100 protein-coding genes, 7 tRNA genes and 1 pseudogene (2 of these 108 only partly in view) are annotated in these 114,206 nt (G+C 74.2%); 74 read left to right on the top strand and 34 right to left on the bottom strand.

The window, feature by feature from the left end; all coding sequences use genetic code 11:
• The 5 genes from OH807_RS10555 to OH807_RS10535 form a co-directional block, all read left to right on the top strand.
• Positions 1-766: the 3' portion of an aldehyde dehydrogenase family protein gene (locus tag OH807_RS10555; protein WP_406196787.1), read on the top strand. The gene continues 599 nt to the left of window position 1, outside the view; the window shows 766 of its 1,365 coding nt (coding positions 600-1,365); its start codon lies off the left edge, out of view; it ends in the stop codon at positions 764-766.
• A complete protein-coding gene (locus tag OH807_RS10550) occupies positions 766-1,794 on the top strand; it encodes a proline racemase family protein (RefSeq protein WP_406196784.1) in 1,029 nt (342 codons plus the stop codon). Before OH807_RS10555 ends, OH807_RS10550 begins: the two co-directional genes overlap by 1 nt.
• Complete coding sequence (locus OH807_RS10545) at positions 1,791-2,768, top strand: ornithine cyclodeaminase family protein (RefSeq protein ID WP_406196782.1); 978 nt, start codon at positions 1,791-1,793, stop codon at positions 2,766-2,768. Before OH807_RS10550 ends, OH807_RS10545 begins: the two co-directional genes overlap by 4 nt.
• A gap of 361 nt (positions 2,769-3,129) precedes the next feature.
• The gene (locus tag OH807_RS10540; RefSeq protein WP_406196780.1) at positions 3,130-3,840 is read left to right on the top strand and encodes a GntR family transcriptional regulator; all 711 of its coding nucleotides are present in this window, start codon (positions 3,130-3,132) and stop codon (positions 3,838-3,840) included.
• 99 nt (positions 3,841-3,939) lie between these two features.
• Positions 3,940-4,536, top strand: a complete 597-nt coding sequence (locus tag OH807_RS10535; protein WP_406196777.1) for a Uma2 family endonuclease — start codon at positions 3,940-3,942, stop codon at positions 4,534-4,536.
• A 70-nt stretch (positions 4,537-4,606) separates the two neighbouring features.
• Here OH807_RS10535 and OH807_RS10530 read toward each other — a convergent pair whose 3' ends face one another.
• Positions 4,607-5,287, bottom strand: a complete 681-nt coding sequence (locus tag OH807_RS10530) for an ABC transporter ATP-binding protein (protein ID WP_406196774.1) — start codon at positions 5,285-5,287, stop codon at positions 4,607-4,609.
• The gene (locus tag OH807_RS10525) at positions 5,284-6,360 is read right to left on the bottom strand and encodes an ABC transporter permease (protein ID WP_406196773.1); all 1,077 of its coding nucleotides are present in this window, start codon (positions 6,358-6,360) and stop codon (positions 5,284-5,286) included. Before OH807_RS10525 ends, OH807_RS10530 begins: the two co-directional genes overlap by 4 nt.
• Before the next feature lie 167 nt (positions 6,361-6,527).
• Between OH807_RS10525 and OH807_RS10520 the strand changes: the two genes are divergently transcribed.
• From OH807_RS10520 to OH807_RS10510, 3 genes are all read left to right on the top strand, one after another.
• On the top strand, positions 6,528-7,742 hold the full coding sequence (locus tag OH807_RS10520) for a sensor histidine kinase (protein ID WP_406196771.1): 1,215 nt from the start codon (positions 6,528-6,530) through the stop codon (positions 7,740-7,742).
• The gene (locus OH807_RS10515; protein WP_406196769.1) at positions 7,739-8,386 is read left to right on the top strand and encodes a response regulator; all 648 of its coding nucleotides are present in this window, start codon (positions 7,739-7,741) and stop codon (positions 8,384-8,386) included. Before OH807_RS10520 ends, OH807_RS10515 begins: the two co-directional genes overlap by 4 nt.
• 107 nt (positions 8,387-8,493) lie before the next feature.
• The gene (locus OH807_RS10510; RefSeq protein WP_406196766.1) at positions 8,494-9,525 is read left to right on the top strand and encodes a nitronate monooxygenase; all 1,032 of its coding nucleotides are present in this window, start codon (positions 8,494-8,496) and stop codon (positions 9,523-9,525) included.
• On the opposite strand, the gene OH807_RS10505 is transcribed toward OH807_RS10510, so the two are convergent.
• Both OH807_RS10505 and OH807_RS10500 read right to left on the bottom strand, forming a co-directional pair.
• Positions 9,494-9,895, bottom strand: coding sequence for a MerR family transcriptional regulator (locus OH807_RS10505; RefSeq protein ID WP_406196764.1), 402 nt, complete (start codon positions 9,893-9,895; stop codon positions 9,494-9,496). The genes OH807_RS10510 and OH807_RS10505 overlap by 32 nt on opposite strands.
• Positions 9,896-10,055: 160 nt before the next feature.
• A complete protein-coding gene (locus OH807_RS10500; RefSeq protein ID WP_406210872.1) occupies positions 10,056-11,459 on the bottom strand; it encodes an aminopeptidase P family protein in 1,404 nt (467 codons plus the stop codon).
• Between the two features lie 284 nt (positions 11,460-11,743).
• Between OH807_RS10500 and OH807_RS10495 the strand changes: the two genes are divergently transcribed.
• Genes OH807_RS10495 through OH807_RS10475 form a run of 5 tightly spaced genes read left to right on the top strand, consistent with a single transcriptional unit; the run spans position 11,744 to position 17,471 of the window.
• A complete protein-coding gene (locus tag OH807_RS10495) occupies positions 11,744-13,495 on the top strand; it encodes an ABC transporter substrate-binding protein (protein WP_406196761.1) in 1,752 nt (583 codons plus the stop codon).
• 13 nt (positions 13,496-13,508) lie between these two features.
• The gene (locus tag OH807_RS10490; protein WP_406196759.1) at positions 13,509-14,468 is read left to right on the top strand and encodes an ABC transporter permease; all 960 of its coding nucleotides are present in this window, start codon (positions 13,509-13,511) and stop codon (positions 14,466-14,468) included.
• Positions 14,465-15,451, top strand: coding sequence for an ABC transporter permease (locus tag OH807_RS10485; RefSeq protein ID WP_406196756.1), 987 nt, complete (start codon positions 14,465-14,467; stop codon positions 15,449-15,451). The genes OH807_RS10490 and OH807_RS10485 overlap by 4 nt, the downstream gene beginning before the upstream one ends.
• Complete coding sequence (locus OH807_RS10480; RefSeq protein ID WP_406196753.1) at positions 15,451-16,449, top strand: ABC transporter ATP-binding protein; 999 nt, start codon at positions 15,451-15,453, stop codon at positions 16,447-16,449. Before OH807_RS10485 ends, OH807_RS10480 begins: the two co-directional genes overlap by 1 nt.
• On the top strand, positions 16,446-17,471 hold the full coding sequence (locus tag OH807_RS10475; protein WP_406196750.1) for an ABC transporter ATP-binding protein: 1,026 nt from the start codon (positions 16,446-16,448) through the stop codon (positions 17,469-17,471). Before OH807_RS10480 ends, OH807_RS10475 begins: the two co-directional genes overlap by 4 nt.
• 537 nt (positions 17,472-18,008) lie before the next feature.
• Here OH807_RS10475 and OH807_RS10470 read toward each other — a convergent pair.
• From OH807_RS10470 to OH807_RS10460, 3 genes are all read right to left on the bottom strand, one after another.
• Positions 18,009-20,381 carry an immune inhibitor A domain-containing protein gene (locus OH807_RS10470; protein ID WP_406196748.1) on the bottom strand — a complete coding sequence of 791 codons (2,373 nt, stop codon included), beginning with the start codon at positions 20,379-20,381 and terminating at the stop codon, positions 18,009-18,011.
• A 175-nt stretch (positions 20,382-20,556) separates the two neighbouring features.
• A complete protein-coding gene (locus OH807_RS10465; RefSeq protein WP_406196746.1) occupies positions 20,557-20,934 on the bottom strand; it encodes a YrdB family protein in 378 nt (125 codons plus the stop codon).
• 156 nt (positions 20,935-21,090) lie between these two features.
• Positions 21,091-23,157, bottom strand: a complete 2,067-nt coding sequence (locus OH807_RS10460) for a prolyl oligopeptidase family serine peptidase (RefSeq protein WP_406196744.1) — start codon at positions 23,155-23,157, stop codon at positions 21,091-21,093.
• A 177-nt stretch (positions 23,158-23,334) separates the two neighbouring features.
• Between OH807_RS10460 and OH807_RS10455 the strand changes: the two genes are divergently transcribed.
• Positions 23,335-24,522 (top strand): aminotransferase class V-fold PLP-dependent enzyme, encoded by a 1,188-nt coding sequence (locus tag OH807_RS10455; RefSeq protein WP_406196742.1) that lies wholly within the window; start codon positions 23,335-23,337, stop codon positions 24,520-24,522.
• On the opposite strand, the gene OH807_RS10450 is transcribed toward OH807_RS10455, so the two are convergent.
• Together OH807_RS10450 and OH807_RS10445 are read right to left on the bottom strand one after the other, a co-directional pair.
• Positions 24,519-24,866: an ArsR/SmtB family transcription factor gene (locus tag OH807_RS10450; protein ID WP_406196740.1), complete on the bottom strand. Its 348-nt coding sequence runs from the start codon at positions 24,864-24,866 to the stop codon at positions 24,519-24,521. The two genes, OH807_RS10455 and OH807_RS10450, sit on opposite strands and share 4 nt — an antisense overlap.
• Positions 24,867-24,895: 29 nt before the next feature.
• Complete coding sequence (locus tag OH807_RS10445; protein ID WP_406196737.1) at positions 24,896-25,270, bottom strand: hypothetical protein; 375 nt, start codon at positions 25,268-25,270, stop codon at positions 24,896-24,898.
• Positions 25,271-25,548: 278 nt separating this feature from the next.
• Here OH807_RS10445 and OH807_RS10440 point away from each other — a divergent pair, with 278 nt between their 5' ends.
• Positions 25,549-28,404 carry a DEAD/DEAH box helicase gene (locus OH807_RS10440; protein WP_406210870.1) on the top strand — a complete coding sequence of 952 codons (2,856 nt, stop codon included), beginning with the start codon at positions 25,549-25,551 and terminating at the stop codon, positions 28,402-28,404.
• Between the two features lie 174 nt (positions 28,405-28,578).
• Here the strand turns inward: OH807_RS10440 and OH807_RS10435 are convergent, their stop codons facing one another.
• Positions 28,579-29,514, bottom strand: a complete 936-nt coding sequence (locus OH807_RS10435; RefSeq protein WP_406196733.1) for a 5'-3' exonuclease H3TH domain-containing protein — start codon at positions 29,512-29,514, stop codon at positions 28,579-28,581.
• Between the two features lie 121 nt (positions 29,515-29,635).
• On the opposite strand from OH807_RS10435, the pseudogene OH807_RS10430 reads away from it, so the two are divergent.
• A pseudogene (locus tag OH807_RS10430) lies at positions 29,636-29,794 on the top strand (alpha-hydroxy-acid oxidizing protein); the annotation flags it as partial.
• Between the two features lie 167 nt (positions 29,795-29,961).
• Here the strand turns inward: OH807_RS10430 and OH807_RS10425 are convergent.
• A complete protein-coding gene (locus OH807_RS10425) occupies positions 29,962-31,059 on the bottom strand; it encodes a cation diffusion facilitator family transporter (RefSeq protein WP_406196730.1) in 1,098 nt (365 codons plus the stop codon).
• A 174-nt stretch (positions 31,060-31,233) separates the two neighbouring features.
• On the opposite strand from OH807_RS10425, the gene chrA reads away from it, so the two are divergent.
• From chrA to OH807_RS10390, 7 genes are all read left to right on the top strand, one after another.
• Positions 31,234-32,391 (top strand): chromate efflux transporter, encoded by a 1,158-nt coding sequence (gene chrA / locus OH807_RS10420; protein WP_406196728.1) that lies wholly within the window; start codon positions 31,234-31,236, stop codon positions 32,389-32,391.
• Positions 32,392-32,614: 223 nt separating this feature from the next.
• Entirely contained in the window at positions 32,615-33,574 is a 960-nt protein-coding gene (locus OH807_RS10415) for an acyl-ACP desaturase (protein WP_406196726.1), read from the top strand.
• Between the two features lie 34 nt (positions 33,575-33,608).
• Entirely contained in the window at positions 33,609-34,514 is a 906-nt protein-coding gene (locus OH807_RS10410; RefSeq protein WP_406196724.1) for a class I SAM-dependent methyltransferase, read from the top strand.
• A gap of 31 nt (positions 34,515-34,545) precedes the next feature.
• Positions 34,546-35,985, top strand: coding sequence for an MFS transporter (locus OH807_RS10405; RefSeq protein WP_406196721.1), 1,440 nt, complete (start codon positions 34,546-34,548; stop codon positions 35,983-35,985).
• A gap of 81 nt (positions 35,986-36,066) precedes the next feature.
• On the top strand, positions 36,067-36,309 hold the full coding sequence (locus OH807_RS10400; RefSeq protein WP_406196718.1) for an acyl carrier protein: 243 nt from the start codon (positions 36,067-36,069) through the stop codon (positions 36,307-36,309).
• The gene (locus OH807_RS10395; protein ID WP_406196716.1) at positions 36,306-37,529 is read left to right on the top strand and encodes a beta-ketoacyl-[acyl-carrier-protein] synthase family protein; all 1,224 of its coding nucleotides are present in this window, start codon (positions 36,306-36,308) and stop codon (positions 37,527-37,529) included. The genes OH807_RS10400 and OH807_RS10395 overlap by 4 nt, the downstream gene beginning before the upstream one ends.
• Before the next feature lie 63 nt (positions 37,530-37,592).
• Positions 37,593-38,423, top strand: a complete 831-nt coding sequence (locus OH807_RS10390) for an SGNH/GDSL hydrolase family protein (protein WP_406196713.1) — start codon at positions 37,593-37,595, stop codon at positions 38,421-38,423.
• Positions 38,424-38,441: 18 nt separating this feature from the next.
• Here OH807_RS10390 and OH807_RS10385 read toward each other — a convergent pair whose 3' ends face one another.
• Positions 38,442-39,191 (bottom strand): gamma-glutamyl-gamma-aminobutyrate hydrolase family protein, encoded by a 750-nt coding sequence (locus OH807_RS10385; RefSeq protein ID WP_406196710.1) that lies wholly within the window; start codon positions 39,189-39,191, stop codon positions 38,442-38,444.
• A 151-nt stretch (positions 39,192-39,342) separates the two neighbouring features.
• On the opposite strand from OH807_RS10385, the gene OH807_RS10380 reads away from it, so the two are divergent.
• From OH807_RS10380 to OH807_RS10370, 3 genes are all read left to right on the top strand, one after another.
• On the top strand, positions 39,343-40,761 hold the full coding sequence (locus OH807_RS10380; RefSeq protein WP_406196708.1) for a glutamine synthetase family protein: 1,419 nt from the start codon (positions 39,343-39,345) through the stop codon (positions 40,759-40,761).
• Between the two features lie 103 nt (positions 40,762-40,864).
• Positions 40,865-41,599: an SDR family oxidoreductase gene (locus OH807_RS10375; RefSeq protein ID WP_406196706.1), complete on the top strand. Its 735-nt coding sequence runs from the start codon at positions 40,865-40,867 to the stop codon at positions 41,597-41,599.
• Between the two features lie 148 nt (positions 41,600-41,747).
• Complete coding sequence (locus OH807_RS10370) at positions 41,748-42,974, top strand: DUF2510 domain-containing protein (protein WP_406196704.1); 1,227 nt, start codon at positions 41,748-41,750, stop codon at positions 42,972-42,974.
• Positions 42,975-43,111: 137 nt separating this feature from the next.
• Here the strand turns inward: OH807_RS10370 and OH807_RS10365 are convergent, their stop codons facing one another.
• The 3 genes from OH807_RS10365 to OH807_RS10355 form a co-directional block, all read right to left on the bottom strand.
• Positions 43,112-44,044, bottom strand: coding sequence for a lytic polysaccharide monooxygenase (locus OH807_RS10365; protein ID WP_406196702.1), 933 nt, complete (start codon positions 44,042-44,044; stop codon positions 43,112-43,114).
• Positions 44,045-44,284: 240 nt separating this feature from the next.
• The gene (locus tag OH807_RS10360; RefSeq protein ID WP_406196700.1) at positions 44,285-44,740 is read right to left on the bottom strand and encodes a hypothetical protein; all 456 of its coding nucleotides are present in this window, start codon (positions 44,738-44,740) and stop codon (positions 44,285-44,287) included.
• 185 nt (positions 44,741-44,925) lie between these two features.
• Positions 44,926-46,158: an amino acid deaminase/aldolase gene (locus tag OH807_RS10355; RefSeq protein ID WP_406196698.1), complete on the bottom strand. Its 1,233-nt coding sequence runs from the start codon at positions 46,156-46,158 to the stop codon at positions 44,926-44,928.
• A 170-nt stretch (positions 46,159-46,328) separates the two neighbouring features.
• On the opposite strand from OH807_RS10355, the gene OH807_RS10350 reads away from it, so the two are divergent.
• Positions 46,329-47,072, top strand: a complete 744-nt coding sequence (locus tag OH807_RS10350) for an SseB family protein (RefSeq protein ID WP_406196695.1) — start codon at positions 46,329-46,331, stop codon at positions 47,070-47,072.
• 114 nt (positions 47,073-47,186) lie between these two features.
• Here OH807_RS10350 and OH807_RS10345 read toward each other — a convergent pair whose 3' ends face one another.
• Positions 47,187-47,564 carry a DUF1844 domain-containing protein gene (locus tag OH807_RS10345; protein WP_406196693.1) on the bottom strand — a complete coding sequence of 126 codons (378 nt, stop codon included), beginning with the start codon at positions 47,562-47,564 and terminating at the stop codon, positions 47,187-47,189.
• A gap of 460 nt (positions 47,565-48,024) precedes the next feature.
• Here OH807_RS10345 and infC point away from each other — a divergent pair, with 460 nt between their 5' ends.
• The 12 genes from infC (at position 48,025) to OH807_RS10285 (ending at position 60,041) form a co-directional block, all read left to right on the top strand.
• A complete protein-coding gene (infC, locus tag OH807_RS10340) occupies positions 48,025-48,765 on the top strand; it encodes a translation initiation factor IF-3 (protein ID WP_406210867.1) in 741 nt (246 codons plus the stop codon).
• A 140-nt stretch (positions 48,766-48,905) separates the two neighbouring features.
• Complete coding sequence (gene rpmI, locus OH807_RS10335) at positions 48,906-49,100, top strand: 50S ribosomal protein L35 (RefSeq protein WP_329486877.1); 195 nt, start codon at positions 48,906-48,908, stop codon at positions 49,098-49,100.
• Positions 49,101-49,208: 108 nt separating this feature from the next.
• Positions 49,209-49,604 (top strand): 50S ribosomal protein L20, encoded by a 396-nt coding sequence (gene rplT, locus OH807_RS10330; RefSeq protein WP_030055649.1) that lies wholly within the window; start codon positions 49,209-49,211, stop codon positions 49,602-49,604.
• Positions 49,605-49,760: 156 nt separating this feature from the next.
• Positions 49,761-50,627: a TrmH family RNA methyltransferase gene (locus OH807_RS10325; protein ID WP_406196690.1), complete on the top strand. Its 867-nt coding sequence runs from the start codon at positions 49,761-49,763 to the stop codon at positions 50,625-50,627.
• Positions 50,628-50,730: 103 nt separating this feature from the next.
• Positions 50,731-51,834 carry an ATP-binding protein gene (locus OH807_RS10320; protein WP_406196688.1) on the top strand — a complete coding sequence of 368 codons (1,104 nt, stop codon included), beginning with the start codon at positions 50,731-50,733 and terminating at the stop codon, positions 51,832-51,834.
• Positions 51,835-52,091: 257 nt separating this feature from the next.
• Entirely contained in the window at positions 52,092-53,213 is a 1,122-nt protein-coding gene (gene pheS / locus OH807_RS10315) for a phenylalanine--tRNA ligase subunit alpha (protein ID WP_406196686.1), read from the top strand.
• Positions 53,213-55,714 carry a phenylalanine--tRNA ligase subunit beta gene (pheT, locus tag OH807_RS10310; protein WP_406196684.1) on the top strand — a complete coding sequence of 834 codons (2,502 nt, stop codon included), beginning with the start codon at positions 53,213-53,215 and terminating at the stop codon, positions 55,712-55,714. Before pheS ends, pheT begins: the two co-directional genes overlap by 1 nt.
• A gap of 107 nt (positions 55,715-55,821) precedes the next feature.
• Positions 55,822-56,331, top strand: coding sequence for a GntR family transcriptional regulator (locus OH807_RS10305; protein ID WP_406196682.1), 510 nt, complete (start codon positions 55,822-55,824; stop codon positions 56,329-56,331).
• On the top strand, positions 56,331-57,257 hold the full coding sequence (locus OH807_RS10300; protein WP_406196680.1) for an ATP-binding cassette domain-containing protein: 927 nt from the start codon (positions 56,331-56,333) through the stop codon (positions 57,255-57,257). The genes OH807_RS10305 and OH807_RS10300 overlap by 1 nt, the downstream gene beginning before the upstream one ends.
• Complete coding sequence (locus OH807_RS10295; RefSeq protein WP_406196678.1) at positions 57,254-58,228, top strand: hypothetical protein; 975 nt, start codon at positions 57,254-57,256, stop codon at positions 58,226-58,228. Before OH807_RS10300 ends, OH807_RS10295 begins: the two co-directional genes overlap by 4 nt.
• Positions 58,229-58,375: 147 nt before the next feature.
• A complete protein-coding gene (locus OH807_RS10290; protein ID WP_406196676.1) occupies positions 58,376-59,218 on the top strand; it encodes a chitosanase in 843 nt (280 codons plus the stop codon).
• Between the two features lie 91 nt (positions 59,219-59,309).
• Positions 59,310-60,041 carry a hypothetical protein gene (locus tag OH807_RS10285; protein WP_406210865.1) on the top strand — a complete coding sequence of 244 codons (732 nt, stop codon included), beginning with the start codon at positions 59,310-59,312 and terminating at the stop codon, positions 60,039-60,041.
• Positions 60,042-60,445: 404 nt separating this feature from the next.
• Here OH807_RS10285 and OH807_RS10280 read toward each other — a convergent pair whose 3' ends face one another.
• Positions 60,446-61,315: a 3-hydroxybutyryl-CoA dehydrogenase gene (locus tag OH807_RS10280; protein ID WP_406196674.1), complete on the bottom strand. Its 870-nt coding sequence runs from the start codon at positions 61,313-61,315 to the stop codon at positions 60,446-60,448.
• Positions 61,316-61,668: 353 nt separating this feature from the next.
• Here OH807_RS10280 and OH807_RS10275 point away from each other — a divergent pair, with 353 nt between their 5' ends.
• Positions 61,669-62,487, top strand: coding sequence for an SDR family NAD(P)-dependent oxidoreductase (locus tag OH807_RS10275; RefSeq protein ID WP_406196672.1), 819 nt, complete (start codon positions 61,669-61,671; stop codon positions 62,485-62,487).
• 63 nt (positions 62,488-62,550) lie between these two features.
• Here OH807_RS10275 and OH807_RS10270 read toward each other — a convergent pair whose 3' ends face one another.
• A complete protein-coding gene (locus tag OH807_RS10270) occupies positions 62,551-63,561 on the bottom strand; it encodes a ketopantoate reductase family protein (RefSeq protein ID WP_406196670.1) in 1,011 nt (336 codons plus the stop codon).
• Positions 63,562-63,593: 32 nt separating this feature from the next.
• Positions 63,594-64,526, bottom strand: coding sequence for a polysaccharide deacetylase family protein (locus tag OH807_RS10265; RefSeq protein ID WP_406196667.1), 933 nt, complete (start codon positions 64,524-64,526; stop codon positions 63,594-63,596).
• 222 nt (positions 64,527-64,748) lie between these two features.
• On the opposite strand from OH807_RS10265, the gene OH807_RS10260 reads away from it, so the two are divergent.
• From OH807_RS10260 to OH807_RS10250, 3 genes are all read left to right on the top strand, one after another.
• Complete coding sequence (locus OH807_RS10260; RefSeq protein ID WP_406196665.1) at positions 64,749-65,636, top strand: SAM-dependent methyltransferase; 888 nt, start codon at positions 64,749-64,751, stop codon at positions 65,634-65,636.
• Between the two features lie 134 nt (positions 65,637-65,770).
• Complete coding sequence (locus tag OH807_RS10255) at positions 65,771-66,328, top strand: HD domain-containing protein (protein WP_406196662.1); 558 nt, start codon at positions 65,771-65,773, stop codon at positions 66,326-66,328.
• A gap of 61 nt (positions 66,329-66,389) precedes the next feature.
• Positions 66,390-66,896, top strand: a complete 507-nt coding sequence (locus OH807_RS10250; RefSeq protein WP_406196660.1) for an FBP domain-containing protein — start codon at positions 66,390-66,392, stop codon at positions 66,894-66,896.
• Between the two features lie 51 nt (positions 66,897-66,947).
• Here OH807_RS10250 and OH807_RS10245 read toward each other — a convergent pair whose 3' ends face one another.
• The gene (locus OH807_RS10245; protein WP_406196658.1) at positions 66,948-67,322 is read right to left on the bottom strand and encodes an RNA-binding S4 domain-containing protein; all 375 of its coding nucleotides are present in this window, start codon (positions 67,320-67,322) and stop codon (positions 66,948-66,950) included.
• Positions 67,323-67,347: 25 nt separating this feature from the next.
• The gene (locus OH807_RS10240; RefSeq protein WP_406196655.1) at positions 67,348-67,749 is read right to left on the bottom strand and encodes a VOC family protein; all 402 of its coding nucleotides are present in this window, start codon (positions 67,747-67,749) and stop codon (positions 67,348-67,350) included.
• Positions 67,750-67,846: 97 nt separating this feature from the next.
• On the opposite strand from OH807_RS10240, the gene OH807_RS10235 reads away from it, so the two are divergent.
• The 17 genes from OH807_RS10235 (at position 67,847) to cobA (ending at position 89,862) form a co-directional block, all read left to right on the top strand.
• Entirely contained in the window at positions 67,847-69,115 is a 1,269-nt protein-coding gene (locus OH807_RS10235) for a methyltransferase (protein ID WP_406196652.1), read from the top strand.
• A gap of 331 nt (positions 69,116-69,446) precedes the next feature.
• Positions 69,447-70,475: an N-acetyl-gamma-glutamyl-phosphate reductase gene (gene argC / locus OH807_RS10230; RefSeq protein WP_406196650.1), complete on the top strand. Its 1,029-nt coding sequence runs from the start codon at positions 69,447-69,449 to the stop codon at positions 70,473-70,475.
• A complete protein-coding gene (argJ, locus tag OH807_RS10225; RefSeq protein WP_406196648.1) occupies positions 70,472-71,653 on the top strand; it encodes a bifunctional glutamate N-acetyltransferase/amino-acid acetyltransferase ArgJ in 1,182 nt (393 codons plus the stop codon). Before argC ends, argJ begins: the two co-directional genes overlap by 4 nt.
• Before the next feature lie 95 nt (positions 71,654-71,748).
• Positions 71,749-72,624: an acetylglutamate kinase gene (argB, locus tag OH807_RS10220; protein ID WP_406210862.1), complete on the top strand. Its 876-nt coding sequence runs from the start codon at positions 71,749-71,751 to the stop codon at positions 72,622-72,624.
• Positions 72,621-73,832 carry an acetylornithine transaminase gene (locus OH807_RS10215; RefSeq protein ID WP_406196646.1) on the top strand — a complete coding sequence of 404 codons (1,212 nt, stop codon included), beginning with the start codon at positions 72,621-72,623 and terminating at the stop codon, positions 73,830-73,832. The genes argB and OH807_RS10215 overlap by 4 nt, the downstream gene beginning before the upstream one ends.
• 17 nt (positions 73,833-73,849) lie before the next feature.
• Entirely contained in the window at positions 73,850-74,398 is a 549-nt protein-coding gene (locus tag OH807_RS10210; RefSeq protein ID WP_406196644.1) for an arginine repressor, read from the top strand.
• 159 nt (positions 74,399-74,557) lie between these two features.
• Positions 74,558-75,751 (top strand): argininosuccinate synthase, encoded by a 1,194-nt coding sequence (locus OH807_RS10205; RefSeq protein WP_406196642.1) that lies wholly within the window; start codon positions 74,558-74,560, stop codon positions 75,749-75,751.
• A gap of 136 nt (positions 75,752-75,887) precedes the next feature.
• Complete coding sequence (gene argH, locus OH807_RS10200) at positions 75,888-77,327, top strand: argininosuccinate lyase (protein ID WP_406196640.1); 1,440 nt, start codon at positions 75,888-75,890, stop codon at positions 77,325-77,327.
• Positions 77,328-77,434: 107 nt separating this feature from the next.
• Positions 77,435-77,692 carry a hypothetical protein gene (locus tag OH807_RS10195; RefSeq protein WP_406196637.1) on the top strand — a complete coding sequence of 86 codons (258 nt, stop codon included), beginning with the start codon at positions 77,435-77,437 and terminating at the stop codon, positions 77,690-77,692.
• 331 nt (positions 77,693-78,023) lie between these two features.
• Entirely contained in the window at positions 78,024-78,527 is a 504-nt protein-coding gene (locus OH807_RS10190; RefSeq protein ID WP_406196634.1) for a GNAT family N-acetyltransferase, read from the top strand.
• Between the two features lie 652 nt (positions 78,528-79,179).
• Positions 79,180-80,220, top strand: coding sequence for a methionine ABC transporter ATP-binding protein (locus OH807_RS10185; protein ID WP_406196630.1), 1,041 nt, complete (start codon positions 79,180-79,182; stop codon positions 80,218-80,220).
• Positions 80,217-80,963: a methionine ABC transporter permease gene (locus OH807_RS10180; protein ID WP_406196627.1), complete on the top strand. Its 747-nt coding sequence runs from the start codon at positions 80,217-80,219 to the stop codon at positions 80,961-80,963. Before OH807_RS10185 ends, OH807_RS10180 begins: the two co-directional genes overlap by 4 nt.
• 58 nt (positions 80,964-81,021) lie before the next feature.
• Positions 81,022-81,849, top strand: a complete 828-nt coding sequence (locus tag OH807_RS10175; protein WP_406196624.1) for a MetQ/NlpA family ABC transporter substrate-binding protein — start codon at positions 81,022-81,024, stop codon at positions 81,847-81,849.
• 193 nt (positions 81,850-82,042) lie between these two features.
• Positions 82,043-82,678, top strand: a complete 636-nt coding sequence (locus OH807_RS10170; protein WP_406196621.1) for a GNAT family N-acetyltransferase — start codon at positions 82,043-82,045, stop codon at positions 82,676-82,678.
• A 144-nt stretch (positions 82,679-82,822) separates the two neighbouring features.
• Positions 82,823-84,085 (top strand): precorrin-6y C5,15-methyltransferase (decarboxylating) subunit CbiE, encoded by a 1,263-nt coding sequence (gene cbiE / locus OH807_RS10165; RefSeq protein ID WP_406196618.1) that lies wholly within the window; start codon positions 82,823-82,825, stop codon positions 84,083-84,085.
• A gap of 578 nt (positions 84,086-84,663) precedes the next feature.
• Positions 84,664-88,515, top strand: a complete 3,852-nt coding sequence (gene cobT, locus OH807_RS10160) for a nicotinate-nucleotide--dimethylbenzimidazole phosphoribosyltransferase (protein ID WP_406196616.1) — start codon at positions 84,664-84,666, stop codon at positions 88,513-88,515.
• Positions 88,516-88,614: 99 nt separating this feature from the next.
• Positions 88,615-89,862, top strand: coding sequence for a uroporphyrinogen-III C-methyltransferase (cobA, locus tag OH807_RS10155; RefSeq protein WP_406196613.1), 1,248 nt, complete (start codon positions 88,615-88,617; stop codon positions 89,860-89,862).
• 77 nt (positions 89,863-89,939) lie between these two features.
• Here the strand turns inward: cobA and OH807_RS10150 are convergent, their stop codons facing one another.
• Positions 89,940-92,708: a SpoIIE family protein phosphatase gene (locus OH807_RS10150; protein WP_406196611.1), complete on the bottom strand. Its 2,769-nt coding sequence runs from the start codon at positions 92,706-92,708 to the stop codon at positions 89,940-89,942.
• Between the two features lie 99 nt (positions 92,709-92,807).
• On the opposite strand from OH807_RS10150, the gene OH807_RS10145 reads away from it, so the two are divergent.
• Entirely contained in the window at positions 92,808-93,614 is an 807-nt protein-coding gene (locus OH807_RS10145; protein ID WP_406196608.1) for a TrmH family RNA methyltransferase, read from the top strand.
• Positions 93,615-93,935: 321 nt separating this feature from the next.
• Here the strand turns inward: OH807_RS10145 and OH807_RS10140 are convergent, their stop codons facing one another.
• The gene (locus OH807_RS10140) at positions 93,936-96,146 is read right to left on the bottom strand and encodes a protein kinase domain-containing protein (RefSeq protein WP_406196606.1); all 2,211 of its coding nucleotides are present in this window, start codon (positions 96,144-96,146) and stop codon (positions 93,936-93,938) included.
• A 443-nt stretch (positions 96,147-96,589) separates the two neighbouring features.
• Here OH807_RS10140 and OH807_RS10135 point away from each other — a divergent pair, with 443 nt between their 5' ends.
• Positions 96,590-96,787 carry a hypothetical protein gene (locus OH807_RS10135; protein WP_406196603.1) on the top strand — a complete coding sequence of 66 codons (198 nt, stop codon included), beginning with the start codon at positions 96,590-96,592 and terminating at the stop codon, positions 96,785-96,787.
• Positions 96,788-97,207: 420 nt separating this feature from the next.
• Here OH807_RS10135 and OH807_RS10130 read toward each other — a convergent pair.
• From OH807_RS10130 to OH807_RS10110, 5 genes are all read right to left on the bottom strand, one after another.
• Positions 97,208-97,279 (bottom strand) — tRNA-Val (locus tag OH807_RS10130).
• A 41-nt stretch (positions 97,280-97,320) separates the two neighbouring features.
• Positions 97,321-97,392: transfer RNA gene (locus tag OH807_RS10125), tRNA-Val, on the bottom strand.
• Between the two features lie 41 nt (positions 97,393-97,433).
• A tRNA-Val gene (locus tag OH807_RS10120) sits at positions 97,434-97,505 on the bottom strand.
• Positions 97,506-97,539: 34 nt separating this feature from the next.
• Positions 97,540-97,613 (bottom strand) — tRNA-Cys (locus OH807_RS10115).
• 40 nt (positions 97,614-97,653) lie between these two features.
• A tRNA-Gly gene (locus tag OH807_RS10110) sits at positions 97,654-97,726 on the bottom strand.
• A gap of 328 nt (positions 97,727-98,054) precedes the next feature.
• On the opposite strand from OH807_RS10110, the gene OH807_RS10105 reads away from it, so the two are divergent.
• From OH807_RS10105 to OH807_RS10095, 3 genes are all read left to right on the top strand, one after another.
• Positions 98,055-99,104: a chorismate-binding protein gene (locus OH807_RS10105; RefSeq protein WP_406196601.1), complete on the top strand. Its 1,050-nt coding sequence runs from the start codon at positions 98,055-98,057 to the stop codon at positions 99,102-99,104.
• A gap of 118 nt (positions 99,105-99,222) precedes the next feature.
• Positions 99,223-100,053 (top strand): aminotransferase class IV, encoded by an 831-nt coding sequence (locus tag OH807_RS10100; protein ID WP_406196598.1) that lies wholly within the window; start codon positions 99,223-99,225, stop codon positions 100,051-100,053.
• A gap of 192 nt (positions 100,054-100,245) precedes the next feature.
• A complete protein-coding gene (locus tag OH807_RS10095; protein WP_406196595.1) occupies positions 100,246-101,088 on the top strand; it encodes a GNAT family N-acetyltransferase in 843 nt (280 codons plus the stop codon).
• A gap of 32 nt (positions 101,089-101,120) precedes the next feature.
• On the opposite strand, the gene OH807_RS10090 is transcribed toward OH807_RS10095, so the two are convergent.
• On the bottom strand, positions 101,121-101,621 hold the full coding sequence (locus OH807_RS10090) for a DsbA family protein (RefSeq protein WP_406196592.1): 501 nt from the start codon (positions 101,619-101,621) through the stop codon (positions 101,121-101,123).
• Positions 101,622-101,787: 166 nt separating this feature from the next.
• Here OH807_RS10090 and OH807_RS10085 point away from each other — a divergent pair, with 166 nt between their 5' ends.
• Entirely contained in the window at positions 101,788-102,291 is a 504-nt protein-coding gene (locus OH807_RS10085) for a hypothetical protein (protein ID WP_406196589.1), read from the top strand.
• 40 nt (positions 102,292-102,331) lie between these two features.
• Here OH807_RS10085 and OH807_RS10080 read toward each other — a convergent pair whose 3' ends face one another.
• A complete protein-coding gene (locus tag OH807_RS10080) occupies positions 102,332-102,901 on the bottom strand; it encodes a CGNR zinc finger domain-containing protein (protein ID WP_406196586.1) in 570 nt (189 codons plus the stop codon).
• A gap of 433 nt (positions 102,902-103,334) precedes the next feature.
• Positions 103,335-103,748, bottom strand: coding sequence for an SsgA family sporulation/cell division regulator (locus OH807_RS10075; protein ID WP_030056266.1), 414 nt, complete (start codon positions 103,746-103,748; stop codon positions 103,335-103,337).
• A gap of 194 nt (positions 103,749-103,942) precedes the next feature.
• Between OH807_RS10075 and OH807_RS10070 the strand changes: the two genes are divergently transcribed.
• From OH807_RS10070 to OH807_RS10060, 3 genes are all read left to right on the top strand, one after another.
• On the top strand, positions 103,943-104,452 hold the full coding sequence (locus tag OH807_RS10070; protein WP_406196584.1) for a TIGR02611 family protein: 510 nt from the start codon (positions 103,943-103,945) through the stop codon (positions 104,450-104,452).
• 159 nt (positions 104,453-104,611) lie between these two features.
• Positions 104,612-104,683, top strand: a tRNA-Val gene (locus OH807_RS10065).
• A gap of 220 nt (positions 104,684-104,903) precedes the next feature.
• Positions 104,904-104,975 (top strand) — tRNA-Val (locus OH807_RS10060).
• Positions 104,976-105,124: 149 nt separating this feature from the next.
• Here the strand turns inward: OH807_RS10060 and OH807_RS10055 are convergent.
• Positions 105,125-105,877 (bottom strand): 3'-5' exonuclease, encoded by a 753-nt coding sequence (locus tag OH807_RS10055; protein ID WP_406196582.1) that lies wholly within the window; start codon positions 105,875-105,877, stop codon positions 105,125-105,127.
• A gap of 148 nt (positions 105,878-106,025) precedes the next feature.
• Here OH807_RS10055 and OH807_RS10050 point away from each other — a divergent pair, with 148 nt between their 5' ends.
• The 4 genes from OH807_RS10050 (at position 106,026) to OH807_RS10035 (ending at position 110,480) form a co-directional block, all read left to right on the top strand.
• Positions 106,026-106,580: a DUF4365 domain-containing protein gene (locus OH807_RS10050; RefSeq protein ID WP_406196580.1), complete on the top strand. Its 555-nt coding sequence runs from the start codon at positions 106,026-106,028 to the stop codon at positions 106,578-106,580.
• 32 nt (positions 106,581-106,612) lie between these two features.
• Complete coding sequence (locus OH807_RS10045; RefSeq protein WP_406196578.1) at positions 106,613-107,767, top strand: hypothetical protein; 1,155 nt, start codon at positions 106,613-106,615, stop codon at positions 107,765-107,767.
• Positions 107,768-107,854: 87 nt separating this feature from the next.
• Positions 107,855-109,834: a threonine--tRNA ligase gene (thrS, locus tag OH807_RS10040; RefSeq protein WP_406196576.1), complete on the top strand. Its 1,980-nt coding sequence runs from the start codon at positions 107,855-107,857 to the stop codon at positions 109,832-109,834.
• An 85-nt stretch (positions 109,835-109,919) separates the two neighbouring features.
• A complete protein-coding gene (locus OH807_RS10035; protein WP_406196574.1) occupies positions 109,920-110,480 on the top strand; it encodes an HIT family protein in 561 nt (186 codons plus the stop codon).
• A 64-nt stretch (positions 110,481-110,544) separates the two neighbouring features.
• Here OH807_RS10035 and OH807_RS10030 read toward each other — a convergent pair whose 3' ends face one another.
• Positions 110,545-112,191, bottom strand: coding sequence for a hypothetical protein (locus OH807_RS10030; protein WP_406196572.1), 1,647 nt, complete (start codon positions 112,189-112,191; stop codon positions 110,545-110,547).
• A gap of 184 nt (positions 112,192-112,375) precedes the next feature.
• On the opposite strand from OH807_RS10030, the gene OH807_RS10025 reads away from it, so the two are divergent.
• Positions 112,376-112,831, top strand: a complete 456-nt coding sequence (locus OH807_RS10025) for a thiol-disulfide oxidoreductase DCC family protein (protein ID WP_406196570.1) — start codon at positions 112,376-112,378, stop codon at positions 112,829-112,831.
• Here OH807_RS10025 and OH807_RS10020 read toward each other — a convergent pair.
• Positions 112,807-114,206 carry the 3' portion of an elongation factor G-like protein EF-G2 gene (locus OH807_RS10020; RefSeq protein ID WP_406196566.1) on the bottom strand. The gene runs 661 nt beyond the window's last position, so the window shows 1,400 of its 2,061 coding nt (coding positions 662-2,061); its start codon lies off the right edge, out of view; its stop codon occupies positions 112,807-112,809. The genes OH807_RS10025 and OH807_RS10020 overlap by 25 nt on opposite strands.

Raw genomic sequence — 114,206 nt, 5'->3', positions numbered from 1 at the left:
CGTGGTCTCGTTCACCGGCTCCACCGGGGTCGGCCGGCAGGTCGTCCGGACCGCCACCGAGCGCGGCATCCCCGTCCAGGCCGAACTCGGCGGGCTGAACGCGGCACTCGTCCTCCCGGACGCCGACATGGAGCAGGCGGCCGCCCACCTGGCCGCCGCGATCGCCGGGTACGCCGGCCAGAAGTGCACCGCCACCAGCCGGGTGATCGCCGTCGGCGGGGCGTACGAGCCGCTGCGGGCCGCCCTGGTCAAGGCGCTCGCGCTGGTCGACGACACGTCCTGCGGGCCGGTCATCAACGCCGGCTCCCGGGACGCGATCACCGAGGCCGTCGCCTCGGCCCGCGAGGCCGGCGCCGAGGTGCTGACCGGCGGCGGCGCGCCGGAGCGGACCGGCTGGTACCTCGACCCGACCCTGGTCGCCGGCGTGCCGGACGACCACCCGCTGCGGCGCGAGGAGTTCTTCGGCCCGATCGCCGTGCTGCACGCCGCGGCGGACCTGGACGAGGCGATCGCGCTCGCCAACGACACCCCGTACACGCTGTCCGCCTCGGTGCACACCCGCGACCTCGACGTCGCGCTGGCCGCCGCCGACCGGCTGGACGCGGGCATGATCCGCGTCAACGCGCCCTCCAGCGGCGTCGACTTCCACCTGCCGTTCGGCGGCGCCAAGGGCGCCAGCCACGGCGCCCGGGAGCAGGGCCAGGACGCGCTGGACTTCTACACCCAGGGCCGCACCGTCACCCTGCTGCCCGCCGGTGGTGCCTGATGCAGGTGCGGACCGTGGACTACCACACGGCCGGCGAACCCTTCCGGATCGTCCTCGACGGGGCGCCGGCCACCCCCGGTGACACCGTCGCCGAGCGGCGGGCCATCGCCCTCGGCGCGGGCGGCACCGCCACCGCGCCCCGGCCCGGCGCGCTCGACCGGGTGCGGCAGCTGCTCACCCGGGAACCGCGCGGGCACGCCGGGATGTACGGCGGGTTCCTGGTGCCGCCGGACGACGACGAGGCGCACCTCGGCGTGCTGTTCTGGCACAAGGACGGCTACTCGACCGCCTGCGGCCACGGCACCATCGCCCTCGGCGCGTGGGCGGTGGACTCCGGTCTGGTCGCGGCCCCGGCGGACGGCGTGGCGCGGGTGCGGATCGACGTGCCGTCCGGGCGGGTCACCGCTCTGGTCCACCGCGAGGGCGGCCGCACCACCGGGGTGACCTTCCGCAACGTGCCGGCCGTCGTCAGCGCGCTCAAGCTGCCGGTGGAGACCGGGCGGGGAGTGGTGGAGGTCGCCGTCGCGCACGCCGGCGCCTGCTACGCCTCCGTCCCGGCGGCCGCGCTCGGCCTGGCCGTCGAGCCCGGCCTGCTGCCCGAACTCACCGCCGCCGGGCGTGAGATCAGGGCCGCCCTGGCCGGCTCGCCGGCCGTGCAGCACCCGACGGACCCGCGGCTCTCGGGCGTCTACGGGGTCATCCTGTACGACGAACTGCCCGACGCCGACGGGCAGCTGAGCCAGCGCAACGTGACCGTCTTCGCGGACGGCCAGATCGACCGGTCGCCGTGCGGCTCCGGCACCTCGGCCCGGCTGGCCGTCCTCGCCGCCGAGGGCCGGATCGTGCCGGGCGACGAGCTGCGCCACGAGTCGGTGATCGGCACGGTCTTCGCCGGCCGGGTGCTGCCCGGTGGCGACCCGCTCGGAGCCGGCGTCGTCACCGAGGTCACCGGCACCGCCCACCGCACCGGCGAGCACGGCTTCGTCCTGGAGCCGGACGACGCGCTCGGCACGGGGTTCCTGCTGTGACCGGCGACCGACGTGACGACCCCACGCTGCCCGGCGCGGCCGCCGAGCCGCTCCGGCGCGCCGCGCCGGGCGTCCACGGGAACGCCGCGGGGCTGGTGCCCGGGCTGACCCCGGCGCAGGCCGCCGGGGCGATCGAGCGCGTGCTGCTGGAAGGGCTGGACCCGGAGGCCACACCCGCCCGTTCGGCGATGCCGGTGCCGGCCGGGGAGCTGCTGCTGATGCCGGCCGCCTCCGCCGGGTACGCCGGCGTGAAGATCGCCGGAGTGGCCCCGGACAACCCGGCCCGCGGCCTGCCCCGGATCACCGGCAGCTACCTGCTGCTGGACGGGCCGACCCTGCAGCCCGTCGCCCTGCTGGACGGCGCGGCGCTCACCGCGCTGCGCACGCCCGCCGTCACCGCCGTCGCGCTCTCCCGGCTGGCCGATCCGGAGGCCGCGCACCTGGTGCTGTTCGGTGCCGGGCCGCAGGCCTACGGGCACCTGGACGCACTGCTCGCCGTCCGGCCGCTGAGCCGGGTCACCGTGGTGGCCCGGCGCACGGCACCCGCCGAGGAGCTGGCCCGGTACGCGCGGGCCCGCGGGCTTGAGGCCGCGGTGGGCACGGCGGACGCCGTGGCCGAGGCGGACCTCGTGGTCTGCTGCACCACCGCGCGCACCCCGCTGTTCGACGGGGCGCTGGTGCCCGACCGCGCCGTGGTGGCGGCGGTCGGCTCGCACGAGCCGGAGGCGCGCGAGGTGGACGCGGTGCTGGTCGGCCGCGCGGAGCTGTACGTCGAGGCGAGGTCGGCCGCGCTGCGGGAGGCCGGGGACCTGCTGATGGCGGGCGTCACCGGTGCCGACCGGCTGTGGAACCTGGCCGAGCTGGTGCGCGGCGAGGCGCCGGTGCCGACCGGCCGGCCGCGGTTCTTCAAGAGCGTCGGGATGGCCTGGCAGGACCTCGCGGTCGCCGCGCAGGTGCACCGGGCCGGGGCCTGAGGCGGGCCCCGGGCGGCCGTCGGGCCGCCCGGGGCTTTCGGTGGTGCCGCGGCGCGGCGGCACCGGGGACCGGCCGGGCGTGGTGGCCGTCGGCCGGACCCGCGGCCGGTGCGGCGGGGAGGGATCCCCCGCCGCACCGGCCGCTTCGGCGTATCCGCCTCCGGTGGGTGCGGACCGGGCGGGCCGGGTGCCCGCTCGCACGCAGTGTGCCGCCGACCGTTGTCACGGTCGGCGGCACACTGCCACCATGGGCTCCGGGCGTCGCCGCGGACCCCGGCCGATCGCTCGAATCACCGATTGTTGCCCGCTCAACGTAACGTGACATTGTACGCTGGTGTCCTGCGACCACCGGAGGAACGCCATGTCCGACCTGAAACCCCGCACCCTGATCTCCGTCCAGGAGCGGCTGCGCGACCAGGTCGCCCACGCCCTCCGCGCCGCCCTGATCTCCGGCGAGCTGCGCCCCGGAGTGGTCTACTCCGCGCCGGCCCTGGCTGCCGACTTCGGCGTCTCCGCCACCCCCGTCCGCGAGGCCATGCTCGACCTCGCCCGCGAGGGCCTGGTCGAGGCCGTCCGCAACAAGGGCTTCCGGGTCACCGAGCTGACCGAGCGCGACCTCGACGAGTTCACCGAGATCCGCGCCCTGATCGAGATCCCCACCGTCGGCCGGGTCGCCCGGGCCGCCACCGCCGAGCAGCTGGAGCGGCTTCGCCCGCAGGCCGAGGCGATCGTCGCCGCCGCCCGCAAGCACGACCTGATCGGCTACCTGGAGGCCGACCGCCAGTTCCACCTCGACCTGATCGGCCTGGCCGGCAACGCCCACCTGGTCGAGGTCGTCGGCGACCTGCGCAAGCGCTCCCGGCTCTACGGCCTCAACCGCCTCGACCAGCGCGGCGAGCTCGTCTCCTCGGCCGAGGAGCACCTGGAGCTGCTCGACCTCATGCTCTCCGGCGACGCCGAAGCGGCCGAGGCCTGCATGGCCCGCCACCTCGGCCACGTCCGCTCGCTCTGGGCCGAGGGCCAGGCCGACGCGGTGGAGGAGCGCTCGGCGCTGAAGCTGCGGTCGCGGTAGCTCCGGGTCGCTCGTCCGGGTGAGTACGGAGGATCGGGCGCCCGACCGCGGCCGGGTTCTACGACGATGTTCTCGACATCGGCAGCCAGGAGGAATTCCATGTCCGCCGCAGCAGTGGAAGAACCCACGGGGCAGCCGACGCTGCTCGAAGTCGCCGAAGTGATCTCCGAGCAGTTCGCCGGCCACCGGGTCGAGATCATCGGGAGCCGGATCACCGTGACGCCGCCGCGGAACATGCAGCACGGCCGATCGCTCAGCAGGCTCATGCGGCAGCTGTTCGCCGCCGGGCTGAACGAGGAGGAGGCCGAGGTCTTCCAGAACGTCGGCATCCGGCTGCCGGACGGTCCGTCCGACTACGCGGTTCCCGACCTGGCGATTCTCGATGCGGGCGCCGACGACCACCTGGTCGAGTACAACTGCTACGACCCGGCGGTGTTCCGTCTCGTGCTGGAGGTGACCTCCTCCAACCTCAGCGACGACCTGAAGGCCGAGCCGGCCGCCTACGCCTCGGCCGGGGTGCCCGTGTACGTGATCGTGGACCGGACGAACCGGCGGGTCATGGTGCTCACCGATCCGCAGGACGGCGAGTACCGGGTGCACGCCGTCCACCACCCGGGGCAGTCGTTCACCCTGCCGGGGTCGATCGGGGCGTCGGTGACGCTCCTGGCGGACGACGTGCTCGCGGTGAAGAAGTAGCTCACGGCGCACTGGCTCACCGCGCAGCACCGGCTCACCGCGCAGCACCGGCTGACCGCGCAGCTGCGGCTCACGCCGCCGCCGGCACCGTGAGCCTCCCGTCGTGGACCTCGGCCACCTGGTCGACCGCGGTGAGGTGCGTGCGGTCGTGGGTGACCAGGACGGTCGCGGTGGCGCGGCGGTGGGTCAGCTCGGTGATCAGGTCGAGGACGGCGGCCCCGCGCTCGTGGTCCAGCGCGCTGGTGGGCTCGTCGATCAGCAGCACCGTCGGGTCGTTCATCAGCGCGCGGGCGATGTTGACGCGCTGACGCTCGCCGCCGGAGAGCTGGTGCGGGCGGCGGTCGGCCCGGTCGCGCAGGCCGACGGCGGTCAGCAGCTCCAGCGCCCGGGGCCGGGCGGCGCGCGGGGAGCGGCCGTCGAGATGGGCCATCACCTGGAGCTGCTCGGCGGCGGTCAGCGAGGGCAGCAGGTTGGCCTGCTGGAAGACGATGCCGATCCGGTGCCGGCGCAGCGCGGTGAGCCCGGCGCGGTCCAGCCCGGCGGTCCCGACGCCGTCCACGACCACCCGGCCGGAGTCGGGCGTGATCAGCGTCGCGGCCACGGCCAGCAGGCTCGACTTGCCCGAGCCGGACGGCCCGACCACCGCCGTGATCGAGCCCTTGGGGACGGTGAGCGAGACCTCGTCCAGGGCGGTCAGCCGGCCGTCGCCGTCCGGGTAGGTCAGCGTGACGCGGTCGAGGTGCAGGGTCATCGGGCGCTCCCCAGAGCGGTCAGCGGGTCGACGGAGGTGATCCGGCGGATGGACAGGGCGGCGCCGACCGCGCCGAGCGCGATCATCACGGCGGCCGGCAGGAGGACGGTCGGCGCGTCCAGCACGAACGGCACCGCCGAGCCGAGCAGCGCCCCGGCACCGACCGCGAGGGCGGTGCCCACGGCCGTGCCGAGGACCAGCAGCAGCACAGCCTGGCCGAGCGCGTCCCGGAGCAGGTAGTTGGTGGACGCGCCGAGCGCCTTGAGCACCGCGACGTCGCCGCTGCGCTGGATCGTCCAGACGGTGAAGAAGGCGCCGATCACCAGCGCCGAGATCGCGAACAGGAAGCCGCGCATCAGCTGCAACGAGCCGTTCTCCGAGGTGTAGGAGCCGATCGCGGCGAGGGCGTCCGTCCGGCCGAGGGTCTCGGTGGCGAAGCGGGCGTCGGCGGCGGCGAGGTCCGCGCCGGGGGCCGTGGTCAGTGCGATCACGGTGGCGTGGCCGGCCCCACCCGGGGCGATCTGCTGCCAGTCGGCGAGGCTGGTCCAGACGACCGGCGTGTGGCTGTACGAGGCGTCGCCGGCCACCGCCGCGACCTGCAGCGGATGCCCCGCCAGGGTGAAGCCGGCGCCGGGGTGCAGGCCGCCGAGGTCCGCGGCGGCGGTCTCGGAGAGCACCGCCTGCCCGGGCGCCAGCAGGGAGCCCTGCGGGGCGAGGCCGGAGCCGTCCGGGACGCCGAAGGCGGAGAGGGCGGCGGTGCGCTGCCCGGCGGCGGCCTTCGTGGTGGTGATGCCGAGCGGCTGGGCGGTGGTGACCCCCGGCTGCTTCGCCCAGCCGGTCCACTGCTCCGGGGAGACCTGGGAGTCGGTGAAGGAGAGCTTCTGGCCGTCGGCGGGCTTGGAGAAGACCAGCCGGTCGGCGGGCAGCCCGGTGATGGCGGAGGTGTTCTGCCGGCCGAGCCCGGCGGTGAGTCCGGAGAGCAGGCCGACCAGGACGGTGATCAGCACGATGACGGTCCCCATCAGGGCGAACCGCCCCTTGGCGAACCCCAGATCCCTCCAGGCGACGAACACGGGTGAGCCTTCCTCTGCGGGGTGTGGTGCGGACCCTCACCACAGTCGCCGCAGAGGGGCCGCTCCCGCATCGCACCGGAGATTGGATCCCGGGCATCGAAGGGCAGAAGCGGAGTTCAACCTTTTGATTGATGCCCCGGCGTCGCCGCGGACCCTAGGCTGGACGGATGGCGACCGAACGATCCCGCACCACCCCCGTCGCCCGCGTACTCCAGGTCTGCCTGCACCTGCTGGTGGCGGGCCTGCTCGCGCTCGCCGTCGCGCGGGCCCTCGCCGGCCGGGACGGCGACCCGGCCGCGGTCACCGCCGCCGCGACCGCGACGGCCGCCGTCTACGCCGCCGGGCCGCTGGTCGGCGCGGTGCGCCGGTCCCGCCGGGCCGCCGCGCTCTGGCTGGCCCTGCTCGGCGTCACCTGGGTCGGCCTGCTCGTCGCCACCCAGGACGGCGTCTGGCTGGCGTTCCCGCTGTACTTCCTGGAGCTGCACCTGCTCGGCCGCCGGACCGGGCTGGTGGCCGTCGGGCTCACCGCCGCGGCGGCGATCGCCGGCTGGTCCTGGCACCAGGCGACCTTCGGCGTCGCCGGTGCGATCGGGCCCGCGCTCGGCGCGGCCGTCGCCACCGCCACCGTGCTCGGCTACCAGGCGCTCTACCGGGAGAGCGAGGAGCGGCGCCGGCTCATCGACGAACTGACCGCCGCCCGCGCCGACCTCGCCGCCGCCCACCACACCGCCGGCGTGCTGGCCGAGCGCGAGCGGCTCGCCCGGGAGATCCACGACACCCTCGCGCAGAGCCTCTCCAGCATCCAGCTGCTGCTGCGCGCCGCCCAGCGGGCACTGCCCGACCGGACCGGCACCGCCGCCGGCTACGTCGAACAGGCCCGGCAGGCCGCCCAGGACAACCTGGCCGAGGCCCGCCGCTTCGTCCGCGCACTCGCCCCGGCGGACCTGGAGGGCGTCTCGCTGCCCGTCGCGCTGGAGCGGCTCTGCACCACCACCACGGCGCACAGCGGGCTGGCCGTCCGGCTGACCGTCTCCGGGGAGCCGGTGCCGCTGGCGGTGCCGCAGGAAGTGGCGCTGCTGCGGATCGCGCAGTCGGCGCTGGGCAACGCGGTGCGGCACGCGGAGGCCTCGCACGCCGACGTCACGCTCAGCTACATGGAGAGCGAGGTGGCGCTCGACGTGTTCGACGACGGGACGGGCTTCGACCCGGCCGCGGTCGCCGCGGGCGCCGCCGGCCGGGAGGGCGGCTTCGGGCTGCCGTCGATGCGGGCCAGGGCGCGGGCACTCGGCGGTACCTTCACCGTGGAGTCCGCGCCGGGGGAGGGGACGGCCCTCGCCGTCCTCCTGCCGGTGCCCGTCCCCGCGACCGAGGAGCCTTCGTGACCGACGGTGCGATCCGCCTGCTGCTGGCCGACGACCACCCCGTCGTCCGGGCCGGGCTGCGGGCCGTCCTGGAGGGCGAGCCGGACTTCGAGATCGTCGCCGAGGCGGCGACCGCCGAACGCGCGGTGCAGCTGGCCGAGGAGCTGGCGCTCGACGTGGTGCTGATGGACCTCCAGTTCGGGCCGGGATCGGCGATGACCGGCGCCCAGGCCACCGCGGCGATCACCGCCCGGCCGGGGGCGCCGCGGGTGCTCGTCGTCACCACCTACGACACCGACGCCGACACCCTCCCGGCCCTGGAGGCCGGGGCCACCGGGTACCTGCTCAAGGACGCGCCGCCGGAGGAGCTCGCCCGGGCCGTCCGCTCGGCGGCCGCCGGGCGCACCGCGCTGGCGGCCACCGTCGCCGACCGGCTGCTGGAGCGGATGCGCACGCCCGCGGCCGCGCTCAGCGCGCGCGAGACGGAGGTGCTGGGGCTGGTCGCCGACGGCCTCACCAACCAGCAGATCAGCCAGCGGCTGCACCTGAGCCAGGCCACGGTGAAGTCCCATCTGGTGCACATCTACACGAAGCTGGGCGTGGATTCGCGCACGGCGGCGGTGCGCGAGGCGCGCGGGCGGGGGCTGATCCGGCGGGGGGTGTGAGGCCGCCCCGCGGGCCGGCCGGGGGCGCGGTACCCGGCCGCGGCCGCCGCACACCCGGGCGTAGGGTGGAGCGGCCCGAACCGTTCCGTGGAGTGGAGGAACCCGCAATGGCCGCCGTCCGGCTCGACGAACTCGCCGTCCCCGTCCTCGGCGCACCCATGGCCGGTGGGGCGACCACCCCGCAGCTGGTGGCCGCGGTCAACGGGGCCGGCGGGCTGGGATTCCTCGCCGCCGGGTACCGCAGCGCCGCCGCGACGGTCGAACAGATCGCGCAGGTGCGTGAGCTGACGGACCGTCCGTTCGGCGTGAACCTCTTCGTGCCCGCCGCACCGGGCGACCCGCAGGCCGTCGCCGGGTACCGGGCGCAGCTGCTGCCGGAGGCCGAGCGGTGGGGTGTGCGGCTGCCGGAGAGCGTCCCGCCGGACCGGGACGACTGGGACGCCAAGATCGCCGCGCTGCTGGCCCTGCCGGAGCCCGTCCCCGTGGTCTCGTACACCTTCGGCCTGCCCGCCCCCGAGGAGGCGCGGGCGCTGCGGGCGGCCGGCTCCTTCCAGGTGGGCACCGTGACCTCGCCCGACGAGGCGCGCCGTGCGGCGGCCGCCGGGATGGACGCGCTCTGCGTGCAGGGCCCGGAGGCGGGCGGGCACCGGGCCACGCACGCGGTGACGGACCGCCCGGGGGAGCTGCCGCTGCTCGAACTGCTCGCCGCGGTGCGGGCGGTGACGGCGCTGCCGCTGATCGCGGCGGGCGGCCTGGCCGACGGCGCGGCGATCGCCGCCGCGCTGCGGGCCGGGGCGGTGGCCGTCCAGCTGGGGACGGCGCTGCTGCGGGCGGACGAGTCCGGGGCCTCGGCGCCGCACCGGGCGGCGCTGACCGAGCTCCCGGAGACGGTGGTGACCCGCGCCTTCACCGGACGCCCGGCGCGCGGTCTGCGCAACGCGTTCATCGACCGGTACGAGCCGTTCGCGCCGCCCGCCTACCCCGAGGTGCACCACCTCACCCAGCCGCTGCGCGCGGCGGCGACCGCACGGGCGGACACGTCGGCGATGCACCTGTGGGCCGGCACCGGCCACCGGGCGGCCCGGCCGGGCCCGGCCGCCGATCTCGTCAAGGAGCTGTGGGCGCAGGCGCGTCGCTGAGAGCGGCCCGGAAGTGGCCGATCTTCGCGCGGATGTGCTGCTGCTGACGCCGCAGGTGGGCGAGCTGCTCCTCCACCAGCGCGTCGTGCTCCTCCAGCACGGCGAGCCGCTCGGCCACCGTCGCCTCGCCGCCGCGGGTCAGCTCGGCGAACCGGAGCATGCCCGCGATCGGCATCCCGGTGTCCCGCAGGGAGCGCAGCATCGCGAGCCGGGCGAGGTCGTTCCGGCCGAACTGCCGCTGCCCGGTCCGCCCGCGCCGTACGCGGTCCAGCAGCCCGATCCGCTCGTAGTACCGCAGGGTGTCCAGGCTGAACCCGGACCGCTCGACCGTCTCCGCGGGCGTCAGCAGCTCACTGCCGGATGCACTCATGCCGGTGATCATCCCACTGCGCCGGCGCGCGCCGTGGGCGCGGGGAGCGGGAACTGTCGTCCCCCGGACGCGATCCGTCCGCGATGCGGAGGCCAGCGCGCGGCAAGGGGATCGGACGGTCGAGGCCGCCCGCGCCCCCTGCCGGTGCTGCACGGCGGGGTCAGCCGAGGAGGTCGGCCATCCAGGCTTCGATCGCCGGGACGGTGCGGGGGAGGGCGCCGGACATCAGCCGGGCGCCGTCGGAGGTGATGACGAGGTCGTCCTCGACGCGGATGCCGAGGCCGCGCAGTTCGAGCGGGAGGGTCTCGTCGTCGGGCTGGAGGTAGAGGCCGGGCTCGACGGTGAGGACGTGGCCCTCCTCCAGGACGCCGTCCAGGTACGTCTCGGCGCGGGCCTGGGCGCAGTCGTGGACGTCGAGGCCGAGCATGTGGCCGGTGCCGCAGAGGGTGTAGCGGCGGTAGAGGCCGCTGTCGTCGGCGAGCGCCTCCTCGGCGGAGACCCGCAGGACGCCCCAGTCGGCGAGGCCCTCGGCGATGACGCGCGCGGCGGCCTGGTGGAAGTCGCGGAAGCGGGCGCCGGGGCGCAGCGCGGCGATGCCGGCGTCCTGTGCGGCGAGGACCAGCTCGTAGGCCTGCCGCTGGACGGGGCTGAAGGTGCCGGAGAGCGGGAGTGTGCGGGTGATGTCCGCGGTGTAGAGGGTGTCGGTCTCGACGCCGGCGTCGAGCAGCAGCAGCTGCGAGTTGTCGAGCGGGCCGTCGTTGCGGATCCAGTGCAGCACGCAGGCGTGCGCGCCGGAGGCGGCGATGGTCTCGTAGCCGATGCCGTTGCCCTCGGCGCGGGCGCGCAGGTTGAAGACGCCCTCGATCCAGCGCTCGCCGCGGTGGTGGCGGAAGGCGGCGGGCAGTGCGCGGACGACGTCCTCGAAGCCCAGCACGGTGTGGTCGACGGAGAGTTGGAGCTGCTCGACCTCCCAGGTGTCCTTGACCAGGCGCAGCTCGGAGAGGACGGCGGCGAAGGTGCCGTCGGCCTCACCGAGGGCGGCGGAGCCGGGGCGGCCGGTGGCGGCGTCGAGCTCGGGGTCGGCGCCGGCGAGGATGCGGGTGACCGGCTGCGGGCCGGTGAGCAGCTTCTCCACCTCGTCGAGGTGTTCGACGCGGACGCCGGTGAGCCGGGCGGCCTCGTCGAGGTCGGGGCGGCGGCCGACCCAGAACTCGCCGTAGCGGCGGTCCCGGAAGAACTCGGCGCCGCGGACCGGGTCGCCGCCGCGGGGGGAGCGCGGGCGCAGGTAGAGGACGGGCTCGTGGCCCTCGGGCCCGGTGGGTTCGAGGACGAGGAGGTGGCCGACCTGGTCCTCGCCGGTGAGGCCGGTCAGCCAGGCGTAGGCGCTGTGCGGGCGGAAGCGGAAGTCGACGTCGTTGCTGCGGACCTTGAGGCGGCCGGCCGGGACGATCAGGCGCTCGCCGGGGAACGCGGCGGAGAGCCGGGCGCGGCGGCCGGGGAGGACGGCGTAGCCGGGGACGCGGTCGTCGGCGGGCAGCGGGGTGGGGGCCCAGGCGGTGCCCATGAAGGCGTTGAGGGCGGGCGAGACGGGCAGGTCGTGGCTGCCGGTGTTGAGACCGGTCTGACGAAGGGTCACCGGGGTTTCTCCTAAACGGGGCTGGCGGGCCGCACGGACACAGCTCGGTAACGGGTCGCGCCACCTCTTGTGCAGTGCAATTTCACATTACTATGTTACGGGTCACACCGTGGAGCGGCTAGACCCCCTGAGGTCGCCCTCCCGGCCCGGCCCCGGACCAGCCCCGGGGCCGACCACGGCCCACCCCTCGGGCCCCCACTGCGGAGTTGCACATGACCAGGCGCACCCACGCCGCCCTCGCGGCGGCCATCGCAGCCACACTGACCCTCGGCCTCGGGGCCTGCAACAACGACAAGAGCGACACCGGTGGCGGCGCCGCCGCCGGCAGCACCAAGGACCCGGGCGCGGCGTCCGGCGAGATCGTCGGCGGCACCCCGGTCAAGGGCGGCACCCTGACCGTCCTGACCAACCAGGACTTCGCCCACCTCGACCCGGCCCGCAACTGGGTGCTGCCGCACATGGACTTCGGCACCCGCCTGATCTACCGCACCCTGGTCACCTTCAAGGCCGAGCCGGGCGCCGCCGGCAGCGAGATCGTCCCGGACCTCGCCACCGACCTCGGCAAGTCCTCCGACGGGGGCAAGACCTGGACCTTCACCCTCCGCGACGGTCTGAAGTACGAGGACGGCAGCCCGATCAAGTCCGCCGACATCAAGTACAACGTCGAGCGGTCCTTCTCGCCGGACCTCACCGGCGGCCCCGACTACGCCGTGCAGTACCTGGCCGGCGGCGAGAACTACAAGGGCCCGCTGACCGGCGAGCACCTGTCGAGCATCGAGACGCCGGACGACAAGACCATCGTCTTCCGCCTGAAGCGCCCGGTCGCCGAGTTCTCGTACACCGCCACCCTGCCGACCTTCTCCCCGGTGCCGCAGTCGCAGGAGAAGGGCACCCAGTACGACGCGCGGCCGTTCTCCTCCGGGCCGTACAAGATCGCCTCCTACGACCGCGGCAAGCAGCTCGTGCTCGTCCGCAACACCAACTGGGACCAGGCCTCCGACTCGGTCCGCAAGGCCTACCCGGACAAGATCGTGGTCACCCAGGGCCTCAAGGGCGGCCAGGCGGACGACCGGATCATCGCCAGCGACGGCGCGGACGCCTCCACCGTCGAGATGCCGTGGATGCAGCACGAGTCCGTCTCCAAGGTGATGCCCAAGGCGGACGTCAAGGCCCGCATGGTGGCCGAGCGGACCGGCTGCACCGACATGCTGTACCTGAACACCGCCAAGGCGCCCTTCGACGACCCGAAGGTGCGCGAGGCGATGATGTACGCCGTCGACCGCGAGGCCCAGGTCACCGCGTTCGGCGGCCCGGCGATGGCCGACGTCGCGACCTCCTTCCTGCCGCCCGCGCTGACCGCCGGCGCCAAGGCCGACCCGCTGAAGATCCCGGCCGCCGGTGACCCGGAGAAGGCCAAGGAGATGCTGAAGTCGGCCGGCAAGAGCGACCTCAAGGTCACGCTCACCGTCTCCATCGGCGACAAGAGCCGCGGCGAGGCGCTCCAGCAGTCGCTGGCCAAGGCCGGCATCCAGGTCACCGTCAACACGGTGGACGCGTCCGCCTTCGCCGACACCGTCGGCGACACCAAGAACGCCCCCGACCTGACCATCAACGGCTGGTGCCCGGACTACCCGTCCGCCGCCACCTTCCTGCCCTTCCTCTTCGACGGCCGCACCATCAAGGAGAAGGGCAACCAGGGCAACTACAGCCAGTTCCGGGACCAGGCCACGATGGACCGGATGGACCAGATCGCGGCCATGACGGACGTCGCCGAGGCCAACAAGGCCTGGGCGCAGCTCGACGAGGACCTGATGAAGAAGGCCCCGGCCGTTCCGCTGATGTGGCAGCGCCGCCCGCTGCTGGTCGGCACCAACGTGGCCGGCGCGTTCGGCAACTCCGGCTACGCCGGAATGATCGACATGGCTGTGATCGGCCTCAAGGACCCCGCGAAGAGCCAGGGCTGAGGGACCGTCACCGATGAGTTCAATCACTGAGCCCGCCGCCGTGGAGGACACGGCGGCGGGCCCCGCGAAGGCCACCGGGCGAGGGCCCTGGCGGCTGGTCTGGGACCAGCTGTGGGCCAAGGGATCGGCCCGGTTCGGCCTGATCACCGTCGCCGTGCTCGTCCTGGCGGCCGCCCTCGCCGACCCGCTGAGCTCGCTCGGCGGCTGGACCCCCGAGGAGTTCGACAAGCGCGCCGTCGACCCCTACATGGGCGGCACGCCGATCGGCGACTTCGGCGGGATCGGCAGCCGGCACTGGCTCGGCGTCGAACCCGGCTCGGGCCGCGACCTGTTCGCCCGCGTCCTGCACGGCGGGCAGGTCTCGCTGCTGATCGCGTTCACCGCGACCGCGCTGGTCGTGGTCGTCGGCACCCTGGCCGGGATCGTGGCCGGCTACTTCGGCGGCCGCGCCGACGCGGCGCTCTCCCGGCTGATGGACCTCACGATGTCCTTCCCCTCGCTGATCTTCATGATCGCGATGATGTCGGTGGCCAAGGACGTCAACCGGATCCTGCTGATGACCCTGGTGATCGGCCTGTTCGGCTGGCCCGGCATCGCCCGCGTGGTGCGCGGCCAGACCCTCTCGCTCAAGCACCGCGAGTACGTCGAGGCGGCCAAGGTCGGCGGCGCCCGCTCCTGGCGCATCCTCACCCGGGAGATCCTGCCGAACGTCTCCGGCCCGATCATCGCCTACACCACGCTGCTGATCCCCGGCATGATCGCCACCGAGGCCGCCCTCAGCTACCTCGGCGTCGGCGTCCGCCCGCCCACCGCGTCCTGGGGGCAGATGATCGCGGAGAGCATCCTGCACTACGAGACCGATCCGACGTACTTCCTCATCCCGACGGTCTTCCTCTTCATCGCGGTGCTCGCGTTCACCCTGCTCGGTGACGCGCTGCGCGACATCCTCGACCCCCGGGGAGGCCGGTCGTGATCATCTACCTCGGTCGCCGGCTGATCGGCGTCACGGGCATCCTGCTCGCGATCTGCGCCATCACCTTCACCATCTTCTACCTGCTGCCCAACGACCCGGCCGCGGCCGCCTGCGGCAAGACGTGCAGCCCCGAGCGGCTCGACGCCGTCAAGGCGGCGATGGGCCTGGACAAGCCGGTCTGGGACCAGTTCGGCAGCTACCTGGCCGGCATCGTCGCCGGCCGCGACTACGGCAGCGGCCCCAGCGCCGTGCACTGCGGCTTCCCCTGCCTGGGCTACTCCTACGAGTACGGGCTGCCGGTCTGGGACCTGCTCACCGACCGCCTGCCGGTCTCCGTGTCGCTCGCCTTCGGCGCGGCGCTGCTCTGGCTGGTCCTCGGCCTCGGCGCCGGCGTCACCTCGGCCCTGCGCAAGGGCAGCCTCACCGACAAGACCCTGATGGTGATGTCGGTCGGCACCGCCTCGCTGCCGGTCTACTTCACCTCGATCATGCTGATCTGGGGCGTCGTGCGGACGGCCGGCCTGCTGCCCTACCCGTCGTACCACGCGCTCACCGACGACCCGTTCGGCTGGGCGTCCAACCTGCTGCTCCCCTGGATCGCGCTGGCCCTGCTGTACGCGGCCATGTACGCCCGGCAGAGCCGCAACTCGATGATCGAGACGATGGCCGAGCCGTACATCCGCACCGCCCGCGCCAAGGGCCTGCCCGCCCTGACCGTGACGGTCAAGCACGGGCTGCGCTCCGGGATGACCCCCATCCTGACCATCTTCGGCATCGACCTCGGCGGCCTGCTCGCGGGCGCCGTCATCACCGAGTCCATCTTCGGCCTGCCCGGCGTCGGCCGGCTCTTCTACGACGGGCTGATCCGCTCCGACCAGCCGGTCATCCTCGGCGTCACCCTGCTCGCGGCCTTCTTCATCGTCGCGGCGAACCTGCTGGTCGACCTGCTCTACGCGGTGGTCGACCCGAGAGTGAGGTACTGATGGCACTGTTGGAGGTCGAGGATCTCGCAGTCTCCTTCGACACCCCGCGCGGCACCGTCCGGGCCGTCGACGGCATCTCCTTCACCGTCGCGGCCGGGCAGACCCTCGGCCTGGTCGGGGAGTCCGGCAGCGGCAAGTCCGTCACCTCGCTGGCCGTGATGGGCCTGCACCGCGGCGCCGCCGTCAACGGCTCGATCCGGCTGGCCGGGCAGGAGCTGAACGGGCTGGGGGAGCGGCAGCTGGGCACCGTCCGGGGCCGGCGGATCGCCATGATCTTCCAGGACCCGCTCTCCAGCCTGCACCCCTTCTACACCGTCGGCGAGCAGATCGCCGAGCACTACCGGGTGCACTTCAAGGCCTCCCGCAAGGCCGGCCGCGCGCGGGCCGTGGAGATGCTGGGCGAGGTCGGCATCCCCGAGCCCGCCCGCCGGGTGGACGAGTACCCGCACCAGTTCTCCGGCGGCATGCGCCAGCGCGTGATGATCGCGATGGCCCTCGCCTGCGAGCCGGACCTGCTGATCGCCGACGAGCCGACCACCGCCCTCGACGTCACCGTCCAGGCCCAGATCCTCGACCTGATCGCCCGCATCCAGCAGGACCGCGGCCTCGGCGTCGTCATGATCACCCATGACCTCGGCGTCGTCGCCCGGGTCGCCCACGAGGTGCTCGTGATGTACGGCGGCCGGGCCGCCGAACAGGCCCCGGTGGAGCGGCTGTTCAGCGCCCCCGCCCACCCGTACACCCGCGGGCTGCTCGACTCGCTGCCCCGGCTGGACGACACCGACGACGCCCCGCTGCGCGCCATCCCGGGCAGTCCGCCGTCGCTGATCGCCCCCGCCCCCGGCTGCTCCTTCGCCCCGCGCTGCGCCCGCACCACCGCCGCCACCGCCGAGGAGCACGCCCGCTGCGTGGCCGAACGCCCCGCGTTCGGCCCGCTCGCCCCCGGCCACCAGGCCGCCTGCCACCTGCCGCTGGTGCCACTGGGAGCCCGCTCATGACCGACCGACCGCTGCCCGCCCAGTCGTCGGCCGCCGGGCCGCGCCCCGCCGAACCGCTGCTGTCCGTCCGGGACCTCGTGAAGACCTTCCCCGGCAGGCGCAGCCGCAGCGGCCGGGCCGGCGCCCCGATCCGGGCCGTCGACGGGGTGGGCTTCGACGTCGCCAAGGGGGAGACGCTCGGCCTGGTCGGCGAGTCCGGCTGCGGCAAGTCCACCACCGGGCGGATGATCGTCCGGCTGATCGACCCGACCTCGGGCACCGTCACCTTCGACGGCACCGAGATCGGCGGCCTCTCGCAGGCCGCGCTGCGCCCGCACCGGCGGGACCTGCAGATGGTCTTCCAGGACCCGTACTCCTCGCTCAACCCGCGCCAGACGGTGGCCCGGATCATCTCCGAACCGCTGCTGGTCCAGGGCGCCGGGGCGGCCGACGCCCGCAAGCGCGCCGCCGAGCTGATGGAGCTCGTCGGGCTGATCCCCGAGCACCTGGACCGCTACCCGCACGAGTTCTCCGGGGGCCAGGCGCAGCGGATCGGCATCGCCCGCTCGCTCGCCACCTCGCCCCGGCTGGTCGTCGCCGACGAACCGGTCTCCGCGCTGGACGTCTCGATCCAGGCGCAGGTGGTCAACCTGATGGAGCGGCTCCAGGACGAACTCGGCCTGGCGTACGTCTTCATCGCGCACGACCTCTCGGTGGTCAAGCGGGTCTGCGACCGCGTCGCGGTGATGTACCTCGGCCGGATCGTCGAGATCGGTGCCAAGGAGGAGGTGTACGCCAACCCGGCCCACCCCTACACCCGGGCGCTGCTCTCTGCCGTACCGCTGCCGGACCCGGCGGCCGAACGGGCCCGCGAGCGGATCGTGCTGCTCGGCGACCCGCCGAGCCCGGCCAACCCGCCGTCCGGCTGCAGCTTCCACCCGCGCTGCCCGAAGGCGCAGGAGATCTGCCGGACGGAACGGCCGCTGCTGCAGATCGCCGGCCCCGGCAGCCGCGAGGCGGCCTGCCACTTCCCCGAGAACTAGCCGGCCACGGACGGCCGTACCGTCCTGCCTCCCCCACGCGGGGCGGTACGGCACCATCGAGGGTCCGTCCGCGGACCCTCCCACCGACCCCCGGTCGGGCGCGGCGGGGAGCCTTACGAGGGCCGCGCCCGACCGGGTTCCACGGACCGAAGGCCCGCCTCCCAGGTGCACTCACCTGGGAGGCGGGCCTTCGGCGCGTGTGGCGGCGTGTGTGGCGGCGGGGGAGGGGGACCGGCCGGCGGTGGTGGCCGGGGCCGCGTCTCTGCCTGCGTTCCTGCCCGCGTCCGCTGTGCTCGCGCCGGTGCCTGCTGTGCCGGTGCCTGCTGTGCCGGTGCCTGCTGTGCCCGTGCCTGCTGTGCCCGTGCCTGCTGTGCCCGTGCCTGCTGTGCCCGCGTCCCCGCTGCTGGGGCCGCGGCCCGTGACCGGGCACCGCGGGGAGACCCGGCCCGGCGGGTACGCGGGAGGGCGGGAACGCGGGACGGCCCCGTCCCCGGAAGAATCCGGGGCCGGGGCCGTCGTGGTGCGGTCGGGCGGGCCTCAGGAGGCCGGGCCCACCCGCACGGTGGTGATCCGGCCGCCCTGGGCCTCGCGCACCACCTCGATCTTCGTGTTGGTGTCCGGCACCTTGACCCCGAGCTGCGGGGTGGCCGGGTCGCTGTACACGCCGGTGCGGTCGTTGAAGGCCGGGACGGCAGGCTCGGCGCCGATCCGGGCCGGGACGCCGCCCTTGTGCAGGGTGAAGGCGGTGGTCGGCTTCAGCGAGAAGGTCGCGTCGAAGGTCTGCGCGCGGCCGTTGACCAGGGAGCCGTCGGCGAACCGGATCGGCGTCGGGTGCGCGTCGATCGGCAGGATCAGGCCGCCGCCCGGGTGGTCCTTGGTGTTGTTGTCGCCGTAGCCGGTGTCCCAGAGCCAGACCAGCACGCCTTCCTGGTACGGGTAGTTGTCGACGATGTCCTTCTTGCCGTCGATGCCGCTGTAGCCGAAGTTGTACGGGCCGGTCTTCAGGAAGGCGCCGTAGCCGGCGTAGCGGCGGTTCTCCACCAGGTAGGCGCGCGGGTGCTGCTTGACCGCGGTGCGGCCGGTGACGACGGTGAACCCGGTGGGGGTCCAGCCGTTGGCACCGTTCTCGGCGCCGTCGGTGAACAGCTCGGTGGAACCGGCGGCGATCCGGACGGCGTCGACCAGGACGCCCCGGCCGTGGGTGTTGCCGTCCGAGGTGACGTGGATCCGCACGCGCACCTGCTGTCCGGCGTACGCGTCGAGCGGGATCGACAGCTGCCGGTAGGTGCCCGAAGTGCCGCTCAGCCCCGGGGTGTTGGCGGTGGTGTTGCCGATCGGCGTGCCGTCGACGGTGCCGCCGAGCGGCTTCCAGCTGCGGCCGTCGTCGGTGGAGGCCTCGACACTCAGGAAGTCGTAGTCCTGCTCGATGTCGTACCAGGCGGCGGCGGTCAGGGTGACCGGGCCGCTCACTGTGCGCAGGTCGACCGTCCGGGCCAGCGAGTTGTCCAGGTTGTCGCCGGTGTCGCTCCACCAGTGCCTGGCGCCCTGGTAGGGGTCGGTCAGGTCGGTGCTGGTGGTGCCGTCCGGCAGGTGCACCAGGACGGCCTGGGCCTGGTCGGTGTTGTAGCCGCTGACGCCGAGGGCGTGGCTGGAGCGGGTGGCGGCCTGCGCCTCGTCGTAGTTGAGCCAGCCGAACTGCAGCTTGCTCCAGGCGTCGAGGTCACCGGGGTAGCCGCCGGTGGTGTTCTTGCCCTTGCCCAGGTACGAGCCGGAGGACATCAGTGACCAGAAGTTGACGCTGTTGTCGCCGCCGCTGGTGCTGTACAGGTCGGGCAGGCCGAGGTTGTGCCCGAACTCGTGGGAGAACAGGCCGACTCCGCTGTTCTCGCCGCCCTGCACGTAGTCGTAGACGTAGAGCCCGGTGTCGCCGACGGGCGCTCCGCCGATCTTGTTGCCCACCGGGCCGGTCTGGCCGGTCGGGTCCGGGAAGGTCCAGCTTCGGTGCGCCCACAGCGCGTCGGCGCCCTGTGCGCCGCCGCCCCACGTCTCGTCGACGCCGGCGTGCACCACGATCACGTTGTCGAGGTAGCCGTCGGGCTGGTCGAAGTCGCCGTCCTTGTCGTGGTCGTAGCGGTCGTAGACGTCGTACTGGGCCAGCTCGGCCTTGACGTCGGCGACCGTGCGGCCCTTGGCGATCTCGCCGTCGTACCAGGCCTTGACCGCGTCCCGGATGAACTCCTGCCCCTGTGTCCAGGCGCCGGAGCCCTGCGGGCCCTTGTTGCTGCCGTAGCGCGCCTCGTTGTACGGCAGGGTGACCCAGTCGCTGACGGTGCCGTCGACGTCGTACCGGCCGGAGGACTGGGTGCGGTAGTAGTTGCGCATCGAGACCGCACCGGGCGTGTCGTCGAAGAACATCTGCTGGTAGTAGCCGCGGTCGAAGTCCTTGGTCCAGAGCGTGTGGTTGTCGCTCCTGCCGGGCTTCGGGACGGTGTTGTGCTGCGGGCCGGGCGTCCCGCCGTAGCGGGGCTGGCCGTTGTACTGGGTGGTGTTGTCCACCTCGTCGCCGAACTGGGCGAGGATGACGAAGACCTTGTCCTTGCGCTGCTGCGCGAGCTGGACGTAGTCGTTGCCGATCTTCACCTTGCCGGGCGCCCGCTGGTCGGCGGTCTTCGCCACGGCGCCCTTGTTGAGCTGCTCCAGCGCCTTGGTGCGGAGCGACTGGCGCTCGCGCTCCTGCGGGGCGAGCGGGCCGGGCGGGGCCTCGGCGCCGCCGTCCTCGGCGGCCTGGGCGGTGACGGCCTTGGTGGTGGCGGGCGAGGGGGTGGCGGCCTGGGCTGGGGAGCCGAGGAGGGTGGCCGCTATCGCGCTCGTGGTGAGCGCGGCCGCGAGTGTCGCGGACAGTCTGCGCAACTGACCGGTCCTTTCCGGACGATGGGGTGGTCGGAGGGACGACCGTCGGGTGGGGAGCGCAGGTAATATTTCACATGTCATGGGTCACACGGAAGATGTGGGGCCCCAAAGACGGCCGGCCGCTCCCCTCGTGGGGGAGCGGCCGGTGCGGAGCGGGCCGTCGCCGGCCCGGGGTTCAGCCCGCGGTGTACTCCACCGCCACGCTGACCAGCGCCAGCCCGCCGAGGACCAGCCCCAGGGCGGGCCGGCCGGCGGCGTGCAGGGCCACTGCGCCGACCGCGAAGACCACCAGCTTGAGGGTGATCTCCGCGGCCAGCGGCAGCCGGACGGTCGGCCCGCCCGCGGCCAGGAACAGCCCCCAGGTCAGGGCGGCCAGCGCCGGCGCCCCCACCCCGAGCAGCGTCCTGGTGAGCGGGCTGGAGCCGGTGGTGAAGCCCCAGTAGCAGAGCGCCGCCAGCAGCCCCAGCTCCAGGGCGAAGGCGAGCCCGCCGTTGACCGCCGTCACCGGGGTCCACTGCCGCTGCGAGACCGGGCCCGGTCTGCTGATCCTCATCCGTCCACTTCCTCCCCGTCAGGTCCGCCGCCCGGGCCGGGCGGTGATCCCAGCGGGAGTGTGGCAGCCGGCCGGGCCCGCCACAACGGACGGGCCGCGACGGATCGGGGCGGGGAGGAAGTGGACGGACGGGCCGGGTCGGGCGGCCGCGGCGGATCACCCCAGGGAGGTCCGCAGGAAGGCGAGTTCGGCCTGGGCCACCTGCTCCTGGACGCCGCCCGGGGTCATGTGGGTGACGCCGGGCAGCGGCAGCACGCTGTGCGGGCGGCCCGCCCGGGTGAGCGCCTGGGAGAGCAGCAGGGTGTGCGAGGGGTGGACGTTGTCGTCGGCCAGGCCGTGGATCAGCAGCAGCGGCCGGGTGAGTGAGGGGGCGTCGGCGATCAGCGAGTCCGCGGCGTACCCCTCGGGGTTCTGCTGCGGCAGGCCGAGGTAGCGCTCGGTGTACGCGGTGTCGTAGGCGCGGAAGTCGGTGGGCGGCGCACCCGCGCAGGCGGCGTGGAAGACGTCGGGGCGGCGCAGCACGGCGAGCGCGGCGAAGTACCCGCCGTAGGACCAGCCGCGGACGCCGACCCGGCCCTGGTCGAGGTCGGGGTGGTCGGCGGCGAGGGCCCGCAGGGCGGCGATCTGGTCGTCCAGCGCCACCTGGGAGAACCGGCGGAAGATCGTCCGGCTGAAGGCGGGGCTGACGAACGGGGTGCCGCCGTTGTCGGTGGTGACCACCGCGTAGCCCTGGTCGGCCCACCACTGCTTGAGCTGCCAGCGGCGGGGCTCGTTGGCGACGGCCTGGTAGCCGGGCCCGCCGTAGACGTCCAGCAGGACGGGCAGCCGGCGGCCGGGCACGTGGCCGCGCGGGTACACCACGGCGGTCGGCAGGCCGCGTTCGGTCACCCGGGCGAGCCGCGGACGCACCCGGTGGGGCAGCGCGGCGGAGCGGTCGGTGAGGAGGCGCTCGCCCCCGGCGCGGTGGACGATCCGGCGGACGCCGTCCGGTCCGGCGGAGGTGAGCAGCAGGGTGTCTCCCGCGGCGAGCGCGGAGTGCACGCCAGGGCCGGGGCTGAGCCGTTCGGCGGGGCCGCCGTCCGGGTCGACCAGGTGGACGTGCTGGTCGAACGGGTCGCCCTCGCCGGTCTCGCAGAGCAGCCGGCCGCGCAGCCGGCCGACCACCCGGCGGATCTGCAGGCCGGTGGTGTCCAGCGGTTTGCCGTCCACGGCGAGGCCGCGCGCCTCGGGGGTGTCGTGCACGGTGAGCAGCCGGCCGTCGTCCAGCCGGGCCGGCGTCCCGGGCAGGTCGTCGACCCAGAACTCGTCGCTGGTGCGCGAGAGTTCGGTGGACTCGCCGGTGGCGGGGTCGGCGGAGAGCAGCAGGACGTGCTGCTGCAGCCGGTCGGCGACGGTGAGCAGCACCTCGTCGGAGCCGGACCACTCGGCGGCGCAGAGGTAGGGGAACTGCACGGCGTCCCAGCGGAGCCTGGTCCGGCCGCCGTCCAGGCCGAGGACCCAGAGCTGGACGTCGGCGTTGGGGCCGCCGGCCTGCGGGTAGGCGAAGTCCTCCGGCTGCTCGCCCGGGCGGGCGGGGTCGGCGAAGTACCGGCGGGGCAGGGCGGATTCGTCGACCCGGGCGGCCAGCAGGGCGCCGCCGTCCGGGCGCCACCAGTGGCCGCGGGAGCGGCCCAGCTCCTCGGCGGCGGCGAACTCGGCGACGCCCCAGCGGGCGCCGTCGGCGGGGCTGAGCGGTTCGGTGGCGGGGGTGACGTACAGGGTGTCGTCCGCGACGTACGCCGTGCGTCCGCCGGTGGCGTCCGGTCGCGGGTCGAAGGCGGGTCCGGCGGTGTGGAGTTCGGCGCACTCGCCGGTGCCGGCGTCGGCGCGGAAGAGCCGGCCGTCGAGGGTGAACACGGCGACGGAGAGGTCGGCGGTGGCGGCGAAGGAGCCGATGCCGGCGGCGGTGAGCCGGATCCGCTCGCGCAGCCGGCGCTCGGTGGCGGGGAGGTCGGCCGGGGCGCCGGTGCGGCCGGGGGCGAGGTCGGTGGGGGAGGCGAGGAGGCGCTCCTCGCCGGTGGCCAGGTCGAGCAGGTGGAGCCGGTCGACCTGGTCCTCGGGGCCGGTGGAGCGGAGCAGCAGCAGTCGGTCGCCCTCCTGGCTGAGGACGATCGACCGCGGGGCGCCGAAGGCGAAGCGGCCCGTGCGGGCGCTGAGGGAGAGGTAGGGGTCGGTGATGGTCACCGCCCGATGTTCTCCGCGCCGACGGTTGCGGACCAGTGGTACGACATGTGAAATGTCACACATCACTATGGCATCATCGTGCCGGATCACCCCCGGCACCCACGTGCCGGATCACCCCCGGCACCCACGTGCCGGATCACCTCCGGCACCCACCACCGACCCGCCCGTGGAGGCGAAGTGAGCGAGGACCTGCGGACCGCCGAACCCCCGGCGCCGCTGCCCGGCACCGGGGAACTGTTCACGCTGGACCGCGCGGTGGTCCACCTGAACCACGGCTCCTACGGCGCGGTGCCCGTCCCCGTGCAGCAGGAGCAGCAGCGGCTCCGGACGGAGCAGGAGCTCGACCCCGACGGCTTCTTCGCCGACCTGCCCCACCGGGTCGCCGCCGCCCGCGCCCGGCTGGCCGCCGAGCTCGGCACCGACCCGGCCCACCTCGCCCTGCTCGCCAACGTCACCGAGGCGGTCTCGGTCGCTCTGGACACCGTCCCGCTCGCGCCCGGTGACCGGATCCTGGTCACCGACCACGGCTACGGCGCCGTCACCGAGGCCGTCCGCCGGCGCGCCGCGGAGGCCGGCGCCGAGGTGCACACCGTCCGGGTGCCGCTGACCGCCCCGGACGAGGAGGCCGTCCGGGCGGCCGTGCTGGCCGCGGCCGGCGGCCGTACGGTGCTCGCCGTGCTCGACCAGCTCAGCTCGCCGACCGCCCGCCGGGTCGCCGGCCCGGCGCTGCTGGCCGCGCTGCGCGAGCGCGGCGTCACCACCGTGGTGGACGGCGCCCACGCTCCCGGGGTGCTGGCCTCGCCGGTCGAGCCGGACGCCGACTTCTGGTTCGGCAACCTGCACAAGTGGGCCTTCGCCCCGCGGGCCACCGGCGTGCTCGCGGTGCGCCCCGAGTGGGCGGCACGAGTCCGCCCGCTCATGGTCTCCTGGGAGCACCACCGCGGCTTCCCGGCCAACGTCGAGTGGCGCGGCACCTACGACTGCACGCCGTGGCTGGCCGCCCCGGCCGGCTTCGACCTGCTGCACCGGCTCGGCCCCGCCCGGGTGCGCCGGCACAACGAGCAGCTGGCGGCCCACGGTGCGGCGGTGCTGGCCGACCGCCTCGGCCTGGAGCCGCTGCCGGCCACGCCGGGCGTCCCGATGCGGGCGCTGCGCCTGCCCGCGGGCGTGGGTGCGACCGACGAGGCCGCGGTGGCGGTGATGGCGGAGCTGTGGCGGCGGCACGCCGTCCGGACGGTGGTGCGGCCGTGGCCGGGCGGCGGGGTGCTGCGGCTCAGCGCGCAGCTGTACAACCGGCCGCAGGAGTACGGCGTGCTGGCGGCGGGCCTGGCGCAGGTGCTGGGGCGGGCCGGTCTGCGGGTCTAGCCGGGGGCGTCCGGCCCGGAGCCCGCGCGCAGTTCGGCGAGCAGCACGTTCCGGTCGTCGATCAGCCCGGTGAGGATCCGCCGGGCGATCCGGAGCAGGTCGGCCACCTCGGCGCCGGCCAGCGCGTACACCACGGTGCTGCCCTCGCGGCTGGCGGTGACGATGCCGGACCGGCGCAGCACGGCGAGCTGCTGGGAGAGGCTGGACGGCTCGATCTCCAGCTCGGCCAGCAGCTCCCGGACCGGCGTCGGTCCGGCCTGGAGCAGTTCCAGCACCCGGATCCGGATCGGGTGGCCGAGCATGCGGAAGAACTCGGCCTTGGCCTGGTACAGCGCGACCCCCACGGGGCTCCCTCCCTTGCCGCCCGGTCCGTTCAGATCTCCAGCGCGAGCTCGATCCGCTTCAGCTGGTGCCGGGCCATCGCCAGGTTGGAGCGGGTGCGGTTGAGCGCGAGGAAGAGGAAGAGCCCGCGGCCGTTGGGCATGGTGAGCGGCCGCAGCAGGTGGTACTGGCTGGTCAGGCTGACCAGGATGTCCTCGATCTCGTTGTCGTGGAGGTTGAGCAGCTCCATGGCCCGCATCTTCGCGCGGACGACGTCGGTGTTGCCGGCGGCGGCGACGTTGAGGTCCAGCTCGCCGCCGTCGCCGAGCGAGCCGAGCGCCATGCCGCTGCCGTAGTCGACCAGCGCGATGCCGATCGCGCCGTCGATGGACATGGCTTCCTTGAGCGCGGTCTCCAGATTCGCCATCGTCTTCTCCTCCTGTAACCGGGGGACTCCCGTGCGTGGTGGCTGTGGAACCGAATGTAGGCAGCGCGGCGCCGTTCCAGCGGGGATGATCGAAGACTTTCGAATACATCCCTGGAGCGACCGTTACCTGATCGTCTGGTGGCTGCTTGAAGACATTTGCAACTATGGATGTGAGAGAGAACCGATCCGGTGCCGCAAAAAACGGTGCTATCGATGTCGGTCCTCCCGGGTAACCTCTCGCTGAGATGCGAGATCACACCAACCACACCCGGACGGCGATGAACACCCCTCAGCCCGAGCAGCCCGACGACCGGGAGCTCAACCCCGCCGAGGCGTACGCGGCCTTCCGCCGCCGGGCCAAGGAGCAGGCCACCGCCCTGTACGGCTTCCAGCAGCTCTACGACTTCCCGTTGGACGACTTCCAGATCGAGGCCTGCCGGGCCCTGGAGGACGGCGAGGGCGTGCTCGTCGCCGCGCCCACCGGCTCCGGCAAGACCATCGTCGGCGAGTTCGCCGTCCACCTGGCCCTCCAGGGCGGGCGGAAGTGCTTCTACACCACGCCGATCAAGGCCCTCTCCAACCAGAAGTACGGGGACCTCGTCAAGCGCTACGGCGCCGCCAAGGTCGGCCTGCTCACCGGTGACAACACCGTCAACGGCGACGCACCCGTGGTGGTGATGACCACCGAGGTGCTGCGCAACATGCTGTACGCGGGCTCCAGCACCCTGAACGGCCTCGGGTACGTGGTCATGGACGAGGTGCACTACCTCGCCGACCGGTTCCGCGGCGCCGTCTGGGAGGAGGTCATCATCCACCTCCCCGAGTCCGTCACCCTGGTCTCGCTCTCGGCCACCGTCTCCAACGCCGAGGAGTTCGGCGACTGGCTGGACACGGTGCGCGGCAACACCCGGGTGATCGTCTCCGAGACCAGGCCCGTCCCGCTCTGGCAGCACGTGATGGCCGGCAACCGGATGTACGACCTGTTCGCCAACCCGGACCGCGACGGCCGCCCCAAGGACGCCCCGCGCAACCCGGCCAAGGCGGTCAACCCCGAGCTGGTCCGGCTGGCCCGCTCCGAGCTGGACCGCAACCCGCGCGACAAGTTCGGCCGCGGCCGCGGCCGCTCCATGCCCAACGGCCGCCCCGGCCGGGTCTGGACGCCGGGCCGGGTCGACGTGATCGACCGCCTGGACGCCGAGGGCCTGCTGCCCGCGATCACCTTCATCTTCAGCCGGGCCGGCTGCGAGGCCGCCGTCCAGCAGTGCCTCTCCTCCGGCCTGCGGCTCAACAAGGAGGAGGACCGCGCCACCGTCCGCGCCATCGTCGAGGAGCGCTGCGCCGACATCCCCGACGAGGACCTGCACGTCCTCGGCTACTTCGAGTGGCTGGACGGTCTGGAGCGCGGCATCGCCGCCCACCACGCGGGGATGCTGCCCCGGTTCAAGGAGGTGGTCGAGGAGCTCTTCGTGAAGGGCCTGGTCAAGGCCGTCTTCGCGACCGAGACCCTCGCGCTCGGCATCAACATGCCCGCCCGCTCGGTGGTCATGGAGAAGCTGGTCAAGTGGAACGGCGAGACCCACGCCGACATCACCCCCGGCGAGTACACCCAGCTCACCGGCCGGGCCGGGCGGCGCGGCATCGACGTCGAGGGCCACGCCGTGGTGCTCTGGCAGCGCGGCCTCGACCCGGAGGCGCTGGCCGGCCTGGCCGGCACCCGGACGTACCCGCTGAAGTCCTCGTTCCGGCCGTCCTACAACATGGCCGTGAACCTCGTCTCCCAGTTCGGCCGGCACCGCTCCCGCGAGCTGCTGGAGACGTCGTTCGCGCAGTTCCAGGCCGACCGCGCGGTGGTCGGCATCGCCCGCCAGGTCCAGCGCAACGAGGAGGGGCTGGAGGGCTACCGCGCGTCGATGACCTGCCACCTCGGCGACTTCGACGAGTACATGAACCTGCGCCGCGAGCTCAAGGACCGGGAGAACGAGCTGGCCCGCGAGGGCAGCGGCCAGCGCCGCGCCGCCGCCGTCGAGGCCATCGAGCAGCTCAAGCCGGGCGACGTCATCCACGTCCCCACCGGCAAGTTCGCCGGCCTCGCCCTCGTCCTCGACCCCGGGCTGCCCCCGGTCAGCCGCAACGGGCGCGGCGCCACCCGTCACCCGGACTACCAGGACGGCCCGCGCCCGGTGGTGCTCACCGCCGAGCGCCAGGTCAAGCGGCTCGCGATGATCGACTTCCCGTACCCGGTCACGGCCGTCGAGCGGCTGCGCATCCCCAAGTCCTTCAACCCGCGCAGCCCGCAGTCGCGGCGCGACCTCGCCTCCGCGCTGCGCACCAAGGCCGGCCACCTGGAGCCCGAGCGGTTCCGCCGGGGCCGCGCGGCCGCCGCCGACGACCCGGAGATCACCCGGCTGCGCGCCGTACTGCGCCAGCACCCGTGCCACGGCTGCGACGAGCGCGAGGACCACGCCCGCTGGTCCGAGCGCTACCACCGGCTGCACCGCGACACCGAGCAGCTGGAGCGCCGGATGCGCTCCCGCACCCACACCATCGCCCGCACCTTCGACCGGGTCTGCGGCCTGCTCACCGACCTCGGCTACCTCAGCGGTGACACCGTCACCGACGACGGCAAGCGGCTCGGCCGGCTCTACGGCGAGCTGGACCTGCTCGCCTCCGAGTGCATCCGCGAGGGCGTCTGGCGCGACCTGGCCGCCGCCGAGCTCGCCGCCTGCGCCTCGGCGCTGGTCTACGAGTCCCGGCAGTCCGACGACGCCGCCGCCCCCAAGGTGCCCGAGGGCAACGCGAAGGAGGCGCTCGGCCAGATGGTCCGGATCTGGGGCCACCTGGACGCCCTGGAGGAGCAGCACCGGATCAACACCGCCGAGGGCGTCGGCCAGCGCGAGCCCGACCTCGGCTTCGCCTGGGCCGCGTACCGCTGGGCGCTCGGCCACAGCCTGGACCAGGTGCTGCGCGAGGCCGAGATGCCGGCCGGCGACTTCGTCCGCTGGACGAAGCAGCTGATCGACGTGCTCGGCCAGATCCAGGACGCGGCGGGTGAGGACGCCGAGCTGCGCAAGACCGCCCGCAAGGCCGTCGACGGGCTGCGCCGGGGGATCATCGCGTACTCCTCGGTGGGCTGAGCACGGCTCTCGTCCGCGGTGATGCCGGCCTTCGGGACTTCTCCCGAAGGCCGGCATCGTGCTGCCCCGGCCCGGTCGGCGGGATTCACTTCGGGTGCCGGGGCAGCCGGGAAACGCCGAAGGGGCCCGTCGCGGACGAAGGGCCCCTTCCGGGCAGCGGGCAATGAGCTGCGGTCAGCGGGCGGCGGCCAGCGTCTCCAGCACGCGCTCCAGTGAGGTGCCGAGCCCCCACCGGGCGGCCAGCGCCTCCAGGGTCATCGGGTCCAGCGGCTCGGCGGGCAGCGCCGGGTCGAAGTCGGGCAGCGGCGCATCGGCGGCCACCCGGACGACGGTCGGGGCCACGTCCAGGTAGGCCGAGCCCTCGACCAGGTTGCGGCGCCGGGCCGGGGTGAGCCGCGAGCCGATGTCGAGCGCGGCCGCCCGGATGCCGGCCAGGTCACCGTACTCGTGGATCAGCTGCGCCGCCGTCTTCTCGCCGATCCCCCTGACGCCCGGCAGGCCGTCGCTCGCGTCTCCGCGCAGGGCGGCCATGTCCGCGTACTGCGCGCCGTTGACGCCGTACTTCTCCACCAGCAGGGCATCGTCGGTGACCTGGAGGTTGCCCATGCCCTTGACGGGGTAGAGCACGGTGATCTCCCGGGCGTCGTCCACCAGTTGGAAGAGGTCCCGGTCGCCCGTGACGATCTGGACCGGGCCGGTGGCGCGGGCGGTGAGGGTGCCGATCACGTCGTCGGCCTCGTAGCCGGGGGAGCCGACCCGGGCGATGCCGAGCGCGTCCAGCACCTGCTCGATCACCGGTACCTGCGGGGCGAGCGTGTCCGGTACCTCCTCCTCGCCGTCCTCGGCGGCCTCGGCGAGGCGGTGCGTCTTGTAGGAGGGGATGAGGTCCACCCGCCACTGCGGCCGCCAGTCGGCGTCCATGCAGGCGACGAGCTGGTCGGGCCGGTGGTCGTGGACCAGCCGGGCGATGAAGTCCAGCAGGCCCCGGACGGCGTTGACCGGCTCGCCCTGCGGGGAGCGCAGGGAGTCCGGGACGCCGAAGTAGGCGCGGAAGTAGAGGCTCGCGGAGTCGAGCAGCATCAGTCGCGGTGCGGTCACGCCTCCGATCATGCCGTACGAGGGGGACACTCCGCCGGGTCCGCGCGGATGACCCGGGGCCGGGGCCGGGGCGGGGGCCGGGGCGGGTGTGGTGCCGGGGCCGTTCCTGTGCGCCGCGACAGTTCCCGCCCGGCTCCTGCCGGCGCCGGTCGGGGTGATCGGACTCTGCGCCCAGGACGGCCACGGTGACCAGGCCACGGCCCGCGCGGCGGCGCGCAGCGGCGTGCCGATGGTCGCGTCGACGCCGACCGTCGACCCGCTGGAGGACGTCGCCGCGGAGTTCGGCGACACCCGGCTTCTTCCCGCATCCCGGGCGCTCACCTCCCGCTCGACCGACGACGACCTCCGGTCGGGCCCACCCTCGCCGTCCGGGCGGGGCCGGCGAGCCGGGGCGCCCACCCGGACGAACGGGCTCCCGGCGCTGTCGGCGACGTCGTGCGGCAGCGGTCGGGCCCGTGCTCAGTGTTCGTGCGGCCCGGCCCGGTGGACGGGGCCGTGCGCGTCGGCGCAGTGCTCGGGGGAGAGGTCGCCCGGCGTGGTGATCTGGAGCAGCGCGCCCGCCTCGTCCTCGCCGACGTGGTCGACCTGGAGCGTGCTGTGCGTGATGCCGTACTCGCCGGCCAGCTTGCGCTGGAGCTCGCGGCGGACGGCGTGGCAGTCGCCGCCCGGGGTGACCAGGATGTGCGCGGAGAGGGCCGGCTGGTTGGAGGTGATCTCCCAGATGTGCAGGTCGTGGATCTCCTCGACCAGCGGCTGGGCGACCAGCCGGTCGGCGACCGTGTCCGGGTCGATGCCGGCCGGGGCGGCCTCCAGGAAGATCCGCCCGGAGTCGCGGACCAGGCCGATGCCGGCCTTCAGCATCAGCGCCACCACGATCAGCGAGGCGATGGCGTCGGCCCGGGAGAAGCCGGTGGCCAGCATGACCGCGCCGGCCACGGCGGTGGCGATGAACGCGTAGAGGTCGGTGACCACGTGCTGGAAGGCGCCCTCGACGTTCAGCGAGCTGCGGTTGGCCCGGGACATGCACCAGGCGGCGGCCAGGTTGACCACGATCCCGACCAGCGCGGTGACCAGCACCAGGCCGCCGGCGACCTCCGGCGGGTCGAGCAGCCGGGTGACGGCCTCGTAGCCGAGCCAGGCCGACAGCACCAGCAGGGTGACGCCGTTCGCCTGCGCGGAGAGGATCTCGGCGCGCTTCAGCCCGTAGGTGTACCCGCCGCGGGCCGGCCGCGCCGCCAGCCGCATCGCGACCAGGGCGAGCACGATCGACGCGGCGTCGGTGAGCATGTGCGCCGCGTCGGAGATCAGCGCCAGCGACTCGGCGGCGAAGCCGACCACGACCTCGCCGGCCATGAACACCACGATCAGGGCGAGGGCGCTCAGCAGCCAGCGGCGGTCCGCGTCGGCGGCCACGCCGTGCGAGTGCCCGCCGTGGCCGTGACCGTGACTGTGCCCGTGGCTGCGACCGGGGCCGTGGCTGTGGGCGTGGTCGTGCTCACCGGGCCCGCCGTTCAGGTCATGCGCATGATCATCGTGGGAATGCTCGTGCCCGGCCATCGAAGTCCTCTCCTGGAAGCACGGGGACAGCAGTGGGGGGTGCACCTGCCCTGCACCCGAAGTGAACCGCAGATCGAACGAAGATCCAAAGGCTGCACTGGAGACCGTTGTCATTGCCGCGGCGTAACCCCCGTCCGGTATCGTCGCGCCGCCACTGAGCAGGGGAGACGCAGCATGGAACGGACCGGACGGGTCGGCCTCGCCACGATCGCCCGTGAGTGGGGGCGGATCGGGGTGCTGGGCTTCGGCGGGCCGCCCGCGCACATCCTGCTGCTGCGCAGGCTCTGCGTGGAGCGGCGCGGGTGGTTGGGCCCGGACGAGTTCGAGGACGGGATCGCCGCCACCAACCTGCTGCCCGGACCGGCCTCCACCCAGCTCGCCGTGTTCACCGCCTGGCGGCTGCGCGGCGCCCCAGGTGCGCTGGTCGGCGGGGTCTGCTTCGTCGCACCCGGGCTCGTCCTGATCCTCGCCCTCTCGGTGCTCTTCCTGGCCGGCGACCCGCCGCTGTGGGTGCTCGGCGCGGCGGCGGGCGCCGGTGCGGCCGTCCCGGCGGTCGCGGTGCAGGCGGCGACCTCGCTGATCCCCGGCAGCCTCGCCCGGGCGGGCCGGGGCCGGTCGGCCCGGGCCTGCTGGGCCGGGTACGCGCTGGCGGGCGCGGGCGCGGCGGTCCTCACCGGGCCGTGGCTGGTGCTGGTGCTGATCGCCGCCGGCCTGGCCGAGGTCGCCGTCCGGGCCCGCGGCCGCGGGCGGCCGGGCGCTGCCGCCCTGGCGGCCGCGCTGCCGGCGCTGCCCGTGCTGGGCGGGCTCGGCGCGGTGGCCTGGGTGGCGTTCAAGGTGGGCGCGCTCTCCTACGGGGGCGGCTTCGTGATCATCCCGCTGATGCAGGACGACGCCGTCCACCGCTACCACTGGATGACGGACGGACAGTTCCTCAACGCGGTGGCCCTCGGGCAGGTCACCCCCGGCCCGGTGGTGCACACCGTCGCCGTGGTGGGCTACGCGGCCGCCGGGATCGGTGGCGGGCTGCTGGCGGCGGCCGTCGCCTTCGCGCCCTCCTTCCTCTTCGTGATCCTCGGCGGCCGGCACTTCGACCGACTGCGGGCCGACCGCCGGGTGCAGGACTTCCTCACCGGCGCCGGCCCGGCCGTGATCGGCGCCATCGCGGGCTCGGCCGTGCCGCTCGCCGTCGCGCTCGGGCACGGCTGGCAGTGGGTGGTGCTGGCGGCGGCGCTGCTCCGGCTGGCCGTGGCCCGCAAGGGTGTGGTGCTGACGCTGCTCGGGGCGGGCGCGGCCGGTGTGCTCGCCGCGGTGGCCGGGCTCCCGGTGGCCTGACGCCCACCGGCGGTCGAGGCGGTCCGGCGGCAGCTCCCGCGGAGCCGGGCGGGACAGGTCGGGACAGGTCGGGACCGGGCGGGACCGGCGGAGCCGGGCGGGACCGGTCGGCCGGCGGACAGGGCCGAGTGGGTGGGACCGGCGTCAAGCGGGTGGCGGTCCTCGCCTGTTCGGGTGATGCGGGTTTGCATGATCGCTCACCGCCCCGCCATGATCACCGTCCGTGAAGACCGCAACGGTGGAGGTCGTCCACTGGCTCGCCGAACTGGAGCCGGTGGCGGAAGACTTGATGAACCGTCACCTCGCCACGGCGCGCGAGTGGTTCCCGCACCAGTACGTGCCCTGGAGCCTCGGCCGGGACTTCGACGGCCCGCTCGACGGGGAGCCCTGGCACCCCGGGCAGTCCGCGCTCGTCCCCGCCGTGCGCTCCGCCCTGGTGGTCAACCTGCTCACCGAGGACAACCTGCCCGGCTACCACTGGACGATCGGCTCCCGGACCTCCCGCGACGGCGCCTGGGGCGCCTGGCTGCACCACTGGACCGCCGAGGAGGACCGGCACGCCGCCTCGCTCCGCGCCTACCTGCACGCCACCCGCGCCGTCGACCCGGTCGCCCTGGAGCGCGCCCGGATGGCGCAGGTCGGCGCCGGCGGCGTCCCGGAACCGGACGGCGTGCTCGGCGTGGTCGGCTACGCGGCCGTGCAGGAGCTCGCCACCCGGGTGAGCCACCGCAACACCGGACGCCTCAGCGGCGACCCGGTCTGCGAACGCCTGCTCGCCCGGGTGGCACAGGACGAGAACCTCCACATGGTCTTCTACCGCGAGCTGCTGCGCGCCGCCCTGGACGTCGATCCGGACGCCGTCCTCGTCGTCCTCGACGCCACCGTCCGCGACTTCGCCATGCCCGGTCAGGGCATGCCCGGCTTCGCCCGGATGGCGGCCGAGGTCGCCGTGGCCGGCGTCTACGACCTGCGGGTCCACCACGACGAGGTGCTGCTGCCACTGCTGCGCGCCCTCCGGATCCCCGAACTGACCGGCCTTGGCCCGGCGGGCGAACAGGCCCGCGACCGGATCGCCGCCCACCTGGCCCGGCTGGACGCCCGCGCCGCCCGGTTCGTCGAGCGCCGCGCCCAGGCCCTCGCCGTCCGCGCCCGCCGGGCCGCCGGCGCCCCCGCCGGCGCATGACACCCGAGCCCGCCCGGCCGACCAGAGGAGCGTCATGACCATCACCACCACCGGCACCAGCGCCGCGGACATCGAGTTCCACTACGACCTCGGCAACGACTTCTACGAGCTCTGGCTCGACGGGACGCTCGCCTACACCGCGGCCAAGTGGGACGGCATCCCGCGGGACGAACCGGACTCCACCGGCCTCCACCGCGCCCAGCGCGCCAAGCTGGACCACCACCTGGACCTCCTCGGCGCCGCCCACGGCGCCGGTGCCCGCCTGCTCGACGTGGGCTGCGGCTGGGGCGCGCTGATGCGCCACGCCGTCGCCGAGGGCCGCGCCGCCTCCGTCACCGGGCTCACCGTCTCCCGGGCCCAGTACGCCTACCTCACCGCGCTCGGCCTGCCCGGCGCCGAGGCCAGACTGGAGAGCTGGGAGGACCACCGGCCCGAGCGGCGGTACGACGGCGTGGCCGCGGTGGGCTCCTTCGAGCACTTCGCCACCGCCGGCATGAGCCGCGCCGAGCGGCTCGGCGTCTACGCCCAGTACTTCGAGCACTGCCACGGCTGGCTGCGCCCGGGCGGCCGGATGTCCCTGCAGAGCATCGCCTACGACGGCGTGGCCGACGGGAGCGGCCCGGTCGGCGAGTTCGTCGGCAGCGACATCTTCCCGAACGCCAGGCTGCCCCGGCTGAGCGAGATCGTCGGGGCCGCCGACCCGTACTTCTCGGTGGCCGTGCTGCACACCTCGGCCGAGGACTACGCCCGCACCCTCGCGGCCTGGTCGGCCCGGCTGCTGCGGGCCCGCGGGCAGGCCGAGCGGCTGGTCGGCGAGGACGCCTACCGGCGTTACCGCCGGTATCTGCGGGCCTCCGAGGTGACGTTCCTGCGCGGCGCCGCCACGCTGTACCGGATCGGCTTCGTGCGGCGTGACGAGCCGCTGCGGCTGCCGGTCTGAGGCCGGGCGCGTGCGGCACGGAACCGCGCCGGTGAGCGGGCGGCGGGCGTGGGCGGCGGTGGCCGTCGTCTGCGCCGCGCTGTTCCTGCTCGGCCTCGACTTCACCGTCCTCAACGTGGCGGTCCCCGGCCTGCGGGCCGACCTCGGCCCGACCCTGGCCGAGACCCAGTGGATCGTCGACGGCTACGCCCTCGCGCTCGGCGGCTGCGTGCTGGCCGCGGGCGCCCTCGGGGACCGCTACGGCCGGCGCCGGGCGTTCGCCGCCGGGCTGGTGATCTGCGCGCTCGCCTCCGTGGCGGGCGCGACCGGCGACGGCCCGGCCCGGCTGGTCGCCGCCCGCTGCGCGATGGGGCTGGGCGCGGCCCTCTTCATGCCGGCCACCCTCTCCACCGTCGTGCACGTGCTGCCGGACCGGGACGACCGGCGGCGGGCGATCGGGATCTGGGCGGCGGTGGCCGGGGTCGGCGCGCTGTTCGGCCCGGTCGCCGGCGGTTGGCTGGTCGAGCAGTACGGCTGGCAGGCCGCGTTCTGGCTGAACGTCCCGGTGGTGGCCGCGCTCCTGGCCGCCGTCCCGGTGCTGCCCGAGTCGCGCGACCCCGGGGCCCGGCCGCTCGACCGGCCCGGTGCGCTGCTCTCCTGCACCGGGCTGCTGGCGCTGGTCTGGGCCCTGATCGAGGCGCCGGGGCACGGCTGGACCAGCCCCGAGGTGCTGGCCGCGTTCACCGCGGCGGCCCTGCTGCTGGCCGGGTTCACCCGGTGGCAGCTGCGCTGCGCGGCACCGATGGTCCCCGTCCGGCTGCTGCGCGGCGGCCCGGTCTGGCCGGCCACGCTCTGCCTGGCCCTGATGTCCTTCGCGATGTTCGGCGCGATGTTCCTGCTCACGCTCTACCTCCAGCAGGTGCGCGGCCTCTCGGCCTGGCAGGCCGGGCAGCGGATGGTCCCGCTGTCGCTGGGCCTCGCGGTGGGCGCGGTGCTCGGGCCGGTGCTGGCGCGCCGGCTCGGGGCCCGCACCCCGGCGGCCGGCGGCCTGCTGCTGATCGCCGCCGGCTTCGTCCAACTGGGCCGGCTGGGCCCGGACTCGGCGGACCTCCCGGTGCTGGCCTTCGAGGGCGTCTCCGGCCTCGGCGCCGGGCTGCTCGCCCCGGTCGCCACCGAACTCGTGATGAGCGCGGTGCCGCCGGCCATGGCAGGGGTCGGCTCCGCGCTCAACGACGCCACCCGCCAGGTCGGTTCGACGCTCGGTGTGGCCGTGCTGGGCTCCGTCCTGGCCACCGCGCTGGGCGGCGGCGGGACGGGCGCGCCGGTCTCGCCGGCGGCGTTCACCGAGGGACTGGCCGATGCCTCCTGGGCGGGCGGGGCCGTCGCGCTGCTCGGTGTGCTGCTCGCCTGGCTGCGGTTGCCCGGGCGCGGCCCCGGGGCCGTCCCCGCGTCCGGGGCGCGGCCCGCCCTGGTGCCCGACCCGGACGGCTGAACCCGCCCGCCCCCGCCCTCGTCTCCCGCCCGCTGCCCCGCCCCCTGCCCCGCCCGTCGTGCCGTCCCGAAAGGACCCCGCATGTCCGCCAGCTACCAGATCCTCCGCGACTGCCTGGTCGAGGAGTTCGACGTCCCCGCCGAGCGCGTCGCCCCCGACGCCGCGCTCGCCGCGCTGGAGCTCGACAGCCTCGCGCTGGTCGAGCTGTCCCTGCTGGTGGAGGAGCGCCTCGGCGTCACGGTCGCCGACATCCGGCCGGACGCCACCCTCGGCGAACTGGCCGCCTGCGCCGATGCCGGCCTCGCGGCAGGTGCGGTCAGTTGAGCGGACGCACGGTGGCCGTGACCGGGCTCGGGCTGGTCACCCCGGCCGGGTTCGGGACGGCGGCCACCTGGGAGCACTTGCTCGGCGGGGAGCCGACGGCCCGGCCCGACCTGGAACTGACCGGCCTGAACGTCGACTTCAGCTGCGCCGTCGGCCCGTACGACGCGACCGGGCTGCTCGGCGGCCGGCTGGCCCGCCGGCTCGACCGGTTCGCCCAACTGGCCGTCCTGGCCGCCCGGGAGGCGGTCGCCGACGCCCGGCTCGACCCGGTCTGCTGGGACGGTGCCCGGGTCGGCGTGGTGCTCGGGGTCAGCGCCACCAGCGTGGAGACCCATCGGGTCGAGTACACCCGGCTGGAGCGGGGGCGGCCCGACCGGGTCTCCCCGCTGATGCTGCCGCGCAGCATCCCCAACATGGCGGCCGGCGAGGTCAGCCTCGACCTCGGGGCGCGCGGGCCGAGCCTGGTCACCAGCACCGCCTGCGCCTCCGGCACCACCGCCCTCGCCCTGGCCTGCGACCTGCTCCGGGCCGGCACATGCGACGTGGTGCTGGCCGGCGGCACCGACAACCCGCGCTCGCCGATGGTGGCGACGGCCTTCGACCGGCTCGGTGCGCTGTCTCGGCGCCGGGAGGACCCGGCCGGCGCCTCCCGGCCGTTCGACGCCGGCCGGGACGGCTTCGTGCTCGGCGAGGGCGCCGGCGTCCTGGTGCTGGAACGCCTCGACCACGCCCGGGCGCGCGGCGTCCGCCCGCGCGCTTACCTGGCGGGCCACGGCTCCTCCGCCGACGCCTACCACTTCACCGCCCCGCACCCGCAGGGTGAGGGGCTCGCCCGCGCGATCGACACCGCGCTCGCCGACGCCGGGCTGGCGCCCTACGAGATCGGGCACGTCAACGCGCACGGCACCGGCACCGCGCTGAACGACCCGGCCGAGGCGGCCGCACTGCGGAGGGTCTTCCGCCGCCCGCCACCGGTCACCGCGAACAAGAGCGTGATCGGCCACACCATGGGCGCCGCCGGGGCGATCGAGGCGGCGCTGACCGTGCTGAGCCTGCAGCACGGGCTGATCCCGCCGACCGCCAACCTCGACCGGATGGACGAGCGGATCGACCTCGACGTGGTCACCAAGGCGCCCCGGCAGGTCGCCCTGCAGGCGGCGGTCTCGGTGTCCTGCGGCTTCGGCGGCCAGAACGCGGCCGTCGTGCTGACGGCGGCCTGACCGCCCCGGCCCCCGCCCGGTTCCGACCCGACCCCGACCCCGACCCCGACCCGGAGCACCGCCATGCCCACCAGCCCCGCCCCGCCCGCCCCCGCCGCCCGCCCCGCCGAGGCCCGCCCCGCCGAAGCCCGCCCGCGCCGGCGCGGCGGCCCGCTCCGCCGGGCCCGGCTCGCCGCCGCCCGCCTCTACAGCCGCCTGCTGATGCACCACCCGCCCACCGACTGGGCCGCCCCGCGCGCGGACGGCCGGTACGGGCCCGCCGCGCCCGCCGACGACCGGCCGCTCACCCTGCTGATGCTCGGCGACTCGCTCGCCCAGAGCCTCGGGGCGAGCCGGGCCGAGGAGACCCTCGGCGCCCGGCTGGCCCTGGCGCTCGGCGAGCACCTCGACCGGCCGGTCGACCTGCGCGTGCTCGCCCGGGTGGGCGCGACCACGACGGACGTCCGGCGGCAGGTGGCCCGGTCCGCCCGGCTGCGGCCCGGGATCGCCGTCCTGATCGTCGGCGGCAACGACGTCCTGCTCCCGCTGCCGGTCGGCCGCTCCGCCCGCCGCTTCGCGCACCTGGTCCGGGCGCTGGCCGAGGCCGGCTGGCAGCTCGTCGTGGTGCCCTGCCCGGACCTCGGCCACGCGCCCGGTTTCCGGGCCCCGGCCCGGTGGGTGGGCGCCCGCCGCTCGCGGCGGCTGGCCCGGCTGCAGAGCCGGGCCGCCGAACGGGTGGGCGCGGTGCCGGCGCCGTCCGGCGGCCCCGAGTTCCGCGCCCGGGCCGGCGAGCTGCTCGGCCCGGACGGCGTGCACCCGTCCCCGCAGGGGTACGCCGAGCACGCCGCCCGGATGGTGCCCGGCCTGGTCACGGCGGCCGGCCGGCCGGGCCGCACCGACCCCGTCACCGCCTGAGCGGCGTGCGGCCCGCCGTCACCCCAGGGCGTCCAACGCCTCCACCGTCTCCAGCGGCACCGTCCGGGCCGCCGTCGCCGCCCGGACGAGCGCCTGCATCACCCGCAGGTCGTCGCCCTGCTCGGGGTGCCACTGCACACCCAGCGTGAAGCCGGGCCCCTCCACCGCCTCCACCGTGCCGTCCGGCGCGTGGGCGCTCACCCGCAGGCCCTCGCCCAGCCGGTCGACGGCCTGGTGGTGGAAGGTCGGCACGGTCAGTTCGCTCTCCGGGAGCAGCCCGCCGAGGAGCGTCCCGGGCACCGGCCGCACCTCGTGCTCGCCGTACTTGCCGGGGGTGCCGCCGTGCACGTCCCGGCCGACCACGTCCGGCAGGTGCTGCACCAGCGAGCCGCCGCAGACCACGTTCAGCACCTGCATGCCCCGGCAGATCCCCAGCAGGGGGATGCCCGCCGCCAGTGCCGCCCGGATCAGCGCCGACTCCCAGACGTCCCGCTCCGGCGAGTCCACCTCGGTCCGCGGGTGCCGCGGCTGCCCGTAGTAGGCCGGGTCGATGTCCGGTCCGCCCACGATGACCAGGGCGTCCAGCCGGGCGAGCACCTCCGGCGCGCGTTCCGGGGCGTCCGGGGGCAGCAGGACCACGATCCCGCCGGAATCCCGTACGTATGCGGTGTACCGCTCGGGCACCAACGCCACCGGGCGGTCCCGCCAGTCGCTCCAACTCACGTCCACCCGATAGGTGCTGACGCCGATGAAAGGCCTGCGATCCATGGCGGGCATTCTCCCCCCGTACCACCCGATACCTCGTCAATCAGGACTCTCGGCGCGCCACACCAGCCCGCCCTCTTTCGCGCCGTCCGCGCCAGGCCGTACGGTTCGCTGTGACCGGATGGTCTCGCTGAGTGATCGAGGAGGTCCCGCCATGCCCGGTACCGGTAGTGCCGCCGAGGGCGCGCCGCGGCGCGCACCGCTCGCCCTGGACGAGCTGCGCACCCTGGTCGACGCCGGCGAGATCCACACCGTCGCGCTGGCCTTCACCGACATGCAGGGCCGCTTGCAGGGCAAGCGCTTCGCCGCCCGCTTCTTCCTCGACGAGGTGGCCGAGCACGGCGCCGAGGCCTGCGACTACCTGCTCGCCGTCGACGTCGACCTCAACACCGTGGACGGCTACGCGCTGTCCTCCTGGGAGACGGGTCACGGGGGCTTCGCCATGCGCCCGGACCTCGCCACCCTGCGGCTCACCCCCTGGCAGCCCGGCACCGCCCAGGTCACCGCGGACCTCACCCGGCAGGGCGGCCACCCGGTCGACGCCGCACCGCGGCAGATGCTGCGCCGCCAGATCGAGCGGCTCGCCGAGTACGGGCTGGCCGCGGACATCGGCACCGAGCTGGAGTTCCTGGTCTTCCGCGACAGCTACGAACAGGCCTGGCTCGGCGGCTACCGCGGCCTGACACCGGCCAACCAGTACAACGTCGACCACTCGATGCTCGGTACCGCCCGGGTCGAGCCGCTGCTCTCCCGGATCCGGGTCGAGATGGCCGGCGCCGGCCTCATCGTGGAGTCCGCCAAGGGCGAGGCCAACCTCGGCCAGCACGAGATCGCCTTCCGCTACGCCGACGCGCTCACCACCTGCGACCAGCACAGCGTGTACAAGACCGGCGCCAAGGAGATCGCCGCCCAGCAGGGCTGCGCGCTCACCTTCATGGCCAAGTACAACGAGCGCGAGGGCAACAGCTGCCACATCCACCTCTCGCTGCGGGACCTCCGCGACCCCGGCGGCCCGGCGGGCGGCCCGGGCGCGCCGGCCTTCGCCGACCGCGACGGCCGGATGACCGACACCATGCGGCACTTCCTCGCCGGCCAGCTCGCCGCGCTGCGCGAGTTCAGCCTGCTCTACGCGCCGAACATCAACTCGTACAAGCGCTACCGCGCCGGCTCCTCCGCCCCGACCGCCGTCGCCTGGGGCCGGGACAACCGCACCTGCGCGTACCGGGTGGTCGGCCGCGGCCCGGGCCTGCGGATGGAGAACCGGGTGCCCGGCGGCGACGTCAACCCGTACCTCGCGGTGGCCGGCATGATCGCGGCCGGGCTGCACGGCCTCCGGGAGAAGCTGGAACTTCCCGCCCCCTGCCTCGGCAACGCCTACTCGGCCGACGAGTACGCCCGGGTGCCCGGCTCGCTGCGCGAGGCGGCCGACCTCTGGGCGGAGAGCGAGCCGGCCCGGGAGGCCTTCGGTGACGACGTGGTCGAGCACTACCTGCACATGGCCCGGGTCGAACAGGCCGCCTACGACAGTGCCGTGACGGACTGGGAGCGCTACCGGTCCTTCGAGCGGATGTGAGCGGGATGTCCGAGCCCGAGCCCGTCCCTGCGCCCGCCCTCGTTGCCGTTCCCGCGTCCGTTGCGGCGCGCGTTCCCGCGCCCGTCCGCGCAGGGAGGAGCCGGTGGTGACCGGAAGCGCCCCGAAGCCCGGGGCCGAGGGCGGGCCCGGCCGGCGCCTGGCCGGCCGGACCGCCGTGGTCACCGGTGCGGGCGGTGCCATCGGCCTGGCAGCCGCCCGCCGGCTCGCCGCCGAGGGCGCGCACGTGGTCTGCACCGACCTCGACGAGGCCGCCGGCCGGGCGGCCGCGAAGGCGGCCGGTGGCCTCTTCGTCCCCGCCGACCTCACCGATCCGTACCTGGTCGAGGCACTGTTCGACGAGGCGTACGAGACCTTCGGCAGTGTGGACGTCGCCTTCAACAACCCGGGCACCGCCCCGTCGCCGGAGGACGACTCCATCCTCACCACCGGGCCGGACACCTGGCGACGCGTGCAGGAGGCCGAGCTGACCTCCGTCTACCTCTGCTGCCGGGCGGCGCTGCCGTACATGCGGCGGCACGGGCGCGGCTCGATCATCAACGCGGCCGGCCTCGGGGCGGTGGCGGGGCCGGCCGGTGCGCAGATCTCCCGCACCGCCGCCAGGGGCGGGGTGCTGGCGCTCTCCCGCGCACTGGGTCTGCAGTTCGCCCGCGAGGGCATCCGGGTGAACGCGCTGCTGCCCGGCCCGGTGGGCTCCCCGCCCGGCCGGTCCGCCCGGCCGGAGGACATCGCGGCCGCGGTGGCCTTCCTGGCCGGTGACGACGCGGCCGCCGTCACCGCGACCGAGTTCCTGGTCGACGCCGTCACCGCGGGCGGCTGAACCGTGGGCGGCCAGGGGCCGCGCGGAGGCCGTTCGAAGACCGTTCCGGGGGGTCGCTGCGCCTTCTCACCGTAATCTCATCGAAAATGCCGGGAATTCGGGGTCGCGCTGATATCGCGTTTATCCGGCTGCCTTTAGATTCTCTCTCGTGAGCGAGCAGATTCCCGCCGGGTGGTACCCGGACCCGAAGGACATCACCGAGCCGAGGCCCCAGCGCTGGTGGGACGGCACGGGCTGGACGGCCGGCACCCGGCCCGCACCCTCGGACGCACCGCCGCCGGAGCACCCGGCGGCCGGGGCTCCGGGGCCGGAGGCGACCGCCGAGACCCGGGTGCTGGAGGGGGAGGTGCTGGAGAGCGGCCCGAGCGTCCGCTACCCCGAGCCACCGCCCTTCGGCACCGCCTACGGCACGCCGGTACCGCCGCCGCCGAAGCAGCGGCGCAAGCCGTCCAAGCTGGTGGTCGCGACGGCCGTGGCGGCGCTGGTCGGCCTGGTGGTCGGCTCCGGGATCACCTACCTGGCGATGGACGACCACGGTGAGACGCGGGCCTCGCACCGCACCGCCCGGCCGGCGCCGAACGGCGAGGACGGCTCCCGCGGCGGGCTGCCCGACTTCGGCGGCCCGGGCGGGAACGGCGGCGGCAACGGGGGAGGCAACGGCCAGGGCGGTGGCAACGGCCAGGGCAACGGCGGTGGCAACGGCCAGGGCAACGGCGGTGGCAACGGCGGTGGCCGGGGCCAGGGCAACGGCCAGAACAAGGGCAGCGACACCGCCGCGGACCTCGTGAACCGGATCACCCTGCCCGTCCCGTCCGGCTGGGAGGGCGGCACCACCAAGGACGGCTTCGCCGCGCTCAGCGTCGGCTCCTACACCTGCGAGGGCGGCGGCACCTGTTCGCTCGGCGGTGCCAACACCGGCGTGATCGGCGGCGCCGGCACCGACGTCCAGGCGGCGGCCAAGGCCGACATCGAGAAGGCGGCCAAGGACTCGTACAACGACCTCAACTCCCACGAGGAGCTGAAGTCGGAGACGGTCAAGGTCGACGGTCGGGACGGCTACCTGGTGCGCTGGAAGGTCGACGCGGCGAAGGGCAACGACGGCTACGTGCAGACCGTGGTCTTCCCGTCCGGGGACGGCAAGTCGCTGATCTCCGTCCACCTGGGCTTCGACATCGCGGACAAGGCGCCGGACGTCGGCGTGATGGACACCATCGTCAAGGGCATCGGCGACTTCACCGGCAACGTGCCGTTCTTCCCGGGCGGCGGGCCGGGTGCCGGTACCGGCACGGGTACTGGCGCCGGCACGGGCACGGGCACTGGCGCCGGAGCCGGAGCCGGCCTGGGCGGTGGGAGCGGCACCACCACGACGGCCTGATCAGCGCTGCTCCGCTCATGCACGGCGGCCCACCCGGAATCGTCCGGGTGGGCCGCCGTCGTGCGGTGCTGCGACGGATTGTGCCCGGACCTGACCGCGCAGGGGTCGGAGGGCGGTCCGGTCCGGGCTTCCGGCGGTCAGGAGTCGCGTCGAACAGCCTCGAAGCGACGGCGCCGGAGAACCATGCCGGCCCAGCCGACGCTGATCGCGGCGGCACCCGCCAGCAGCAGCGGACCGGTGGGCGAGTTACCGCCGACGGCGGCGCTGGCGGTCGGGACGACGGCGCCGGCCGGCTCGGTGACGCCACCGCCGTGACCGTGGTGGGAGACGGTGGACTTGGACTGGCCCGCGGTGATCTGCTCCTCGCTGGGCGCGGCCGGGGCCTGCGCGGCGAGGGCCGTGACGGCCTGGCCGGCGGGGGCGGCGGCGGCGGTCTTGCCGAAGTCGATGTCGGAGCAGCTGTAGAAGGCCTCGGGGCTGTCGGTGCGCTGCCACACGGTGTAGAGCAGCTGGCGGCCGGTGCGCTGCGGCAGCGAGGCGGTGTAGTTGTAGTAGCCGTCCGTCGAGGTGCGGCTGGTCGGCACCGCGGCGACCGGGGCCGGGTCCAGGTCGGACCACTTCAGCGGCTGGGTCGGGTCCCAGCTCTGCTTGGTGATGTAGACGGTCTGGTTGCCCTGGTGCGGGGCGGTGACCCGGAACTTGACGTTCAGGGTGCCCGCGGTGACGGGGGTGGCCGGCCAGTCGGCGCGCGGCAGGTCGAGCGCCTTGTACTTGTCGCGGTTGGCCGAGCAGAGCTTGCCGTCCGGGATCAGCGCCTGGTGGTGGCCGTCCGCGTTGGCGATGTTGACCTCGTTCCAGTCGTAGAGCGGCTGGGTGCCGCTCATCGCCACGAGGTCCTTGCAGATCTGCGACTTCGGGGTCTCCGGGCCTTCGGCGTAGCAGGCGGCGATCCGGCTGACCGGTCCGGTCATGGTGCCGTGGGCGCCGGCGGTGCCCGCGGTGGTGGCCGACACGGCGAGGACCGCGGTGCCGATCACACCGAGGGAGAGGGCGGTGCGCTTGATGGACATGGGGTGGGGACTCCTTGACCTGGTCCGGGTCGAGTCGTGTGGGGGATGGACACGTCTGCCCGAGGGGCCGCCGACCCGGCGCACGGGCCCCTGGCCTGAGCGTATGATTGGACTAGACCAACTGGCAATAGCCGGTTGTGGCGTACTTTTTGACGGACTGTAGTGGTACGCGCAGCGCAAAGGCCCGACGGAAAGCAGGAGTTAGGCTTCCCATCGGGCCTTCTTAAGGTCCGGAAAAGATCAGTCGCGCGGCGGGGTACTCCGGGGGAGGGGTGCCGGGGCCGCCTCGTGCTGGTGCACCACGCTGTTGTACGCCATCACCAGGATGCCACTCGCCGTGCCGTCGCTGAACGTGTTGGTGGTGATCGACACCTGAGCCCCGGCGGGCTGCTGCGGCCCGAACTCGGCGAGGATCGCCTGGAGTTCCGCGGCCGCGCCGGGGTCCTGGCGGACCAGGCGGCGGATCCGGCCGCGCAGCTCGGCGGTGTGGTCGCCGACCGGCTCGGCATCGCCGTCGGCCCGGACCACCTCGACCCGGATCCCCTCCAGCTCGGCGGCCACCTGCTCGGTGTCCCGGCCGCGGCCGAACAGCACGGCGAGCCGTGAACGCACCTGCGTCCAGGCTTCGGTGGCCATCAGTCCGACCACCGTGGTGGCTCCCGTGGTGACCACCTGCTGCACGAGCTCGGCTGCCATGTCGTTCCCCCTTGCTGTTCCGGTCCTGCTGCTGCCACCACGCCAGAGCACCCGCAGGCCGGGCGGGGTGCGGGCGGTCGGAGCGGGCCCGGCGTGGGCCCGTCCCCGGCCCGGCGGAGCGTCAGGAGCGCCAGGAGGGCCGGGGGTGTCAGGAGGGCCGGCAGCACCAGGGAGGGCCGGCAGGGTCAGAGGAAGGTCTTCGCCTCACCCCGGTAGGTCGGGACGCTCCGCGTCACCGTGTCGCCCTCGATCAGGTGCAGTTCGGCGAAGCGCTCGCACAGCTCGCCCGCCTTGGCGTGCCGGAACCAGACCCGGTCGCCGATCAGCAGGTCGTCGGCGGCCGGGCCGAGCAACGGCGTCTGCACCTCGCCGGCGCCCTCCATCGGGTCGTAGCGCAGCCCCTGCGGCAGGTACGGCACCGGCGAACGGTCCGGGCCGGCCGCTCCGGAGGCCGGGTAGCCGCCGCCGAGCACCGTCACCACGCCGAGGCCGGGCCGGCGCACCACGGGCTGCCCGAACAGCGCGGCGGGCCGGCCCCGGAACGCGCGGTAGTGGTCGAACAGCTGCGGCACGTAGAGCCCGGAGCCGGCCGCCACCTCGGTGACCGCCCGTTCGGCCACCGTCGACTCGACGCTGCCGGTGCCACCGCCGTTGACGAACTCCAGCTCGGCCACCGCGCGCAGCCGCCGGACCGCCGCCGCCCGCCGCTCGGCCAGTTCGGTCCGCGCCCTGGCCTGCATCAGCCGGATCAGCCGCGACCGGACCGGACGCCCGGGCAGGTCGTCACCCACCCCGGCGACGTGTCCCTCGTAGGCCATCAGTCCGACCACCCGGAACCCCCGGCGGCGCTGCACCAGTTCGGCGAAGGCGCCGAGGTCCTCGGGGGTGCGCAGCGGCGAGCGCCGGGCGCCGACCCGGACCCGGCCGCCGAGCAGGTGGAGGGCGGTGTCCAGCTCCAGGCAGACCCGCACCTCGGTGGAGCCGGTACGGGCCGCGTCGATCAGGTCCAGCTGGGCCGGGTCGTCCAGCAGCACGGTGATGGTGGCGGCGAGCTCCGGGTCGGCGGTCAGCTCGGCGAAGCCGGCCCGGTCGGCGGAGGGGTAGGCGAGCAGGATGTCGCGCAGGCCCGAGCGGGCCAGCCAGACCGACTCGGCGAGGGTGAAGCTCATCACCCCGGCGAACCCGTCCGTCGCCAGCACCCGTTCCAGCAGCGCCCGGCACCGCACCGACTTGCTGGCCACCCGGACGGGCTTGCCGGCCGCCCGGCGCACCAGGTCGGCGGCGTTGGCGTCGAAGGCCGCCAGGTCGACGACGGCCACCGGGCCGTCCAGATGGGCGGTGGCCCGGTCGTACCGGGCTCGGTCGGCGGCCGGCGTGGGCGCGGCGGCGGTACGGGCAGCAGCTTCGAGCGTGGCCATGCGCGCACCATGCCACACCCTCGCTACCGCCGGGTAGGGGCGCGACGGACCTGTTCGGTGCGAGCCGCCGGGGCGGCCCGGACCGCCGGGAGCACCCGGACGGGGCGCAGGGGCGTCCGGCCGGTCGCCGGAGGCCCGGCCCGGGTGTGAGGTGGCATAGGGTCGGCCGGGTGGACCGCAAGAACATCCCGAACCCAGGATTCGCCGCCGACGACGGCAGCGCCGACCCGGCCCTCGCCGAGGCGCTCGCGCGCTGGTCGCAGGACGGCACCGCCGAGCCCGAGGTGCTCACGGCGCTGGTGCCGACCCGGCTGATGGTCCCGATCGTCGCCGTTCTCGGCGAGGTCGAGGTGGACGAGCACGGGCACAAGCACGAGAAGACCAGTGACATGGCGGTGCCGGTGGTCGAGGCCGCCGACGGCCGCCGTGCCCTGCCGGCCTTCACCTCGATGGAGGCACTGACCCGCTGGCGGGCCGACGCCCGCCCGGCGCCGGTCGCGGCGCCGCAGGCCGCGATGGTCGCCTTCTCGGAGCGCGCCGACACGCTGCTGATCGACCCGGCCGGCCCGGTGCCCTACCAGCTGTCCGGCGCCCGGCTGCGCGCGCTGGCGGAGAACCGGCCGTACCTGCCGCCGGTGCGCGACCCCGAGGTGCGCGAGGCCGTCCGGGCCCTGCTGGCGGCCGAGCCGCAGGTGGTGAGCGGCCTGCTGGCGCCCTACCAGGACGGGGACGGGCTGCTCGCGGTGGTGCTGGACCAGGCGCTCGACCAGCCGGGGGTGCAGGCGGCGGCGCAGCGGGTGGGGCAGGCCGTGGCGGCCGACCCGGTGCTGCGCGTACGGCTCGACCGCGGCCTGAGCCTGGCCGTGCTGCCGGCGGACGCGCAGTTGCCCGGCGAGCCCCTCTACCGGCGCTGAAGGCGCACTGGACGGACGCTGCGCGGCCGGACGCGAAGTGCCCCGCGGATCACGGATCCGCGGGGCACTTCGCGTCCGCCTCCCGCCGGTGCGTACCGGGGTGGCGGCGCGGGCTCAGGCGTGGACCGGCCCGGTGAACTTCTCGCCCGGACCGGTGCCCGGCGCGTCGGGGACGAGGGACGCCTCGCGGAAGGCCAGCTGGAGCGACTTCAGGCCGTCGCGCAGCGGGGCGGCGTGGAAGCTGCTGATCTCGGGGGCGCCGGCGGTGACCAGCCCGGCGAGTGCGGTGATCAGCTTGCGCGCCTCGTCGAGGTCCTTGTCGGCCTCGCCGCCCTCGGCCAGGCCGCACTTCACGGCGGCGGCGCTCATCAGGTGCACCGCCACGGTGGTGATCACCTCGACGGCCGGGACCTCGGCGATGTCCCGGGTGAGGTCGTCGAAACCGATCGCCTCGTTGTCCGCGGCGGGGTTCTGGGTGGGCTCGCTGCTCAAGGGGGGCTCGTTCCGTCGTGCCGGTGTCCGTACACAGGGAGCGTACAAGGGCCGGTCGGAGGGGGCGGAATAGCGTTCGACCCCGGGGGACTGTATGCTTCGAGACTGACCGGCCAGGAGCTCTTCGAGGGCCCCCGGCCAGCAAGAGGAGGCTCCACCCAGGAGGCCCGAGAGGGCAACCGCGAAAGTCTCCCACCCGATCGGCTTCACGGTCGACGGGTCCGGTCCGCGACGGGCGCCCAGGCGCCGGTCGCCCGCAGCGCCCCTCACCGGGCGTCGCCCCCGGTTGTGTGGAGCCCCGCTTGTACCGAGCGGGGCTTTTTTCGTGTCGCGGTGCATGCAGTGCCTACCAGCAAGTCAGGCAGCGCAGCACGAATGAAGCCCCGCCCAGTGGTCGAGTCCACTACGTGCGTCCGCCGTCCGACGGCCGCATCGCAGAAGGTGCAACCTAGGAGGCCCCATCAGCACCGAGCCCCGCATCAACGACCGGATTCGCGTCCCCGAGGTGCGACTCGTCGGTCCCAGCGGCGAGCAGGTCGGCATTGTGCCGCTTGCCAAGGCGTTGGAGCTCGCGCAGGAGTACGACCTCGACCTGGTCGAGGTCGCGGCGACCGCCCGGCCGCCGGTGTGCAAGCTCATGGACTACGGCAAGTTCAAGTACGAGTCGGCCATGAAGGCCCGTGAGGCGCGCAAGAACCAGGCGCACACGGTCATCAAGGAGATGAAGCTCCGGCCGAAGATCGACCCGCACGACTATGACACCAAGAAGGGTCACGTCGTCCGGTTCCTCAAGCAGGGCGACAAGGTCAAGATCACGATCATGTTCCGCGGTCGTGAGCAGTCCCGCCCCGAGCTGGGCTTCCGACTGCTGCAGCGGCTGGCGAACGACGTCCAGGACCTGGGCTTCGTGGAGTCCTCGGCCAAGCAGGACGGCCGTAACATGATCATGGTCCTTGGTCCGCACAAGAAGAAGACCGAGGCGATGGCCGAGGCCCGCGCCCTTGCCGACGCCCGCAAGGCGGAGCGTCAGGGCCGGACCACCGGCCCCGACGCCGAGGGTGACGAGGACGCCGCGCTCGAAGCCGAGAACGCGGCCCTCGAGGCCGAGGCCGACGAGGCGGACACCGACGAGGCCGACGAGGCCGACGTCGAGGACGCCACCGAGGTCGAGCAGCCGGCCGAGGCCTCCCAGGACGCCTGAGCCTTCACCGGCCAGAGCGGTCCGGGGGACCGGCCACCAAGGTGACGGGGCGTCCTGCCCGGTCATCGCAGATCCATCCTTCACGCCCGCGCGGCGACCACCGCGCGGGCGTGGACGGACCGACGAGGAGATACGGCGAAATGCCGAAGCAGAAGACGCACAGTGGCGCCAGCAAGCGCTTCAAGATCAGTGGCTCTGGCAAGGTGCTGCGCGAGCGCGCCGGCCGCCGCCACCTCCTGGAGCATAAGCCCTCGACGCTGACCCGCAAGCTGGCCGGGACCGTCGTCGTGGCCCCCGCTGACGCCAAGAAGATCAAGAAGCTTCTCGGCAAGTGATCGCCTCCCGCCCGGTGCGAGCCGTGAGCGGGGCAGCTGATCCTTCCCGACCCATTCGAATGACGGACCGCGTGAAGTAGTCCGTGGTCCAACCCAAGGAGTAATCAAGTGGCACGCGTCAAGCGGGCAGTGAACGCCCACAAGAAGCGCCGGGTCATCCTGGAGCGCGCCAGCGGCTACCGTGGCCAGCGCTCGCGCCTGTACCGCAAGGCCAAGGAGCAGGTCACCCACTCGCTGGTCTACAACTTCAACGACCGCAAGAAGCGCAAGGGCGACTTCCGTCAGCTGTGGATCCAGCGCATCAACGCTGCGGCCCGTGCCAACGGCATCACCTACAACCGCTTCGTGCAGGGCCTGAAGGCCGCCAGCGTCGAGATCGACCGCAAGATGCTGGCCGACCTCGCGGTGAACGACCCGGGCGCCTTCGCGTCGCTGGTCGAGGTCGCGCAGAAGGCGCTGCCGGCCGACGTGAACGCCCCGAAGGCCGCCGCCGACGCCGCCTGATCCTCCGGATCGGCAGTCGCACCCGACCGGACCCGCAGGCATTTCCTGCGGGTCCGGTTTTGCGTTCCCCCTGTGACGGCCGGCGCCCCGGCGCGCACCACCGTCACCAGCGCCCCCGGCGCACCGCCACCGGCTCCCCGCCACAGAGACGAGACCATGCCGACCACCGACACCCCTCTGCTCACCTCCCTGCGCTCGCCGCGCGTCGTCGCCGCCCGCCGGCTCGCCAAGCGGAACCAGCGCACGAAGGAGCGCCGCTTCCTCGTCGAGGGGCCGCAGGCCGTCCGGGAGGCCGTCGCGTTCGGGAAGCTGCCGGGTACGGACGAGCACGCCGTGGTCGAGGTGTACGTCACCCCGGAGGCCGCCGAGCGGCACGCCGGCATCGTGGCGGCCGCGGTCGCCGAGGGGCTGCCGGTGCTCACCGCCACCGACGAGGTGGTCGCGGACATCTGCGACACCGTGACCCCGCAGGGCATCGTGGCGCTCTGCCGGTTCATCGACACCCCGTTCGCCGAGGTGCTGAAGGCCCGCCCGAAGCTGGTCGCCGTGCTGGCCCACGTCCGTGACCCCGGCAACGCCGGCACCGTGCTGCGCACCGCCGACGCGGCCGGCGCGGACGCGGTGGTGCTCACCGACGCCTCGGTGGACCTCTACAACCCGAAGGCCGTCCGGGCCTCCGTCGGCAGCCTGTTCCACCTCCCGGTCGCCGTCGGCGTGCCGGTCGAGGAGGCCGTCGGCCGGCTGCGCGAGGCCGGTGTGCGGGTGCTCGCCGCGGACGGCGCGGGGGAGCGCGACCTCGACCAGGAGCTGGACGAGGGCACGCTGGGCGCACCCGGCGCATGGGTGTTCGGCAACGAGGCGTGGGGGCTCCCGGAGGAGACCCGCGCACTCACCGACGAGGTCGTGCGCGTGCCGATCCACGGACACGCAGAGAGCCTCAACCTGGCCACGGCCGCCGCCGTCTGCCTCTACGCCTCCGCGCGGGCGCAGCGCTCGCCGGGCGGGTGCCGCGCAGGGGGGTAGCCGCCCCCGGAAGTCGTCACGGGCCCTACTACCAGGGGCTGCGAGACGCTAGGGTCTGCCTCGGTGGGGGGAAAGACACGGTGGGTAATCGGGGAGGACACCCATGGTCGGCAGCGGGGCGGAGCTCGACCCTGACGAGCTCCCGGACGGCCTGGTGGTCGCCGATGCGGAAGGCCGGGTGGTCTGCTTCAACCGGGCCGCCGCCCGGCTGACCGGCATCCGGCCGGAGGCGGCGCTCGGCTGCCCGCTGGCGGACGTCCTCCCGCTGGAGGACCTCGACGGCCGCCGCTGGTGGCAGCTGACCGACCCGTACGGCGGCCTGGCGATCCGCACCAGCCAGCCGGAGCGCAACCTGCTGCTGCCCGGCGGGCGCGAGGTGCTGGTCTCGGCCCGGTACGTGCGGGAGCGCCCGCAGGGGCGGCTGGAGCGGCTGGTGGTCGCGCTGCGCGGCACCGAGGCGCGCCGCCGCACCGAGCGCAGCCACGCCGAGCTGATCGCCACGGTGGCGCACGAGCTGCGCTCGCCGCTCACCAGCGTCAAGGGGTTCACGGCGACCCTGCTGGCCAAGTGGGAGCGGTTCACCGACGGCCAGAAGCGGCTGATGCTGGAGACGGTCGACGCCGACGCGGACCGCGTCACCCGGCTGATCGCCGAGCTGCTGGACATCTCGCGGATCGACGCCGGCCGGCTGGAGCTGCGCAAGCAGGTGGTGGACCTCGCCGCGACGGTGCACCGGCACGTGGCCCGCAAGGTCGCGACCGGCATCCCCGAGGACCGCTTCGACATCCGGATCAGCGAGCCGCTCACCGTGCTCTGGGCCGATCCGGACAAGGTCGACCAGGTGCTGGGCAACCTGCTGGAAAATGCGGTGCGGCACGGCGAGGGAACTGTCACGATCGAGGTGGCACCGGCCAAGGAGGTCGTCGAGGCTCCCGTCTGGGAGCGCTCCGGCACCCCGCCCCGCATCCTGGAAGGCACCGCGGTCACCGTGAGCGACGAAGGAACCGGCATCCCCGAGGAGTCGATGCCGCGCGTCTTCACCCGCTTCTGGCGGGGCTCCAAGCGCGGCGGCACGGGCCTGGGCCTGTACATCGTCAAGGGCGTCGTGGAGGCCCACGGCGGCTCGATCCGGGTCGACCGCGCGCCCGGCGGCGGCGCCCGGTTCCGATTTATCCTGCCCGCCGGTGTGCCGGACTTCATGCTCTGACGGAGCGCGGAGACCGGCCCGGGCCGCTCCGGGATCCTCCGGAGCCGCCGGCCGGCGGGCGTCACGACGGGCGCGCTACGCGCTGCGACTACAATCGACCTTTGGCGTTGCGCAACGCCCTGCGCGGCCGTGCCGCGGACACCCTCCCCGAGTACCGAGGCGGGGGCTGCCCGTGCCCCGGCCACGCCGGGCGTGACGCGGAAGGCGTTTGCCCCCCTTACCTGAGCACGGACGAGCAGGAGCACGGGAAGATAGAGATGTCGGCACCCAACAAGTCTTACGACCCGGTCGAGGTCGAGGCCCTCAAGCCCGAGGTGGTGGAGCAGGCCCGGGACGAGGCCTTCGAGGCCTTCGCCGCCGCCACCTCCCTCGACGAGCTGAAGCAGGCCAAGGTCGCCCACACCGGCGACCGCTCCGCGCTCTCCCTCGCCAACCGCGAGATCGGCGCCCTGCCCCCGCACGCCAAGGCCGCCGCCGGCAAGCTGATCGGCCAGGCCCGCGGCGCCGTCAACCAGGCCCTCGCCAAGCGCCAGGTCGAGCTGGAGGCGGAGCGCGACGCCCGCGTGCTGGTCGAGGAGGCGGTGGATGTCACGCTGCCCTACGACCGTGCGCCGCGCGGCGCCCGGCACCCGCTGACCACGCTGGCCGAGCGCATCGAGGACACCTTCGTCGCGATGGGCTACGAGGTCGCCGAGGGCCCCGAGGTCGAGGCCGAGTGGCTGAACTTCGACGCCCTCAACCTGGGCCCGGACCACCCGGCCCGCTCGATGCAGGACACCTTCTTCGTCCGCGCCCCGGACGGCTCCGCCGACTCCGGCGTGGTGCTGCGCACCCAGACCTCGCCGGTCCAGGCCCGCACCATGCTCGACCGCGAGCCCCCCATCTACGTCGTCTGCCCCGGCCGGGTCTACCGGACGGACGAGCTGGACGCCACCCACACCCCGGTCTTCCGGCAGGTCGAGGGGCTGGCCGTGGACGAGGGCATCACCTTCGCCGACCTCAAGGGCACCATCGAGCAGCTGGTCTCCAAGCTGATCGGCGACGGCCTGGAGCTGCGCTGGCGCCCCTCGTACTTCCCGTTCACCGAGCCGAGCGCCGAGATCGACCTGCAGTGCTTCGTCTGCCGCGGCGAGTCCGTCGGCAACCCGGACCGGCCCTGCCGCACCTGCTCCTCCGAGGGCTGGATCGAGCTCGGCGGCTGCGGCGTGGTCAACCCGCGGGTGCTGGTCGCCTGCGGCATCGACCCGAACCGCTACAGCGGGTTCGCCTTCGGCCTGGGCCTGGAGCGAATCCTGATGAACCGTCACAACGTCGCCGACATGCGCGACATGGTCGAGGGTGATGTGCGCTTCACCCTCCCGTTCGGGATGGAGATCTGATGCGCGTCCCGCTTTCCTGGCTGCGCGAGTACGTCGACCTGCCGGCCGGCGAGACCGGCCGTGACGTCGCGGAGCGGCTCGTCCGGGCCGGCCTGGAGGTCGAGACCGTCGAGCAGATCGGCGCCGACCTCAAGGGTCCGCTGGTGGTCGGCCAGGTGCTCTCGATCGAGGAGCTGAGCGGCTTCAAGAAGCCGATCCGGCACTGCTTCGTCAACGTCGGCGACGCCAACGGCACCGGCGAGCCGCAGGAGATCGTCTGCGGCGCGACCAACTTCGCCGTCGGCGACAAGGTCGTCGTGGTGCTCCCGGGCGCCGTGCTGCCCGGCCCGTTCCCGATCGCCGCCCGGCAGACCTACGGCCACACCTCGGCCGGCATGATCTGCTCCGCCCGCGAGCTGGGCATGGGCGACGACCACCACGGCATCATCGTGCTCCCGCCCGAGTTCGAGCCCGGCACCGACGCGATCGAGCTGCTCCAGCTCGTCGACGAGGTGCTGGACATCGCCGTCACCCCGGACCGCGGCTACTGCCTCTCGATGCGCGGCGTCGCCCGCGAGGCCGCTGCCGCCTACGGGCTGCCGCTGGCCGACCCGGCGCTGCTCGACGTGCCGCCGGCCAACTCCTTCGGCTACCTGGTCAAGGTCGCCGACCCGGCCGGCTGCGACCGTTTCGTCGCCCGTACGGTCATCGGCCTCGACCCGGCCGCGAAGTCCCCGCTCTGGCTCCAGCGCCGGCTGCAGAAGGCGGGCATCCGCCCGATCTCGCTGGCCGTCGACATCACCAACTACGTGATGCTCGAAGTCGGCCAGCCGCTGCACGCGTACGACAAGCAGCGGGTGGACGGGCCGATCGTGGTCCGCCGCGCCGAGGCGGGCGAGACCCTCACCACCCTCGACGGCGTGACGCGCAAGCTCTCCGCCGAGGACGTGCTGATCTGCGACAACAGCGGCCCGATCGGCCTGGCCGGTGTGATGGGCGGCGCCTCCACCGAGATCCTCGACCCGGCCGCCGGCCCGGGCACCACCGAGGTGATCATCGAGGCGGCGCACTTCGATCCGGTCGCCATCGCCCGCGGTGCCAAGCGGCACAAGCTGCCCTCCGAGGCGTCCAAGCGCTTCGAGCGCGGCGTCGACCCGGAGGCCGCCCGGGCCGCCGCGCAGCGCGCCGTCGACCTGCTGGTGCTGATCGCCGGCGGTACCGCCGAGGCCGGTGTCACCGACATCGCCGCCCCGCACCCGCTGCGCACCATCACCATCGCCGCCGACCTGCCCGACCGGGTGGCCGGCACCGCGTACGGCCGCGAGACCGTCACCCGGCGGCTGCAGGAGATCGGCTGCTCCGTCGCGGGCGCCGACGTCCTGGAGGTCACCCCGCCGACCTGGCGCCCGGACCTCACCGACCCCTACGACCTGGCCGAGGAGGTCATCCGCCTGGAGGGGTACGACAACGTCCCCGCCCGGATGCCCACCGTGCCGCCCGGCAAGGGCCTGACCGAGGCCCAGCGGATGCACCGCCGGGTCGGCGTGGCGCTGGCCGCGGCGGGCTACGTCGAGGTCAACAACTACCCGTTCGTCGGCGAGGCCGCCTTCGACGCCCTCGGCCTGGAGAAGGACGACCCGCGCCGCCGCACGGTGAAGCTGGTCAACCCGCTCAACGACGAGGAGCCGGCGCTGCGCACCACGCTGCTGCCGGGCCTGCTCGGGGCGCTGCGCCGCAACGTCGGCCGCGGCAACACCGACCTGGCGATCTTCGAGACGGGCACCGTCTTCCTGCCCAAGGACGAGCTGTCCGTCGCGCCGCGCCCGGCCGTCGACCGCCGTCCGAGCGATGAGGAGCTCGCCGCTCTCGACGCCGCGCTGCCGCACCAGCCGCGCCGGGTCGCCGTCGCGCTGGCCGGGGAGCGGCTGCCCTCCGGCTGGTGGGGCAAGGGCAGCACCGCCTCCTGGGCGGACGCCGTCGAGGCGGCCCGCACGGTGGCCCGCGCCGCCGGCGTCGAGCTGACCGTGCGCCAGGGCCGGCTGATGCCCTGGCACCCGGGCCGCTGCGCCGAGCTGGTCGTCGCCGGCACCGACCGGGTGGTCGGCCACGCCGGTGAGCTGCACCCGCGCGTGGTGAAGGCGATGGGCCTGCCCGAGCGCACCAGCACGATGCAGATCGACCTGGACCTGCTCACCGCCGACGGTGCCGAGCGGGTCTCCGGCCCGGCCGTCTCCGGCTTCCCGGTGGCCACCCAGGACGTCGCACTGATCGTGGACGCCGCCGTGCCGGCGGCCGACGTCGAGGCCGCGCTGCGGACCGGCGCCGGCGAACTGCTGGAGGGCATCCGGCTGTTCGACGTCTTCACCGGTGAGCAGGTCGGCGAGGGCAAGAAGTCGCTGGCGTACGCGCTGCGCTTCCGCGCCACGGACCGCACGCTGACCGCGGACGAGGCGGGTGCCGCCCGCGAGGCGGCCGTCGCCGAGGCCCTCGCCCGTACGGGCGCGGTGCTGCGCGGCGCCTGACCCGCGGGCCCGTGCACAGGGCCCCGCCGCCGGACTCCTCCGGCGGCGGGGCCCTTTGCCGTTCCTTGGGTTGACGATCGGTCACTTGTCCACTTCACTCATTAACTATGAAAGTAGATAAACCGGAGGAGCCGCGGGAGCCGGGGCAGCTGGGGGAGCCGGCGGAGCCGGGGGAGCAGCCCTCGCCGATCGAGTTCCGTCTCGACCCCTCGTCCGGGGTCCCGACCTACCTTCAGCTCGTGCAGCAGGTCGAACAGGCGCTGCGGATGGGCTGGCTGGCGGAGGGCGACCGGCTGCCCCGGGTCCGCGAGGTGGTGGCGGGGCTGGCGATCAACCCCAACACCGTGCTCAAGGCCTACCGCGAACTGGAGCACCGGGGGCTGGCCGCCGGGCGCCGCGGCCGGGGCACCTTCGTCCGCGGCCTGCCCGCCGGCGTCGTGCCGCTGCGGGAACGGGCCGCGCTGCGGCGGGGACTGCTCGACTGGCTGCGCACCGCGCGGGCGGCCGGGCTGGACGAGGAGGGGATGGCCGCGGTGTTCGAGGACGCGCTGCGGGACCTGCGGGACCTGCGGGACGGGCAGCACGCGCGGGGCGGGGACGACGGGGTGGTGGCGTGATGGCGGGGGACACCGTGATCGACTGCGGCGGGCTGGGCAAGCGCTTCCGCCGCACCTGGGCCCTGCGGGACTGCCACCTCGCCGTCCCGGCCGGGCACGTGGTGGCCCTGGTCGGTCCGAACGGCGCCGGCAAGTCCACCCTGCTCAACCTCGCGGCCGGGCTGACCGCCCCCAGCGAGGGCGCCCTGACCGTCCTCGGCGGCCGGCGGCCCGGCTCGCCCGGGGCACTGGACCGGATCGGCTTCGTCGCCCAGAACGCCGCGCTCTACCCGGGCCTCGCCGTCCGCGACCTGCTGCGGATGGGCCGGGGTCTCAACCGCCGTTGGGACGACGCCCGGGCCCGGGACCATCTGGACGGTCTCGGCATTCCGCTCGACCGCCGCTACGGTCGTCTCTCCGGCGGCCAGCAGGCCCAGGTCTCGCTCGCCCTGGCCCTCGCCAAGCGGCCCGAACTGCTGCTGCTGGACGAGCCGTTGGCCGCGCTCGACCCGCTGGCCCGGCACGACTTCATGGCCGCGCTGCTGACCGCCGTCGCCGAGGACGGCGTCTCGGTGCTGTTCTCCTCGCACGCCGTCGCCGAGCTGGAGCAGACCTGCGACTACCTGGTGGTGCTGGCCGGCGGCCGGGTCCAGGTGAGCGGCGAGGTGGACGACCTGCTCGGCGGCCACCGGATGCTCACCGGCCCCACCGCCGGGGCGGACGCACTCGCCGCCCGGCTCGCCGTGGTCCGCGACCGGCGGGCCGGGGCGCAGTCCCACCTGCTGGTGCGCACCGGCGGCGTGGACGCGCCGGTGGGTGCCGGCTGGCGCCAGCAGCGCGTCGGCCTGGAGGAGCTGGTGCTCGCCTACCTGCGCGAGCCGGCCGCCTCCGCCCTGCCCGGCCCGCGCGGGGCCGTCCGTTCGAACGAGAGGGTTCTCCAGTCGTGAGTGCGATCACCGCGGTGTCCGCGGTCCTGCCCCGGGGCGGCGTCCTGCACGCGGCATGGCTGCGCCACCGGGCCGTCCTGGTCACCGCGCTCGGGGTGCTGGCCGCGGGCGCGGTCGTGCTGGTGGTCGGCGGGTGGTTCGTCCGGGCCGGGTTCGAGCGCTCCGGGGCCGCCGGGTGCGACTGGACCACGGCGGCGTGCAACCAGCTGTGGAAGGACTTCCTGCGCGAGTACGGGACTGCGCTGACGGTCGGCAGCAACATCCTCTACTTCCTCGGCGGCTCGATCGGCGCGTTCGTCGGAGGCCCGCTGCTGGCCCGGGAGTTCGAGCACGGCACGTTCCGCTTCGCGTGGACCCAGGGGGCCGGCCGGGCCCGCTGGACGGCGACCGTGCTGGCCCTGGCCGGTACGGTGGCGGCGCTGGGCGCGGCGGTCCTGGCCGTGGTCTTCGACTGGTGGAGCGCACCGCTGGCCGCGCAGGCCGGGCGGTTCTCCCCGCTGCTGTTCGTGGCGGCGCCGCCGGCGCTGGCCGGCCGGGTGCTGCTGGTCTTCGCGGTCTCCGCGCTCGCCGGCGCGGTGCTGCGGCGGACGGTGGCCGCGGTGGGGATCGGCGTCGGCGTCTCGGTGGCGACGCCCCTGGTGGCGGAGTCCCTGCGGTTCCACTACCGGACGCCGCTCCGGGACACCGTGCACACCCTGGTGCAGAACTCGGTCGACCACCGCTGGACGGCGAGCACCTGGTTCACCGACCCCTCGGGCGACCGGATCGGCAGTCGCGAGTTCTACGCCCTCGGCAACGGCTTCTCCGACGGGGAGCGCCTGGTGCGCGAGGGCGGCTACGCCGTGCACGAGGTGTACCAGCCGGACGGCCGCTACTGGTCGTTCCAGTTCATCGAGTTCGGCTGGACGGCGGCCCTCGCGGTGGCGATCGGTGCCGCGGCCGTGTGGTGGGTGCGGCGCCGGCTGCTCTGAGGCGGATCCCCCGCCCCGGGTTTGAAGAGATTCCGTCAAAACCCTTGCGGAGCCGTGTGTGCTGACGCTATTTCTTGGTTAGGAAAGTTTCCTAACTCCCTTGCGGCGGGCACCCCTGGGTCCGCCCCCACGGACACGGAGCGTCAGATGCACCGTCAGCAGCACCGCACCGTACGCATAGCCCTCGCCGCCCTGCTGGTGGCCGCGCCCGCCACGGTCGCCGCGGCCGGCGCCGCCCACGCGACGGCCCCGGCCGCGGCCGCCGTCCAGCTCAAGGCGGTCGGCCTGGACGACCCGCACAAGAAGGACATCGCGATGCAGCTGGTGTCCAGCGCCGAGAACTCCTCGCTGGACTGGAAGTCCCAGTACAAGTACATCGAGGACATCAAGGACGGCCGCGGCTACACCGCGGGCATCATCGGCTTCTGTTCCGGCACCGGCGACATGCTCGACCTGGTCGAGCACTACACCGACCTCAAGCCGGGCAACGTCCTCGCCAAGTACCTCCCCGCGCTGCGCAAGGTCAACGGCACCGAGTCGCACAGCGGCCTCGGCTCCGCCTTCGAGAAGGACTGGGCCACCGCGGCCAAGGACGGCGTCTTCCAGCAGGCCCAGAACGACGAGCGGGACCGCGTCTACTTCAACCCGGCCGTCAGCCAGGCCAAGTCCGACGGCCTGCGCGCGCTGGGCCAGTTCGCCTACTACGACGCGATCGTGATGCACGGAGGCGGCTTCGACCCGGCCGGCTTCGGCACCATCCGCAAGAACGCCCTGAAGAAGGCCAAGTCCCCCGCCCAGGGCGGCGACGAGGCCACCTACCTGAAGGCCTTCCTGGACGCCCGCAAGGCCGCCATGAAGCTGGAGGAGGCGCACTCCGACACCAGCCGCGTCGACACCGAGCAGCTGGTCTTCCTCAACGCCAAGAACTTCGACCTCAACCCGCCGCTCAAGTGGAAGGTCTACGGGGACAGCTACAGCATCAACAGCTGACCCGCGGCGACCGCGGAGGCCGTTCGCAGGCCTCCGCGGTCGTGCGTTTATCGGATGACACTGCGCCGTGATCGCTGGTACGTTCGCCGACGTGGCCAAGCTGAACCAGATCATCGCCGTCGAAAAGGGCGTCAAGTCCAAGTCCTTCCAGGAGCTGACGCAGTCCCACCAGGACTTGCAGAAGCCCGCGTTGCTGGCCGGTATCTCGCGTACCTACCAGCCCAAGGACGAGGAGGGCGAGCAGCTCCCCCCGGAGTCCACCCGCGTCCAGGTGAAGGCCGAGGACGTCCTGCGGACCACGTCCGCGACGCTGTCCCGGCTGTTCGACGTCACCGCGACGAAGGACTGGGCCAACACCGAGGCCCGCGCCGACGTCGTGGTCGACGGCCGGACGCTCGTCGCCGACGTGCCGGTCACCTACCTGCTCTTCCTGGAGAAGCAGCTCACCGACCTGCGCACCTTCGTGCGGAAGCTGCCGGTGCTGGACGCCGCCGAGGCCTGGAACCACGACGCCTCGACGGACTCCTGGAAGACCGAGGCGGTGCGCACGATCCGCACCAAGAAGGTGCCGCGCAACCACGTGAAGGCCGAGGCGACGGAGAAGCACCCGGCGCAGGTCGAGGTGTACTACGAGGACATCGCGGTCGGCTACTGGACGACCGTCAAGTTCTCCGGGGCCCTGCCGGCCCGGCGGGTGAACGAGCTCCTGGAGCGGGTCGAGAAGCTCCAGCAGGCCGTCCAGTTCGCCCGCGAGGAGGCCAACGGCTCCGAGGTCACCGACCGTCGGGTCGGTGATGCGGTGTTCGGCTACCTGTTCGGGTAGCCCCCAGATCGCCCCCGTATGAGAGCGGGGGTGGCGCGAAGAGCGCAAGCTGATACTGAGGTTGAAGCTGATATCAGGGGAGAATGTGGAGGTTCGAGTCCTCCCTCCGGCACTTCGCGCCGGGGTGGCCCAACATGGCAGAGGCGCCCCTGTAAGACTCAGACTCTCGCTCCAGGCTCAGCATTCGCCGCCGAGCGCCGGATCGACCGGGTGTGTGCTGTAAGCGTCGGATGCGGGTTCGACTCCCGTCTGCGCCTCTACCGTGGCGCGGTAGCTTCAATGGCAAAGCACGATGCTGTGAGAATGACCCACACCCTTAAACGTGCCGGTGCAAGCAATTGGGTGGCACCTCAGGGGCCCGGGCAGCTGGATACCGCTCCCGGGCCCCGTCACCGTTTCCGGGGTCAGGCGCCCGCGGTGTAGTCGTAGAAGCCGCGGCCGGACTTGCGGCCCAGCAGACCCGCGTCGACCATCCGGGAGAGCAGCGGGGGAGCGGCGAACAGCGGCTCCTTGTACTCGTCGTACATGGACTCGGCGATCGAGACGATGGTGTCCAGACCGATCAGGTCGCACAGCCGCAGCGGACCCATCGGGTGGGCGCAGCCGGCCTCCATGCCCTTGTCGATGTCGGAGGCGGTGGCCACGCCCGACTCGAACATCCGCACCGCGGACAGCAGGTACGGCACGAGCAGGGCGTTCACCACGAAGCCGGCCCGGTCACGGGCGCGGATCGGCTCCTTGGCGAGCACCTGGGTGGCGAAGGCCTCCACCCGCTCGGTGGTCGTGGCCGAGGTGGTCAGGGTGGGGATCACCTCGACCAGCTTCTGTACCGGCGCCGGGTTGAAGAAGTGCAGGCCGATCACCTGCTCCGGGCGCGAGGTGGCGGCGGCCAGCTTCACGATCGGGATCGACGAGGTGTTGGAGGCGAGGATGGCGTCCCGGCGCTCGACCACCTGGTCCAGCGTCTGGAAGATCTGGACCTTGATGTCCTCGCGCTCCGCGACCGCCTCGACCACGAGGTCGCGGTCGGCGAAGTCGGCGAGGTCGGTGGTGAAGGAGAGCCGGGCCAGCGCCTCGTCGCGCTGCCCGGTGGTCAGCTTGCCCCGCTTGACGGCGGTGTCGAGGGAGTTGGTCAGCCGGGTGCGGCCGAACTCCAGGGCCTCGCCGGTGGCCTCCGACACCAGGACGTCCAGCCCGGCCCGGGCGAACACCTCCGCGATGCCCGATCCCATCAGGCCGCAGCCGATCACTCCGACGCGCGCGATGTCACTCACTCAGTTGCCCTTCGGTGGTGCTGGGGTGTGCGGCCCCAGCGACAGGTGGCCCAGCAAGCCGCTGTTCAGCGGGTGGAGCACCGGTATTCGTGCACCGGTGCACCGCCCCGACGACGTTACTACTCCGTACTGGCCAGTAGGTCATCCCCTCCCCGGGCGGACCGGCCGGCCGGGCGGCTGGGCCGAACGGGTGAGCCCGGGCCGGCGGCCCCGTGCGCCCGGGGTTGCGGCACGCCGCGGACGGACAGAATGCGGGACGGCCGGGGGAGCCGGGGGCCAGGCACCGCGGGCCGGCCGGCGGGCCGGGCGGGGGTTCGGTGGCAGGCGAAGGGAGCACGGGGATGGCAACGGGGATGGCAACGGGATCGCTGGCGGGGCAGGTCGCGCTGGTCACCGGGGCCGGCCGGGGCATCGGCCGGGAGATCGCGATCGGCCTCGCCGCCGAGGGCATGGCCGTCGGCCTGGTCGGCCGCAATCACGAGACGCTCACCGACACGCTCAAGGAGTGCGCCCGGCACGGTGCCCGCGGCGTCGCCGTCACCGCGGACGTCACCCGCCCCGGGTCGGTCCGCGAGGCGGTCCGGGCGGTCGAGCGCGACCTCGGCCCGGTCGACCTGCTGGTCAACAACGCCGGTCAGGTCGACCGGGCCGAGGTGCCGCTCTGGGAGACCGACGCCAACGAGTGGTGGCAGGTGGTCGAGACGAACCTGCGCGGCCCCTACAACCTGCTGCGCTGCGTCCTGCCCGGCATGGTCGAGCGGCGGCGCGGCCGGGTGGTCAACCTCAACTCCGGCTTCGCGCTGCGCCCGGACGGCCACTACACCGCCTATGCCACCTCCAAGGGCGCGCTGCTCCAGCTCTCCGACAACCTGGCGGACTCGCTCGCCCCGCACCAGGTGGTGGTGCTCGACATCAGCCCGGGCGCGGTCGCCACCGACATGACCGCCGGCATGCCGATGTTCCAGGACATGAAGACGTGGGGCTCCATCCCCTACATGGTCGCGGTCACCGTGGACGCCGCCCGCGGCCGCTTCGACGCGCTGCACGGGCGGTTCATCCACGCCGGGCGGGACAACCTGGAGGAGCTGGTCCGCCGGGCCGAGGAGATCCGCGAGGCCGACGCCCGGACGCTGCGGCTGCGTCCGTACGGGCCCGAGGACCCGATGGCCTAGGCCGTGCCCGGGCGCCGCGGGCACACCGGCCCCTTCCGCACAACCGGCGCCGGCCGCCGGCCGCTAGCCGCGGGCGGATCCACCGGACAGGCCGGCCAGCTCCTCGTCGGTGAGCGAGCCGGGACGCCGCCCGCTCCGGGCGAAGTCGTTGGCGAGCCGCTGCAGCGCCTCGTTGACCGGGGTCGGCACCCCGTGCAGCCGGCCCAGCAGGGCGATCTCGCCGTTCAGGTGGTCGGCCTCGATCGAGCCGGTGCCGCGGGCCAGGCTCTGCCAGGACGAGGAGCCGCTGCGCTCCGCGCCCCGCACCGGCTCCATGCGCAGCAGCTCCCCGGCGAGCCGGCTCTGCTCGGCCGGATCCCGGTGCGGGACGCCGGCGGCAGCGAGCACCGCCACGCCCTCCGCCAGGGCACGCCGCCGGAGCGCGCGGACCGGCTCGTCGTCGCGCGGGCCGGCGACGGCGTCGAGCGCGTTGGCGAGGTTGCCGAGCAGCTTGGTGTACTTCCAGCCCATCACCCCGGCGTCGGCGGAGGAGCTGAAGCAGGACCGGGAGAGGTCGGCGGCGATCGCCGCGGCCACCGCACCGCCGTCGCCGCCGGGGTAGCCGCCGAGCCGCAGCACCCCGCTCAGCGGAGTCCCGGCGGCGGTGACCACCCCGGGCTCCAGGTGGCCGGAGGGCAGCCAGACGCACATCGCCAGCACCTCGCGGAAGACCCGCAGGGCGAGCCGCTCGTTCTCCACCCCGTTCTGCGCGCAGACCAGCGGCAGCCGTTCGGCGGCCGTGCCGCCGCCGGCGACCGGCCGCGGGGCCCAGGCGGCCAGCGCGGCCGGGGTGTCCTGGGTCTTGACGGCGAGCAGCAGGACGTCGCCCGGCCGCAGAGCGACCTCCTCCGGGCCGGCGGCCACCGGGGCGGCCACCGTGCGGAAGCCCTCCGGGGTGCCGAACCGCAGCCCGCCGGCCCGCAGCGCCGCGAGGTGCGCACCGCGCGCCACCAGGACGACGTCGTGCCCGCCCTCGTGCAGCCGGGCGCCGATCGTGCCGCCCACCGCACCCGCCCCGATGATGATGTAGCGCATGCGCGAAGCATGGCACGCGGGCGGCGGCCCGGTCAGGCGGGTGCGCAGAGCCGGCTGGCGGTGACCGGGGTCAGCCCGGCCCTGCCGAGTCCGTCCAGGATCCCGGGGAGCGCGTCCACCGTGCACTGGTGGCCCATGTGCAGGGCGACCACCGAGCCGCCCTTGGTCGAGCCGAGCACCCGGCGCTGCAGCTCGGCGGCGCTCGGGTCGCTGTAGTCGCGCGGATCGACGTCGAACGAGAGCACGTGCTCGTAGCCGACCGCCCGGGCCTGCTCGCGCACCATCGGGGTGGCGTACTGGGCGGCGGAGGGGCGGAACCAGCGCCCGATCGAGCCGGTCAGCCGTTGCAGCCGCTCCGCGCACTGGGCGATCTCGGCGCGCGCCTGGTCGGGCGTCATCGCGGAGATGTTCTGGTGGTTCTGGGTGTGGTTGCCCAGCTCGTGGCCGCCGTCGAGGATCCGCCGGGCCATCTGCGGCTGCTGGTCGAGCCAGCTGCCGACGGCCATCACGGTCAGTTTGGCGCCGCGCTGCTCGGCGATCTCCAGCAGGGCGGTGGCCAGCTTCGGGTCACCGCTGCCGTGGAAGGTCAGGGCGACGTTCTTACCGGTGCGCGGCCCGTAGGCGACCTCGACCGGAGTGCCGGGGGCGAGCGCCGGCAGGGCCGGCGGTACGGGCGGTGCGGTGGCCGACGCGTCGGGTGCGGCCGCGGCGCCGGCGGCCGGGACGGGGGTCGTCGGGGCGGGCGAGGCCGGGCCCTCGCCGCCCGCCCAGGCGGGGTCCACCGCGCCCGGGTCGCCGCCGGGGTGGACGGTGCCGGGGTGCACCGCGAGCGCCCCCGGGTCGGCCCGGCGCGGGCTGCCACTGCCGCAGGCGGTGAGCAGTCCGCCGGCGGCGGCGAGAGCGGCCAGCCTGGCGGTGGCGCGCAGGACGGAGCGGCGGTCGGCGGTCATCCGGTCGGCAGTCATCGGCAGCCAGCATAGAGACGGCGACACAGCGGGGCGATTCGAGGGGTGCGGCCCCGGACCCGTGACGGACGTGCACGCACACCGCTCCGGAAGGCCTGCAGAAACCTGAACTCGCGCTGTTTCCAAGGCCTACCGTCGGATACGATCACCGCGCACCGCGTGGTAGTGCACATACCACGACGGACAGGCATTCCGGCAGTGAGGCATTGGGGGCGGAACAGGATGCACGAGGACACGGCGGCCACGACCGGCGCGGTTACGGACACGGACTGGGACTGGGCGCGCTCCGAGGACTGGCAGCCGCCGACCGAGCTGGACACCGGTGTCCCGCACACCGCCCGGATGTACGACTACTACCTCGGCGGCAAGGACAACTTCGAGGTGGACCGTAAGGCCGCCGAGGCCGCCATCTCGGCCTACCCCGCGCTGCCGCTGCTGGCCCGTACCAACCGTGAGTTCCTCGGCCGCGCCGTCGAGTTCGCGGCCGGCCGGGGCATCCGCCAGTTCGTCGACATCGGCACCGGCATCCCCGCCGTCGGCTCCACCAGCGAGGTGGCCCAGCGGGTCGCCCCGGCCGCCCGCGTGGTGTACATCGACAACGACCCGATCGTGGCCACCCATGCCCGCGCCCTGCTGGCGAGCCACCCGGCCGGCCACACCTCGGTGATCGAGGCCGACCTGCGCGAACCCGCAACGATCCTCGACCACCCCGGCCTGCGCGCCGCCGTCGACCTCGGCGAGCCGGTCGCCCTGATGCTGGTCGCCGTCCTGCACTTCATCCGGGACGAGGACGGCGCCGAGGCGATCGTCCGCACCCTGCGCGACGCGCTCGCCCCCGGGAGCGCGCTGATCCTCTCGCACGGCAGCCCCGACTTCGCCTCCCGGGAGAGCGCCGCCGAGGGCGCCCGGATCTACCGCAGCGCCAGCGCCCCGCTGGTGCTGCGCCCGCGGGCCGGCGTCGAACCGTTCTTCGGGGACTTCGAGTTCGCCGGCCCCGGGTTGGTCCAGCTCCCGCTCTGGCGGCCCGAGGCCGGGCACGTCCCGACCGGCGAGCTGCCCGAGGGCTGGCAGGACGTCTCGGCGTACGCGGGTGTCGCCTTCAAGCGCTGAGCGGCGAGCGGCAGCACGACGCACCGGCCCCGACGCCTCCCCTCCGGGCGTCGGGGCCGGTGCGCGCCCCCGTCCACCCGGACGGTAGCCCCCGCCACTGACAAACCGTCACCCGAGAGGGTTACCCTGCGCCCGTGACCGACCTCCCGCCGCTGCCCGCCGCTGCCGCCCGCCTCCTGGAAGCCGTCGGCGCACCGCCACGGCTGGTCGCCCACCTGAGCCTGGTGCACCAGGTCGCGGAGGCGATCACCGACTGGTGCACCGCCTGCTGCCCCGGCCTCGCGCTCGACCGGGAGGCGGTGCTGTTCGGGGCCGCCACCCATGACATCGGCAAGACCGTCCACCCCGAGGAGCTTTCCGGCCCCGGTTCCGCCCACGAGCCGGCCGGGCACGCGCTGCTGCTCGCCCGCGGCGTCCCCGAGCGGCTGGCCCGCTTCGCCGCCACCCACGCGAGCTGGGGCGGCCCGGGAATCACCGTCGAGGAGCTGCTGGTGAGCCTGGCCGACCAGGCCTGGAAGAACAGCCGGGTCCGCGACCTGGAGGACCGGGTGGTCGACCGGATCGCCACGGCCGCCGGCCGCGAGCGCTGGGAGGTCTTCCTGGAGCTGGACGACCTGCTCACCAGGATCGGGGACGACGCCCCGGGCCGGCTCGCCGTCCAGGCCGAACACCCCCTCCACCGCCTCCCATAGCGGGACGCTCCGGTGGAAAATGACGCGACACACCGCGCGGGCCGGTGTTAGCTTCCGCAGCATGAAACCCCTGACCGAGACCGAGATCCGCGATTCCTTCGTCAACTGCTCCAAGGGCGAGGCCCGTCGGCTCAACCTGCCTCGGGGCCTGGCCGAACTCCCCTGGGAGCAGCTGGACTTCCTCGGCTGGCGGGATCAGGGCGCGCCGGACCGCGGCTATCTGGTCGCCGAGCACGGCGGCGAACTGGTCGGCGTCACGCTGCGGGTGCCGTCGGTGCGCCGCAGCCTGCGGATGAGCAACGTCTGCTCGTTCTGCATCTCCACCCATGCCGGCTCCGGCGTCGCGCTGCTCGCGGCCCGCCGGGCGGGCGTCTCCGGGCGCGAGGGGAACACCGTCGGCACCTACATCTGCGCCGATCTCGCGTGTTCGCTCTACGTGCGCGGACTGAAGCAGTCCGCCCTGGTCAGCCGGCCCGAGGAGTCGCTGTCCCAGGAGCAGCTGATCGCCCGCACGGTGACCAACCTGGATGCCTTCCTGGTGAAGGTCCTCACCGACACCGCGGCCTGAGCTGGTCACGCGGGGGCCCCGGGCCGGCCGGCGGTTTCCGCGGGCCGCCCTCTAGCGCTGCCGCAGCCCGTCCAGCCTGCGCCGGTCCTGCTTGGTGGGCCGCCCGGCGCCGCGGTCCCGCTCGCCGGCCGCCGCCAGGAGCTCGCGCGGCGGCCGCGGCGGGCTGTTGTCCACCAGGCACTCGGCCGCGACGGCCGCCCCGACCCGCTTGCGGACGAGCTTGCGCACCACGACGACGCGCTCGAACCCGTCCTGGCGCACCCGGACTTCGTCCCCGGCCTTCAGCGCCTGGGCGGGCTTGGCCCGCTCCCCGTTCACCTGCACGTGCCCGGCGCGGCAGGCGGCCGCCGCCAGCGACCGCGTCTTGGCGAGCCGCACCGACCAGACCCAGCTGTCCACCCGGACGCTTCCCTCGTCTTCGACCATCCCCCGAGCCTACCCAGGCCCGCGGTCACCGCGGCGGCGACTCCTGGACGGCCCAGCCGTTGCCGTCCGGGTCGGAGAAGAAGACGAAGGAGTTCCACTCCCCGCCGGGCCCGTCGACCCGGGTGCCGGCCTCGAAGTGCTGGACCGGGCTCACCTCCACGCCGCGCGCGACGAGCTCGCCGTGCGCCTTGCCGATGTCCGGGACGACCAGTTGCAGGCCCTTCACCGAGCCTGGCGGTGCCTCCGTGACCCCGGTGCCCACCACGATGGAGCACTCCGAGCCCGGCGGCGTCAGCTGGACCACCCGGACGCCGTCCCGGATCCGGGTGTCGTGGTCCACGGTGAACCCTGCCTGCTCCTCGTAGAAGGCCTTGGCCCGGTCCACGTCGGACACCGGGACCACCACCACTTCGAGCTTCCAGTCCATGCCCAATCCCCTTCCGGTCAGACCCTTCCGGTCGGGCTCCTCCAGTATCGGCCGCCCGGACGGCCCGCGCCCGGTGGTCGGCTAGCCTGGGGCCACGATGAACCGCCTCAGCACGCCCGCCGCCGTGACCCCCTTCGCCACCCCGTGGGGCACCTTCGATCTCACCCGCTTCCCCGAGGACCCGCGCGAGCGGTTGCGGGCCTGGGACGCCGCCGACGAGTACCTGCTGCGCCACCTCGCCGGCGAGGCCGACAGCGCGCAGGGCGCCGCCACCGCGCTCGCCGGCCGCACCGTCGTCGTCCTGGGCGACCGCTGGGGTGCGCTGACCACCGCGCTGACCTCCGCGCTGACCACCGCGCCGACCTCCCCGCTCGCGACGGCCGCCGCCGGAGCCGCGGGCACCGCCCCGGACGCGCCGGTCCAGATCGGCGACTCGCACCTCGGCCGGCAGGCCACCCTGGCCAACCTCGCCCGGGCCGGCGCCGACCCCGCCGCCGCCCGGCTGCTGACCACCCGGGACACCCCGCCGGAGCGGATCGACGTCCTGCTGGTGCGCGTCCCGAAGAGCCTCGCGCTGCTGGAGGACCAGCTGCACCGGCTGGCCCCGGCCCTGCACCCCGGCACGCTGGTGATCGGCACTGGCATGGTCACCGAGATCCACACCTCCACGCTCCAGCTCTTCGAGCGGATCCTCGGCCCGACCCGCACCTCGCTGGCCGTCCGCAAGGCGCGGCTGATCCTCTGCACGCCCGACCCGGCGCTCGACCCCGGCCCCAGCCCCTGGCCGCGCAGCTACGCCCTGCCCGGGGACATCGGCCCGGCGGCCGGCCGCACCGTGGTCGACCACGCCGGCACCTTCTGCGCCGAGCGCCTCGACATCGGCACCCGGTTCTTCCTCGGGCACCTGCCGGTCGCGGCTCCCGGCTCCCGGATCGTCGACCTCGGCTGCGGCAACGGCGTGGTCGGCACCGCCGCGGCGCTGGCGAGCCCGGGCGCCGAACTGCTCTTCCTGGACGAGTCCGACCAGGCCGTGGCCTCCGCCGAGGCGACCTTCCGCGCCAACCTCGGCCCGGACGCGCCCGCCCGGTTCCTCACCGCGGACGCCCTCGCCACCGAGGACGTCCCGGCCGGCTCGGTGGACTTCGTCCTCAACAACCCGCCGTTCCACTCGCACCAGGCCACCACGGACGCCACCGCCTGGCGGATGTTCACCGGGGCACGCCGCGCCCTGCGTCCGGGCGGTGAGCTCTGGGTGGTCGGCAACCGGCACCTCGGCTACCACCTCAAGCTGCGCCGCCTCTTCGGCAACTGCAAGCTGGTCGCGGGCAACCCCAAGTTCGTGGTCCTGCGCGCCGTACGCCGCTGAGCCGGGCGGCAGGCGGGCCGCCGGGCCGGTCCGCCGTCGGCCGCTGAGCCGGGTGGGGGAGCCGGATGGGGGGAGCCGGATGGGGGGAGCCGGATGGTGGGGGGCTGGGTGACGGGTGGCCGGGTGACGGGGGAGCCGGGGGCGCAGCCCGCACCGGCCAACTAAGGGTAGCCTAAGCTCGCTGTCGGCAGCGGATGGAACGCCGCCGTCGGCGGGCGGCGCACTCCTGTCCCCGGGTGCGGGGCGGGGTGTCGGCACCCCGCCCCGCACTCCCTTGCATGGATGTTCCGTGATGCGTATATTCATGCTACGACCAAGGAGGGAAACTGCCATGGCTTTGCGAGTCGCCGTTGCCGGCGCGAGCGGATACGCGGGCGGTGAGGTGCTGCGCCTGCTGCTCGGCCACCCGGAGGTGGAGATCGGGGCGCTGACGGGCGGCTCGAACGCGGGGGCGAGGCTCGGCGCACTGCAGCCGCACCTGCTCCCGCTCGCCGACCGGATCCTGGAGCCCACCACCCCCGAGGTGCTGGCCGACCACGACGTGGTGTTCCTGGCGCTGCCGCACGGCCAGTCCGCCGCGGTCGCCGAGGCGCTCGGCGGGAACGTGCTGATCGTCGACTGCGGGGCCGACTTCCGGCTCCGGGCCGCCGCCGACTGGGAGCAGTTCTACGGCTCCGCGCACGCCGGCACCTGGCCCTACGGCCTGCCCGAGCTGCCCGGACACCGCGACGCCCTCAAGGGCAGCAACCGGATCGCCGTCCCGGGCTGCTACCCGACCGCCGTCTCGCTGGCGCTCTTCCCGGCGTACGCGGCCGGGCTCGCCGAGCCCGAGGCCGTGATCGTCGCCGCCTCCGGCACCTCCGGCGCCGGCAAGGCCGCCAGGACCAACCTGCTCGGCAGCGAGGTCATGGGCAACGTCAGCGCCTACGGCGTCGGCGGCGTCCACCGGCACACCCCGGAGATGTCGCAGAACCTCACCCCGGTCGCGGGCGAGCCGGTCACCGTCTCCTTCACCCCCACGCTGGTGCCGATGCCGCGCGGCATCCTCGCCACCTGCTCGGCCAAGGCCCGGCCGGGCGTGACCGGCGAGAGCCTGCGCGCCGCCTACGCCGAGGCGTTCGCGGGCGAGCCCTTCGTCCGTCTGCTGCCCGAGGGGCAGTGGCCGCAGACCAGCAGCGTCTACGGCTCCAACGCCGCCCTGGTCCAGGTCGCCCTGGACGAGACCGCCGGGCGGATCATCGCGATCAGCGCGATCGACAACCTGGTCAAGGGCACCGCCGGCGGTGCGGTGCAGAGCATGAACATCGCCCTCGGCCTCCCCGAGGACCTGGGCCTCCCCCTGAACGGAGTCGCGCCGTGACCGGCAACGCCAAGACCACGAACGTCGGTGTGACGGCGGCCAAGGGCTTCCGCGCCGCGGGTGTCACCGCGGGCATCAAGGCCTCGGGCACCCCGGACCTCGCCCTGGTCGTCAACGACGGCCCCTCGCTCGCCGCCGCCGGCGTCTTCACCGCCAACCGGGTCAAGGCCGCGCCGGTGCTCTGGTCCGAGCAGGTCCTCAAGGGCGGCGCGGTCTCCGCCGTCGTCCTCAACTCCGGTGGCGCCAACGCCTGTACCGGCCCGCTGGGCTTCCAGGACACCCACGCCACCGCCGAGAAGGTGGCGGAGGAGCTGAAGCTCAACGCCGGCGAGGTGGCCGTCGCCTCCACCGGCCTGATCGGCGTCCGCCTCCCGATGGACATCCTGCTGCCCGGCGTCGCCACCGCCGCCGCCGGCCTCAGCGAGACCGGCGGCGAGGCCGCCGCGATCGCCATCAAGACCACCGACACCGTCCACAAGACGGCCCAGGTGACCAGCCCGGCCGGCTGGACCGTCGGCGGCATGGCCAAGGGCGCCGGCATGCTCGCCCCGAGCCTCGCCACCATGCTGGTCGTCCTCACCACCGACGCCGACCTGGACGCCGCCGCCCTGGACACCGCGCTGCGCGGCGCCACCCGGACGACCTTCGACCGGATCGACTCCGACGGCTGCATGTCGACCAACGACACCGTGCTGCTGCTCGCCTCCGGCGCCTCCGGCACCACCCCGGACCGGGCCGAGTTCGACGAGGCCGTCCGGACGGTCTGCGCCGACCTCGCTCGCCAGCTGATCGGCGACGCGGAGGGGGCGAGCAAGGACATCCGGATCGAGGTCACCGCCGCCGCCACCGAGGACGAGGCCGTCGAGGTGGCCCGGGTGATCGGCCGCAACAACCTGCTCAAGTGCGCCCTGCACGGCGAGGACCCGAACTGGGGCCGGGTGCTGGCGGCGGTCGGCACCACCGACGCGGCCTTCGACCCGGACCGCCTCGACGTCGCCATCAACGGCGTCTGGGTCTGCCGTAACGGCAGCGTGGGGGAGGACCGCGACCTGGTCGACATGACCGGCCGCGAGATCGTGATCACCGCCCGGCTCAACGCCGGCGAGGCCGCGGCCGTCCTGTGGACCAACGACCTCACCGCCGACTACGTGCACGAGAACAGCGCCTACTCCACCTGACAGTCGCCACCAGCTACCCGAGCCGGGGAACCAGAACCGTGCAGATCGCACCCAAGGGCGAACAGGCCCGCAACAACACCGCGTTGCCCAAGGCCATGACACTGATCGAGGCGCTGCCCTGGCTGGAGCGCTTCCACGGCAAGACCGTCGTGATCAAGTTCGGCGGCAATGCCATGGTGGACGAGAGCCTCAAGGCGGCCTTCGCCCAGGACGTGGTCTTCCTGCGCTACGCCGGTCTGCACCCCGTCGTGGTGCACGGCGGCGGCCCGCAGATCAGCGCCCAGCTGGAGAAGCTCGGCCTGGAGTCCTCCTTCACCAACGGCCTGCGGGTCACCACCCCCGAGACCATGGACGTGGTCCGGATGGTGCTGTCCGGCCAGGTCCAGCGCGAGCTGGTCGGGCTGCTCAACGGCCACGGCCCGTTCGCGGTCGGCATGACCGGCGAGGACGCGCACACCATGACCGCGGTGAAGCGGTACGCGGTGGTGGACGGCGAGCAGGTCGACATCGGCCTGGTGGGCGACATCGTCAACATCGAGGCGGGTGCGGTGAAGGCGCTCATCGCCGACGGCCGCATCCCGGTGATCTCCTCGATCGCCCGCGGCACCGACGGCCACGTCTACAACATCAACGCCGACACCGCCGCCGCCGCCCTGGCGGTCGCGCTGGGCGCCGAGATGCTCGTCGTCCTCACCGACGTCGAGGGCCTCTACAAGGACTGGCCGGACTCCGACGACGTGATCAGCCAGCTCAGCGCGACCGAGCTGGAGGAGCTGCTGCCCGGCCTGGCCAGCGGCATGCTCCCGAAGATGGAGGGCTGCCTGCGCGCCGTCCGTTCCGGCGTGGGCACCGCCCGCGTGCTGGACGGGCGGGTCCAGCACAGCCTGCTGCTGGAGATCTTCACCGACGAGGGCATCGGCACGATGGTCGTGCCGGACGACGAAGCGACCGTGACCGGGGGACTGGCATGACTTCCAACGAGCAACTCACCGAGCGGTACCGGCACTCCTTCACCGACAACTACGGCACCCCGCGGATCCCGCTGGTCCGCGGCGAGGGCGCCAAGCTCTGGGACGCCGACGGCAAGGAGTACACCGACCTGCTCGGCGGCATCGCCGTCAACGTCCTCGGCACCGCCCACCCGGCGGTCGTCGAGGCCGTCACCCGGCAGATCTCCACCCTCGGCCACGTCTCCAACCTCTTCATGGCCGAGCCGACCATCGCCCTCGCCGAGCGGCTCGTGCAGCTCGACGGCCGGGCCGACGGCCGGGTCTTCTTCTGCAACTCCGGTGCCGAGGCCAACGAGGCCGCGTTCAAGATCAGCCGGCGGACCGGCCGCACCCATCTGGTCGCGCTCCAGGGCGGTTTCCACGGCCGGACGATGGGCGCCCTCGCGCTCACCGGCCAGCCCGCCAAGCAGGCGCCGTTCCTGCCGCTGCCCGGCGACGTCACGCACGTCCCGTTCGGTGACGTCGAGGCGCTGCGCGCGGCCGTCACCACCGACACCGCGGCCGTCTTCCTGGAGCCCGTCCAGGGCGAGAACGGCGCGATCCCGCTGCCGGACGGCTACCTGGCCGCCGCCCGCGCGATCACCCGGGCCACCGGCACGCTGCTGATCCTGGACGAGATCCAGACCGGCATCGGCCGCACCGGCCACTGGTTCGCCCACCAGGCGTACGAGGGCATCGAGCCGGACGTCGTCACCCTGGCCAAGGGGCTCGGCGGCGGCCTGCCGATCGGTGCCGTGCTGGCCTTCGGGCCGGTGGCCGCACTGCTCACCCCGGGCCAGCACGGCACCACCTTCGGCGGCAATCCGGTGGTCGCGGCCGCCGCGCTCGCGGTGCTCGACACCATCGAGTCCGAGGGCCTGCTGGAGCACGTGCGCAAGACCGGCGAGCGGTTGCGGCAGGGGGTCGAGGCGATCGGCGACCCGCTGGTCTCGCACGTGCGCGGGGCCGGGCTGCTGCTCGGCATCGTGCTCACCGAGCCGGTGGCCGCGCAGGTGCAGGCCGCCGCGCAGGAGGCGGGCTTCCTGGTGAACGCCGCCGTCCCGGACGCCGTCCGGCTCGCGCCGCCGCTGGTGCTCACCGAGCAGGAGGCGGACGCCTTCCTGGCCGCGCTGCCGGGGATCCTCCGGACGGTGCGCGAGAACGCCCCGGCCGATGCGGACCGAGCGTAGTCCGGGAGAATAATCACATGACCGTTCCCAGCCCCGGCCAGTCCGCCGCCGGACCGACGTCGCAGGTGCCGCAGACCCGCACCGCGCGCCACCGGCGGATCGTGGACCTGCTCACCCGCCAGCCCGTGCGCTCGCAGAGCCAGCTCGCCAAGCTGCTCGCCGACGACGGGCTGGTGGTCACCCAGGCCACCCTCTCCCGGGACCTGGACGAGCTGGGAGCGGTGAAGATCCGCAACCGGGACGGCGCGCTCATCTACGCCGTCCCGGCCGAGGGCGGCGACCGCACGCCGCGCGCACCGATGGGGGAGTCGGCCAGCGAGGGGCGGATGGCCCGGCTGGCCGGCGAACTCATGGTCTCCGCCACCGCCTCCGGCAACCTCGTGGTGCTCCGCACCCCGCCGGGCGCCGCGCAGTTCCTCGCCTCCGCGATCGACCAGGCCGAGGTCTTCGAGATCATCGGCACCATCGCCGGTGACGACACCGTCCTGCTGATCAGCCGTGATCCGGCGGGCGGCCAGGCACTCGCCGACCACCTGATGCAACTCGCGCAGGCCAAGGCGCAGTAGGCACGACCCCCTCCCGTGGGCCCGGTGATCCGGGCCCACGGTCCGTTCTGCACCAGGCCCTGCCGCGTGTCCCGCCCAGGGTTTTGAGTTTCATACGGAGTAGTGCATACTTATGCCTATCGCCGTAAGCCTGTTCGTACAGTTGTGAAGGAGAAAGCCGTGACCGAGCGCGTCGTACTCGCCTACTCGGGCGGTCTGGACACGTCCGTCTGCATCGGCTGGATCGCCGAGGAGACGGGCGCCGAGGTGATCGCCGTCGCCGTCGACGTCGGCCAGGGCGGCGAGGACCTGGAGGTCATCCGCCGGCGGGCGCTGGACTGCGGCGCCGTCGAGGCCGAGGTCGCGGACGCCCGCGACGAGTTCGCCGACGAGTACTGCCTCCCGGCCATCAAGGCCAACGCCCTGTACCAGGGCCAGTACCCGCTGGTGTCCGCCCTCTCCCGGCCGACCATCGTCAAGCACCTGGTCGCCGCCGCGCAGAAGCACGGCGCCACCACCGTCGCCCACGGCTGCACCGGCAAGGGCAACGACCAGGTCCGCTTCGAGGTGGGCATCAACTCCCTCGCCCCGGGCCTCAAGTGCATCGCCCCGGTCCGCGACTACGCGATGACCCGGGACAAGGCGATCGCCTTCGCCGAGGCCAAGGGCCTGCCGATCGCGACCACCAAGAAGTCCCCGTACTCGATCGACCAGAACGTCTTCGGGCGGGCCGTCGAGACCGGCTTCCTGGAGGACATCTGGAACGCGCCGATCGAGGACGTCTACGAGTACACCCAGAACCCGGCGGTCGAGCGCGAGGCCGACGAGGTGGTCATCACCTTCGACGCCGGTGTCCCGGTCGCCATCGACGGCCGCAAGGTCACCGTCCTGCAGGCCATCGAGGAGCTGAACAAGCGGGCCGGCGCCCAGGGCATCGGCCGCCTCGACATGGTCGAGGACCGGCTGGTCGGCATCAAGTCCCGGGAGATCTACGAGGCCCCCGGCGCGATCGCACTGATCACCGCCCACCAGGCCCTGGAGAACGTCACCGTCGAGCGCGAGCTGGCCCGCTACAAGCGGCAGGTCGAGCAGCGCTGGGCCGAGCTGGTCTACGACGGCCTCTGGTTCTCCCCGCTCAAGCGGGCCCTGGACGGCTTCGTCAACGAGGCCAACCAGCACGTCTCCGGCGAGATCCGGATGGTCCTGCACGGCGGCCGGGCCGTCGTCAACGGCCGCAAGTCGGACCAGTCGCTGTACGACTTCAACCTCGCCACCTACGACACCGGCGACACCTTCGACCAGTCGATGTCCAAGGGCTTCATCGAGATCTTCGGCATGTCCTCGAAGCTCGCCGCCCGCCGCGACCTGGCCTGAGCCACCCCTCCCCGGCCCGGCCGCGCCACCCGCCCCCCGGCGCGGCCGGGCCACCCCCTGCAGCACCTGCAACGCCTGCAGCCCGCAGCACCCGTGAATTCGCAGCACCCGTGAACCCGCGCAAGGAGCCCGAGCGATGCCTGCCGACCAGAACGCCGCCAGTACCGGCCCTGAGGTGCGACTCTGGGGTGCGCGCTTCGCCGACGGCCCGTCCGAGGCGCTGGCCAGGCTCTCCGCCTCGGTGCACTTCGACTGGCGCCTCGCGCCGTACGACATCGCAGGCTCCAAGGCCCACGCCCGGGTGCTGCACAAGGCCGGCCTGCTCAGCGACACCGAGCTCGACGCCATGCTCGCCGGCCTCGGCCTGCTGCTCACCGACGTCGAGGCCGGCACCTTCACCGGCACCGTCGCCGACGAGGACGTCCACACCGCCCTGGAGCGCGGCCTGCTGGAGCGGCTCGGCGCCGACCTCGGCGGCAAGCTGCGGGCCGGCCGCTCCCGCAACGACCAGATCGCCACGCTGTTCCGGATGTACCTGCGGGACCACGCGAAGATCATCGGCGGTCTGATCCTCGACCTCCAGCACGCCCTGGTCGGTCTGGCCGAGGAGCACCCGAACACCGCCATGCCGGGCCGCACCCACCTCCAGCACGCCCAGCCCGTGCTCTTCGCCCACCACGTCCTCGCGCACGTGCAGGCCCTCGGCCGGGACGCCGAGCGGCTGCGCCAGTGGGACACCCGCACCGCCGTCTCGCCGTACGGCTCCGGCGCGCTGGCCGGCTCCTCGCTCGGCCTCGACCCGCAGGCGGTCGCCGCGGACCTCGGCTTCGAGCGCGGCTCCGTCGGCAACTCCATCGACGGCACGGCCTCGCGCGACTTCGTCGCCGAGTTCGCCTTCGTCACCGCGATGATCGGGATCAACCTCTCCCGGATCGCGGAGGAGGTGATCATCTGGAACACCAAGGAGTTCGGCTTCATCACGCTGCACGACGCCTTCTCCACCGGCTCCTCGATCATGCCGCAGAAGAAGAACCCGGACATCGCCGAGCTGGCCCGCGGCAAGTCCGGCCGCCTGATCGGCAACCTGACCGGTCTGCTGGCGACCCTCAAGGCCCTGCCGCTCGCCTACAACCGGGACCTCCAGGAGGACAAGGAGCCGGTCTTCGACTCCTGCGACACGCTGGAGGTGCTGCTCCCGGCGTTCACCGGCATGATGGCCACCCTCACCGTGCACCGGGACCGGCTGGAGGAGCTGGCCCCGGCCGGCTTCTCGCTCGCCACCGACATCGCCGAGTGGCTGGTCAAGCAGGGCGTGCCGTTCCGCGTCGCGCACGAGGTGGCCGGCGCCTGCGTCAAGGTCTGCGAGAAGCAGGGCATCGAGCTGTCCGACCTGACGGACGAGCAGTTCGCCGCGATCTCCGGGCACCTGACGCCCGAGGTGCGCTCGGTGCTCAGCGTGCACGGCGCGATCGCCTCGCGCAGCGGCCGCGGCGGCACCGCCCCCTCGGCGGTGGCCGTCCAGCTCGCCGAGGTGAAGGCCGATCTGGCGCAGCAGGAGGAGTGGGTCCAGGGCTGACGCCCGGGGCCGACCGGAGGGGCGCGGCGGGCGACCGCCGCGCCCCTTTCGCGTGGACGCGCCCGGCCGGCCGTAACCGGGCCCGCCGACGGCCGGTCAAGCACGGTATGTGCACCGACCTTCCGCCCGTCCCCTCCGCCGAGGACGAGGTCTTCGCCGCGTTCCGGCGCCGCCTGGTCCGGGAGGCCGTGGCCGCCCTGCCCGGCCGCTGCCCCCAGCTGGTCTCGGCCCTCGCCGAGGACCCACCGCCCACCTACCGCGAGCTGTCCGAGCGCCTCGGCATGCCCCGCGGCTCGATCGGGCCCACCCGCTCGCGGTGCCTCGCCTGCCTCCGGGCCGTCCTGCACGCCGAGCGCTACGCCTGAGCCCCGCCGGACCTCCTGTCGTTTCATCCCGCCGCCCCTCCCGCCGGCCCGCCGGACGTGACCTCGGCCACGTCCGGCGGCCGGGAGGTTGAGAGCAGCTGACCCGCGGGTAGAGCGCTGGCGAACGTAGCTCCTGACGGCCGAGCGAGCGCTTGCACGCCGAGCGTGAGCGTGCCGCCGATGTCGCGGGCCCCACCCGGGCCCCGCGGCTGGTACGTTCGTGCGCCACCCCCGGTCAGGGCAGATCCCCGGCCGGGACATCTCCGGCAGGGCATCCGGTGCGGCACCCTCACGTTTGCGCGCCGGGCACGACGATGGGGAGGCCCCTCGCATGGGCATGAGCGTGACCATCTCGGCGGCGGACGCCGAGGACGCGGAGCAGATCCTCAAGCTCCAGTACCTCGGCTACCAGAGCGAGGCCGAGCTCTACGGCGACTGGAACCTGGAGCCGCTGACGCAGACCCTGGAGAGCCTGCGGGGCGAACTGACCGAGCAGCACTTCCTGGTCGCCCGCCTCGGTGACGAGGTGGTCGGTACGGTGCGGGGCCGGGTCGACCACGACGGCATCGCCCGGATAGGGCGTCTGGTCGTCCACCCCCGGATGCAGCGGCACGGCCTCGGCGGCCGCCTGCTGGACGCGCTGGAGCGGCGCCTCGCCGAGACCGGTCACCCGCTGAGCGCCTACCGCCTCTTCACCGGCCACCGCAGCCTCGGCAACCTGCGCCTCTACGCCCGCCAGGGCTACCGCCAGACCGCCGTCGAACAGGTCAACGGCCGGCTGAGCCTGGTGCACCTGGAGAAGCCCGTCGCGGTCGAGCTGGCCGCCACCGCCTGATCCCCGCCACTGCCTGATCCCCGCCGCCGCCCGATTCCCCCCGTCACCCGATTCCCCCCGTCACCACCGGCCGCGCCGTCACCACCGGCCCTGCCGTCACCGCCGTCCTCACCGGCGCCGCCACCATCCGGACCGTCCGGTGGCGGCGCCGAGCCGTATCGCCGCAGGTGGCGACCGTGCGTGTCCGCATTGCGGACGGCGGATCCAAATAATTGGGACGAAATCGGTCGATCTGATTTACTGGCTCTCATGACTGCGACGACGAACTGGACCCCCACCGGCACACTGCCGGCAGGTGAGCGTGCCATGTGTCGTCGAATGTGTCGGCGCTGAGGGCCACCGTCCCCGCTCCCGGGCTCCGCCCGGGAGTACACCCACCTCGCGCCCCGAAGCGAGACCGGGCCGCTCCCGACGGAGCGAGCGCGCCCCGCCTGCCCCCGAGCAAGCCCCCTTCCATCCGCCTGCCCACCCACGGGCGGGTGGGCCTCCCCGGTGACTCGTAAGGGCCACGCCGTCGCGCGGCCCGCTCGCCGACCGGGGACGATCAAGGGGTGGCAGGTCCGGATCCCCCTGGCGTGATGCCGTCCACGTCGCCGACCGCAACCCGGTCCGGCAGCCGCACGCCGTCCGCCCCCGACCCACGGAAGCAGCTGTGATCACCACCACGGACCTCACGAAGGTCTACCGATCCCGCGGCCGAGAGGTGACCGCCCTCGCCGGCGTCGACCTGCACGTCCGCCCGGGCGAGGTCTACGGAGTCGTCGGCACCAGCGGTGCCGGCAAGTCCACCCTCATCCGCTGCGTCAACATGCTGGAGCGTCCCAGCTCCGGCACGGTCACCGTGGACGGCGTCGAGCTCACCGCGCTCGCCGGCGGCGAGAACCGGGCCGGCAAGGAGCTGCGCGAGGCCCGCCGGCGGATCGGCATGGTCTTCCAGCACTTCAACCTGCTGTCCTCGCGCACCGTCCAGCAGAACGTCGAGCTCCCGCTGGAGATCACCGGCCTGGACCGCACCGAGCGCCGCCGCAAGGCCGCCGAACTGCTCGACCTGGTCGGCCTCTCCGACAAGGCCCGCAGCTACCCCGGCCAGCTCTCCGGCGGCCAGAAGCAGCGCGTCGGCATCGCCCGCGCCCTGGCCGGCGACCCCAAGGTGCTGCTCTCCGACGAGGCCACCTCGGCGCTCGACCCCGAGACCACCCGCTCCATCCTCAAGCTGCTCCGCGACCTCAACCAGCAGCTCGGCCTCACCGTCCTGCTGATCACCCACGAGATGGACGTCATCAAGTCCGTCTGCGACTCCGCCGCCCTGATGCGCGGCGGCCGGGTGGTCGAGTCCGGCTCGCTGACCGACCTGCTCGCCGAGCCCGGCTCCGAGCTCGCCCGCGAGCTCTTCCCGCTCAGCGAGTTCGGCACCGGTCACCCCGGCGGCACCGTCCTGGAGATCACCTTCCAGGGCGACACCTCCGCCCAGCCGTTCGTCTCCCAGCTCGCCCGCACCTACCAGATCGACATCAACATCCTCGGTGCCGCGGTCGAGACCATCGCGGGCCGGATGGTCGGCCGGATGCGGGTCGAACTGCCCGGCAGCCGCACGGACAACGTGGTGCCGATCGGCTTCCTGCGCGAGCAGGGCCTCCAGGTGGACGTGATCACCGCGGACGGGTTCGGCACGGCGAACGGAGCGGTCGCATGACCTGGGACCAGATGCAGGAACTGATGTGGCCCGCCACCTGGGAGACGCTCCAGATGGTCGGCGTCGCCACCGTCGGCACCATCCTGTTCGGCCTGCCGCTGGGCGTCCTGCTCGTCCTCACCGACAAGGGCGGACTGCTGCAGAACCGGCCGGTCAACAAGGTGCTCGGCGTCGTGGTGAACATCGCCCGCTCGGTGCCGTTCATCATCCTGATGATCGCCCTGATCTCCTTCACCCGCTGGCTGGTCGGCACCTCCATCGGCTGGGAGGCCGCGACCGTGCCGCTCACCATCGGCGCGATCCCGTTCTTCGCCCGCCTGGTCGAGACCTCCGTCCGCGAGGTCGACCGCGGCCTGGTCGAGGCGCTCCAGGCCATGGGCGCCTCCACCTGGACGATCGTCCGCAAGGCCCTGCTGCCCGAGGCGCTGCCCGCCCTCGCCGCCTCGGTCACCACCACGATCATCACGCTGATCAGCTACTCCGCGATGGCCGGCGTGGTCGGCGGCGGCGGCCTCGGCAACCTCGCCATCACCTACGGCTACTTCCGCTTCGAGACCGCCTTCATGTGGATCATCGTCGCGGAGCTGGTGATCATCGTGACCATCGTGCAGCTGCTCGGCGACTACGCCGTGAACCGCCTGGGCAACCGCGGACGCAGTGGCGGCCGGACCCGCCTGCTCGGCCCGCGCGGCGGCCGCCCCGCCGCCCCGGCCACCCCCGACGAGGACCTCGTCGCCCCCTAGACCTCCCGGCGTCCGCACCTGGACCCGGCTCCCCGTATCACGCAGAAAGGCACTTTTCGTGCGCAACGCCCTGAAGTTCACCAGCGTCCTCGCCACCGCCGGCATCGCCCTGTCGCTGGCCGCCTGCGGCAGCTCCGGCTCGTCCGGGTCCTCCGACCCGAACGCCGCGCTGACCGTCGTCGCCAGCCCCACCCCGCACGGCCAGATCCTCAAGTTCGTCAAGGACAACCTTGCCGACAAGGCCGGCCTCAAGCTCACCATCAAGGAGGTCACCGACTACGTGACCCCCAACACCGCGGTGCAGGACGGCTCGGCCGACGCCAACTACTTCCAGCACGTCCCGTACCTGGAGGACTTCAACAAGAAGCACGGCACCCAGATCGTCTCGGTCGAGCCGGTCCACCTGGAGCCGCTGGGCGTGTACTCGAAGAAGATCAAGGCCATCGGCGAACTCAAGGACGGCGCCACCGTCGGCCTGCCCAACGACGCCACCAACGAGGGCCGCGCGCTCAAGCTGCTCGCCGACAACAACCTGATCACCCTCAAGGCCGGCGTCGGCACCGCCGCCACCCCCGCCGACGTCACGGCCAACCCGAAGAACCTCAAGTGGAAGGAGCTGGAGGCCGCCCAGCTGCCCCGCTCCATCGACGACCTCGACGCCGCGGTCATCAACGGCAACTACGCCCTCGACTCCGGCCTCAAGCCCAACGGCGACTCGCTGGTCCTGGAGAAGGCCGAGGGCAACCCGTACGCCAACATCCTCGCCGTCAAGCAGGGCAAGGAGAACGACCCGCGGGTCAAGAAGCTCGCCGAGCTGCTCCACTCGCCCGAGGTGAAGAAGTACATCGAGGACAACTTCAAGGGTTCCGTCATCCCGGCGTTCTGATCCGCCGCCGCACCACGCACGCCCCCGACCGGGCCCCCGCCGCATTCCGGCGGGGGCCCGGTCGGGCAGTATGCACCAGTGACTCCCTGGCAGACCGGGTTCTGACGTACCGTCGTCCGGTCCGCGCACCGCGTGACACCGGGGGCACCGGCGAGGCGTACGGTGTGTCCACGACCCGGCGAGGAGAGACGGCATGGCAGCGAGCTTCCCCGAGACCGCCATCAGCACCGAACGGCTGCTGCTGCGCCCCCTTGCGGAGGACGACGCCCCCGGCCTCGCCGACATGATGGCCGACGAGCTCGTGCTGGCCTGGACCGACCTCCCGCACCCCTTCACCGAGGGCTACGCCGCCGAGCTCGCCCGCACCCTCGCGCCCGGCCACCGCGCGGCCGGCCGCGGCATCGTCTTCGCCGTCACCGAACACCTCACCCAGCGCCTCGTCGGCCTGGTCGAACTGCGCAACACCGAGTGGCGGCTGCGCTCCACCGAGATCGCCTACGTCACCGCCTCCTGGGCCCGCGGCGAGGGCTACGCCCCCGAGGCCGTCCTCGGCGTCGCCCAGTGGCTCTTCGAGGACCGCGGCTTTCTGCGCCTGGAGATGCGCACCGCGGCCGGCAACACCGCCGCCCAGCAGGTCGCCCAGAAGATCGGCGGCATCAGCGAAGGAGTGCTGCGCAGCGCCTGGATAGTGCGCGGCGAGTCCGGCGAGGTGACGGAGGAGAGCCGCAGCGACCTGATCCTGTGGAGCCTGCTGCCGGAGGACCTGGAGAGCCCGGCGGACGACGAGGCCGGCTGGCCCGGCGACCACCGGTACGTGCTCCGGGACTGACCCCCCGCCGGGCCGGTGGCCCCCGCGGGGCGGACAGGTGTGCGAGATGTCGGCGCCGGGGGGATCGCACCCGGTAGCCTCTGGACCGGCGCCGAACGCGGGCGCAGCATGTCGGCGCACCGAGGCGAGGGAGAACGGCCGCAGATGGCTGACCGGATCACGGTCATCGGGTGGGACGGCACACCGCTGACCGAGGCCGCCGGCGCGGCCCTCGCGGCGGCCACCCTGGTGGCCGGCGCCCCCTACCAGCTCAACGCCCTCGCGGTGCCCCCCGGCGCCGAACGGCTCGCACTCGGCAACGTCCGGCTCGCCGCCCGCCGGATCGCCGAACACCGCGGCGCCGCCGTCGTGGTCGCCGAGGGCGACCCGGGCTTCTTCGGCGTCGTCCGCACCCTGCGCCGGCCCGAGTACGGCCTCGAACTCGAAGTCCTGCCCGGCGTCTCCTCGGTCGCCGTGGCGTTCGCCCGGGCCGGCATGCCCTGGGAGGACGCGCAGGTGGTCAGCGCGCACGGCGGACGGCTGCGCCGCGCGGCCAACGTCTGCCGGGCCCACCCCAAGGTCGCCGTCCTCACCGCGCCCGGTGCCGGGCCCAGCGAACTCGCCCTGATGCTGCGCGGGGTGCACCGCACCTTCGTGGTCTGCGAGGCCCTCGGCACCCCGGACGAGGACGTCACCGTGCTCACCTCCGACCGGGTCGCCGACCACATCTGGCGCGACCCCAACGTGGTGCTCGTGATCGGTGGGAACAACAGTGCGCCGCAACCCGGGGCGACCGGCGAGGCCGCCGGCTGGCTGGCCGGCCGCCCGGTCGGCTACCCCGGCCCGGACCGCGGCTGGGTGCTCCCGGCCGGCGCCCCCGTGGGCGCCGGGCGCACGGAGGGTGCGCCCGGCGCACCGGAGCCGCTGCCCGCGCACGTGCGCGCCCTGGTGCTGGCCCGTCTGGGTGCCCGCCACGGGGACCTGGTCTGGTCGGTCGGGGCCGGCGACGGCGCGCTCGCCGTCGAGACCGCCCGCTTCGGTGCGGCCGTCGTCGCGATCGAGGCCGACAGCGCCGCCTGCGCCCGGCTCGCCGTCGACGCCCGCCGCTACGGCGTCGAGGTGGAGACCGTCCACGGCATCGGCCCCGAGGTGCTCGGCGGCCTGCCGGAGCCGGACGCCGCCGTCGTCGAGGCCGGTGGGACGGCGGTGGTGCGCGCCGTGCTGGCCCGCCGGCCGGAGCGCTTCGTGGCCGTCGCCCGGACCTTCGCCGAGGCGGAGGAGATCCGTCGTGCGATCGGAGAGGCCGGCTACCGGGCGGACGGCGCACTGCTGCAGTCCGCCCCGCTGGAGCCGGCCGGGGCGGGCGGGCTGCGGCTCGGGGCGGGGGAGCCGGGCGTGCTCCTGCTCTGGGGTGAGCGGATCGTGTGAAGACGAAGTGTCCCTGCCGGTGAGCCCGGTGGTGCATCCGGTGAGGGTTCCGCCCGGAGCCCCTGGTGCTCCGGTGTCGATCCCGTGCGCGGGCGGCCCCGGTGGACCGCGCCGGCGGCGGCGCGAGTGCCGGGCGGTGATCCAGGTCGCATCCGGACACCGATTCGAGAGGCGGCGCCGCCGGGCCGGTAGTGTGGCGTCCGGGACGGCTGCGACGTCCGCAGGCCCGCCCGATCCGGTCGGTTTGTCGCCTTTTTGACGCGATGCAACCCGGTACGGCTCGGAGTGTGGGCAATTCGACGGGCCGCGTGCCGGACCTGGAGAATGCCGTAGGGTCCGGTGCGATCGTGCCGGTTGCCCCGGCTTGTCGTTGTTTCACATGGCGTGCCGCCCCCGGTGGGTGGTGCGCGGGTCGGGGTGCCGCAGCGCGCCGGAAGGACTTCGGCCGCAGCGCCTCGGGCGCGGCGGCCGTGTGTGGTTGAGGGGCGGGTCGGTGCAGGCCCGGCCCGTGCGGATGGGCGCTGCGGTCGGTGATCGCGTCGCCAAGGGCGCGGCAGCGGCCTGGAAGGAGCATTGACATGACCGATGGCGGCCACGTCCCGAACGAGGGACTGCCGGAGCACCTGCTCGCCGGGCCCGGCCCGCTCGGCGGCCCGGAGGGCGTCGCGGTTGTCGCACCCGTGTACGGCGTCGCACCCGTACCGGGCGGCACGCCGGACGGCGGTGTGATCCCGAACCCCGCGATGCCGAACGGCGCGATGCCGAACGGCGCGATCCCGGGGAACGGCGTGCCCGGCGCGGTGCCGGCCGCGGGCATGGTGCCGCCGCAGGCCTTCCCCGGCCAGGGACAGCCGCTCGGCGCCCCCGGCTACGGCGTCCCGGTCGCACCGGCGGCCGGGCTGCCCGGTGACGGGTGGGCGGCCGACCAGGGTGCTCCCCGCCCGGCCTTCCACTTCCTCGACCAGCCGGACGACCAGCCCGACCTGCTCGACGAGGAGGACGACGTCCTGTTGATGCCCGGCCCGCAGGGCACCTGGGGCGAGCCCCTCGGCGCGGACCAGCAGGGCGTGCCCGGCACCCCGGTCGAGCCGTCCTGGCCGCCGCTGGAGCCGCCGGTGCTCGGCGCCGACCAGTCCGGACAGCAGGCCGCGGGCCAGTCGCAGCTCCAGCAGGCCCAGGGCCGGCCGGTCCAGGCCGTGCCGCTCCAGACGCCGGGCCAGGAGTCGCTGACGGCGGCTCAGCAGCCGCGCCGCCCGCTGCACGCCGGCCCGCCGATCCCGGACCCGTCGCTGATGACCGGCCAGGTGCCGGTGCGCTCGCTCGCCGACCGCGGCCCCTCGCAGGGCGGTACGCCCGCCCACGGGATCCCGGTCGTCGTCGGACGGCCGGAGCAGCAGGCCGCCGTGCCCGTCCAGGTGCCGCCGGTGCCGCAGCAGGTCCAGGGCGTCCAGCCGGTCCAGGAGGTGCCGCAGACCGTCGAGGCCGCGGTGGCCGTCGAGCCGCTGCCGGCCGAGCAGGCCGTCGCCGCGCCGGTGGCGGAGCCCGTCGTCGAGGCGGCCCCCGCCCCGGCCGAGCCCGGGACCGTCGTGGCGGAGCCCGTCGGCGCCGAGCAGGCTGTTCCCGAGCAGGTTGCCCCCGAGCAGGTTGCCCCCGAGCAGGTTGTTCCCGAGCAGGCCGCCGTGCAGGCCGTGGCCGAGCCGGCTGCCGCCGGGGTTCCGGTGGCCGAGGTGCCGGCCGAGGCCGTGCCCGTCGCGCCGACGGAGACCGTCCCGTCCGTCGAGGCCGTTCCGGTGGCCGAGTCCGTGCAGCCCGTTGAGGACGCGGAGTCCGTCGAGGACGTGGCGGGGCAGCCGGCCGAGGCAGCCGCGCCCGCCGGCCGGCCGCAGGCCGCCCAGCCCCGCCGGATCTCCGCCTTCCTCGCCGCGCCCGCCCCGCACGGCCTGCCGCAGGTCGGGGCGACCGGGCCGGCTCTCGCCGTCGGCGACGGTGAGGCGCCGCAGCCCGCCCCCATAGCGGTTGCCGGGCAGGCCGAGGCGCCGTCCGCCGAGTCGGCCGCGGAGCCGACCGCCGAGCAGGCCCAGGACGCGGTACCGGCCGAGGCCGGCGCCGTGGCCGAGGGCCGGCCCGTGGCGGCGGCCGAGACGGCGGCCGGCACCGGCGAGATGCCGTCCGGACAGGCCGTCGTCGTACCCGAGACCGTGCCCGCGGAGGCGGCAGCCGAGCAGCCGCAGGAGGCCGCGCCCGCCGGGGCGGTGGCTCCCGAGGCGGCCGCCGAGGCTGCGACCGCGACCGGCGCCGAGCCCGCCGCCGAAACCGCCGCCATCGAGACCGTCGACCATGCCGCCGTCGCTCCGGAGGGCGCCGCGTCCGAGGAGGAGGCACCCGTGGAGACCACCGCCGAGCAGGCCGGCCCGGCCGCCGGGGCCGGGGCCACCCCCGAGCCGGCTGCCGAGTCCGCTGCCGAGTCCGTCGTCGCGCCCGACGCCGCCGCGCAGGAGCAGGCCGCCGAGGCCGCCCCCGCCGACGCCCCTGCCGGTGGTGCCCCCGCCGACGAGGCCCGCTCCGACGAGGCCCCCGGGGTCGTGGACGCGGCCCCCGAGCCCGCCCCGGCCGGGGAGGCCGCGGAGGTTCCCGCCGCGGCGCAGCCCGCCCCCGAGGAGCCCGCCGAGCCGCGCGGCCCCGCCGCCCCCGGTTACGACGACGCCGGCCGCGACGCCGTCCACCAGGTGATCCGCGAGCGCCGTGACATCCGCAACGGCTTCCGTCCCGACGCCATCCCGCACGAGGTGCTGATCCGCGTCCTGGAGGCCGCGCACACCGCGCCCAGCGTCGGCTACTCCCAGCCGTGGGACTTCGTGGTGATCCGCTCGGCCAAGACCCGCCGCAAGATGCACGAGCTGGCCGAGCGCCAGCGCGAGGCCTATGCGGACTCGCTGCCCAAGGGCCGGGCCAAGCAGTTCAAGGAAATCAAGATCGAGGCGATCCTGGAGACGCCCGTCAACATCGTGGTGACGGCCGACCGCACCCGCGGCGGCCGGCACACCCTGGGCCGCCACACCCAGCCCCAGATGGCCCCGTACTCGGCCGCCCTGGCGGTCGAGAACCTCTGGCTGGCCGCCCGCGCCGAGGGCCTCGGCGTCGGCTGGGTGAGCTTCTTCGACGAGGACGAGATGGTCCGCGAGCTCGGCCTGCCCGAGCACCTGGAGGTCGTCGCGTACCTGTGCGTCGGCTACGTCGACGCCTTCCCGGACGAGCCCGAGCTCCAGCAGCAGGGCTGGGCGAAGAAGCGCCCGCTGTCCTGGGTCGTCCACGAGGAGCAGTACGGCAACCGCGCGCTGCCCGGCGAGGAGCCGCACAGCCTGCTCGCCGACACCCTGCGCGGCATCCGCCCGCTCGACGCCAAGGCGCTGGGCGAGGCCTGGGACCGCCAGAAGCGGATGACCAAGCCGGCCGGTTCGCTCGGCATGCTGGAGATCATCTCCGCCCAGCTGTCCGGTCTCTCCCGCAAGTGCCCGCCGCCGATCCCCGAGCCGGCCTGCGTGGCGATCTTCGCCGCCGACCACGGTGTGCACGCCCAGGGCGTCAGCCCCTGGCCGCAGGAGGTCACCGCCCAGATGGTCGGGAACTTCCTGGCCGGGGGAGCGGTGATCAACTCCTTCGCCAAGCAGATCGGCACCGAGGTCTGCGTCGTCGACGTCGGCGTCGCCGCCGAGCTGCCCGACGCCATCCAGCAGGGCCGCACCACCGGCCTGCTGCCGCGCAAGGTCCGCCCGGGCACCGGCGACATGACCCAGGGCCCGGCGATGACCCGCGAGGAGGCGCTCAAGGCCGTCGAGGTCGGCATCGAGACCGCCCGCGACCTCGTCGCCGCCGGCAACAAGGCGCTGATCACCGGCGACATGGGCATCGCCAACACCACCGCGTCCGCCGCGCTGATCTCGGTCTTCACCGGCCTGGACCCGGCCGAGGTCACCGGCCGCGGCACCGGCATCGACGACGAGACGCACGCCCGCAAGATCGAGGTGATCCGCGCCGCGCTGGCCCTGCACCAGCCCGACCCGGCCGACCCGATCGGCGTCCTGGCCGCCATCGGCGGTCTGGAGCACGCCGCCATCGCGGGCTTCCTGCTCGGCGCCGCGTCGCTGCGCACGCCGGTCGTCCTGGACGGTGTCATCGCCGGCTCGGCCGCCCTGGCGGCCAAGGCGATCGCCCCCGAGGTGCTGGCCGCCTGCATCGCCGGCCACCGCTCGGCGGAGCCCGGCCACCAGGCCGCGCTGGCCAAGCTCGGCCTGCGCCCGCTGATCGATCTCGACCTGCGGCTCGGCGAGGGCACCGGCGCACTGCTGGCCCTCCCGCTGGTGCAGAGTGCGGCCCGCGCGATGCACGATGTAGCCACGTTCGACTCCGCCGGGGTCACCGAGAAGGGCTGACGCCCGCCCGCACCGCTCCGTGTACCGGCCCGAGGGCGCGCCGGCACGCGGAGCGGTGCCGTACCCCCACCCCTGCCACCCGATCCAGGAGCACCGCCCATGACCGCGCCCAACCCGCACCCCGGCACCGAGGGACGCACCCCGTACCCGGTCGGCCTGCTGCTCGCCGGCCGCCGCGTCGTCGTGGTCGGCGGCGGCCACGTGGCCCAGCGCCGGCTGCCCGCCCTCATCGCCACCGGTGCGGACCTGCACCTGATATCGCCCACCACGACGCCCGCCGTGCAGGCGATGGCCGACGCCGGCGAGCTGACCTGGCACCGGCGCCGCTACCAGGACGGCGACCTCGCCGAGACCTGGTACGCGCTGGTGGCCACCGACGACCCGGCGGTCAACGCGGCGGTCAGCACCGAGGCCGAGCGGGAGCGGGTGTTCTGCGCCCGCAGCGACGACGCGGCCGCGGCCACCGCCTGGACGCCGGCCAGCGGCCGTGACGCGGGTGCCACCGTCGCCGTCCTGACCGGGGACCCGCGGCACTCCGCCGCCCTGCGGGACTCCATCGTGGACGGCCTGCGGGACGGCTCGCTGGCCGCCCGCCAGTACCGTGCCCGCGGGGCCGGCGTCGCCCTGGTCGGCGGCGGCCCGGGCGACCCGGACCTGATCACCGTCCGCGGCCGCCGGCTGCTGGCCGACGCCGACGTGGTGGTCGCCGACCGGCTGGCGCCGCGCGAGCTGCTCGCCGAGCTGCCGGAGCACGTCGAGGTGATCGACGCGTCGAAGATCCCGTACGGGCGGTTCATGGCCCAGGAGGCGATCAACCGCACGCTCATCGAGCACGCCAGGGCCGGCAAGTTCGTCGTCCGGCTCAAGGGTGGCGACCCGTACGTGTTCGGGCGCGGCGGCGAGGAGCTGCTCGCCTGCGCGGAGGCCGGGCTGCCGGTCACCGTCGTCCCCGGCATCTCCAGCTCGATCAGCGTCCCGGCCGCGGTCGGCGTGCCCGTCACCCACCGGGGGATGACGCACGAGTTCACCGTGATCTCCGGCCACGTCGGCCCGGACGACGAGCGCTCGCTCACCAACTGGGAGGCCGTCGCCGGGATGAGCGGCACCCTGGTGCTGCTGATGGCCGTGGACAAGATCGGGGCGATCGCCGCCAAGCTGATCGCGTGCGGCCGGGCCGCCGGCACCCCGGTGGCCGTCGTCCAGGAGGGCACCACCGCCGCCCAGCGCCGGGTGGACGCCACCCTCGCGACCGTCGCCGCCACCGTCGAGGCCGAGGGGATCAAGCCGCCGGCCGTGATCGTCGTCGGTGACGTCGTGAACGTCCTGGCGCCCGCCTTCACCGCCTGACGCCCGGCGGGCCCGGGAGCGGGAGGCCGGCCGGCCTCCCGCTCCCGGCGCACCGCGCCCGGGGTCCCACCGCCCGGTCACTCCAGCGGCTGCTCCGTCCAGATCACCTTCCCGGTGGCCGTGTACCGCGTCCCCCAGCGGTCGGCGAACTGCGCCACCAGGAAGAGCCCGCGGCCGCCCTCGTCCATGGTGGCCGCGTACTTCAGGTGCGGCGACGTACTGCTGGTGTCCGACACCTCGCAGATCAGCGCCCGGTCCCGGAGCAGCCGCACCCGGATCGGCCCCGACCCGTAGCGGATCGCGTTGGTCACCAGCTCGCTCAGGATCAGCTCGGTGACGAACGCGGCCTCGTCCAGGCCCCACCGCGCCAGCTGCTCCGCCACCGCCGCCCGCACCCCGCCCACCGCGGCCGGGTCGGACGGCACGTCCCACTCCGCCACCTGGTCCGGCGCCAGCACCCTGGTCTGTGCGACCAGCAGCGCGATGTCGTCCTGCGGATGCGCCGGCAGCATCGCCCCGAGCACGTCCGCGCAGGTCTGCTCCGGTGTCCGCGGCGGCCCGGTGAGTGCCGCGCCCAGCAGGTCCAGGCCCTCGTCGATGTCCCGCTCGCGGTCCTCCACCAGGCCGTCCGTGTAGAGCACCAGCCGGCTGCCCTCGGCCACCTCCACCTCGGTGGTCTCGAACGGCAGCACCGCCAGCCCCAGCGGCGGCCCGGTCGGCAGCTCGGGGAAGACCACCCGGCCGTCCGGACCGACCAGCGCCGGCGGGGGGTGTCCCGCGCTGGCCAGCGTGCAGCGCCGGGAGACCGGGTCGTAGATCGCGTAGAGGCAGGTCGCACCGGTCACCGCCGCGGCACCGCCGGTCGCAGACTCCTCCTGGTCGATCCGGTTCACCAGGTCGTCCAGGTGGCCCAGCAGCTCGTCGGGCGGCAGGTCCAGGGTCGAGAAGTTGTGGATCGCCGTCCGCAGCCGCCCCATCGTGGCCGCCGCGTGCAGGCCGTGCCCCACCACGTCGCCGACCACCAGGGCCACCCGCGCGCCGGGCAGCGGGATCACGTCGAACCAGTCGCCGCCCACCCCCGCCTGCGCCGGCAGGTAGCGGTGCGCCACCTCCAGCGCGTTCTGCGGCGGGAGGCTGCGCGGCAGCAGACTGTGCTGGAGGGTGACGGCCATCGCGTGCTCCCGGGTGTACCGGCGCGCGTTGTCGATGCAGACGGCGGCGTGCGAGACCAGCTCCTCCGCCAGCGCGAGGTCCTCCTCCTCGAACGGCTCCGCGCGGTCCGCCCGCCAGAACCGCACCACGCCCAGCAGCACCCCGCGGGCCCGCAGCGGCACCCGCACCAGCGAGTGCACCCCGTACTGCAGCGCCAGCTCCGACCGCTCCGGGTCCTGCTCCCGCCAGGCCGTCGTCTCCGCCAGCCGCGGTTCCAGGCCCGGCAGCCCGCTGTCCAGCGCGCCGGCCAGCGGCGTGGACGGCACTACCTCCACCACAGTGCCGGCCGGGTAGAACGGCGAATCGTCCCGGATCCCCGCGAACGCGGCCCGGCGCATCCGCCCGGCCCCCGCCCCGGGCGGCGGCTCCTCGCCCTCCAGCACCTGGTCGGCCAGGTCGACGCTGACGAAGTCCGCGAACCGCGGCACCGTCACCTGGGCCAGCTCCTCGGCCGTCCGGGTCACGTCCAGCGTGCTGCCCACCGTGACACCCGCGTCGTACAGCAGCCGCAGCCGGCGCTGGGCCACCTCGGCCCGGCCGGAGAGCGCCAGCAGCTCGGTGGAGTCACGCAGGGTGGCCACGCAGCCGGCCGGGCCGCCGTCCTGGTCGGTCAGCCGGACGTTCACCGCCAGCAGCCGCTCGCCCGCGAGCACCACCTCGTCGGTGACCGGCCGGTTGGCGGTCAGCAGCTCCTCGGGGGCCCGGTCCAGGCCCAGCTCCGTCACCTGCCGGCCCTCGGCGTCGGCCGGCAGGTCCAGCAGCCGGCGGGCCTCGTCGTTGCAGAGCAGCAGCCGGCCGTCACCCGCGACGATCAGCACGCCCTCGCGCACCGCGTGCAGCACCGCCGCGTGGTGCTCGTACATCCGGGTCATCTCGGCCGGGCCGAGCCCGTGCGTCTGCCGCCGCAGCCGCCGGCTGATCAGTGCGGTCCCGCAGGTGGCCAGCCCCAGGGCGACCGCCGCCGCGCCCAGCACGACGGGCAGCTGCCGCTCGCTGGCGCTGCTCACATTGGCGATCGTGATGCCCGCCGACACGGCTCCGACCACCTGGCCACCGGGCGCGTGGACCGGCACGATCGCCTGGACCAGCGGCCCGATCGTGCCGTTGACCTCCTCGATCACCACTTCCCCCTGCAGGGCGGGCTGGTAGTTCCCGACGAACTTCTGGCCGATCCGGACCGGGTTGGGGTGCGTGTAGCGGACGCCGTCGGTGCCGATCACCACGATGAAGTCCACTCCCGCGTTGATCCGGGCCGCCTGGGCCTTGGGCTGGAGGATCGCGGTCGGATCGGGGGACTTGATCGCCTCGACGATGCCGGGGGAGTTGGCGAAGGTCTGGGCGACCGCCACGGACCGGTTGACGGCCTCCTGCCGGGCGTCGTTGCGGGACTGCACGACCAGGGCGACGACGGCCGCGGCCACCAGCAGGAGCACCACCAGTACCTGCAGCGCGAACACCTGCCCGGCCACCGAGCGGTTGTTCACCGGCCTCGGCCGAGCTGTTCCTGTCTGCTGTTGCCGACCGTGTGGGCGCCCACCGGAAGGGCCGTCGGTGCCTTTGGCACGGGGGGAGGAGGCGGAGCCAGAAGCACCTGGAGCCGACGGAGCCCATGATCGGCCCGAAAAACGGGCCATACGTCATATTTGCACTCTGCGTGCCGACGGGCCAAGGCCGGGCACTTCCGACCGTTCCGCCGTTTGGCCTTCCCCACCCCGGCTTGGCAAGATCGCAGGGTGTCCGAACCCCGCACCATCACCGACCCCGCCGACCCGCGCCTCGCCGACTACACCGGCCTCACCGACGTCGAACTGCGCCGTCGGCGCGAGCCCGCCGAAGGCCTGTTCATCGCCGAGGGGGAGAAGGTCGTCCGCCGCGCCCTCGCCGCCGGTTACCGCATGCGGTCGATGCTGCTGACGGCCAAGTGGCTGGACGTGATGGCGGACGTGATCGCCGAGACCGACGCCCCGGTGCACGTCGTCGAACCGGGCCTCGCCGAGGCCGTCACCGGCTACCACGTCCACCGCGGCGCGCTCGCCTCGATGGAACGCAAGCCGCTCCCGGACGCCGCCACGGTGCTGTCCGGCGCCCGCCGGGTGGCCGTGCTGGAGGGTCTGGTCGACCACACCAACCTGGGTGCGATCTTCCGCAGCGCCGCCGCCCTCGGGATGGACGCCGTCCTGCTCTCGCCCGACTGCGCCGACCCGCTCTACCGGCGCGCGGTGAAGGTCTCCATGGGCGCGGTCTTCGCCGTCCCCTACGCCCGGCTCGACCCCTGGCCGGCCGCCCTCGACACGGTCCGCGCCGCCGGCTTCAGCCTGCTCGCGCTTACCCCCGCCGACGGCGCCGTCGACCTCGCCGCGCTGGCCCCGCAGCAGCTCCCCAAGGCCGCCCTGATGCTCGGTGCCGAGGGCGACGGCCTCACCCGCCGGGCCATCGCCGCCGCCGACCACGCCGTCCGCATCCCGATGGCCCACGGCATCGACTCGTTGAACGTCGGCGCCGCGGCCGCCGTCGCCTTCTACGCCGTCAGCCTGTCCTGACCTCGCGGCGGGCCCGCTCCCGGCCCCCTGGGAGGCCCGGACCGGGCCACCGGCAGCTCCGGCGGGCCCTCCTGGCACGCCGGAGCCCGGGGGCGCCGCCGCGGGACACCTCGGGCGGTCCCAGCCCTTCCGGCCGGACCGCGGGCCTGCCCGTGCACGGGGCGGCGGCTGCTCGGGCTTCCTGCGCGCGGGCGGCGCAGGAGATCGCGGCACGGGGGCGCCGCTCCGCTGCGCGTGGCCGGGCCGGGAGAGCTGCCGGCACCTGCGGCCGTCAGGAGCGGAGGGCCGGCCCGGCCGGCCTCCCGCGCACGCCGTCGGCCGTCAGCCGACGGGTGTGGTCGGCGGGGCGGGAGCCGCGGCGGGGGGCTGGCCGACGGTGAGCGTGGGGGCTCCCGGCCAGGACTCCTCCAGGGTGCCGTCGGCCCGGACGGTGTAGCGGGTGGAGGCGGTGGCCCCGCTCGGAGTGCGCTCCTCGCGGAGCAGCGCGCCGTTGTCGAGCCGCCAGGTGGCCGCCGCCAGCGGATCGGCGGCCGAGGAGCGGGAGGTCAGCGGCACCGGTGCGTCGCCGTTGAAGGAGAACAGCTGGACGAGGTCGACGGGCACCGAACCCTCGGCCCGCCGCAGCACCACGAGGGCGGCCGGCGCGCCCCGGTACCGGGCGGCCAGCACGGCGCTGAGCGCGACCTGCGGGCCGGGCCCGGCCGAGCGGCCGTCCTTCAGCGCGACGGCCGGGCCGCCCGCCGGGTCGGTGTAGCTGCGGTTCGGCCAGTCCACCGTGGGGCCGGGGCCCTGCGCGGGGGCCAGCGCGCCGTCACCGGCCGGTACGCCGCCGTGGGCCGCCGCCGCGAGCGGCGTCGGGGGCTGCGGCAGCGCCGACGGCGCCACCCCGTCCACCGACTGCCCGGCCGCGGCTCCCGGCCGGTCCGCCGGCGCGGACGCCGCGCTCACCGCGCCGCCGCCCGGGCCGCGCCCCTCGGTGCTCCGGTTCTCGCAGCCCTGCGCCGCTGCGATGGCGAGCGCCACACCGACGGTGACGGTGACGAAGACGATCAGCCGCTGCCGCAGCAGCCGCTGCCTCGGGGAGCCCGCCCGGCCGCCGGGGACGGGCGTGTGCTGCCGGTCCCGGGCCTGCCCGCGCGGCCTGGCGCCGCGCGCCCGCTCCGCCCGCTGCGGCTCCCGCTCGCGGGTGCCCGCCGGGCCGCCCGCCGCGCCGGCCCGGCCGGGCGGCGGGGTCTGCAGCCGCTCGCGCAGCGGGCGGGTGGTCTGGGCCGCGCCGGGCCGCGGCATCGGCGTGGTGGCCGCCTGGCTGGAGTGGACCGGCGGGCGGCGCTGCGCCGGGCCGGGCCGGGCCCCGGGGTACGAGCCGGGGTGGGAGCCGGGGTGCGCGCCCTGCGGCCCGCCGTCCCGGGCACCGGGGTGCATGCCCTGCTGGGCCCCGGCCTGGACGCCCGCACCGCCGACGGGCCGCCCGCCCGGGTGCCCGACGCTCTGCGGCATGCCGGGCCGGCCGCCGGCCGCCGCCCGGGCGTGGGCGGCGCCCGCCGGGTCGGCATGCCGACCGGGGGCCGGTACGCCGCGGCCGCCGGCCGGCGGCACCGGTGCCGCGGCGGAGCCCCGTCCGGTGCCCGCGGGGTGGGCGGGGGCAGCTCCGGCCGGTCGCCCGCCCGGGGCGCGCGCCGGCCGGTCGGGGCCGGTCCCGTCGGCCGCGGCCGTGCCGCGGGCCGCCAGCTCGCTCAGCCGCTCGTGCAGGGCGGCCGCGCCGGGCCGTTCGGCGGGCTCCTTGGCCAGGCAGGCCCCGATCAGCGGGGCCAGCGGGGCCGGGACGTCCGTCAGGTCGGGCTCCTCGTGCACGACCCGGTAGAGCATCACCTCGGAGGAGGCTCCCGATCCGAACGGGGTGTCGCCGGTGAGCGCGTAGGCCAGCGTGGCCCCGAACGCGAACACGTCGGTGGCCGGGGTGACGGCGGCGCCGCGCACCTGCTCGGGCGCCAGGAAGCCGGGGGAGCCGACCGCGGTGCCGACGTGGGTGAGCGTGCTGGCGCCGCGCGACCAGGCGATGCCGAAGTCGATGATCCGCGGCCCGCGCGGCGAGAGCAGGATGTTGGACGGCTTGAGGTCCCGGTGGACGACGCCCGCCTCGTGCACCTTGACCAGGCCGTCGGCCAGCGCGGCGCCGATCCGGGCCGCCTCCGGCCAGTGGAGCGGGCCCTCGTCGCCGACCCGCTTGTACAGCGACGGGCCGGGGACGTACGCGGTGGCGAGCCAGGGGCGGTCCGCCTCGATGTCGGAGCCGACCACCCGGGCCGTGCAGCCGCCGCGGATCCGGGAGGCGGCGGCGATCTCGCGGGCGAAGCGGGTGCGGAACTCCAGGTCCTCGGCGAGTTCGGCGCGGATCAGCTTGAGCGCCACCCGCTGCCCGCGGCGGTCGGAGCCGAGGTAGACGACGCCCATGCCGCCGGCCCCCAGCCGCCGGTGCAGCCGGTACGGCCCGACGATGCGGGGGTCCTCACGCCTCAGCCGCATCATCGCCATCTTCGTTCCCCGTCAGCCCGTGGGTGAGGCCCCGTCGGTTGGGGCATCGTCAGTTCCTGTCCGGCACAGCTTACGGACTGGCCGCTGCGGTGTGCTGATACGCAACACCTGAAGCCTCCGTGCGATTGTCGGATCTTGCACCGGAGGGCAGGTCGCGGGGCTGGCGAAACGTTTCTCGGGGTCGCCTCTCAGGGTTCCCCCGGGGGTGCCGCCGAGGCCGTCTCCCCCTGCGGTAGTACGCCCGGAGTCCGGGCGTCATCCTCGGGGATGCCCGCAGAACAATACGACGGCATGACGTCCGGCGACCCCCTCGCGCCATAGCGTTGTCCTCAGCGGTGGACGGGGCGCTCGTCCCCCGAGGTAATCCGTCCACCGCGTCCACGCCGGCCGAGCGCACCACCGGTCGGGAAGGCACGGGCAGCACACGAATCGGGAGTAGGGGCATGGCACCGCAGCTCACGGGATCCCCCCGCCGCCGTCGGCCGGCCTTCACCCAGCGCCGGGCCGCGGAGCCGACCAGGCACCCCGCGGTCGCGCTGGCGATGGCGCTGCCCTGCGCCGTGCTGCTGGTCATGCTCTTCGGCGGGTGGGACCAGATGGCGAGCCAGGCCCAGGCCCTCGCCGACCTGCTCAAGCACTGACCCGCTCCGCGCACCGACGGCCCCGCACACCGGTCCGCCGGAGCGCGGGCCGGGCGCCGGAGCAGGACACCGGAGACCGGCCGGCTCGACAGCCGGCCACTGAACGGGCACTGATCCCCTGGGGACGGGGAGCCAGTGCCGCCGGGGAAGGCCGTGCGCCGCACCGACTCGCGGACGGGCGAGAGCGGTGCACAGAGCACCCCGGCAGGCGGAGAGGCCGCGTACGGACGTCGGTGAGGGCGACCGTACGCGGCTCTTCTGTCTCCGCGCCGCCACTCCCGGATTCCACGCGCCCGGCTGCCACGCTCCCCGCCGCCGCTCCACCCGCCGCCGCGCACCGACGGCAGGGCGCACCGGCACCGCAGCACGAAAAAGGCCGGGGCCGCGATCCCTAAGGATCACGGCCCCGGCCGGTTACTGTGCGCGATACTGGGATTGAACCAGTGACCCCTACCGTGTCAAGGTAGTGCTCTCCCGCTGAGCTAATCGCGCCTGGTGAGGCGGTTGTGCAGCAGACCCCGGAGGATCCGACGTGCGCGATACTGGGATTGAACCAGTGACCCCTACCGTGTCAAGGTAGTGCTCTCCCGCTGAGCTAATCGCGCCTGGTGAGGCGGTTGTGCAGCAGACCCCGGAGGGCCCGACGTGCGCGATACTGGGATTGAACCAGTGACCCCTACCGTGTCAAGGTAGTGCTCTCCCGCTGAGCTAATCGCGCGGGGAGGTCTTCCGGCGGAACCGGACGAACCTCTTGGAGGTGGAGACGGGATTTGAACCCGTGTAGACGGCTTTGCAGGCCGTTGCCTCGCCTCTCGGCCACTCCACCAGGCAACACACGAAGAACGATCTTACACTGTTCTCCATCGAGCGGACGACGAGATTCGAACTCGCGACCCTCACCTTGGCAAGGTGATGCTCTACCAACTGAGCCACGTCCGCCTGTCTCCCGGGGGCTTCACCGCTTTTCTTCGGCTGCGCTCCCTGGCGACGTGTTGAACTCTAGCGGATTCCCGGGCCAGCTAAAAATCCGTTCCCGCAGCGTGCTGTGGGGATGCCCGCCGCGTGCCGTCCCGTCAGCGGTTCCGCGAGGTCACCGGCCCCCACCTGGAGCGGGCCCGGACGATCATCCGCAGGCCACCCGGCGCACACCGCCGCGACGCCCGCGCCTGCTCGCGTGCCGGCGCGCGGCGGCCGCACCCCGGGGCCCCGCCGGGGCCCCGACCTACACTTCAGGCACCGCAGCCCAGCCACCCCGTGCAGGAGAACCGTGTCCGGCCACCCCGACCCCCACAGCCCGCTCGCCCGCTTCGGCGGCCGCCTCGCCACCGGGCTGCGCGACGTGACCTCGGACCCGGCCGCGCTCGACTCCGCCGGCTTCTGGGCCGTTGCCCACGACTTCGAGGGCCGGCTCACCTGCGCCCGCTTCGACGAGCTCCGCCCGGCCCCCGCACCCCCGTCCGGCGCCGGCTGGCTCGGCCCGGCCGCCGACGGCTGGCACAGCTCGCTGGACCGCGCCGCCTACACGGCGGGCGTCCGCCGGATCCGCGAGCACATCGCGGCCGGCGAGGTCTACCAGGCCAACCTCTGCCGCGTCCTGAGCGCGCCGCTGCCCGACCCGGCCCGCACCGACGTCGACGCCCTCACCGGTCTGCTCGCGCACGGCAACCCGGCGCCCTACGCGGGAACGATCCGGCTTCCCGCGCACGGCGTGGAGATCGCCACCGCCTCGCCGGAGCTCTACCTGCGCCGCGACGGCCGCACCGTCTCCTCCGGTCCGATCAAGGGCACCGGCCGGACCGAGGCCGACCTGCTGGACAAGGACCACGCCGAGAACGTGATGATCGTCGACCTGGTCCGCAACGACCTCGGCCGGGTCTGCGAGACCGGCACGGTCACCGTCCCCGACCTCTGCGCCGTCGAGAAGCACCCCGGCCTCGTCCACCTGGTCTCCACGGTCAGCGGCACCTTGCGGGCGGACGCCGGCTGGCCCGGGCTGCTGGACGCGACCTTCCCGCCCGGCTCGGTGACCGGCGCGCCCAAGTCCAGTGCCCTGCGGATCATCGAGGCGCTGGAGACCGCTCCCCGCGGCCCCTACTGCGGAGCGGTCGGCTGGGTCGACGCGGACCGCGGCGAGGGCGAACTCGCCGTGGGCATCCGCACCTTCTGGATCGACCGCGCCGACCCGGGCGCACCGCTGCTGCACTTCGGCACCGGCGCCGGCATCACCTGGGGCTCCGACCCCGAGCGCGAGTGGGCGGAAACCGAACTGAAGGCCGCCCGTCTGGTCGCGATAGCGTCGGGCGCCGGGACCGACTGAGGAGCGGCCGGCCCACCCGCCGGATCCGGTCCGGCACGCCCCCGCACCCCGCACGGCCCTGCACGACCCGGCACGCCCCCGCACCCCTCCCCACCACCGTCCAGAGGAGCAGCCCTCCATGCAGCACCCCACCAAGAGCTGGGTGAACGGTTCACTCGTCGACTCCGCCGACGCCGCCCTCGCCGTCCTGGACCACGGACTCACCACCGGCGACGGGGTGTTCGAGACCATGAAGGCCGTCGACGGACGGCTCTTCGCCCTCACCCGCCACCTCGACCGGCTCACCCGCTCCGCCCGCGGCCTCGGCCTGCCCGACCCGGACCACGACCTGGTCCGCGAGGCCTGTGCCCAGGTCCTCGCCGCGAACCCGATGCCGCTCGGCCGCCTGCGCCTCACCTACACCGGCGGCATCGCCCCCCTCGGCTCCGAGCGGGGGGACGGCACCCCCACGCTGGTCGCCTCCCTCGGCACCGCCGCCCGCCGCCCCGACACCACCGCCGTCGCCGTCGTTCCCTGGCGCCGCAACGAGCACAGCGCCGTCGCCGGCCTCAAGACCACCTCGTACGCCGAGAACGTCGTCGCGCTCGCCGCGGCACACCGCGCCGGCGCCTCCGAGGCCATGTTCGCCAACACCGCCGGACAGCTCTGCGAGGGCACCGGCTCCAACGTCTTCGTCGTCATCGGCGGCCGGCTGCTCACCCCCGCCCTCGCCTCCGGCTGCCTGGCCGGCATCACCCGCCGGCTGGTCGTCGACTGGTGCGGCGCCGAGGAGACCGACCTGCCGCTCGACGCGCTCCAGCAGGCCGAGGAGATCTTCCTGACCTCCACCCTGCGCGACGTCCAGGCCGTCACCCGCGTCGACGACCGCGAACTCCCCGGCCCGGGGCCGGTCACCGCCAAGGCGATGGCCGTCTTCGCCGAGCGCAGCGGCGACGACCTCGACCCGTGACCGGCCGGCGCGGACGTCCGGGTCCGCACGCCGGGTGACCGGCGGCACCACCGGGCGGTAGGGCCCGCGACCCGTCGGAACCACGGCCCCGGCGGGCCCGCGGTCCCACCCGCCGGGGCCGCGACACCCCGGAGACGGCCTGGGGCGACCTCGGCGGATAGAACACCCGCACGGCGGGGAAGGGACCTCGGCATGACGACCACGCTGCGCCCCGAGGGCCCGGAGTCACCCACCGCCGCCGGCGGCCGCACCAGACGCTGGCAGATCCGCGCCAACGGCCGCCCGGTCGGCGCCCTGCGCACCAGCACCGTCCCGCGGGGCCACCAACTCTGGGGAGAGATCTCCGAGTTGGAGGTCCACGAAGGGCGCGGCCGGGGGCGCGGGACGTTCGGCGCACTGGCCGCGGAGGAGGTGCTGCGCAGCTGGGGCTGTTCCCGGGTGGATGCCGACATCCCGGAGTCCGCCCACCCGGCGCGGGGCCTCGCCGCCACTCTCGGGTACACCGAGCGGATGCGGAACATGGCGAAGCGCCTGACCGCCGCGCCGGAGCTGCCGGCCGGCATCGAGGCACGCCGGATCGGCGCGGAGGAGTTCCCGGGCTGGCTCGCCGCGGCGAAGGAGGGCTACATCGGCGACCTGCTCTCCTCCGGCCTCAGCGAGGACCAGGCACGCGCCAAGTCGGACGCCGACCACATCCACCTGCTGCCGCAGGGCGCGGACACCCCGGGGGTGGCGCTGCGCCGCCTCTACGGCGCCGGGGCGGACCCGCTGGGCGCCCTCTGGCTGGCCCTGCGGGTCCGCGACCTGCCCGACGGCGCCCCGCTCGCCTGGGTGATGGTGGTGGAGGTGGCCGAGGCCCACCGCGGCCGGGGGCACGGCCGCTCCCTGATGCTGCTCGCCGAACGCGAGTGCCTGGCCGCCGGGGTGCACGACCTCGGGCTGAACGTCTTCAGCAGCAACGCGGTGGCGATCCGGTTGTACGAGTCGCTCGACTACCGGATCACCAACCGGATCTACGGCAAGCCGCTGCTCTGAAGTGCCTCCGGGAGAAGTGTTCTGACGCCCGGTCAGGAAGTCCTGGCGGCCTCGACGACGGCCCGGATCCGCTCCCGCAGGCCGTCCTGGCTCTGCCCGCCGTCCAGCCGCTGCCCGGCGATCACGTACGTCGGCGTACCGGTGACCCCGATCGCCTTGCCCTCGGCCTGGTCGGCGTCCACGATCAGCGTGTGCCGGCCGTCCACCAGGGCCGTGTCGACCTCCTCGGCGTCCGCCCCGACCTCGCGGGCGACCTCCAGCAGCACCTGCTCGCCGCGCGTGCCCAGCTCGTCGACCCGGGCCAGCAGCGCCTCGACGTACGGCCACCCGAGCCCCTGCGCGAACGCCTCCTCGGCGGCCTGCGCCGCGGCGTACGCGTGTTTGTGCTTCTCCAGGGGGAAGTGCCGCAGCTCGATCGCGAGCGCGTCGCCGTACTCGGCGCGCAGCGCCCTGACGTCGTCCAGGGCGGTGCGGCAGTCCGGGCACTGGAGCTCGCACCAGAACTCGAGGCGGGGGAGGGAACCTTCGATCATGCCCCCAGTGTTCCACTAGTGGGCCCGGCACCGTTGCGGCGGTGTGTCCGGGCGGCGGCCCGAGCGACGGAGGTCCGATGACCGCAACGACGAGGCTGACTGCAACGACGGGGCCGGCCGCGGTGGCGGGGCCGGGCGGGACGACGGCGCCGGCCGGGGTGCGGCCGTGCTGACGGCGGCCGTCGCCTTCGCGCTCACCGCCGCCGGGCTGGCGGTCGCCGGTCTGCGCGCCCACCGCCGCCGCTTCCGCTCCGCCACCCGCTGGTTCGCGGTGGCGCTGCTGCCGGCCGGCCTCTACCTGACCGGCCTCTTCCCGCTGGCCCGGACGATCGCCCACGCGCTGGGGGACTGGGCGGCCGGGGTGGTCCTCGACCCCCGGGTGTGGACGGGCATCGTGCTGCTCGCGGTCTCGGCCGGCCTGCTGCTCACCACGCGCTGGGTGGGGCGCCGGAGCGTGTCCGAGTCCGAGAGCCGCCCGGCGGCCGCCGGCCCGGCTCCGGCCCGGCCGGCCGTCCCGGGTACGCCCGCCCGCCCACCGGCCGGCGCCGGTGCGACCGGGGCCCCGGACGCGGCCGGGCCGGGGAGGCCGGCGAAGGGCGGCAAGCGGGACGACGGCCTCGGCGGTGACTTCGCCGACATCGAGGAGATCCTCCGTCGCCGCGGCATCTGAGCGCCGGGCCCCGCCGAAGGCGCCCCGGGCGCGGCCGGCCTCAGGCCGAGGGCACGGCCTCCGCCGACCGCTGCCGGGCCCGGTAGGCCGCGACGTGCAGCCGGTTGCCGCAGGTCCGGCTGTCGCAGTAGCGCCGGGAGCGGTTGCGCGAGAGGTCCACGAAGACGCGCGCGCAGTCCGGCGCCTCGCAGCGCCGCAGCCGCTCGCGCTCGCCGGCGGTCAGGATGAAGGCCAGCGCCATGCCCAGCTCGGCCGCCAGGTGGTCGTGCAGGGCGGCGTGCGGGGCGAAGTAGTGGATGTGCCACCCGTGGTGGTCGTGGTTGGTCAGCCGCGGCGTCGTGCCGGCGGCCGCGACCAGCGCGTTGACCAGCTCGGCGGCCTCCACGGTGCCCTCGGTGCCGAACACCTCGCGCAGCCGGGTGCGCAGCTGCTGGACGTTGCGCAGGTCGGCCTCGGTGAGCGAGTCGACCTCGCTGATCTCCTGGCGGATCACGAAGGCGTCCAGCGCGGCCACGTCGGGCAGCAGCTCGGTGCCGCACACCTCGGGCGCGGTGTTGAGCAGCTCGACGAGGATGCTCAGTGCGCACTCGGTGTCATGGGTGATCAGCACGTTGGGGGCTCCTCGCGCGGAGGGGGCCGGCGGCACCCCGCGTCTACGGTCAACCCCAGACTTTACCGGGCCCCGCCGCACGGGGCGGCTGCTTCGCCCGAAGGGCAGCGCGGATATCGCACGTCCGTACGGTTCGGACCGGTTCGTTCGGCCGCCCGGAGCCCCGGCGCGGTGCCCGGAAACGCCCGGTGCGGTGCCCGGAAACGCCGACGGCGCCCGGCAGCGAGGCCGGCCACCCGAGTGGATGGCCCGCTCCGGTGCCGGGCGCCTGCGGTGCTGGGGCCCGCCCCGGGTGGGAGCGGGCCGTTCACCGGCCCCGAGACCGCGTCGTGCGCGGCTGAGTCTGCTGCCGTGCCCCCGAGTAGGACGGCTGCGGTGACGGCAGGAGGTACGGCCCCGCCGACAGCGGGGAGTGACCGCCTCCCGTTCGGGGTCAGCTTTCGGCGAGGATGTGGGACAGCTCCCGGTCGAGGTCGAAGTGGCGGTGTTCGGTGCCGGGGGGCACGGCGGCGTCCGTTCGCTTGAGGAAAGACTCAAGCGCCCGGGCCGGGGCCTCCAGCAGGGCTTCTCCTTCCGGAGAGCTCAGGGCGATGCAGACCACCCCTTGCCCGTGGCTGCGCGAGGGCCACACCCGGACGTCGCCGGTACCCGTGGGTCGGTGCAGCCCCTCCGCAAGGAGATCTCGGGCGAACACCCACTCCACGGTCTCGTCCGCGCCGGTGTGGAACGTGGCGTGCACGGCATAGGGGTCGGCGGTGTCGTAGCGCAGGCCCGCGGGGACGGGCAGTGAGGACTCGCTGGACACGATGAGGCGCAGGTGCAGCTCGCAGCTGACCGTGGTGTTCATAAGCGCCATGGCCTTTCGCTCAGTGTGCGCTCGGGGAATCGCACGTCGGCGAACGGACCATCCCACCTCCGGGACCGATGTAAACCCCTCTGTCCCGATTCGGGGGCGAGTCGTACCCCTTACGGCGCATTGCGGAATCGGTACGGCGCGGCCGTCGGGGCATTACCGGGCCGGTTCTCGGTTAGTTTCCTGGCATGACTGTGCGAAGCGACAAGGCGGGCAGGAACACGAGAACGGGAGAGGCGGCCGTGCCGGAGGAGACGGGGGCGCAGGGGGGACCGGCGGACGACGGTGCCGGCGAGGGCGCGGAGGCGGGCGCGGACGGCGGCCGGCCGCTCGGCTCGCGGGCGCCGCACTTCATCCGGCGGTCCCGGCCGCTGCACCTGAGCTGGCAGGTGGCGGTCTTCCTGGTCGGGCTCGCGGTGGTCGTGCTGGGGGTGATCATGCTGCCGCTGCCGGGCCCCGGCTGGGTGGTGATCTTCCTGGGCATGGGCGTCTGGGCGACCGAGTTCGTCTGGGCCCAGCTGGCCCTGCGCTGGACCAGGCGCAAGGTCGCGGAGGCCGCCCGGAAGGCGATGGACCCGAGGGTGCGGCGGCGCAACATCACGCTCACCGCCATCGGTCTCACCGTGATCGCCGGGATCGGCGCCTGGTACATCTGGAAGTACGGGCTGGTCATGCCCTGGACGATCGGTGGGCGCTGACCCCGGTGGTGCAACCGGCGGCGCAAGCGGTGGAGCGGTCGCCGGTGCGACCGGTGGGGGCCGTTCGGGCGAGCGCCCGGGGGAGCGGCCGGGGCGGGGCACCGGAACGGGGGCGGTTCGGACCACCCCGCGGGATGCGGTAATGTTTTCCCTGCACCCGGGCGATTAGCTCAGCGGGAGAGCACTTCGTTCACACCGAAGGGGTCACTGGTTCGATCCCAGTATCGCCCACCGGAATGCATTGTGATATGTGAGGCCCAGTCGATTATCGACTGGGCCTCACATATATTTCCGCATTCGGTGAACAACTGCTCGGAAGTTGCCGCGGAATCGGGCTGAGGCGCAGTCACCTTCCGTGCGGAGTGCGAGTTCTGCAGGTGCGTCGGTGGCCGCCGGGGGATCGCGGTTGTACGACACCCCCCGAATGGTGCTACTGTTCTTCTCGTTGCCCGGGCGATTAGCTCAGCGGGAGAGCACTTCGTTCACACCGAAGGGGTCACTGGTTCGATCCCAGTATCGCCCACCCGGACAGCACGCAGGCCCCGACCGAACACCGGTCGGGGCCTGCGGCGTTCGCGGACCAATCGCCTCCCGATGGCCTCCCGATCGCCTTCCGACCGACTCCCGGGCAACATCCGGCCGACATCCGGCCGACACCCCACGGCCGTCCGGTCAGGCCGCGGCCTCGCAGCTGTGCTCCGCCGACAGCCGCCGCCCGCAGCCGCAGCGGGCCGGCCGCACCGGCCAGGAGAGGTCCACCCGCTCCGGCGTCCCCGAGCGGTCGAACCAGTTCTGCAACCCCCGAGCCTGCGCCGCGTGCCAGACCGTCTGCCGCCGGTGCAGCTCCGCCGCCGACAGGCCGCCCAGCGCGGCCGGGTACCGCAGACCGATCGCCCGGACCAGCTCCAGCGCCGCCGTCGCGTCCGCCGCCGCGTCGTGGGCGCCGGCCAGTTCGACCCCGTAGTGCGCGCACAGGTCGGTCAGCGTGCGCCGCCCCTTGCGGTACCGGTCCACGTGCTTGTCCAGCACCCGCGGGTCGATCACCAGCAGCCCGTCCGCCAGCGTGGCCGACCAGTGGCGGCGCAACTCCCGGTCCAGCAGCGTCAGATCGTACGGCGCGTTCATCACCACCACCGGCCGCCCGGCGCGGGCCTGCTCGGCCAGCGCGCGGGCGATCTCCGCCACCACCGCCCGGGCCGGGCGGCCGAACGCGCGCACCCGCTCGTCGGTGATGCCGTGCACCGCGCGGGCGCCGTCGGGTATCGGCACGCCGGGATCCGCGAGCCAGTCGACCGTCTGCACGGGTGCGCCGGGGGCGGGCTGGACGACCAGCGCCGCCGAGACGATCCGGTCGGACTCGACGTCCACGCCGGTGGTCTCGGTGTCGAAGGAGGCGAGCGGACCGCTGAACCAGTGCTGCTGCATGACTGCCCCTCACATGCTGCGTCCCGGGAAGGTGATACCGCTCCTGACACCCGCTCAACCGTTTGGCCGCAGCCCGGCCGGGCACCCTGCGTACAGGTGTCCCGTCCGCATCCGGACGGGCCCGGGTGCCGGGGGAGGCAACGGGGCGATGGCGCTGACCCAGCCGCAGCCCGAGGAGGCGGCAGCCGTCCTGCGGGGGAACCTGGCCGTGACGGCCTGCATGGAGACGCTCCAGGTGGGCTACCTGCACGCGGTCGCCGCCGCGGCGGGCTGCTCGCTCTCCCAGCCGTTCCCGGACAACGGCATCGACTGGCAGGTCAGCCACGGCTCCCGGGCGCACGAGGTGGACGACGAGGTCACCATCAAGATCCAGCTCAAGGCCACCCAGCAGATCGCGCCCGAGCCCCGCGGCCCGTTCTTCAGCTTCACCCTGGACAACGACCACCTGCGCAAGCTCGCCCGGTCCCGGGTCGCGGTGCCGCGGATCCTGGTCGTGATGCTGCTGCCGCGCCGCGTCGACCACTGGCTGGCGGCCCGGCCGGACGCGCTGGAGCTGCGGCACTGCTGCTACTGGGTCAACCTGGCCGGCCACCCGGTCACCGGGCGGCACCGGACCAACGTCCGGGTGCCCACCGCGAAGGTCTTCGACGACCGCGCACTGTGCGACATCATGGCGCGGGTCGGCGCGGGCGGCAGCCCGTGACCGCCCGGCCCCCGGCGGGGAGGAGCAGGACCATGACGCTGCCACACGGGCCGGCGGAGGCCGCCCGGCCGCTGCCCGACCCGGCCGCCGTCGACCCGGCGGTGCTCGCCACGCTGCTCGCCCGGCACGGCTGGGTCCGCCGCGGCGGGCCGTCCGCCCGGTACGGGCGCTGGACACCGCCGGACGACGCCGACCCCGGCACCAGCCTGCTGGTACCGGCCGGGGGAGGCTTCGACGACGCCGTCGACCTGCTCGCCGACGCCGTCACCGCCCTGTCCCACTCGCGCAGCCCCTCCGCCCGCTCGATCCTGCTGGCGCTCACCGTGCCCGGCGACGAGCTGCAGTGGCGGCGCGAACTGTCCGGCCCCGCCGGCACCGCGCCCTGGGAGGACGCCGAACGCCTCCAGCGGGCCGCCCGCTCGATGCTCGCGGCCGGTGCCAAGGCCGGGCGTACCAGGGCCGCCTACTTCGGCGCCCGGCTGGACGCCTGGGCCGCGGACTTCCTGGAACGCGTGCTGGTCGTGGAGAGCGGTGCCGGGCTCACCGCCTACACGCCCGCGCCCGAGGGCCGGGCCGCGGCGACCACCCTGGTCCGCGCCCTGGAGGCGCTGCGCGACGCCGTCGACTACCGGCGGGTGAGCGGCGGGCCGGAGGCCTTCGAGAACGCCGTCCAGGCCGGGGTCAGCCGGGAGCTCGTGCAGTCCGTGGAGGAGCTGGTCCGGGGTGCGACCGCCGGCCGGCTCACCGTCGCCTGGTCGGCCGCCGCCGGCACCCCGGGCGGCTTCGGGGACCGCCGGATCGCGCTGGAGTTCTCGCCGGGGGACCTGCCCGCCCTGGAGGAGGCCGCCGCCCTGCTGGAGCGGATCGAGCCGGCCGTCGCGGTCACCGTCGTCGGCGTGGTCGTCCGGCTCAAGCGCGCCGACCCGGCCGGCCCGGGCACCGTCCGGCTGCGGGTGCTCGGCGGCGCGGAGGTCAGCGAGGTGCGGGTCCGGCTCGCCGACCCGGCGTACCGGCTGGCCGCCGAGGCCCACCTGGCGGGCGCTCCGGTCAAGGTCAGCGGCCGGCTGGAGCGCCGCGGCGGCTTCCGCCGGCTCACCCACCCGCGCGGCCTGGAGCCGTGCGGGCTGGAGGAGGCCGAGCGGCAGCGGCTGCTGAAGAGCCTGGGGGAAGGGGGACAGGGGGCGTAGGTGCACGGCGGGGCCGGTGCTCTCGGTACCATCGTCACGCGCAGCGGAGTGTTGCGCCCTATGAATCCAGCACGTCAGGAGAGACCGGTGACGGACGTCCGGGTAATCATCAACCGCGAACCCGATCGGGAAGAGCGCGTGGTGACCACGGGCACTACGGCCGCCGAGCTCTTCGCCGACGACCGCTCGATCATCGCGGCCCGCGTCGCGGGGCAGCTCAAGGACCTCGCGTACGCCGTCCAGGACGGCGACGAGGTCGAGCCGGTCGAGATCGGCAGCAAGGACGGCCTGGACATCCTGCGCCACTCCACCGCGCACGTCATGGCGCAGGCCGTGCAGCAGCTCTTCCCGGAGGCCAAGCTCGGCATCGGCCCGCCGGTCAAGGACGGCTTCTACTACGACTTCGACGTCGAGAAGCCGTTCCACCCCGATGACCTCAAGGCCATCGAGAAGAAGATGCAGGAGATCATCAAGCGCGGGCAGAAGTTCTCCCGCCGGGTGGTCACCGACGAGGCCGCCGCCGAGGAGCTGGCCGCCGAGCCGTACAAGCTGGAGCTGATCGGCCTCAAGGGCTCCGCCGCCACCGCCGGTGAGGGCGCCGACGTCGAGGTCGGCGCGGGCGAGCTGACCATCTACGACAACGTGGACGCCAAGACCGGCGAGCAGTGCTGGGGCGACCTCTGCCGCGGCCCGCACCTGCCGTCCACCCGGATGATCCCGGCGTTCAAGCTGATGCGCAACGCGGCCGCCTACTGGCGCGGCAGCGAGCGCAACCCGATGCTGCAGCGCATCTACGGGACCGCCTGGCCGAGCAAGGACGAGCTGAAGGCGCACCTCGACTTCCTCGTCGAGGCCGAGAAGCGCGACCACCGCAAGCTCGGCAACGAGCTCGACCTCTTCTCCATCCCCGAGGAGATCGGCTCCGGCCTCGCCGTCTTCCACCCCAAGGGCGGCATCATCCGCCGCGCCATGGAGGACTACTCGCGCCGCCGGCACGAGGAGGAGGGCTACGAGTTCGTCTACACCCCGCACGCCACCAAGGGGAAGCTCTTCGAGAAGAGCGGCCACCTGGACTGGTACGCCGACGGTATGTACCCGCCCATGCAGCTCGACGAGGGCGTGGACTACTACCTGAAGCCCATGAACTGCCCGATGCACAACCTGATCTTCGACGCGCGCGGCCGCTCGTACCGTGAACTGCCGCTGCGCCTCTTCGAGTTCGGCACGGTGTACCGGTACGAGAAGTCCGGTGTGGTGCACGGCCTGACCCGCGCCCGCGGCTTCACCCAGGACGACGCGCACATCTACTGCACCCGTGAGCAGATGGCGGAGGAGCTCGACTCCACGCTGACCTTCGTGCTCAACCTGCTGCGCGACTACGGTCTGACCGACTTCTACCTGGAGCTCTCGACCAAGGACCCGGTGAAGTTCGTCGGTTCGGACGAGGCCTGGGAGGAGGCCACCGCCGTCCTCGCGAACGTGGCCGAGAAGCAGGGCCTCCCGCTCGTCCCGGACCCGGGCGGCGCGGCCTTCTACGGCCCGAAGATCTCGGTCCAGGCGAAGGACGCGATCGGCCGGACCTGGCAGATGTCGACCATCCAGCTCGACTTCAACCTGCCCGAGCGCTTCGACCTGGAGTACACGGCGGCGGACGGTTCGCGTCAGCGGCCGGTCATGATCCACCGTGCGCTGTTCGGCTCGATCGAGCGGTTCTTCGCCGTGCTGCTGGAGCACTACGCCGGCGCCATGCCGCCGTGGCTGGCCCCGGTCACCGTGACCGGCATCCCGATCACCGACGAGCACGTGCCGTACCTGCTGGAGGTCGCGGCCGCGCTGAAGAAGCGCGGGATCCGGGTCGAGGTGGACACCTCGGACGACCGGATGCAGAAGAAGATCCGCAACGCCCAGAAGACCAAGGTCCCGTTCATGCTGATCGCCGGCAACGACGACGTCGAGGCGGGCGCGGTCTCCTTCCGCTACCGCAACGGCGAGCAGAAGAACGGCGTGCCGCTGGCCGAGGCGATCGCCGAGATCGTGGACGCCGTGGAGCGCCGCGTCCAGGTGTGACGGATTTCCCGCGTGAGCGGGGTCGGCGGGGCAGTCTCCACACGGAGTCTGCCCCGCACTGCTTTGCAAGCACCGCCGGGCGAATATGCTGATCAGCATGACGACTGAGCCGGAACTTCAGCGGGGCGTCGGCGAGCCGGACGGCTTCCGCCGCCTGTGGACCCCCCATCGGATGGCGTACATCCAGGGCGAGAACAAGCCCACCGGCCCGGCTCCGGACGACGGTTGTCCGTTCTGCACGATCCCGTCCCTGAGCGACGAGGACGGGCTGGTCGTCGCGCGCGGGAGCTCGGTGTTCGCGGTGCTCAACCTGTACCCGTACAACGGCGGTCACCTGATGGTGGTCCCGTACCGGCACGTCGCCGACTACACGGAGCTGGACGAGGCGGAGACCGCCGAGCTGGCGGTGTTCACCAAGAAGGCGATGACGGCGCTGCGGGCGGCCTCGGGGGCGCACGGCTTCAACATCGGGATGAACCAGGGCGCGGCGGCCGGCGCCGGGATCGCGGCGCACCTGCACCAGCACGTGGTGCCGCGCTGGGGCGGGGACACCAACTTCATGCCGGTGGTGGGCCACACCAAGGTGCTGCCGCAACTGCTCGCCGACACCCGGAAGATGCTCGCCGAGGCCTGGCCGCAGGGCTGAACCGGAGCCGTACACGCGTGAGGGCCCCGCCGACTCCGGCGGGGCCCTCACGCATGCACCGGGCTCAGCCGGCGTCGAACTGGTCGACCTTGTACGGGCGGGTGCCCTGCACCTCGGACTTGATGATCGAGGCGCGGTTCTTGAAGAACCGCTCGGTGTCGAGGTCGTGCTCCTCCAGGAACTCCAGCGTGGCCGCGTGCACCGCGCTGAGCACCGGGGCGGCGGCGTTGAGTGCGTTGTCGGTCATCGAGCGGGTGTTCCACGGCGGCGCCGACCAGGCGTGCCGGAAGCCGAAGGGCTCGGGCAGGCCGAGCCCGCCGCCGAGCCAGGCGAGCAGGCCGGGGACGCGCTGGAACGGCGCGCGGACGGCCTGGCGGACCACCTCGTCGTTGTCGATCAGGGGGAGCTTGACGGTCTGCTCCTCCCAGAACTTCACGGTCTTGGAGACCGTCTTCTCCTTGTCCTTGGGCTTGTCGAAGAAGAGGCCGTTGACCGGTCCGAGCGCGTAGCCGGCCACCGTGATGTTCATGGTGTGGGCGAGCAGCACGACGGTGACGGTGAAGGTGATGACCAGCTTGCCGTCGTGGGTGACGAACTGGGTGGCGAGGTAGTGCCGGGGGCCGCCGGGGAAGGTCTGCTTGTCGGCGATGGTCTGGACGGCGAACTCGCGCATCCGGTCGCCGTCCATGTCGGCGCCGGCCGGCCTGCCGATCTCGTCGGCGCCCTCGCCGACCTCCAGGACCACCCACTGCTTGACGGCGACGCCGGGGATGCCGCTGTTGGCGACGTCGCTGATGCCGAGGGCCTTGAGGTGGCCGGAGATCTTGCGGACGAGGTCCCAGGGGTGGAAGGCGCGGTAGTCGGAGTGGCCGTCGGCCGGGCGCAGGTTGTCGACGAGCTTCCACTCGCCCCAGCGCTTCCCGACGCCGAGGATGCCCTTGCGGCCGGCGTAGTGCTGGATGTTGGTCTCCTGCTCGGACTCCAGGCGGCCGAGCTTGGCGCGCAGGTCGGCCGCCTTCTTGTCCAGGTCGTCGCGCGGGACGGCCCGGGGCACGGTGGCGGCGACGGCGTTGCCCTCGACCAGGGCCTGCCAGCGGGTGCGCAGGTCCACGGCGGAGCCGAGCACGATGCGCTTGGCGAGGTACCAGCCGACGACCGGCGCGAGCATGACCAGGCGCAGGTAGATCCCGAGCAGGCCGCCGACCGGCGGCTTGACGGCGAGCAGCACGGCGACGGCGACGGCGGCGAACAGCACGAGGCCGCCGTAGACCGGAGCGTTCTTGGGGTTGTCCCGCTTCAGCCAGGCGCGGAGCTGGAAGGCGCCGAGCCAGAGCAGCGTGCCGGGCAGGAAGAGCAGACCGGTGACGAGGGTGACGGTGGTGAGCCGGTTGTCGCGGGCGGCCCGGATGTCGTCGGCGGCGAGGCAGTGCTCGACGATCTGGCGGGTGTCGATGCCGAAGGACGGCACGAGCGGCTTGCGGTCGCCGCCGAGGGCGCGCCCGACGACGGCGCGGCTGAAGGCCTCGCCGAGGTTGGGGCGGAAGAGCGCGAAGCGGCCCTTCTTCTCGGTGGCGTCGGTGACCGCGGCGACGAACGCGCCGATCTCACCGTCACGGTAGGCGGCCGAGGAGAGCGCCTGGGTGACGGCGGTCTGCGGGCCGGCGTCGGTCCGGGGTATCTGCGCACCCGGGGTCATGTCCAGTGTGGTCATGGTGGCGTCCCCTCCTCCCCTTGTCAGCGGCAGGTTACCGTGCCCCGGCACCGGCGCGCGGATGATCGTCTGAAGTGCCGTCACGTTCGGGCCACGTGGCGTCTGTCCGGCATGATGCCCAGCTTTCGCGGTGGCGACGCCCCCAGGCCCGGGCGGGCGGGGCGCAATGGTGCACGATGGGCGCATGGAGCGATCCGAGGGAGCTGCGGTGAAGGATCCGGTGCTGGTCTTCGACGGTGACTGCGCGTTCTGCACGACCTGTGTGGGTTGGGCGGAGCGCTACCTGCGACAGACGCTGGCCTCCGGGGGCTGGGAGGCGGTGCCGTTCCAGTTCGCCGACCTGGCGGAGCTGGACGCCCGGGCCGGCGGGCACGGGGAGGTCTCCTGGGAGCGGGCCGAGCACGAGGTGCTCTGGGTGACGCCGGCCGGCCGCGTGTACGGCGGCGCGCAGGCGGTGGCGCGGCTGCTGATGCGCTCGGGCGGGGCGTGGGCGTACCTGGGTGGCGTGCTGGCGCTGGCGCCGGTGCGGCCGGTGGCGGCCGTGGTCTACCGCTGGGTGTCGAAGAACCGGCACCGGATGCCGGGCGGGACGCCGGCCTGCTCGCTGCCGCAGGCTCAGCGGGCCTCGTCCTCGGTGTAGCGGGCGGCGAGTGCGGCCGGCATGGGTTCGTGGCGCACGTAGGCGCGGGAGAACTCGGCCGTGCCGTGGGTCAGTGAGCGCAGGTCGACGGGGTAGCGGACGAGTTCGAGCTCGGGCACTTCGGCGCGCAGCAGGGTGAGGCCCGGGCTGCCGGTCTCGGTGCCGAGGACGCGGCCGCGGCGGGCCGAGAGGTCGGAGAGGACGGCCCCGAGGTAGTCGTCGGGGAGCAGGACGCCGACGGCGGCGACGGGTTCGAGCAGCCGGATGACGGCGTTCCCGGCGGCGTCGCGCAGCGCGAGGGCGGCGGCGTTCTGGAAGGCGGAGTCGGAGGAGTCGACGGAGTGCGCCTTGCCGTCGGTGAGCGTGACCCGGACGTCGACGAGCGGGTGGCCGGTGGCGACGCCCTTGGAGAGCTGGGCGCGGACGCCCTTCTCGACGGAGGGGATGAAGTGCTTGGGGACGGCGCCGCCGACCACGTGCTCCCGGAACTCGAAGCCGGCGCCGGCCGGGAGCGGTTCGACCTCCAGCTCGCAGATGGCGTACTGGCCGTGCCCGCCGGACTGCTTGACCAGCCGGCCGTGGCCGGCGGCGGCGGTGCCGAAGGTCTCGCGGAGGGCGACCCTGGGCTCGACGGTGTCGACGTGGACGTTGTGCCGGCTGCGGAGGCGGTCGAGGACGACCTCGGCGTGGGCCTCGCCGGTGCACCAGAGGACCAGCTGGTGCGTGTGCGGGTTCTGTTCCAGGCGCAGGGCCGGGTCCTCGGCGACGAGCCGGGCGAGGGCCTGCGAGAGCTTGTCGTCGTCGGCCTTGCTGTGGGCCTCGACGGCGATCGGCAGCAGTGCCTCGGGCAGCGTCCAGCCGTCGAGCTTCACCGGGCGGCCGGGTTCGTGGACGGTGTCCCCGGCGCGGGCGCCGGTGAGCTTGGCGGCGCAGACGAAGTCCCCGGCGAGGGCGTGCGGGACGCTGCGCTGGAGCTTGCCGAACGGGCTGGTGAGGCCGGTGACGCGTTCGTCGGCGTCCTGGTCGGCGGGGTGGTCGGGGCCGGTGAGGTGGATCCGGGTGTCCGGGCGCAGGGTGCCGGCGTAGAGGCGCAGCAGGCTGATCCGGCCGACGTAGGCGTCGCCGGTGACGCGGACGACCTGGGCGGCGAGCGGGGCGTCGGGGTCGCACTCGGGGCCGGGCCGGGTGCGTTCGGTGGGGGCCGGGAAGGTGGTGGTGACGAGGTCGAGGAGTTCGGTGGCGCCGAGGCCGTTGTCGCTGGTGGCGACGGCGGGGTGGAGGGTGCAGGCGAGGACCTCGCGGCGCATTCCGGCTTCGAGGGAGTCGGTGTCCAGGGGGTCGCCGGTGAGGTAGCGCTCCATGAGGGCGTCGTCCT

The organism is Kitasatospora sp. NBC_01560 (genome assembly GCF_045208415.1).
Classification (GTDB): Bacteria; Actinomycetota; Actinomycetes; order Streptomycetales; family Streptomycetaceae; genus Kitasatospora.
The sequence above is the reverse complement of the archived record's forward strand: the minus strand, read 5'-3'. Positions and strand labels throughout refer to the sequence as shown.

Bases quoted from the DNA above. Each gene is read 5' to 3' on its own strand.
- OH807_RS10475 (WP_406196750.1), top strand. From the start codon at position 16,446: ATGACCGACCGACCGCTGCCCGCCCAGTCGTCGGCCGCCGGGCCGCGC.
- OH807_RS10240 (WP_406196655.1), bottom strand. From the start codon at position 67,749: ATGGACTGGAAGCTCGAAGTGGTGGTGGTCCCGGTGTCCGACGTGGAC.
- OH807_RS10265 (WP_406196667.1), bottom strand. From the start codon at position 64,526: ATGACTGCCGACCGGATGACCGCCGACCGCCGCTCCGTCCTGCGCGCC.
- OH807_RS10210 (WP_406196644.1), top strand. From the start codon at position 73,850: ATGACCGTTCCCAGCCCCGGCCAGTCCGCCGCCGGACCGACGTCGCAG.
- OH807_RS10495 (WP_406196761.1), top strand. From the start codon at position 11,744: ATGACCAGGCGCACCCACGCCGCCCTCGCGGCGGCCATCGCAGCCACA.
- OH807_RS10305 (WP_406196682.1), top strand. From the start codon at position 55,822: ATGAAAGTAGATAAACCGGAGGAGCCGCGGGAGCCGGGGCAGCTGGGG.
- OH807_RS10500 (WP_406210872.1), bottom strand. From the start codon at position 11,459: ATGGGCACCGCCTGGGCCCCCACCCCGCTGCCCGCCGACGACCGCGTC.
- OH807_RS10520 (WP_406196771.1), top strand. From the start codon at position 6,528: ATGGCGACCGAACGATCCCGCACCACCCCCGTCGCCCGCGTACTCCAG.
- OH807_RS10510 (WP_406196766.1), top strand. From the start codon at position 8,494: ATGGCCGCCGTCCGGCTCGACGAACTCGCCGTCCCCGTCCTCGGCGCA.
- OH807_RS10355 (WP_406196698.1), bottom strand. From the start codon at position 46,158: ATGGCCACGCTCGAAGCTGCTGCCCGTACCGCCGCCGCGCCCACGCCG.
- argC (WP_406196650.1), top strand. From the start codon at position 69,447: ATGGCTTTGCGAGTCGCCGTTGCCGGCGCGAGCGGATACGCGGGCGGT.
- OH807_RS10170 (WP_406196621.1), top strand. From the start codon at position 82,043: ATGGCAGCGAGCTTCCCCGAGACCGCCATCAGCACCGAACGGCTGCTG.
- OH807_RS10535 (WP_406196777.1), top strand. From the start codon at position 3,940: ATGTCCGCCGCAGCAGTGGAAGAACCCACGGGGCAGCCGACGCTGCTC.
- OH807_RS10190 (WP_406196634.1), top strand. From the start codon at position 78,024: ATGGGCATGAGCGTGACCATCTCGGCGGCGGACGCCGAGGACGCGGAG.
- OH807_RS10390 (WP_406196713.1), top strand. From the start codon at position 37,593: ATGCCCACCAGCCCCGCCCCGCCCGCCCCCGCCGCCCGCCCCGCCGAG.
- OH807_RS10435 (WP_406196733.1), bottom strand. From the start codon at position 29,514: ATGATCGGAGGCGTGACCGCACCGCGACTGATGCTGCTCGACTCCGCG.
- argB (WP_406210862.1), top strand. From the start codon at position 71,749: ATGACACTGATCGAGGCGCTGCCCTGGCTGGAGCGCTTCCACGGCAAG.
- OH807_RS10070 (WP_406196584.1), top strand. From the start codon at position 103,943: ATGACTGTGCGAAGCGACAAGGCGGGCAGGAACACGAGAACGGGAGAG.
- OH807_RS10150 (WP_406196611.1), bottom strand. From the start codon at position 92,708: ATGGCCCGTTTTTCGGGCCGATCATGGGCTCCGTCGGCTCCAGGTGCT.
- OH807_RS10135 (WP_406196603.1), top strand. From the start codon at position 96,590: ATGGCACCGCAGCTCACGGGATCCCCCCGCCGCCGTCGGCCGGCCTTC.
- OH807_RS10235 (WP_406196652.1), top strand. From the start codon at position 67,847: ATGAACCGCCTCAGCACGCCCGCCGCCGTGACCCCCTTCGCCACCCCG.
- OH807_RS10410 (WP_406196724.1), top strand. From the start codon at position 33,609: ATGACCATCACCACCACCGGCACCAGCGCCGCGGACATCGAGTTCCAC.
- OH807_RS10445 (WP_406196737.1), bottom strand. From the start codon at position 25,270: ATGGCGAATCTGGAGACCGCGCTCAAGGAAGCCATGTCCATCGACGGC.
- OH807_RS10360 (WP_406196700.1), bottom strand. From the start codon at position 44,740: ATGGCAGCCGAGCTCGTGCAGCAGGTGGTCACCACGGGAGCCACCACG.
- rpmI (WP_329486877.1), top strand. From the start codon at position 48,906: ATGCCGAAGCAGAAGACGCACAGTGGCGCCAGCAAGCGCTTCAAGATC.
- OH807_RS10320 (WP_406196688.1), top strand. From the start codon at position 50,731: ATGGTCGGCAGCGGGGCGGAGCTCGACCCTGACGAGCTCCCGGACGGC.
- OH807_RS10030 (WP_406196572.1), bottom strand. From the start codon at position 112,191: ATGACCACACTGGACATGACCCCGGGTGCGCAGATACCCCGGACCGAC.
- OH807_RS10505 (WP_406196764.1), bottom strand. From the start codon at position 9,895: ATGAGTGCATCCGGCAGTGAGCTGCTGACGCCCGCGGAGACGGTCGAG.
- cobT (WP_406196616.1), top strand. From the start codon at position 84,664: ATGACCGATGGCGGCCACGTCCCGAACGAGGGACTGCCGGAGCACCTG.
- argH (WP_406196640.1), top strand. From the start codon at position 75,888: ATGCCTGCCGACCAGAACGCCGCCAGTACCGGCCCTGAGGTGCGACTC.
- OH807_RS10260 (WP_406196665.1), top strand. From the start codon at position 64,749: ATGCACGAGGACACGGCGGCCACGACCGGCGCGGTTACGGACACGGAC.
- OH807_RS10195 (WP_406196637.1), top strand. From the start codon at position 77,435: ATGTGCACCGACCTTCCGCCCGTCCCCTCCGCCGAGGACGAGGTCTTC.
- OH807_RS10140 (WP_406196606.1), bottom strand. From the start codon at position 96,146: ATGGCGATGATGCGGCTGAGGCGTGAGGACCCCCGCATCGTCGGGCCG.
- OH807_RS10465 (WP_406196746.1), bottom strand. From the start codon at position 20,934: ATGAGGATCAGCAGACCGGGCCCGGTCTCGCAGCGGCAGTGGACCCCG.
- OH807_RS10425 (WP_406196730.1), bottom strand. From the start codon at position 31,059: ATGGCCGGGCACGAGCATTCCCACGATGATCATGCGCATGACCTGAAC.
- pheS (WP_406196686.1), top strand. From the start codon at position 52,092: ATGTCGGCACCCAACAAGTCTTACGACCCGGTCGAGGTCGAGGCCCTC.
- OH807_RS10075 (WP_030056266.1), bottom strand. From the start codon at position 103,748: ATGAACACCACGGTCAGCTGCGAGCTGCACCTGCGCCTCATCGTGTCC.
- OH807_RS10530 (WP_406196774.1), bottom strand. From the start codon at position 5,287: ATGACCCTGCACCTCGACCGCGTCACGCTGACCTACCCGGACGGCGAC.
- OH807_RS10035 (WP_406196574.1), top strand. From the start codon at position 109,920: ATGCTGATCAGCATGACGACTGAGCCGGAACTTCAGCGGGGCGTCGGC.
- OH807_RS10490 (WP_406196759.1), top strand. From the start codon at position 13,509: ATGAGTTCAATCACTGAGCCCGCCGCCGTGGAGGACACGGCGGCGGGC.
- OH807_RS10055 (WP_406196582.1), bottom strand. From the start codon at position 105,877: ATGCAGCAGCACTGGTTCAGCGGTCCGCTCGCCTCCTTCGACACCGAG.
- OH807_RS10325 (WP_406196690.1), top strand. From the start codon at position 49,761: ATGCCGACCACCGACACCCCTCTGCTCACCTCCCTGCGCTCGCCGCGC.
- OH807_RS10400 (WP_406196718.1), top strand. From the start codon at position 36,067: ATGTCCGCCAGCTACCAGATCCTCCGCGACTGCCTGGTCGAGGAGTTC.
- OH807_RS10290 (WP_406196676.1), top strand. From the start codon at position 58,376: ATGCACCGTCAGCAGCACCGCACCGTACGCATAGCCCTCGCCGCCCTG.
- OH807_RS10250 (WP_406196660.1), top strand. From the start codon at position 66,390: ATGAAACCCCTGACCGAGACCGAGATCCGCGATTCCTTCGTCAACTGC.
- chrA (WP_406196728.1), top strand. From the start codon at position 31,234: ATGGAACGGACCGGACGGGTCGGCCTCGCCACGATCGCCCGTGAGTGG.
- OH807_RS10270 (WP_406196670.1), bottom strand. From the start codon at position 63,561: ATGCGCTACATCATCATCGGGGCGGGTGCGGTGGGCGGCACGATCGGC.
- OH807_RS10050 (WP_406196580.1), top strand. From the start codon at position 106,026: ATGGCGCTGACCCAGCCGCAGCCCGAGGAGGCGGCAGCCGTCCTGCGG.
- OH807_RS10095 (WP_406196595.1), top strand. From the start codon at position 100,246: ATGACGACCACGCTGCGCCCCGAGGGCCCGGAGTCACCCACCGCCGCC.
- OH807_RS10045 (WP_406196578.1), top strand. From the start codon at position 106,613: ATGACGCTGCCACACGGGCCGGCGGAGGCCGCCCGGCCGCTGCCCGAC.
- OH807_RS10090 (WP_406196592.1), bottom strand. From the start codon at position 101,621: ATGATCGAAGGTTCCCTCCCCCGCCTCGAGTTCTGGTGCGAGCTCCAG.
- OH807_RS10550 (WP_406196784.1), top strand. From the start codon at position 766: ATGCAGGTGCGGACCGTGGACTACCACACGGCCGGCGAACCCTTCCGG.
- OH807_RS10385 (WP_406196710.1), bottom strand. From the start codon at position 39,191: ATGGATCGCAGGCCTTTCATCGGCGTCAGCACCTATCGGGTGGACGTG.
- OH807_RS10275 (WP_406196672.1), top strand. From the start codon at position 61,669: ATGGCAACGGGATCGCTGGCGGGGCAGGTCGCGCTGGTCACCGGGGCC.
- OH807_RS10180 (WP_406196627.1), top strand. From the start codon at position 80,217: ATGACCTGGGACCAGATGCAGGAACTGATGTGGCCCGCCACCTGGGAG.
- pheT (WP_406196684.1), top strand. From the start codon at position 53,213: ATGCGCGTCCCGCTTTCCTGGCTGCGCGAGTACGTCGACCTGCCGGCC.
- OH807_RS10100 (WP_406196598.1), top strand. From the start codon at position 99,223: ATGCAGCACCCCACCAAGAGCTGGGTGAACGGTTCACTCGTCGACTCC.
- cbiE (WP_406196618.1), top strand. From the start codon at position 82,823: ATGGCTGACCGGATCACGGTCATCGGGTGGGACGGCACACCGCTGACC.
- OH807_RS10540 (WP_406196780.1), top strand. From the start codon at position 3,130: ATGTCCGACCTGAAACCCCGCACCCTGATCTCCGTCCAGGAGCGGCTG.
- OH807_RS10245 (WP_406196658.1), bottom strand. From the start codon at position 67,322: ATGGTCGAAGACGAGGGAAGCGTCCGGGTGGACAGCTGGGTCTGGTCG.
- OH807_RS10025 (WP_406196570.1), top strand. From the start codon at position 112,376: ATGGAGCGATCCGAGGGAGCTGCGGTGAAGGATCCGGTGCTGGTCTTC.
- cobA (WP_406196613.1), top strand. From the start codon at position 88,615: ATGACCGCGCCCAACCCGCACCCCGGCACCGAGGGACGCACCCCGTAC.
- OH807_RS10380 (WP_406196708.1), top strand. From the start codon at position 39,343: ATGCCCGGTACCGGTAGTGCCGCCGAGGGCGCGCCGCGGCGCGCACCG.
- OH807_RS10480 (WP_406196753.1), top strand. From the start codon at position 15,451: ATGGCACTGTTGGAGGTCGAGGATCTCGCAGTCTCCTTCGACACCCCG.
- OH807_RS10365 (WP_406196702.1), bottom strand. From the start codon at position 44,044: ATGTCCATCAAGCGCACCGCCCTCTCCCTCGGTGTGATCGGCACCGCG.
- OH807_RS10300 (WP_406196680.1), top strand. From the start codon at position 56,331: ATGGCGGGGGACACCGTGATCGACTGCGGCGGGCTGGGCAAGCGCTTC.
- OH807_RS10215 (WP_406196646.1), top strand. From the start codon at position 72,621: ATGACTTCCAACGAGCAACTCACCGAGCGGTACCGGCACTCCTTCACC.
- OH807_RS10440 (WP_406210870.1), top strand. From the start codon at position 25,549: ATGAACACCCCTCAGCCCGAGCAGCCCGACGACCGGGAGCTCAACCCC.